Raw genomic sequence first — 110,608 nt, forward strand, 5'->3', positions numbered from 1 at the left:
GACGGAGTCCCACATGCCGCCGAGCCCGTCCTCGTACATCAGGTCGACGATGAGCTTCATCTCGTTCAGCACCTCGAAGTACGCCATCTCCGGGGAGTAGCCGGCGTCGACGAGCGTCTCGTACCCCTGCTTGATGAGGCTCGTGACGCCGCCACAGAGGACGGCCTGCTCGCCGAACAGGTCGGTTTCGGTCTCCTCCTGGAACGTGGTCTCGATGACCCCCGCGCGGGTGCAGCCGATGGCGTGAGCGTAGGCGAGGGACTCCTCCTTCGCCTCGCCGGTCGTGTCCTGGTAGACGGCGATGAGGCCCGGCGTCCCCTGGTCGTTCTCGTAGTTCCGACGCACGAGGTGGCCCGGCGACTTCGGTGCGACCATCGTCACGTCCACGTCCTCGGGGGGCTGTATCTGGTTGTAGTGGATGTTGAACCCGTGGGCGAACTGGAGCGTGTCGCCCGCGTCGAGTTCGTCCTCGATGGCCTCGAACACCGCCGGCTGGGCGGTGTCGGGGACGAGCATCGAGACGATGTCCGCCGCCGCCGCGGCCTCGTCCGGCGTCGCCACGTCCAGCCCGTCGGCCTCGGCGGCCGAGCGCGACGAGGAGTCCTCGCGCAGGCCGACGACCACGTTCACCCCGCTCTCGGCGAGGTTCTGCGCGTGGGCGTGTCCCTGGCTCCCGTAGCCGAGGACGGCTACCGTCTTGTCGTCGATTTTCGAGCGGTCCGCGTCGTCGTCGTAGTACACTTCGGTGGTGAAGTCGTCAGTCATCGTCTGTGGTGGGTGTGGTCTGTGGGGTGGTCTGCTGTTCGGTCGCCGAACTGTTCGCCGCCGCCTCGTGGCCGGGGTCCTCGTCCGGCGTCGTCGGCGTGTCGCCGCGGGCGAGCGCCGTCTGGCCCGTCCGGGCGATCTCGATGATGCCGAACTGCCGGAACGCGTCGACCGCGTCGTCGATCTTCTGCTGGTCGCCGGTTATCTGCACCGTAATCGTTCTGGGCCCGGCGTCCAGGGTCTGGCCCTCGTACATCTGCGTGATGGCGTGGACCTTGTCCGGTTCGTCGCCCCGCACCTTGAGGAGGACGAGCTCCGCGCGGACGGCGTCGTTCCCGAGTTCGCCGACCGCGATGGCGGGCTTGAGCTTCGCCAACTGCTTCTTCACTTGGTCGATGCCGGCGTCGGTCTCCTCGACCACGAGCGTGATGCGCGCGTGGCCGTCCACGGTGGTCGGGCCGACGGTAAGGCTCTCGATGTTGAACTGCCGTCGGGAGAACAGCCCCGAGACGCGCGACAGCACGCCGGGTTCGTTCTCGACCAGCGCCGAGATGACGGCGCTTCGCTTTCGTGGCTCGGCCTCGACCTCGGGGTCGATGCGCACGCCGTGAGAGTTGCGCCGCCCCTCTGGGTGCGGGCGCTCCTCGGGACGCGGGCCTTTCAGGCCCTGCTTCGGCAGGTCGCCGTTGTCGGTCGGCTCCTCGGAGTCGCCGCTCATAGCTGGTCCTCCGTCAGAGCGAACTTGCCGTTCGCACCGCCGCTCGGCACCATCGGGTAGACGTTGGCCCCGGGGTCGACGTGGAAGTCGATAACCGAGGGGCCGTCGTAGGCCAGTGCCTCTTCGACCGCGTCGGCGACCTCGTCGTAGTCGTCGACGGTCCAGCCCTTTGCGCCGAACGCCTCCGCCAGTTTGTCGAACTGGGGACACCAGTCGTAGCCGGCGGCCATCCGCCGGCCCTCGAAGAATGCGTCCTGCCACTGGCGGACCATCCCGATGTACTCGTTGTTGAGCACCGCGACGGTGATGTCGAGTTCCTCGCGGACGGCCACGGAGAGCTCCTGGAGCGTCATCAGGAACGAGCCGTCGCCGTCGACGCAGACGACCTGCTGGTCGTCGTCGGCCGCGAGGCGAGCACCGATGGCGGCCGGGAGGCCGTACCCCATCGTGCCGAGCCCGTGACTGGACACCCACGTACGCGGGCTGGTGTAGGTCCAGTACTGGGCGGCCCACATCTGGTGCTGGCCGACGCCCGTGGTGACGATGGTGTCGTCGGCCGTCGCCGCGTCCAGCGCCTCGACGACGAACTGCGGCTTCAGCGGCTCGTCGTCGGGGGTGGCGTAGTCCATCGGGTACTCGTCCTTCCACGTCGCGCACTGCTCGCGCCACGCCGCCGTGTCGGGGGAGGACCCGACCGCCTCGCTCAGCTGTTCGAACACCGTGCCCGCGTCGCCGACGAGCGGGTAGTCCGCGTACACGTTCTTCGAGATTTCGGCCGGGTCGATGTCGGCGTGGACGACCTCCGCCTCGGGGGCGAAGGTGTCGACGCCGCCGGTGAGGCGGTCGTCGAAGCGGGTGCCGACCGCGACGAGCAGGTCCGTGTGGGTAATCGCCATGTTGGCGTAGCCGGTGCCGTGCATCCCGGCCCACGACAGCGAGAGGTCGTGGTCTTCCGGGAACGCGCCGATGGCCGGCATCGTCGTCACGACCGGGACGCCGTGTTCGACGGCGAACTCGCGGGCGGCCTCACAGGCGTTCCCCTTCACGACGCCGCCGCCGAGGAGGAGGACGGGCCGTTCGGCCGCCTCGAAGGCTCGTGCCGCGGCCTCGACGTCGGCCTCGTCGGCCTCGTCGGCCGGCGAGTAGGTGTCGGGGAGGCGGCCCTCGCCGGGTTCACGCTCGGTCTCGCCGAGGGTCGTGTCCTTCGGCAGGTCGACCAGCGTCGGCCCGGGACGGCCGGCGCCGGCCAGCGACAGCGCCTCGCCGACGGTGTCGCCGACGGTGTCCGCGTCGCCCGCGAAGTAGTTGTGTTTCGTGATGGGGGTCGTGACGCCCATCGTGTCCGTCTCCTGGAACGCGTCGGAGCCGACCATGTGCGACGGGACCTGCCCCGTCAGCGCGAGCACCGCGTCCGAGTCCATGTTGGCGTCGGCGATGCCCGTCACGAGGTTGGTGGCGCCGGGGCCCGAGGTGGCGAGGCAGACGCCCGGCTCGCCTTTCACGACCCCGTAGGCGTCGGCCGCGTGGGCCGCCCCTTGTTCGTGGGCCATCGTGACGTGGCGCACGTCGGCGTCGTACAGCGCGTCGTAGACGGGCATGATGGCGCCGCCCTGCACGCCGAAGGCGGTCTCGACGCCGGCGTTCTCCAGTGCGCGGACGACGGACTGCGCGCCCGTGGTGACGGGCGCCCGGTCGGCGCCGTCGTCGGGCTGTTCGTCGCTCGGTTCCGCCGACATGTCGCGCTCGGCGCCGTCCGCCGGCGGGTCGTCGGGGTTCTCTTCTGCTCGGTCGGCTTTCGGTGTCGCGGGTTCGCTCATGCTGGTGCTGGGTGGTCGGTCGACGAGTCGGTCGAGTCGCTGGCCGGCCGGGTCGCGAACCGGTCGGCGAACGGTGCGGAGACGGGTACGGAAGGTGGGGTGATGGGGGCTAGGCAGCCCCTACGATAATGAGCGAACGGACGACGACCGCGTCGCTCTCGGCGGGCGAACGCCGGGCGACTGTGGGTCGCGTCATCGTATCTGGGCCGAGTACGTGGTGGATAATAACTCTGTCGCGGGGTGCAAGCTCTGCCCCGGTCACTCGCTACCGGGGCGGAACGAGTCCCACAACGACGGCCCCGACGTTTCAGCCGCCGCTCCGTGTGCGGGGTGAACGAAGGGGTCGCCATCGTTACGCGCGGACCTCCGTCTCCTCGCGGTCGACGTCCTCCTCGCGGGCGAACTCCTCCAGTTTCTCGTCGGTCACGCGCTCCTTCTCCGCGCCGAAGTCCTTCACGCGGCGGGTGACCCGCCGGACCTCGGCGTCGGTCGGGGCGAATCCGGTGTCCTCCAGACGCTTCCGGACGGAGTGGGTGCCGGTGTGCTTGCCCATCACGAACTCGCGGCGGGCGCCGACCATCTCCGGGGTCATGACCCCCGGTTCGAACGTGTCGGTGTTCTCGATGACGCCGGCGGCGTGGATGCCGGACTCGTGTGAGAAGGCGTTGCGTCCGACGACCGGCTTGTTGGCCGGTACCGGGATGTCGGACTTCTCCTCGACCATCCGGGACAGCTCCGTGATTCGCGTCGTGTCGATACCGGTGTCGAAGCCGAACACCGACTCGACGGTCATCACGACCTCCTCGTAGGCGGCGTTGCCGGCGCGCTCGCCGATGCCGTTGACCGACACCTGCGCTTGCTCGGCGCCGGCTTCGAAGCCGGCGATGGCGTTGGCGGCGGCCATCCCGAAGTCGTCGTGGGGGTGCACGTCGACGCGGGCGTCGGTGTGCTCCTTCACGAACTCGACCAGGTCGCCGAACTGACTCGGCGTGGCGACGCCGCAGGTGTCGGGGATGTTCACCCAGTCGACGCCCGCCCCGTCGACGGCTTCCAGAATCTCGGCCAGGAAGCTCTGGGACGTTCTGGTGGCGTCCATCGGGGAGAACATCACCTCGACGCCCGCGTCGTTCACTCGTTCGACCGACCGGACGGCGCGCTCGACGGCCTCCTCGCGGGAGGCGTGCATCGAGTCCTGGAGCTGGACGTCGCTCGTCGAGACGAAGACGTGGACCATGTCGACGCCGGCGTCGATGGCGGCCTCCACGTCTTTGTCGACGACGCGGGCCAGCCCGCAGGTCGTCGCGTCCGTGGCGGCCGCGATGTCGCGGACCGCCTCGAATTCCGCGTCGGAGTTGACGGGGAACCCTGCCTCGACGACGTGGGTGCCCATCTCGTCCAGTACGTCGGCGATGTCGCGCTTGTCCTCGTAGCTGAACGAGGTACGTGGCGACTGCTCGCCGTCGCGGAGCGTCGTGTCGAAGATTCGTGCGTCCGTAATCTCAGTAGTGTGGGCTAATGTGCCCTCGAAGAACTCGATCCGTCGGGTTGGTTACCGACGATGTGTTGTTGGACATCGTACTCCGTGCGTGGCGCTACCTCGTATATAATACTGTCCCTCAGACAGTCGGTACCAACCGACGGTACAGTTCGCTCGTCCGTCACGAGCCACAAAATCGCCCGACGTAATCGACTTATGATGACTACAAAGGACCTTATATCGAATAATATCACTTCGAGACGTGGACGCCGCGACAGAATCATGAACTATATTCTTTCTCGTCTGAGACGTAAAATCAACGTAGCTCGCCCTCGGGCGCGCTTCGAACCGGACGGTCGTCCACTCGGTCGCCCGCTCGGAGCGACCGGTCGGGGTCACCACGACCGGGGACGGTCGCGGTGCCCGCGGGTACGTCGGGGCCACGGCCGGAACCTGACAGTCACGCGGTCCGAACGCTTTTGCCACCCCACTCCGGAAGCCCCGGTATGGGTGACTTCGACCTCGACCTCCGCGGTGCCGAGGACCAACTCGACGAGGAAGGGATTCAGGGCGACGTAGTGCTCGGCGTTCTCGACGGCGAGACCGACCCCGACGTGTGGGTCTCGAACGTCGAGTCGGGCAACGTGCTGGTGCTCGCCATCCAGGGCGACCTGAACGAACTGGCGTCGGACTTCGCGCGCGAAGTGAAGGACATCGACGGGAGCCTGATGCACTTCCGGAAGTTCCTCGTCGTCTCGCCGCCGGGGGTCGACATCGACACCGACCGACTGGGCTGAGTTCCCGACCGGCCTTCCGTCGAAGCTACCCCCCGAAGCGGTCGGCCTCTCCGCCACACGCCGCACAGGAGAGGACGTACGTCTCGCCGTCGTCGACGACCTCGTGGGTTCGGTCCGTCTCGTCGCCGCAGTTCGGGCAGGGCTCCGAGACGACCGCCTCGTCGCTCGCCTTGGGAGCGCCGACCGCGAGAACCCGCGCGGGCTCCGAACCGACGGCCCGCGCCCGGTTGGGGTGGTTCGGCGGGACGAAGAACGCCTCACCGGTCTCGACACGGTGTGTCACCTCCGGCGTGTCGACCTCGACCGTGCCGGCGACGACGTAGAACAGTTCCTCGTGCTCGGGGTGGCTGTGGTACCCCCACGGGAGGCGCTCGCCGGGGTCGGCCTCGAACACGTTGAAGCCGAACTCGGTCGCGCCGACCGCCTCGTCGACCTCCCGTTTCGCTCGCGTCGGGTTCGGCGTGTTCGGCAGGTCGTCGACGACGACGTGGCGGTAGCCGCCGGACGGCCCCGACGTGTCGCCGTTGTCGTCGCTGTCGGTGTCTACACCGGCGCCGGCGTCCACGTCGGCCTCCGTGTCGGGGTCGTCGGTCACGGCTTGGAGGACGGGCGGCGACGGGAAAGGTGCGTGGCTTCGGTCTCGCTCGCCGAGTCGACTGACTGATTCGCCGAGTCGACTGACTCGCTGGCTCGACTCACTCAGTCACCCGCGCCGCCGACGAACGTCAAGTAGTGGCCGTCGGGGTCGCGAACGCGGAGTCCGTCCCCGTGTCGGGTGTCGACCTGGACCGCCTCACCGACGCGGTCGGCGACGGCCACGACCGTCGCCTCCGGGTCGGCGACGCGAAGCGCGAGGTCGACGTGTACGCCCCCGCGGGCGTCTGCGAGCCCCAACTGCGGTTCCCACAGTTCGAGGTCGAACGGGCCGGCCAGCCGCACCCGGCGTCGGTTCTCCCCGCGGTCGTACGGTTCGAAGCCGAGCGTCTCGTAGAGTGCGACCGCGGCGTCGAGGTCCTCGACCTCGAGGACGATTTCGAAGATGTCGGTGAGGGGAGGCGCGTCCTCCCTCCGGTCCGCTTCGTCGCCGGCCTCTGGCGGGCCGCTCGCGGGGCTTCGGTCCGCGTTGTCACCGGCCGCAGGCCGGTTGCTTGCCGAGCTTCGCTCGGCGTCGTCGTCGGGTTCCACCCGACTGCTCGCGGAACTCCGTTCCGCGTTGTCGCCCACCTCCACGCAGTGGCCGTCGGGGTCGTCGACGTAGATGGAGCGATAGGAGCCGAACTCGTACTCCTCGGGGTCGAGGTCGGCGAAGCGTTCGCGCCAGGTCTCGAACGCCCCGTTCGGCGTCGAGAACGCGTAGTGGACGTGAAGCCCGCCGCGGGGGACGGCGGTCGGTCGCCGGAGGACGAGCTCCGCGTCGCCGACGCGGAAGACGACCTCGGTATCGGTCTCCCGGACGGGGTCGAGCCCGAGGTGGTCGACGTAGAACGCCCGGGCCCGGTCGAGGTACGTCACTTCGAGGGCGAGGTGTGCGAGCGAGGAGCGCATGCCACCGGGTGTTGGCGGCGACGCGGGATAAACGTCGGCGCCGACGAGAGACGAGCGTCGGTGTCGACAGCGGCCGACACGCCGGCACGGTGCGAAACGGCGGGAACGCGGGGAGGCCCCGCCAGAGGCGTTATGCGCGGCGCCTCCCTAGGACCGGGCATGCCAATGAAGGGCGGCGACGCCGAAATGCGCGTAATCGACGAGTGGGACGGCGGGGCGGGGTGGATTGCTCACCCCGACGAGGCGATGGAGCGCGCGAGCCACGCGCTCGTCTCCGACGGCGACGTGTGGGTCGTCGACCCGGTCGACGCCGACGGGGTCGACGACCTGCTCTCGGGGCTCGGCGACGTGGTCGGGGTCGTCGTCGCGCTCGACCGACACGAGCGCGACTGCGACGCCGTGGCGAAACGTCACGACGTCCCCGTCTACGTCCCCGACTGGATGAGCGGCGTCGCCGACGACTTCGAGGCGTCGGTCGAACGCTTCGGCCGCTCGCTCGGCGACTCCGGCTACCGCGCCATCACCGTCCGCGACACCGGCCTCCCCCGCTGGCAGGAGCTCGGCCTCTACAACGAGGACGAGGGAACCCTCCTCGTCTCCGAGTCCGTGGGGACGGCGGACTTCTTCCGCGCCGCGGGCGAGCGCCTCGGCGTCCACCCCGCCCTGCGCCTGTTCCCGCCGCGACGGACCCTCGGCGGGCTCTCCCCCGAGCGGATTCTCGTCGGCCACGGCGAGGGCGTGTTCGAGGACGCCCCCGAAGCGCTGCGCGACGCGCTCGCCGGCTCCCGCCGGAACGCCGCGGGCCTGTACGGCAAACAGCTGAAGACGCTCGTCTCGGGCTGACGAGGGCGCTGCGGTCGCCCGGACCGAGCGGACTGGACCGGGTAGAACCGGCTGGCCCGAACTGGACCGGACCCGCGGGAACGAGGGCAACGAGGTGTCGCACGGACGACCGGTCGATTCGGCGGTAAGTTTTTGCTGTCGGGGCCGAAAACCGCCGTCGTATGACTGCAGCGTGTCGGCCAGTCGGGGAGGTGCCGACGCGATGACCGTCGAGTTCTCCTCGGACGGCGACGCCGGGCTCCTCGTCACCGACGCCGTCGAGCGGCGCCAGTGTACCCTTCTGACGCCCGGGCCGGTCGACTCGCGTCCGGCCGGAAGCGACGCGTTCAGGTTCCCGGTCGACGCCGCCGTCGCGGTCGAGACCGGCTCGCTCACCCTCCCCAGCGTCGTGGCGACGTTCGTCCGCGACGCGAGCGGGGAGATGCTCGCCGACGTCGACCACTTCGAGCGACACGAGTTCGAGGCGGGCCGGTACGGCGTCGAACTGAGCGCCCCCATCAAGCTGTACCTGCTCGTCGAGGGACCGATGGTCGTCGAGACGACCGGGGACACGACGACCGTCGAACGGGACGGCGACGGCGCGATTCGCGTCGGCGCCCGGTCGTTCCACGACCACCCCGCGGGGACGATTACGACGACCGCGGACCCACACGACGCCATGACCGCCGTCTCCGCGCTGTCCTCGTCGCTGAAGACCACGTCGCCCGAGCGCTCGTTCCCCTCGCTCCGCGGTCATCCGCCGACCATCGAACTCGGCGAGTCGCTCTCGGTGCCCGAGGAACTCACTCCGCCCGACACCGGCGTCCGCATCGAGGTCCCGCCCCGCTTACAGAACGTCTACACGGTCGCACCGCTGGCGTTCTACCTCGGGGCGCGGGTCGAGCCGGGTGCCACCCCCCGCCTCGTCACCGACGACGGGTTCGAACACGCGCTCGACGGCCCACGGGGGTTCCCGGAGACGGTCGCCCGAACCCTGAAACAGGTGTTCTTCCTCGACTGTGTCGTCCGGACCGAGGGCCTCTACACCGTCTCACTCCACGAGCGTCGCGCGGTCGAGGAGGCCGTCGACCTCGACTTCGCGGCGCTCTACGAGCGGTCGCTCCCCGAACAGCTGGCGGCGTACCTCTCGGTCCCCTTCGCCGTGCTCGAAGAACACGTTCCCGACTGGAAGCAGACGACCCGCCTCGACCCGACGCCGGAGAACGTCGAACTGCTCCCCTTCCTCGTCAACGACCTCGCGGTCGTCCTCCCGCCGGAGGGTCGGTCGGTGACGCCCTCGGAGGCCCAGATGGCCGCCATCGACGCGTTCACCCGCGACGACCGTCGCAGGCACGACGCCCACGACACCCGCGACACCGCGGACCCGCTGGTTCGGAGCGCGACGGGGGCCACCTCGGAGTCGGCGGGTCGGACGCCCGGGCCGTCGTTGGTGCAGCCCGCGGGGACGGACTCCCTCGAACAGGTCTGGGCGGGCGCCGACGCGCCGGTCGGTGCGAGCAAGGCCTCCGTGCGCGCGTTCCGAAACCGACTGGAGCGGGGACCGACCGACGGCGACATCGACATCGTCGTCGTCTGCAACGACGACGCGATGGACGAGGAGGGGGACGTGGCGGAGCGAGTGTACGGCAGTCGCGACACGCTCCCCTTCGACGTGCAGGTGTACCACGACCTGTCGACCGCGGCACTCCGTGCGGTGCTCGAAACGGAGGTCGACTTCCTGCACTACATCGGCCACATCGACGACGCCGGATTCGACTGTGCGGACGGCAAACTCGACGTCACCGGCCTCGACCGCGTCGGCGTCGGCGCGTTCTTCCTCAACGCCTGTCGCTCCTACGGGCAGGGGATGGCCCTCCTGGAGCGTGGCGCCGTCGGCGGCGTCGTCACCCTCACGGACGTAATCAACAGCGGCGCGGTCCGCGTCGGCAAGACGATGGCCCGGCTGCTGAACGCGGGGTTCCCGCTACGGCCGGCACTCGACATCTCGAAGGGTCGCTCCATCGTCGGCGGGCAGTACACGGTCGTCGGCGACGGGAACGCGGACATCGTGCAGTCGGACAGTCGGTCGCCCGTCGTGCTCGACCTCGACGTCGACCCGGACGGCGAAATCCGGGCGACGCCGCACCTGTACCCGACGCGGTCCCACGGGATGGGGTCGTTCGCCGGGGTGCCGCTCGGCGACGAGGGGGTCAAACACCTCGTCTCCGGTCCCGTCGACAGCTTCTCCGTCTCGGAAGGGGAGTTGCGCTCGGTCCTGAGCGTCGAGGAACTGCCGGTGCGCTGTGACGGTGAGCTCCACTGGAGCCAGACGTTCGACTTCGACCTGGTCAGGTAGGCGGGCGGCGTTCGGCGTCGCCGTGTGTGTTCACGGTTTCGTCCTCCGGTTCGTTCTGTCGCCTCGTACTACCGGGCCGTCGCTCGCGACTTCGATTCGAGCGGGACGCGACACGAACAGGAGTAGAACAGTCTCGATACGCCGCTACCGATTCAGGGGCCGCCGCAGGTCGTCGCGAATCCGGCCGCCGCGCTCCCGGCCTGTGAGAGCAACAGCAGCATCGTGAACAGGGCGCCGATCATTCGCGGGTTCTCGGTCAGGTACGTCGTCAGGTCGTTGTCTTCCATGACGGATGTGACCTGTACGCATCGCTTATTAAATTATTCTGACATGATTCGTATAGGAATTATGCTGGTGAAAACTCCGGTTAACTGACGCTCACTGTCGATGTATATTAATAATGTGATGTTTCAGCGACATTCGGGGCCACCCACGTCCCGTGGAGTCGGTGTGAAGCGGGGTAGAGCCGAGGGGACAGCCCCCACACGCGACGGCGACGCGGTTATGCGGTCGGGGGCGCAACGCTCGCGCGTGGTGTACGTCACGACGGGACTCGTCGAAGTGTTGCTGGAGCTGGCGGCCGACGCCGAGCCGCGGTCGGCGAGCGTGGTGCTCTCGGCGACGCCCGCCGGGGAGTTCGACCCGCCGCTGGACCTCGACCCCGAGACGCCGGTGCTGACGCACTTCTACCTCCCGGACGCCGGCCGGTCGGTGTCGGCGGTGTTCGGGATGGACCTCGGGACGCCGGCCGGCCGCGGCCGGGCCCGCTTCGTCACTCACCCGCAGGGCGAACTGTCGGTGAGCGAGCGCGACGACCTCGCGGGCGTGGTGCTCGTCGCCGTCCCGCCGTGGGAGGCGTCGTCACTGGCGGCGTTCGACAGGGCGGGCCGACGCCTCGAACTCCACGTCCTCGACGCCGAGCCCCCCGAAGAAGTGGTGGAGGACTGACACCCCCGGCGACGGTCGACTACTCGAGGTAGCCCAGGTCCGTCAACTGCTCCGCGATCTCCTCGAACTCCGACTCGGTCAGTCGGCCGCTGCGCTGGTGCTGGATGACGATGCTTCGTAGCAGGAATCGCACGAGGTCGCTCGTGGACGAGAAACTCGTCCCCTCGATGGTCTCCTCGACGCGCTCGCCGAGCTCCTTCGGAATCGAGACCGTCGTGTAGTCGGTCATGTCGGGTCGAAGGCGGCGACGCCGGATAAGTCCTGCTGGGCGGGACAGACCGCGGGGGCCGTCCCGTCGGCAACTCGGTCCCGGTCCCCCCGCCCGGTCCCCTCGTGGACGGCGAGCGCGACGCCGGCGGCGAACGCGCCGGTGCCGACAGCGAGGCCGACGGTCGACCACACTGTCCGGGGGAATACCGCCTCTCCACCCACTCTTCTCCCTCTCCCGCTCCCGACGGTCGGTTGAAGGGTTTTTCCGGGGGCAGTCCGTACCCGAGCGTGACTATGGCAGCTCGACCCCCACAGAACTCCGATTCGGAGCCGGAGGCGGTCGCGTTCGGCATCGCCGCACTCGCCGGAGAGCTCGACGACGCCGCGGTCGAGTTCCCGACGACGGCCGACCACCTCGTCGCGTCGCTCGACGACCCGTCCATCCCCTACAACGCGTCGGGCAACGGCGTCGCCCTCTCGGCGGCGCTCGGCGAGGTCCCACGGGACCGCTTCGACACCAAGCGCGACCTGCTCGACGCGCTCCACCCCGTCTTCGAGGAGCGACGCCGGTCGGGCGGCGGAAGCGTCGTCGGGCGGCTCCGAGGGATGCTCCCGTTCTGAGGCGGCGACGGCGACGACGCTCGGACCGCGAACGACGGCGGATGGTCCGCGGCCGACCGTCGGTCGACCGGTCGACGACCCAGTCGTTCCGAGCGCCGGCCGGCGACCGCCGAGCGCCTCCGAGCCGCCGGTCGATGCACGTTCGTGAGTATTCCATCCGCGATGGCTCCCGAGGGATTCAAGCCCCTGCACCGACCTCGGTCACACGATGCGACACGACCACCTGCTGTCCGCACACCAGCTCTCGCGGGCGGACGTAGAGGAGGTGCTCTCCCGGGCGGCCGAGGTCGCCGCCGACCCGGCGGCGTTCCGGGATCGACACGCCGGGAAGCTCCTCGCACTCTGCTTCTTCGAGCCGAGCACCCGGACGAAGATGAGCTTCGACGCGGCGATGAAGCGCCTCGGCGGCGACACGGTCGACATGGGGAGCGTCGAGTCCTCGTCGGTGAAGAAAGGCGAGAGCCTCGCCGACACCGTCCGCGTCATCGAAGGGTACGCGGACGGGGTCGTCCTGCGCCACCCCAGCGAGGGCGCGGCGACGATGGCCGCGGAGTTCGTCGACGTGCCGCTGGTCAACGCCGGCGACGGCGCCGGTCAGCACCCGACACAGACCCTCCTCGACCTCTACACCATTAGGGAGACCCACGGGCTGGACGACCTCACCATCGGGGTCATGGGCGACCTGAAGTACGGCCGGACGGTCCACTCGCTGTCGACCGTCCTCACGAACTTCGACGCCCGGCAACACTTCATCAGTCCGGAGTCGCTCCGCCTGCCAAGGGGCGTCCGCTTCGACCTCCACGAGGCCGGCGCACAGGTGCGCGAACACACCGACCTCGACGAGGTGCTCCCCGAACTCGACGTGCTGTACGTCACGCGCATCCAGCGCGAGCGGTTCCCCGACGAGAACGAGTACCACACCGTCGCCGGTCAGTACCGCATCGACGCCGAGACGCTGGAGGCGGCGAAGGACGACCTCACCGTGATGCATCCGCTCCCGCGCGTCGACGAAATCGCTCCCGAAGTCGACGACACCGACCACGCGCGTTACTTCGAACAGGCCCACAACGGCGTTCCCGTTCGCATGGCGCTGCTGGACCTGCTCCTGGAGGAAGGCGAATGAGCGACACCGACAAACAACTGCGCGTCTCGAAGATTCGCAACGGCACCGTCATCGACCACGTCACCGGCGGGCAGGCGCTGAACGTCCTCGCCATCCTCGGTATCGACGGCGCCGGCGGCGAGTCGGTGAGCATCGGGATGAACGTCCCGAGCGACCGACTCGGCCGGAAGGACGTGGTGAAGGTCGAGGACCGCGAACTGAGCCAGTCGGAGGTCGACGTGCTGTCGCTCATCGCCCCGGAGGCGACCATCAACATCGTCCGCGACTACGAGGTGGTCGAGAAACTGCGCGTCGAACGCCCCGAGCGCGTCACGGGCCTGCTCACCTGTCCGAACCGCAACTGCATCTCCAACGCGAACGAGCCGGTCGACTCGCGGTTCGACGTGGTCGACGACGGCGTGCGCTGTGGCTACTGTGGGACCATCGTCCGCGACGACATCGCCGACCACCTGAGCGTGTCGTAGGTCACGAACGCGGCACACCGCGACCGGTCGTCCCGTCGGTCGAAACCGCTTTGCTTCGCTCCCGCCTACCGCCGACCATGTCACGGAACGCGACGCTCGTGCTGCTGTTGACACTCTCGGCCCTGCTGTATCTCGTCTTCGCCAACGGAAACGGGGAGCCGGTCGAGATAACCGTCGACCGCGAGGGGACGGCGTAGAGAGGGTCGGACGCGGCGTGTGGAGAGTCGGACGCCGCTCGTCGGAAGCCCGACGCTCACTCGATGCCGTGCTCGATGCTCGGCTCCAGTTGGGTCTCCATGCAGGCGGTGTCCCAGACGGCCCACGTCTCGGCGATTCGGCCGCCGTCGAGACGGTGAATCACGATGCCGTCCACCTCGATGTGCTGGCCCGTCGGCTCGTAGTCGCCCCACCAGCCGTCGTGGGTGCCGCGTTGGGTCGCGCGGACGACCACGCGGTCGTCGGTGGCGATGAGGTCGTGAATCTCGACGGTGAGGTCGGGGAACGCCCGCCGCACCTCCCTCATGAACGCTTCGAACCCGTCGGGGCCGAACACGTCCGGCGAGGCGGGGTCGTGGCGGACGTAGTCGGTCGTCAGCAGTTCCTCGGCGACGGCGAGGTCACCCTCGCCGACGAGTTCGGTGAAGAACCGCCGGACGACGGCCTCGTTCTCCGCGGTCCGGTCGGCGTCGAGTACTGTCATGTGGTACCACCGTGCTCGTTCTACGCGTCCCGAGAGCATAAGTCGGCGCCGGGGACCGGTTCGTCCGGTGAGGGTCGTCCCGAGACGAACGACTTAGGCACGACCCGGTCCAAGCCCGGTCCATGTACGGGGTCGTCACGCGCAACGCCGGCGAGGTGGACTGGTCGACGTTCGAACGCGGCTTCTACGAGGTGAAAGACGTCACCGGTCGGCCGGCCGAGCCGTTGCCGAACGCCGTCAACATGGTGTCCTGCTTCGGCGACAACCGCGCCGCCGCCGACGACCCCGACCTCGTTCCGGTGAACGACGTCGGCGAGCCGGCGAACCGCGACCGCGACTACTTCGACTGGGCGTACGTCTGTCCGACTCACGAGGCCTACCGCGAGGGGCTCCTCGAAATCGTCGAGGACTGCGCCGAACAGAACGAGGACGTGCGCCTCGACGACGTCGGATTCCCCCGCGAGGGGTACTGTCGCTGTGACCGCTGCGAGCGGCTGTTCGCCGAGAGCGACGACGAGGACTGGTACGACTGGCGTGCCTCCGTCATCTCCGAGTTTGTCGCCGAGGCGGCCTCGCGGATTCCGGGCCGGACGTACCTCACGCTGTACCCCGACCCGTACCCGGGCCACCTCTACCGACGCGCCGGCCTCGACGTCGACGCCCTCGCCGAGCACGTCGACGAGTTCGTCGTCCCGCTGTACGACACCGCGTACGAGACGACCTACTGGCTGGAGACCGCCGCTCGCGGGTTCCAGAGTCTGCTCGGCTGGAAACCGGAGGGTCCGGGTGCCGACGGGGTCGCGGGCGTCCTCCCCTCGGGCGAGTCGGTCCGCGACGACGGCACCCCGTTCTCGGTCGAACTGTACGCCGTCGAGGTCGACATCGACGCCCTCGTCCACGCGACGGAGGTGGCCGAGGCGTACGCGAACGGCGTGTTCTTCGGCTACGACGCGAGCAACGCCGCCGCGGCGGTTCGCCGGAAGGACGCGGACCGCCGGGAGGGCGTGAGCCACGGGGAGCCCGGGGGCGGGGGCGGCGGCGACGGAGAGTAGTGTTCGGGACGCCCGGCCCGAGAGCCTCCCCGCTCAGCTCAACGGACCGTACGACAGCGCCCAGATGACCACGAAGCCGAGGGTCGCAACGAGAATCGCGAGGGCGAACAGCCCGTACATCAGTCGGCGCTGTCCCTTGGTGGGTTCCGCCATGTCGCGTACGTAGGTACGGTCGGGCTTATACTGTCGGCCTCGGAACCGTCGACCGAACTGTTTTGCCCCTGCACGAGCAATGCTAGCCCATGGCACAGGAACTGGCGGCGACCTCGCGCTGTCTCGGCTGTGGCTACAGGGCGCCTTCCGGGGTGGAGGAGTGGGACCACGTCGACTCCCCGCCGCTCGGCGAACTGACGCGCTGTCCGGAGTGCGGGTCGACGAACGTGACGACCGGCCGGTGAGGACGGCCGTCCGGGCGGCTCTCCGCGCCGCCTACCGCGTCGCCTACCGCGCCGTCAACCCGCCGTCGACCGGAATCGCGGCGCCGGTGACGAACGAGGCGTCGTCCGAACAGAGCCAGACGACGCTCGCCGCGATCTCCGCGGGGTCGGCCATACGACCGACCGGCTCCAGTTGCGTCATCGCCTCGGCCGCCGCCTCGTCGCCGCCCCCGTAACGCTCGACCATCGGCGTGTCGACGACGCCGGGACAGACGGCGTTGACGCGGACGCCTTCCGTCGCGTACTCCAACGCGGTCGTCCGCGTGAGGCCGACGACCCCGTGCTTGCTCGCGACGTACGGCGCGATGCCTTCGAACCCGACGAGCCCCGCGACCGACGCGACGTTGACCACCGCGCCGCCGCGCTCGAGCAGGTGTGGGAGGGCGTGTTTCGTCCCGTAGAACACCCCGGAGAGGTTGACCCCGAGGACGCGCGCCCAGTCGGCCGCGGTCTGCTCGCCGGTCGGTGCGTTCGTCCCCTCGACCCCGGCGTTGTTGACGACGAAGTCGAGCCCGCCGAACGCGTCGACCGCGGCCGCGACCGCGTCGGCGACGGCGTCCTCGTCGCTCACGTCGGCCGCGACGAACACGGCCTCACCGCCGACCTCCTCGATTCGGTCCACCGTCTCCGCGCCGCCCGTCTCGTCCACGTCGACACAACAGACCTTCGCACCCTCCGACGCGAACCGCCGTGCGATCTCCCGTCCGATACCGCTCCCGGCGCCCGTGACGAGCGCCACCGTTCCGTCGATTCCGTTCATCCTGTGCTCCTGTCGCGGTCGACTCGACTGTCGCCGCTACCGGAGGCTACGCGGCCGGCGAGTAAATCCGTCACCGCGATTCCCGGCCCCCGAGAGTCGCCCCAACCTCTGCGACCGTCCACAACGGACTTCCCCTCCCCCTGTGAACCACCGAGGTATGTCTACACAGCGCGTCATCGTCGACACCGACACGGCCGGCGACGACACGCAGGCGATTCTCCTGTCCGTCCTCTCGGAGCGAGCGACCGTCGAGGGGCTGACGATGGTCGCCGGCAACGTCGAGTTCGACAGGGAGGTCGAGAACGCGAAGTACACGCTCGAACTGGCGGACGCCGCCGACGACGTACCCGTCTACGAGGGCGCACGACAACCACTCCTGAAGGAGTACGAACACGCCGACTACGTCCACGGCGAGGGCGGCCTCGGGGGCGACCTCTTTCCCGAGACGGGAATCGACTCCGCCGAGGGGTTCGGTCCCGACTTCATCGTCGAGACCGCTCGCGACCACCCCGGGGAGGTGTCGTTGCTATGTATCGGCCCGCTGACCAACGTCGCGCTGGCGCTCCGGCGCGAGCCCGAGTTGAACGAGTTGCTCGACGAGGTGTGGGTGATGGGCGGGGCCGTAAACTGCGGCGGCAACGTCACGCCCGCCGCGGAGTACAACTTCTGGGTCGACCCGGACGCGGCGAAGGTCGCCCTCCGGGAGTTGGACGTCCACCTCGTCGACTGGGGGCTCTGTCTCGAGGCCTCGCTGATTCCGGGCGAGGACTTCGAGCGCATCCGCGGCTACGACACGGAGCTCTCGGAGTTTTTCCTCGAACTCGCCGGGCCCGTCCGCGAGTTCACCCGCGACGAACAGGGCGTCGACGGCGCCACCTCGCCGGACACGCTCGCGGCGGCCTGCATGCTCGCGCCCGAACTCCGCGAGGAGGTCGGCACCTACCACGCGGACGTGGACGAACGCGAGGGGTTGACCCGCGGGTACAGCACGGTCGACGTCGACGGCGTCACCGACGGGGAAGCACGCACGACGGTCGTTCACGAGGCCGACCACGACCTGTTCTTGGCGATGGTCGACGGGCTACTGGAGGAACGGGACCCGGACCGACCGCTCTGAGTTCGGGGCGCGGACCGACCGATTCGGCTCCGACCGGAGCGGACGGTTCGAACCCGGACCGAACTACGCCCCGTCCTTCCGTCGTTTGACGACCAGCACGACCAGGACGACGAGGGCGATAATCGGCGACAGCAGCGTCAGGATAATCGAGAGCGCGTGGAGCAGGTCCCACACCGCGTAGGCGACCCCCTCGGTGAACTTGCTCACGACCCCGACGGCTCCTCGGCCGGGCGGCTCTCCCGACGGTAGGCTCGGACGGCGTCCTCGCAGGCCCGCATGGCCTCGTAGCGCTCCGACTCGTCGAGCGAGACGGTCTCGACGACGTGCCAGCCGGCGTCACGCACCAACGCCTTCACCCAGCGGTCGGTGCCGAGCAACAGCGCCTCCGTCGCCCCCTCGTTTGCGTCCGCGGCGTTCTCCCCGGGGTCGACGGCGACGGCCAGTTCGACGCTGTTCGCGCGATTCAGCTTCGCGACCTCGCCGTCGGTGAGCGGTCGGTCCGGCAGCGAGTCGAGGATGCTCATGCTCTCGGGTTCGTCGGCCCAGGAGTTGACCCTTCCGACGGCCGTCGACGTGTCCGACGGCCGCCGTGGGTGCCGGGAGTCTCGCGATATCCCACCGATACCTCGTCGACACCCCGACGAAGTCGAAAAGCTTCTTTCGCGCGCCCCGCCACGGGAGGACATGTCGCGTCGCGCCGCCGACCGTCTCGACCGGGTCGTCGACACCGCCGAGCGTGCCGTCGACGGCCGGGTCGACCGCACGACCGCCGCGGTCGTCGGCCTCGCCGCCCTCGCGCTCCTCCTCCGACTCGTCGACCTGGGGGGCCGGCCCTTCCACTGGGGGGAGGGTCGCGTCGGCTACTGGACGCTTCGCTACCTCGAGACCGGCGCCTTCGAGTACCGCCCCGTCGCCGGCGGGCCGCTCCTCTACATCGTCGACCGGTGGGTGTTCGCGCTCCTCGGCGCGAGCGACGCGAGCGCCCGGCTCGTCGTCGCGCTCGTCGGCGGCCTCCTCCCGCTCGCGGCCCTGCTCTACCGTCACCGGCTCCGCGACGACGAGACCGTCGTCCTCGCGGTCGTCCTCGCGGTCAGTCCGACGCTCGTCTACTACTCCCGGGCGCTCCGGGGCGACGTGCCCCTCGCCGCGTTCGCCTTCGTCGCCGTCGGCGCGGTCCTGTACGCGCTCGACCGCGGGGAGGAACGGGCGCTCTACCCCGCCGCCGTCGCGGCGGGACTCGCCTTCGCCGCGAGCGGGTTCGTCGTCACGACGCTCGTCTGCGTCCTCCTCGCCGCGGTCCTCGTCGTCGACCACGCCCGAGTCGCCCGCGCGGGTCGGGCCGCGACGGTCGACCGCGCCGAGGCCGCCGCCCGACGACTCGACGACTGGGTGACGCCGGCCGCCCGGTCGTTCCTGCTGTTCGTGGGTGTCTGGGTCGTCTTCTACGCGCCGCGGTCGGCCCCCGGCGAAGGATTCGACCTCGCCGACCCCGTCGGGTGGCTTCGGGCGCTGGAGGCGACGCTCGTCGTCCCCGTCCAGCGTTTCGTCGGCGTCCGAGTCGACAACCGGCTCCGCACCGGCGCCGGACACCCGCTTCTCGACTTCCTGATGGGGTACGCCGACCTGCTGGCGACGCTCGCACTCCCGACGCTCGGCCTCGCCGTCGGCGCCTTCTTCTACGACCGGTATCGGCCGGGGACGCGCCCGCTGGTCGCCTTCTGCTCGTTCTGGGCGGGGCTGTCGCTGTTTTTCTTCCCGGTGACGGCCGAACAGCTCGCGCCGTGGGTCGTGGTGCACACCCTCGTCCCGCTCTCGGTGCCGGCCGCCGTCGGCGCCGCGGCGCTCCTCCGGTTCGGTCGCCGCGCGGCCGGCGACCGGGACGCCGGGCGGACGCTCGTCGCGACACTGCTCGTCGTCGGCGTCCTGCTCCACGTCGGCAGCGTCGCGGCGTGGGGGACCTACGGCCCCAGCGACCGGGACAACCACCTCGCCCAGTACGGCCAGCCGGCGGACGACCTCGACCCGCTCGTCGCGAACGCTTCGGCCGCCATCGAAGGGAACGACGCTGTCGACGTGGTGTACGTCGGCGAGGCGTACTACACCAGCCCGAACGACCCCCGACAGCCGCCCGTCGGGACGGCGTGGGGGAACCGCCTGCCGCTCCCGTGGTACTTCGAGCGGATGGGCGCCGAGACCGCGAGCGTCCGCGCCCCCGGAGAACTGTCGTCGTCGCCGCCGGTCGTCGTCGCCGAGCCACAGTACGCGGACGACCTACGGGAGCCGCTGTCGGAGTACCGTGTCGACCGCTATCGGCTGGGGCTCTGGAACCGCGAGGTCGTGGTGTTCACGCGGCGGTAGCGCCCGGGGGCAGACGGCGTGGCGCCGCGCGCGGCCGCCAATCGCCGAGACGTAGGCCCCGTACTCTCGACAACGCGTCGTCGGAGGGCGCCTCCGTGGGCCCGGAGTCCCGCCCGTTGGAGTCGATACGGTCGGCGTCACCGTCACGAGGGACCCGCTCTTCGTCCCCTGGGCGGGCCTGGTTCCGGCGCCCGGGCCCGATTCTGACTCCTGGGCCTGGTTCTGACTCCTGGCCCCGACTCTGGCCGGAATCCGCGTGCAGTTCCACGCACACGCCGGTCGAGGACGGAATCGAGGAGAGAACGGAGAGAGAAGAAGAAGCGGTCAGCGAGACCGCACGGCGAGCGAGCGTCTTACCGGAAGCCCATCGCTTCGATCTGCTCTTGATAGCGATTGCGGATGGTGACCTCCGTCACCTGCGCCACGTCGGCGACCTCGCGCTGGGTCTTCTTCTCGTTGCAGAGCAGGGAGGCGGCGTAGATGGCGGCGGCGGCGAAGCCGGTCGGGGACTTGCCGGAGAGCAGGCCCTGCTCGGCCGAGACGTCGATGATTTCGGTCGCCTTCGCCTGCACCTCCTCGCTGAGGCCGAGGGCGGAGGCGAAGCGGGGGACGAACTGCTTTGGGTCGACGGGTTTCAGCTCGAGGCCGAGCTCCTGGGAGATGTAGCGGTAGGTGCGGCCAATCTCCTTCTGCGGGACGCGCGAGACCTCCGCGACCTCGTCGAGGCTCCGCGGGATGCCCTCCTGTCGGCACGCCGCGTACAGCGCGCTGGTGGCGACGCCCTCGATGGAGCGCCCGCGGATGAGGTCCTCGTTGAGCGCGCGGCGGTAGATGACCGAGGCGACCTCGCGGACCGAGCGCGGCACGCCGAGCGCGGAGGCCATCCGGTCGATTTCGGAGAGCGCGAACTGGAGGTTGCGTTCGCCGGCGTCCTTCGTGCGGATGCGCTCCTGCCACTTGCGCAGGCGGTGCATCTGCGAGCGCTTCTCCGACGACAGGGACCGACCGTAGGCGTCCTTGTCCTTCCAGTCGATGGTCGTCGTCAGCCCGCGGTCGTGCATCGTCTCGGTGATGGGCGCCCCGACACGCGACTTCGACTGGCGCTCGGAGTGGTTGAACGCGCGCCACTCGGGTCCGCGGTCGATGGTCTGCTCGTCGAGCACGAGTCCGCAGTCGTCACAGACGAGTTCCCCCTGGTCCGCGTCCGTGATGACCTCGGAGGACCCACACTCCGGACAGTCGACCGACTCGTCCTGCTGTGTCTCCGGCTCCGTCTCCGTGGCTCGCTGGCGCTGACGGGTTGGACGCTCCATATAAACCTTGTGGGTGGGGGAAGGTTTAAACCTTTGTAACAGTCGCCATTTAGATACTTTCTGTTCGATTCTTGCCGAGTAGAGGAGAAAGGAAGCCATAGGGCGGTGAAAACCGGCTCTTCGATGAGATGAACCTGAATCTATCTGTTCGCGTCCGCTACCTGTCTGACGCCTGTCGACGTCGAACCGTGACGACCCGGACGCGGGCGTTTTCGTATAACCACTGTGCATTCACGAAGACTTTTGTATTACCAAAGTATATCCCCTGACACGCCATGAGCACCACCCACGTCCCGGACGCCGAGGCCCCCGTCGGCTGTCGCCGTGCCCAAGTCACCCCCGTCGAGATAGCGGCGACGGACCTCGAGTCGACCGCGGCCGACTACCTCCGGTCGCTGAAGGCCGAACTCGGAGCGGACGGCTACCAGCCGGCGGCCGTCCGTGCGAGCGCGGCGTTCGAGACCGACTGCTCGCTCGCGACCCAGCGCGAGGTCGACCGCCTGCGCGACTTCGTCGCCGCGGCCGCCCTCCTCGGCGCCGGACGACTCACCGTCGAGGTGGAGGACGCGACGTGTGACGCCGCGAAACTCACGCCCGCGCTCCGGGCGCTGGCGGAACGCGCCGGCCGCGAGGGCGTCCGACTGACGGTGGAGGGGGACGCGGACGTGAACCTCGACTTCGACCGGGACCGCCCGAACGCGTCACAGTCGGCTCGATAATGGCCAGCAAGCGGGCGCTGGAGGGTCGACTCGCGGTCGTCGCCGGCTTCGAGGACCCGCGTGCGTCCCTCGAACAGTACCCGACGCCGCCGGACGTCGCCGCCCACCTCGTCCACCTCGCCGACCTCCACGGCGACGTGGACGGCCGGACCGTCGTCGACCTCGGGGCGGGGACCGGGATGCTCGCCCTCGGCGCCGCTCTCCGAGGGCCCGCCCGGGTCGTCGGCGTCGAACTCGACCGTGCCGCCCTCGAGACGGCACGCGAGAACGAGCGTCGGGTCGGGTCGATGACGCCCGTCCACTGGGTGCAGGCCGACGCCACCCGGCCGCCGCTCGCCATCGACGAGCCGACGACCGTGCTGATGAACCCGCCCTTCGGCGCTCAGGACGGCGCCCGCGGGGCGGACCGCGCGTTCCTCCTCGCGGCCGCCGACCTCGCCGCTGTCTCTTACTCGGTCCACAACGCCGGGAGCCGCGAGTTCGTCGAGGCGCTCGTCGCCGACGAGGGGGGCGAGGTCACCCACGCGTTCGCCGTCGACTTCGCGGTCGACCACCAGTTCGACTTCCACGAGTCGGAGCGCCGCGAACTGGAGACGGAAGTGTACCGCATCGAGTGGGGCTGACCGGTCCGACCGTGCCGACGGTCGAACGACGCCGACCGTCGAGTGACGCCGACGGTCGACCGTGTCGACTGCCGGGAGAGGGTCGGACGGTGGGCGGCCGACGGATTCGATGGTCGACGGTCGACGGCCGACGAACTCAACGGCCGACGGATTCGATGGCCGATGGGGTCGACGACCGACGGACTCGGTAGTCGGTGACGAGCCTGCGACTACCGATACTTCTCGGCCTTCGCGACCCGCACCCGTGTCTCGCCGCGGGTCGCGACCAGCCGCTTTCCCTCGTGTGTGAGCGTCAGCCCTTCGAGCGTCACCGACTCGTTCTTCGCCGGCATGGGTGCCCGTGCGGACTCCTCGCCGTGTCTGACGACGAGGAGGAACCGGTTACGCTCGGCGACGACTGTCACGTTCCGCCCGTCGACGACGGGTTCCGCGGTCGCCGGCGAGGAGGTGTACACCGGCACCTCGCGGCCGCGGGCGGAGAGGTTCACGCGGTAGACGGGGTCGGCGCCGGCCGGGACCCAGCCGGAGCGCTTCGCGACGACCCGTTCGCGCCAGCCGACCCCGCCGAGGCGGACCGGCGCCGACCCGGTGAACGCGAGCCGCGACTTCTTGACGGCGGTGAACCAGATGCCGCGCTCGCGGCTCCGGACGATGACGCCGGAGGTGTTCACCGTCGTCGTCTCGCCGAACGCCTCCACGTCGACGACGGAGACCATCGCGTTCTGGACGTTCTCGGCGTAGGTCACCTCGTAGTCGTTCACCTTCACGGCCCGGTTGGGGAGGTCGTCGTCGGCGACGGTGAGCAGGTTGACGCCGACGGCGGGACCGGCCATCGCCGCCGTCGAGAGCACGAGGACGCTCATCGCGGCCTGTTTCCCCGTGAGCGTCCCGAGGGACGCCCGGGCGGACCCGCCGGAGCCGGACCCCCATCCCGGGACGGAGACGTTCTGAAACAGCCGCCGACCGTCGGCGGTCGCCGCCGCGGTGACGACGGCGGCGAGCAGGGTGACGAGTGCCAACCCGCCCGCCCGGTAGAGGACGAAGGTACCGCTCCCCCGGAACCAGTACACCGCCCAGAACGACTGCGAGACCGTAAACAGGAGCGCACCGGTGAACAGCCGGAGCGCCGACGGGAAGGAATCCCCCCGGCGGTCGGCGAGCCACAGTGCGAACAGCGCGCCGAGGAGGAAACCGAGTGCGTGCCCCTGGAGCGCGATGTCGGCGAACCACGGCGTCGAGAACACCGGCTGGCTGGAGAATGTGGAGACGGGTCGGACGAACGCCCCCCAGGTGAGGTCGAGCACGCGTCCGGCGACGAACGCCAACACCGTCGCGTACGGGTAGTACAGGAGTGCGAACCCGGCGAAGGCGTACACGACGCCCGAGAACCCGATGACGGGGCCGAGCCCGAACAGGGAGGTGAGTACGCCGACGACGAGCACGACCGTCGGGAAGACGACGAACGCCCGGACGTAGGGGTTCGCGTGCCACGCCCCGAACGACGAGGCGCCGCGCTTGCGAGGGAAGTGTCCGAAGGCGTACTCGGCGACGACGGCGAAAGTGACCGTCCCGACGAGGTTGCCGACGAGGTGACCCGGCCCGGAGTGTGCGAACGCGGACGTCAACATCCCGGTCGGGTAGAAGAACGACCACGCGGTGAACGGAATCACCGTCGGTGCGAACCAGTGGTCGAGGCCGTCCTGTAGCGTGAGATACACCGTCAGGACGAACGCGACGGTGAGGAGCGTCCCCCACGGCACGCCGAAGAGAAAGCGCGACCGGAGCCGGTGGCTCCACTCGCCGTCGGGGCGGTCGAGCCGGTGCACCAGGGCCAGCGCCAGGACGAACGCGGCGACGACGGCGAGCTGCTGGAGCGGGAGCCAGTCGGGTACCGCGACCATGTGTTTCCCTACCACCGCGGCGTCTTGAACTCGCTGGTAGTCGGCCGCCGTCGACCCTCGGCGTGGCCCGCCGAAGGGGGTCGGCCCGCTCGGAGCGGACCGGGCGAGTCCGGCCGCACCGCGGCGAGAACGCGGCGCCGTGGCTCACGGAACGCCGGTCGGGGGGCGGAATCGGGAAACGGGTCCGGGTTACAGCTTCGACTCGGCGTCGTCGGCGAGTTCCTGCATCCGCTTGCCGACGCGGCCGGCGTTCGAGAACTCGTCGTCGCTCATCGCCGTCGCGAGGGCGTTACCGAGGACGAAGACGGCGTGCTTGTGTTCGCTCTTCGACTTGTGGACGTGCGAGGGGTCGACGGCCAACTGCTCGTACGGCTCGAACAGAGCCGAGTCGACCTCCTCCCGGGAGCGGAAATGCTCCATGATGACGACCATCTGTTCGTGGAGCTCCAGCAGTTCGTCCTTGTGCATACCCGCCCGTATGCACGTCCTCCCTTTAAGAATTACTTGCGCCCCGGTCACACGTCGCGACGGGCCCGTCCTCGAAGGTCTCAGAAGACGTACTCGTCCTCGTGGCCCATCATCCCGTCGTCCTCGAACCCGGGCTCGTTGTCGTCGTCCATCGGTCCGCTCGTCTTGTACGCCTTCATCCCCGTCGAGAGCAACTCCTCGACCGCGTCCTCGCGGTCGACGAACTCCCCCTGCTCGACCATCTGGGCGATCCGCATCTCGAGGTGTTCGGGGACGGTGATTTCGACTTTCGGCATCTGAACGGGCGTGGCTTTGAAGAGGGCACATTTAAAACTACCGGGGCGGTTCTCGCGCTGTCGGAGCTTTTGATTTACTCGATAGAAATCGGTTTTCTGTTCGGCAACCTAATTTTCCGTCACGGCGAACTCGACGCCGGCCGGGGACGGAGGGGCTCTCCTGCTCTCCGCCCGTTTCTCCACCGCCCGGACGCTCACACCCGAGTTCTCTCGTTTCCGCCGTCTCTTACGCCCCGGCCGTCTCGGTCCCGACCACACCCAAGTCGACACCGATAGGTGACCGCAGACGTTGGGTTCGGTATGGTAACCGACGTCACCGGTCTGTACGAGGAGTTCGGCGACGAGCGCCTCCCGCCGGGACAACGACTGACGGAGCGGTTCCCGGTCCTCTCGAAGAGCGGGACGCCGTCGTGGGACCGCGACTCGTGGACGTTCGACGCCTGGGGAGCGGTCGAGAACGAGCTCTCGCTCTCCTTCGAGGAGTTCACCGACCTCCCCAGCGAGACCCAGCGCCAGGACTTTCACTGCGTGACGGGCTGGAGCAAGTTCGACTGTGCGTTCACCGGCGTCACCTTCCCGACGCTCGCCGACCGGGTCGGCGTCGACCCCGACGCCGTCCACGTCATGTTCCACGCGATGGACGGGTACACGACGAACCTCCCGCTCGAGGACTGCGCGCGCGACGAGGTGCTGTTCGTCTACGAGTACGACGGTGAGCCCCTCCCCGCCGACCACGGCGGCCCGCTCCGGGTCGTCACCCCACACAAGTACGCCTACAAGGGCGCGAAGTGGGTGAACGGCGTCGAGTTCCTCACCGACCCCGAGCGGGGGTACTGGGAGAAGCGGGGCTACTCGAACACGGCGAACCCGTGGGACGAGGAGCGCTACAGTTAGTCCGAACGGGACGGCGAATCGCCCGACGGGACTCCTCGGTCGGGGAGGGCTTTTATCCTCGGGGACAGTACCTCGTGACATGATTTCACTCGACGATGCGGTCACCGCCCGGCTCGAATCACACGGTGCGCGCTTCGAGGTGCTCATCGACCCCGACGCGGCGCTCGCGATGAAACGCGGCGAGTTCGACGGCGACCTCCAGGACGTCATCGCAGCCGAGGACGTGTTCGAGGACGCCTCCCGCGGCGACCGACCCGCCGAGGAGGACCTCAAGAAGGTGTTCGACACCACCGACCCCCTCGAAATCATCCCCGAAGTGGTCGAACGCGGGGAGATTCAGATCACGGCCGAGCAGCGCCGCGAGATGCAGGAGCAGAAGCGAAAGCAGCTCATCAACACCATCGCGCGCAACGCGGTGAACCCGCAGATGGACGACGCCCCGCACCCGCCCGACCGCATCGAACGCGCGCTCGAACAGGCCGGCTTCCGCGTCGACCCGATGGAGCAGGTCGAGACCCAGGTCGACGACGCGCTCGACGCCCTTCGCCCGGTGCTCCCCATCCGCTTCGCCGAGATCACCGTCGCGGTCAACATCCCGGCGCAGTACGCCGGCAAGGCGCAGGCGCGGGTGCGGAGCTTCGGCGACCTCGAGCGCGAGGAGTGGCAGGCCGACGGCTCGTGGGTCGGGGTAATGACGTTCCCCGCCGGGATGCAGAACGACTTCTACGACCTCGTGAACGAGCACACCAGCGGCGAGGCCGAGACGCGAATCATCAAAGACGAGGACGAGATCGGCACGCGGTAGGCCGGCGGTCCGATTCTGCGACGGCGGCCCGCTCGGCTGGCTGATGGCCGGCCTCGTCTCGGGAAGCCTTCTGACACCTCTCGCGGGCGACGTCGGACTCGTCGTCTACGCCGCGCCGTAGAGCGTGAAGACGCACGTCGAGGCGGGTCGACGGGTGTCTCGACGACGAGAACATCGAAGCGGCCGCCGTACGGGTGAGACGGAAGAACGGACCGAACTGAGCGACCGTCGCCGACTACCCCTTCTTGAAGCCGACGAGGAAGCCGGCGGTGAACCCGCCCGAGATGGAGAGCGTCGAGAGGATGGTCATCACCCAGTCCGGCGGGGCACCGTTGGTGGCCTGCTGGCTGGTCTTCACGAACCCGGCGGTCAGTCGCTCCCAGTCCACCGAGAGAATCTCCCGGGACTCGAGGAACTTGAACAGCGCGAGTTCGAGCCCGACGATGACTGCGACGAGCTTCGCGACCTTCTTCGCCGCGAAGCCGACGATTCCGCCCACCACGGCGCCCGACCCGGCCTCGATACCGAGTTGGCGCACGTCGACGAGCTGGAGAGGCACCTCTAGCATAGTCGAGGGTATGTCGATTCAAAATAAATTCTTTTCGCCTGATGTCTGACGGGCGTCGGACCGGTCGGTGAGCGTCGCTGGCTCACGGCTTCGCCGTTCGCCTCTCCGAGGTGTTCGCTGCGCTCGCACCTCGTATCCGTTCGCCGAGGACGCCGAGAACACGGTCGCTAACGCTCCCTGCTCCCGGCTCGCTGCTCTGCCGACTCGCTCCGCTCGTCGACAACACGGTCGGACGGTTCGCTTCGCTCACCGTCCTCCCTGCCCTCGGCTCGCTGGCTCACGGCTCCGCCGTTCGCCCCTCCGAGGTGCTCGCTCGGCTCGCACCTCGCATTCGCTCGCCGAGGACGCCGAGAAGCTTCAATATCCGCCGTGCCCTACGCGCGCACATGGAACACGGAATCGAGGTGGAGAACGCCCGTCCCTGAGGTCGTGGGCGTCGACATCAGCGGTCGCCACGAGGAGGCCGGCGAGTACCTGATGGTCGCCGCCGCCGTCCACGCCGACGTGGACTCCGACCGCATCCGGAGCGTGCTCGGGGTTGGGTTCGCGACGAGTCGGGAGGGGCCGACCCTCGACGCGACGCTTGCCGTGGCCGGCGAGGCGGTGTCGGAACTCCCGACGGTGCCGAAGGGACCCGTCGTCACCGAACACGGCGAGTTCTACGAGGAGCCAGCCGGCACGGTCGCCCTCTCGTTCCGACCGGGGTTCAAGTACATCGAGAGCATAGCCGAACGGGAGACCGTGCAGGCCGCACACCACGCCGCGTACGCCGCCCGGGAGTTGGTCCGATGAGCCGCGCCGTCGTCGCAAAGCGCGTCGACTCCGGTCGCGCCGACCTGAGCGAAATCGTCGAACTCGCCGAGGCCGCCGGCTACGACGTCGTCGCCACCCTCACCCAGTCCCGCGAGGAGGACGCCGCCTACCACATCGGCGAGGGGAAGGCCGACGAACTCGCGCGAGTCGTCGCCGACAGCGGCGCCGAGGTCGTCATCTTCGACAACAGCCTCGGCCCCTACCAGACGTACAACCTCGGCGGGAAGTTCCCCGAGGGCGTCGAAGTGCTGGACCGATTCACCCTCATCCTCGAGATATTCGGTCAGCGCGCCCAGACCCGGAAGGCTCAGCTCCAGGTCGAACTCGCCGAACTGCGCTACGAACTCCCGCGCGCCGAAGCGAAGGCCTCGCTCGCGAAGCGCGACGAGCGCCCGGGGTTCATGGGGCTCGGCGAGTACGACGAGAGCCGCGAACAGGACATCAAAAAGCAGATTTCGACCATCAAGCGGGAGCTGGACCGCATCGCCGAGCAGGAGGAGAGCCGGCGCGAACAGCGCCGCGAGTCCGGCTTCGACCTCGTCGCGCTCGCCGGCTACACGAACGCCGGGAAGTCCACGCTCCTGCGCCGGCTCGCGTCGGACCTCGACGTGGACCAGAACGAGGAACTCCACCCGGACCTCGACCCGACCGCCGAGTCCGAGGACCGGCTGTTCACCACGCTGGGAACGACGACCCGCCGCGCCGACACCGGGAAGCGCGACGTACTGCTCACCGACACCGTCGGGTTCGTCTCGAACCTCCCACACTGGCTCGTCGAGTCGTTCAAGTCCACCCTCGACTCGGTGTACAGAGCCGACCTCGTCCTCCTCGTCGTCGACGCCAGCGAGTCCGTCGAGGAGATGCGCGAGAAGCTCGTCACCTGTCACGACACCCTCTACGAGCGCAACGAGGCGCCCATCGTCACCGTCCTCAACAAGGTCGACAAAGTGCCGCCCGAGGAGCTCGAAGAGAAGAAGAAGGCGCTGTCGGCGCTCGCACCGAACCCGGTGAGCGTCTCGGCGGCCACGGGCGAGAACGTCGAGGCGCTCTCCGCCCGAATCGAGACCGAACTCCCCGAGTGGCAACAGGAACGACTCCTCCTGCCGATGACCGACCGGACGATGAGCGTCGTCTCGTGGGTCCACGACCACGGCCACGTCGAGCGCGAGGAGTACGAGGGAGACCACGTCGTGCTGGAGTTCGAGGCCAAACCCGCCATCGTCGAGCGCGCCCGCGCGAAGGCCGCCGACCTCGCGACCGTCGAATCGAACTGAGGCCGACGGCCTCGCCCGTCGTGCCGACCGCCGAGTAACCCGTTCCAAACCGACACCGTCACGTCCGCTAACCAGTCATTACTTATGCAGACGGGTGTGGTCGGTACGAGCGATGAGAGAGAGTGGTGTGTTCCACGTGGTGTGTCGCGAGTGCCGGACGGAGTCGGTGGTCGACCGACGGGCCGACGCGGAGACGGTCGCCGAGAGCCACCGCTCGGCGGTCGGTCACCGGGTCGAGTTCGCGCGCGTCGAGTGAGCGGCCGTCGGCCGGTGGTCAGCGGTCGACTGTCGACGTCCGACGGTCGATAGCCGGCGGCCGGCAGTCGGTGGGTTTCAACACCGGTCGGGCCGACCGGCGAGTATGGTAGTCGACGAGGAGGAGAGCGGAGGCGACGAGTTCGACGGGCGCAGGAGCCTGTTGGCGGAGGTGGCTCGCGAGGGCGGCGAGCGTGCGCTCGAGTCGTTCCGCGAGGTCGTCACCGTGGAGACGAAAGAGGGACCGCTCGACAGCGTGACCGAGGTCGACCGCGCGGTTCAACGCCACGTCGCCGACCGCGTCGCCGACGCGTTCCCCGACGACGCGCTGGTGGGCGAAGAGGACGGCGCCGAGAAGGAGATTCCCGAAACGGGGTACGCGTGGGTCGTCGACCCCATCGACGGGACGAACAACTACGTCGCCGGCAACCGCAACTGGACGACGAGCGTCGCGCTCGTCCGCGACGGCGCCGTCGTCGGCGCCGTCAACCGGGCTCCGGCCCTCGGCGAGTCCTACGTCGCGCTCGGGAACGGGTCGACGCGGAGCGACGGTCCCTGCACCACCAGCGACCGCGCCGACCTGGCGACGTTCACCGTCGACCCCGTCTTCGGCCTCTCCCCGGCCCACCGGACGGGGCTAGCGGCGGTGACGGGCGTCGTCGCGAACCGGCTCGGCGACCTTCGGCGGGTGGGAAGCGGCCAGCTAACCCTGTCGATGGTCGCCGCCGGCGAACTGGACGCCGCCGTCTCGACGGTGTCGCTCCCGCCGTGGGACACGCGCGCCGGCGTCTACCTCGTCCGCGAGGCCGGGGGCGTCGTCACCGACCTCGCCGGCGAGCGCTGGACGGGCGCCTCGGAGAGTCTACTCGTGTCGAACGGCCGAGCGCACGACGAGTTGGTCGAGGCGTTCGGCGGGCTGTAAGGGGCAGTCGGTGGGAGTCGGCGTGAGAACGGCGAAGCGCCGCCGGCGCGCCGACTCAGCCGAGGCGTTCGACGATGGCCGTCAGGTCCTCTTTGCTCTGGACGCCGACGACGCGCTCTGCGGGCTCGCCGTTCGCGAAGAACTGGAGCGTCGGTACCGACCGCACGCCCTCCTCCTTCGCGAGCGCCTGGAGTTCGTCGATGTCGACCTTCGCGACGACCGCGTCGGTCTCCGCGGCGATCTCCTTCACCGTCGGCTCCAGCATGTTGCACGGGCCACACCAGTCGGCGTAGTAGTCCACGAGGACGATCTCGTGGGTCGAAACGAGCTCCTGCAGGTGGTCGGCGCTCTCGACGTGAATCGGCGCGCCAGTCTGCTGAGTTTCGCTCATCGACGAGTGGTTACAGCGCCGACCGTTTAACTATTCAGCCCGTATGCCGGCGGCGCGCACGACCGGGAAATCGCGATGTGGTCCCGCCGGAGCGGGGTCCCGTCGATCACTCGAAGCCGAGCGGCGGTCACTCGACCGTGTACGAGAGCACGACGCCGTCGTCCAGCCTGTCGACCGCCTCCAGTGTGAGCCGCGGAAACGCCTCGACGAACCCCTCCCCGTCGGCGAGCGTGGGCGCGTCCCGGCCGCCGACGACCATCGACCCGACGTACACCGAGAGTTCGTCGACCAGGTCGGCCTCGAACAGCGAGAAGATGAGTTCGCCGCCCCCTTCGACCATCAGCCGGTCGAGCCCCCGCGATTCGAGGCGCTCGAACGCGCCCGGGAGGTCGACCCGGTCGTCGCCGGCGACGACGACGACCCCGCCGCGCTCGCGGAGCGCCTCGACGCGCTCCTCGGGGGCGGCCTCGCTCACGAGGAGGTACGTCGTCGCCGCGTCGTCGAGGATTCGGGCGTCCGGCGGCGTCCGGGCCGTCGAGTCCGCGACGACGCGGGCGGGGTTCCCCGGTCGGCCGTTCTTGAGCCGCTCGACGCGTCGGTCCTCCACGTCGAGGGCGAGTCGCGGGTCGTCTGCGAGCACGGTACCGACGCCGACCATCACGCCGTCGGCGGCCGCACGGACCCGGTCCACCCGGTCGAAGTCCTCGGGCCCGCTAATCTTCAGCTGGGTGCGCCGTCGGGAGGCCAGCTTCCCGTCGACGCTCGTCGCCGCGTTGACCACGACGTGCATGGTGTTCGAGTGGCCATGTGCGGGTCGGCGACATTGGCGTTTCGGTGCGGCGGGCGCCGGCCCGCCGAGACCGTCGATTCGTCGGGCGACGGTGCGCGGAATCGCCGGCTCGTCCGGCAGTCCCCGGTCTACAGCAGGCGCCGTGCGAGGCCGGCGAGGAGTAGGAGGAGCGTCCCGCCGCCGATTTCGAGTGGCCCGAGCGGCACGTCCGGCGCGCGCTCTCGCAGGTCCGACACCGGGGCGAGCAGGCCACCCGAGGACTCGTTCGCCGTCGACGAGTTCGCGTCCGTCGTGGCGGCCGCGTCGACCGTCCCGACGGTGGTCGGCGTCGGCTCGGCTGTGGGGGTCGATGTGGGAGCCACCGTCGGCGTCGGCTCCGCGGTAGTCGGCGTCGGTTCGGGCGTCGGGGTCGGCGTCGGTGTCGCGTTCGGGTCGCCACCGACGTAGGCCGTGTGGGAGACTCCCTCCCCGCCGAAGCGAATCTCGAAGGCGGTCCGTCCCGTCACGTCGCCGAAGTCGAACGTCGCGGACGCCGTTCCGGCCTCGGAGACCGTCACCGTCTGGCGTTTCACGAACAGATTGTCGACCGACCTGGAGACGGCTCGGACGTTCAGCCGCGTCCCCGGAGCGAGCGTCGTCCCGATGTCGACGCGCTGGCCGCCCGCCGCCTCGACGACCAGCGGGTCTCCCCCGACGCCGATTCGGCGCTTCTTCACCGTGACGGTACGCGTGCGTCGCTCCGTCTCGCCGGCCGCGACGTAGGGGTTCTTCGACCCGTCGACGGTGAACTGGGTCCGGAAGCTGTCGCCGGGTTCGGCGTCGAAGTCGTCCGTGTCGAGGACGAGGTACAGCCGCTCGTCGGCGGTGAACAGCCGGCCCGACTGGATATCGACGAAGCGCCGCCCCTGATTGAACCGTTCGGTCGAGACGGAGAGCCGGACGCCGTCGGTCGCCTGTTGGACGTCGTCGACGGTCCGGACGTAGCCGGAGAGTCCGGTCGCGTCGACCCGTGCGACGAGGTAGTCGCCCCGCGCGACCGCCGCCGTCTCGGAGGCGTTCGTCGAGAGCGCCGTCGCGTTCGCCATGACGGCCTCGAGCGACCCCGTCGAGGTCCCGCGCGGTGCGGTGTAGAGGGTGAGGCCGCGAGTCTCCCGCTCCTCGAGTTCGAGCACGCCGATGTCCGTCAGCCCGCCGTCGACCCGGGTGAAGACCCGGTAGGTCCCCGTGTCCACGGGTGCCTCGAGCGTCGGGGTCTCCCGGGTGGCGCTCACCAGCGTGGCGTTCGGCACCGAGAACACCTCTTCGGCGGACGCACCGCGCCAGCCACCCGCCTCGTAGGTGTTCATGTGAATCGTGACCCGCTCTCCTTGCTTCCCGCGGATGGTGAGGTTCACCCGATAGTTCACCGCCTCGGTGCCGACCTGTACGCGGGCCTGATTGGAGCCGTCGAGCTCGACGGTGAACGTCGCGACGTCGCCCACCTGTTCGACGGCCGTCCCGGTGCCGACGGTGACACTCGTGCTCCCGGTGCTCCCGGTACCGGCACCGCCGACGTACACCGAACCGAGGACGAGGGCGACGAGCAGGAGCGACCGGAACCGACGTGGAGGGGGTGACGGGGACATCGGTGACTGTTAGTATACAATTAACTAACTGTCACAAATACGTACCGGTCAGAAATTTTATTTTCCGAGGTGAGACGCTCGGAGTCCCAGCCAGGTCCGGCCTGACCATCGAATCGGGCCTCGGAGTCGAGCGGCCGCGGTCGGCGACCCACCGGAGAGACGCGACGCTTTTCCCGTCACCGTGGCTACCTCCGGCAAATGAGCCAGCGAAACGACGTCGCCCCGAGCACCGTCTCGATATCGCTCGTCGATTACGGGGTCGAGGTGGAGTACCTCGACGGTCGGACCGCGGTGTACCGCGGAGTTCCCCAGAAGCGCGAGGGGTCGGTGACGACCGCCCCGGGCAAGGAGACCCACGTACTCGTCACCGACCCGACGGAGACGGAGGGCGTGATGCTGTACGTCAACGACTACAAGACCGACGACGACATCCTCGAGGGCTCCGGCGTCGGGCGCATCCTCCTCGACGGGGACGAAGAGGAGGAGGTGTTCCCGGGCGTGACGGTCCACCGGTTGGGGAGCGAGCGCACCGAGGTGACGGCGGACCCCGAAGTCGCCCGCGGCCGCGTCTTCGTCTTCGCCGAGGACGACTGGAGCGAACAGAGCTACGAGATCGTCTCGTCCGACGAGGCGGGAGCTGACGAGCCGAGCGGCGAGGACGCGGGCGAGTCGAGCGACGCAGACACGACAGAGTCGAGCGACGCGACCGACGCCGACGAGGGAGTCTGAACGGTGGCCCTCAGAAAGGCGTGGCGGACCCTCGACGCCTCGACCGTCGGGAGCGCTCCCGAGCGCTACGGCTACTACGAACTCGGCGACGGGTCGGGCGAGCGAATCGGCCGCGGCGTCGGCGTCCTCCGCGACGAGTTGAAGGAGGTGATGGCCTACGGGGACGCGGCGCAGGTGCGATGGGAGGCGGCGACGTCGAGGGAGCACGCCGAGCGAATCGCCGAGAGCCACGAGTAAGACGAGTCGGGTTCGAGCGGTCGTCGCGCGCCGACGCCGACGCTGCCTCCGACTCAGCGGAGCCGCCACACCAGTTTGTTGACCGCCTCGCCCGTCCCGACCGCCCAGAGGTCCGAGGCGACGGCGTAGGTGAAGTACAGCGGCGAGGCGTCGGGTGCGACCTCCACGATTCGCACGCCGGCGGCGGACTGCCCTGGCTCGACGAGCTCGCCGTCGTAGGCCGGTCGCCCCTCGAACTCGCCCGGGAGTTCGAGTCGGCGGGCGAACGACCGACCGAGCGCGTCGGTGAGCGCCATCCCGCCGACCCCGCCCACGTCCGCGACGATGGGGATGGCGGAGTCGTTCGCCACCGAGAGGTCGACGACGGCGTACTCGACGCCCTCGGGTCTGTCGAACTCCGGCACCTCGTCGACGAACGCCACGTCCGCCACCCGCGCGGTGATGCCGGCGACGCGGGCCTCCTCGCCGACGCCGGGGACGTTCCGGAAGGTCTGAGTCAGCGTCGCGGGCGTCTCCGCGGCCGAGACCACGTCGACGGCCGCCTCCGGGAGCGCCTCGAAGTCGGCCGGCAGCCGGCGCACGGACGGCGTGACGTGCAACGTCGGCGCGGGAGCGTCGACCGGAATCTCGAACGTCGCCGTCGCGGTCTGCATCTCCCCGGGTGCGAGTGCGAGCCCGCCGAAGTTCGCGAGCAACTCGGGGCTGAAGAAGTCCTCTACGTCGTGGCGCTCGCCGGTCCCGTCGTCGAGTTCGAACGCGTCGAACCCCAGCGCGAGGTACGCGTCGTCGACGTTCCTGAAGGCATACCGGAGCCGGTAGAAGGTCATCCCCTCGTCCGGTTCGAGTTCGACGGTGCCGCGCTGGAGCGTCGGGATGGTCGTGGCCTCGGTGACGAGGAACTCGAGCGACGGATACTCGACGGTTTGCCCGACGATGGCGGCGTCGCCGCCGCCCGCGACGGCGTCCGTCCCGCCGCCGGCTACGTCACCGTCGGTCGCGCCGTCGCCGCTCGCCGTCGCGTTCCCCCCTGCGGACTCGTTCTCGCTCGCGTTTCCCGGCGACGGGTCGCCACCCCCGGCCCCACAGCCCGCCAGCGTCGCGACCGCCGCGACCCCACCCGCCCGAACGAAGTCTCTCCTGGTGAATCGGGGTGTCATCTTCGAGCGGAGTACGCAATCGTCGATTATAGGCTTTGTACGGTGAGGTGTCCTCCGAACCGAACGTCACGGGAGCCGGAGAGTCGGCCGGAGGTCACTGGAGGTACGACGGGTCCTCCGCGTCGCACGTCTTCTCGTGCTGTCGGGCGTCATCCTGGGCGTCGAAGAGGAGGCCGCACTTCTCGCACTCGTACCACGTCGCCTCCTCCTTCTGGGTCGTGGTGACCATACGCACACCTCGGACGGGGCGGAACAAAACGGTTGCCCCACCCGTGACGGCGCCGGACCGAGCCGAGCGCAAACCCGCGGTGACGGGGTCGCCTCCCCGGGGCCAACGCTAAAGCGGGGGCCACGCCAACGGTCGGCCATGAGCGACGATTCCGGACTCGAACTCAGCGTCCGCGGCGCCGAGAAGCGCGACGCGGGCCGGGGAATCGCCCGGCTCCCGCAGTCGGCGATGCAGGCGCTCTCCGTCATCAGCGGCGACACCGTCGTCGTCGCCGGCGAGCGCGAGACGGTGGCGAAGGTGTGGCCCGGCCGCGGCCTCGCCGAGGAGGGGACGGTGCTCGTCGACGCCGACACGCGTGGCAACGCGGGGGTCCACATCGGCGACACCGTTCGGGTCAGAAAAGAGGACGTCGAGGAGGCGGACGCCGTCACCCTCGCCGCCCCCGACGACCTCTCGAACACGAGCCGGGACGTCGTCGTCGAGGCCGTCCGGCGCGAACTGCTGAACCGCCCGCTCCACGCCGAGGAGCGGGTTCGCATCGAACGTCTCGGCGGCAGTGCGTTCGTGGTCGAGCGCACCTCTCCCGACGGAATCGTGAGCGTCACCGACGAGACGCGCGTGGAGGTGGCCTTCGCCGACGACACGGTCCGCTCCGGGTCCGGGCCGGGCGCCGGGTCGCGGACGACGGGAACGGGGTCGGCCCCGAGTTCCACCTCGTCCTCGTCTTCGGCCTCGAACGTCGACGGGGCGTCGGGAGCGGGGTCCTCCGGCGGCGGCCGAGCATCGGGAGCGGGGGCAGGGGCAGGGTCCACGTCGGAGTCGGGGAGGGCCGCCAACCACCAGCGCACGGGCGTCAGCTACGAGGACATCGGCGGGCTGGACGAAGAACTCGAACTCGTTCGCGAGATGATAGAGCTCCCCCTCTCCGAGCCGGAGCTGTTCACTCGGCTCGGCGTCGAACCGCCGAAGGGCGTCCTCCTCCACGGGCCGCCCGGCACGGGGAAGACGCTCATCGCGAAGGCCGTCGCCAACGAGGTCGACGCGCACTTCATCTCCGTCTCGGGGCCCGAAATCGTCTCGAAGTACAAGGGAGACAGCGAGGAGCGCCTGCGCGAGACGTTCGCCGAGGCCCGGAACGAGGCGCCCACCGTCGTCTTCTTCGACGAAATCGACTCCATCGGCGGGAAGCGCGACGAGGGCGGCGACATGGAGGACCGCATCGTCGGCCAACTCCTCTCGCTGATGGACGGTCTGGAGGGCCGTGGCGAGGTCGTCGTCATCGGCGCCACGAACCGCGTCGACGACCTCGACCCGGCGCTCCGACGCGGCGGGCGCTTCGACCGCGAAATCGAAATCGGCGTCCCGGGCGAGGCCGGCCGGCGGGAGATTCTCGACGTCCACACCCGAAACATGCCCCTCGCGGACGACGTGGACCTCGACCGCGTCGCCGACCGCACCTACGGGTTCGTCGGCGCCGACCTCGAGTCGCTGGCGAAGGAGGCGGCGATGACGGCGCTCCGACGACTCCGTCGGGGGAGCGGACCCGAGAAACCCCGGAGCGTCGGCGTCGGCGACGGTGACCGGGGCGAGGACGAAGACGAGGGCGACGGCGCCGACGGGGAGTCGGCGGATGCGCACGGGGAGGGAGACGACGACACCCGGTCGGCGACCGGCATCGCCATCGACGACCTGCAGGTCACCCGGAGCGACTTCGACGCGGCCATGGCGAGCGTCGAGCCCAGCGCGATGCGGGAGTACGTCGCCGAACAGCCGAGTACGACGTACGCCGACGTGGGCGGGCTGGACGAGGCGAAGGCGACGCTTCAGCGGTCGGTGACGTGGCCGCTGACCTACGGCCCGCTGTTCGACGCCGCCAACGCCGACCCGCCGACGGGCGTCCTCCTGCACGGCCCGCCGGGCACCGGGAAGACGCTGCTCGCGAAGGCCATCGCCGGCGAGACCGGCGTCAACTTCATCCACGTCGCCGGCCCCGAACTGCTCGACCGGTACGTCGGCGAGTCCGAGAAGGCCGTCCGGAAGGTGTTCGAGCGCGCCCGACAGGCCGCCCCGGCCATCGTCTTCTTCGACGAGATAGACGCCATCGCGACGACCAGAGACGGCGGCGGGAGCGACTCCGGCGTCGGCGAGCGCGTCGTCTCCCAACTCCTGACCGAACTCGACCGGCTCTCCGAGAACCCGAACCTCGTCGTCCTCGCGGCCACCAATCGGAAGCCCGCGCTCGACCCGGCGCTCCTGCGGCCCGGCCGCCTCGAGTCCCACGTCGAAGTGCCGGCGCCCGACGAGGCCGGCCGCCGGAAGATATTCGCCGTCCACACCGCCGACAAGCCCCTCGCGGACGACGTGGACCTCGACGACCTCGCGAGCCGGACCGCGAACTACACCGGCGCCGACGTGCAGGCCGTCTGCCGGGAGGCCGCGATGCTCGCCATCAAGGACGTGACCGAGCGCTACGAGGGCGAGACGGCGAACGAGCACGCCGACGAGGTGGTGCTCCGCGACGAACACTTCGAGGCCGCGCTCGACACCGTGTCGCCGACGCTGGCCTGACGCCGGCGAGGTCGGCTAAACCGCCGTCGACGTGCTCGCCGAGGAGCCGCCCGAGGACTCTCCCCTCGTCGGCCGCGAGAACGTCCTCGTCACGCCTACGGAGCCGGTACTCGGAGGCCTCCCGCGAGGAGCTGAACCGGGCCACGTCGCCGACGTGGCCCGCGTGGTCCGCGGCGACAAACCCTATGCGTCGACGGTCCTTCGCGGCGGGTATGCAGGTCGACGACGAGACGAGACGCGCCGTCGCGTTCGGCGGAGCACTGGTGATGACGGGGGTCCTCCTGGTCGCGGTCGCGGTCGCCGTCTCGCTGACCGAGGCGCCCGGCGACGGGGTGCTCTTTCTCATGCCCTACTTCGTGGGTACCGTGGGCGCGTTCTTCCTGTTCGGCGGGGGCGTCGCCGTGGTTGGCAGACTCAGGCGTCGGTGAATCAGTCGACACCGCCGTCGGTACGTGGGTGGACCATCCGACACCGGCGGTTCCCGAGGCCAACCCGCCCTCCGAACTGTCGCCCCGAACGCCGGCTATTTGTGCCTCGGTGTCACCCCACCAGTATGGACGACGACCTCCTGCCCGAGGAAGCCCGGGACCGACTGACGACGACCTGCCGGACCGCCGTCGGCGACAGCCTGCGCTCGCTGACGTACTTCAACCGCTTCGACTACCAGCAGTTGTACCTCCGCTCGGACCTCGAACGCGACGCCGACCTCAGCTCCTTCATCGGCAACGAGTGGCACGATTTCAAGACCACGCAGGACGCGTACCGCGGCTCCGAACTCGGGGAGTATCGCTACACCATCCGCGTGTTCGAGAACGGCTACCTCGTCCGTATCACGCTCGAAGACTCGGGCGTGTTCGTGACGACGGACGGCATCACGATGCAGGACTTCGAGGCGTTGTCGGCGGCGGTGGTCGAGACGCTGAACGAGTGGGAGTGAAGCGACGCGTCGACGCGTCGGACACCGCGCCGACGTGTCGACGGCGAGATACAGCTATGCCGGCTCCCCGCCAATCGATACCGTCATGCACGGACGCGTCGGCGGTGACGAGTGGTGAGGTCGCAGTCGTGGCCCCGCAAGGTGAAGCGCGAGGTCGACTACATCACGGGGAGCCCGCTCGGACCGTTCAAGTGGCTGATGCGGGCCGTGCTCCGGACCGCGTTCGTCGTCGTCGCCCTCGGGGTTCCCATCCTGCTGTACAACGAGCCCGAACGGATGCGGGCGCTGGCGGACGGCCCCGTCGTGTTCGACGAGGTGCACGGTCTCGCACTGAGCGTGCTGACGACGGAGCTGGGACTCCTCCTCGGTATCGTCGCGCTGCTGGCGTTCGTCGCGCCGTTCCTCCCGGACCGGCGGACCGACGGAGGGCCGTACTGACCCCGAAATCAGTCCCAGAACGACTGCGTCCGCGCGTACTGGCGCTCCTGTGAGAGGATATCGCGGTAGAAGTCCTCCTCGTTCTCACGGAGCTTCGAGATGATGCGCGCCGCGTTGTGCGGACCGACCCCCCGAGCGGCCATCGCGACCACGGCCTGCTTCCCGTGGCCCTGCACGAGACTCGCCGACTGGTACGCCCGTTCGGTCATGCGCTCCTGTTCCTCGTCCTTCTCGGGCGCGCGGACGGCCTTCACGACCTCCTCGGCCCACGGGTTGAGCGCGGCGATTCTCGTCGACCCGCAGTCGGGACACTCCGGCTGGTCGGGCACTCGCCGCACCTTCGTCTTGCGCTGCCAGTCCTGGCAGTGCAGACAGAAGAGGATGACCCGGTCGTCCTGGATGCGCTCCTTGATGGCCTCGATGACGCTGGCGTCGGCGTTCTCGGGCACCAGCAACTCCCGGCCCGACGAGCGGCCCGCGACCCCGATGGGGGTGCGCTCCCGCGCGGTGACGAGTTCGAGGTCACCGTCATGGAGTCGACGGAGCACGTCGGCGGTCTCCTCGACGGCGAGGTCGCGGTGGAACACCTCCCGGACCGCCTCGTCGTAGACGGGGGTATCTTTGAGCGCGGCCATGAGTCGGTCGGCGCCGAAGCGGCTGTTCCCCTGGTAGCGTTTGAGCGCGCCGAACTTCGCGGCCACCTGCGCGAGGGTGAACTTCAGCGAGTCGGAGTTCTTCAGCGCGAGTTCGAGCAGCGCCTCGACGTGGTCGGGGTCGGTCGATTCGAGCACGTCGACCACGTCGTGCGGACCGGTCCGGGGCGGGACCTCCAACTCGATGCGGTAGGGGTCGACCTCCATCCCGACCGACGACCCGGTGCGCTGGCCGAGCAGGGCCGAGATGACTCGGCCGAGCGTCTCGTTCACTGTGTGCCCGAAAGCGGCGTCGACGACGACCGACCGGCCCTGTCCCTCGACGACGACGCGGTCGTGGGTCGGCATCGGGTGTCCGGACGCCACCTGTCGCTCGACGGGTTCGAGCGCCGTCTCGACGGTGCGTTCGTCGCTCGGGTAGCGCCCGAGGAACTGCCGGGCTACGGAAGCGAGGTCGCCGCCGGACTCGAACTGCGGGGCGGCCACGTCACGCATCTCTCCGACCTCGCCGGCGACGGCCATCGGGACCGGAATCTCGCGGCCGGTCCACGACGGCACCTCGCCGGCCGGGTCTTCGATGGGCGCGACGTTTACTCTCCCTTCCTCCTCGTCGATGTCGTTGATGCGCCACATCTCGCCGCGCTGGATGAACACCTCCCCCGGCTGGGCGAAGTTGACGACGAAGCGCTCGTCGAGGGTGCCTATCTGCCGCCGGGAGGACATGTCGTTGACCTCGTACGTCTCCTCGTCGGGAATCATCGAGAGGTTGGCGTAGAAGTACTGCCACGTCCCGCCCGACTTCTCGATGCGGTCGGCCTCCTCGTCGAGCCACACCAGCCGGCTCTTCGACACCTCGCGCACCACGTCGCGGAACGTCTCCTCGGTCAGGTCGCGGAACGGGTAGGCACGGGTGAGGAGTTCGTAGGCCTCTCTCGCCGAGACGTCGCCGACGTCCATCACCATCCCGACGATCTGGTTCGCGACCACGTCGAGGCTCCCGTGGTGGATGTTCGCGGGTTCGACCTCGTCGGCCTCGGCGCGGCGGGCGATGGCCAGCGCCTCCATCGTATCGTCTGGGCTGGCCGTGACCACGGTCCCGCGGCTGACGGCGCCCTCCCGGTGGCCCGCGCGCCCGACGCGTTGGAGCAGGCGGGCCACTTCACGAGGACTGTTGTACTGGACGACGTGGTCGACGCGCCCGACGTCGATGCCGAGTTCCATCGAGGAGGTGCAGATGAGGCCGTCCAGCTCGCCCGACTTGAACGCGTCCTCGACCTCGATGCGGGCGTCGGTCGACAGCGACCCGTGGTGGATACCGACCGGCTCGTCGATGGTCTTGAAGCGCGAGCCGAGCGCCTCGGCGGTCTGTCGGGTGTTGACGAATATCAGCGTCGACTCGTGCTCGCGCACGAGGTCCCGGATGACTCGGACGTGGCTCGCCACCTCGTCGTCGGTGGCGAGTTTCCCCGCCAGTCGCTCGTCCTCCGGCGTCACCTCGGGCCGGACGACGGTGAAGTCGACCGAACTCCCGGCGTCGACCTCCACGACCGCGTAGTCGCGGTCGGCGTTGTGGTCGGAGCGCCGAGGGTCGTCCTGGTACCCCGTGAGGAACTTCGCGACCTCTTCGGGGGAGCCGACGGTGGCGGAGAGGCCGATGCGCTGGAACGGCCCCGAGAGCACCTGGAGGCGTTCGAGCCCGACCGTCATCTGTGCCCCGCGCTTCGACGAGGCCAACTCGTGTACTTCGTCGACGACGACGTGGTGTACGTCCCGGAGGGCCTTCCGGAGCTTCTTCCCCGTCAGCATCGCCTGTAGCGTCTCGGGCGTCGTGACGAGCACGTCCGGCGGGTCGTCCGCCTGCTTGCTCCGCTGGTACTGGGTCGTGTCCCCGTGGCGCACCTGCACGTCGAGGTCGAGGTAGTCGCCCCACCAGTCGAGACGCTCGCGCATGTCGCGGTTGAGCGCCCGGAGCGGGGTGATGTACAGCGCCGAGATGCCCTCTCGGGGGTCGGCCTCGGCGATAGAATCGAAGACGGGGAGCATCGCCGTCTCCGTCTTCCCCGTGCCGGTGGGCGCGAGGACGAGCGCGTTACGCCCCGCGGCGAGCGGCGGGATGGCCCGGCGCTGTGGCTCCGTCGGGGTGGAGAAGCCGCGCTCGGAGAGGGCGTCCCGGACGCGAGAGCCGAGGTGCGTGAACGCGTCCGCACCGTCGGCCAGCTCCTGTTTCGACATTCGACTTCGCTAGCGGTTTCTGGGGGTTAAGCCCTCCGCTCGCGGTACATTGGCGGCTGTAGGCCGGCGGAGATTCTCGGCGCCTCCCGACACCGAGAGTCTCCGAGCGGGTACTCAGAAGTCGAGGAACCGGGCGCCGAGGCCGAGCAGGACGATGAGGATGCCCAGCACCGAGAGGCCCGGAATCGGGAGGCCGAAGACCGCGAGCAACAGCCCGATGACGACGACGATGGTGGATGCTTTCATCGGCTCGGTGTTCGCCCGCTTGCCCGTAAGGCGTTGGGGCCGAGAGGGCGTCGCCGAGACCGACGGCGGCCGCTCGCGTCTAGACGCGCCGATAATCCCCCAACCGCGTCCCGTCGAGCAGGTACGCCTCCGCCGACGCCAGCCCGTCGGGGAGGAACGGCGCGAGGAAGCCCTGACCGTCGACGTTCACCCACGTCCCGCCCGAACGGTCGTTGAACGCCGGGAAGACGACGAGTTCCGGGTCGTTCCAGTCGAGGTCGGCGGCGTCGACCTCGAAGTGTTCGGCGAACGGCTCCCGGCGAAGCGGGCCGCGGAGCCACGCGGGTTCGACGCGGCTCCCGCCCACCGAGTCGGTGAGCTTCACCGCGGGGTGTTCGTGGCCCATGCAGACGGTCGAGGCGGCGAGTACGTCCTCGCTCGGCCACGTGTGGCCGTGGACGAACGCCACGTCGCCGACGACGTGGCCGGCGCCGTCGCGGACGTCGAGACGGTCGCCGAACTCGTCGGCGACGCCGCCGTCGTGGTTCCCCTTCACGAGCGTGAACGGGACGCGGTCGGTGACGGCGTCGACGAGGGCGTCGAGCTCCTCGCGCTCGTCGCCGCGGGAGGCGCCGATACGGTGGCCGAGGTCGCCGAGCACGACGAGACGGTCGGCGTCGGTTCGGTCGAGCAGGGCGAGCAGGCGGTCGCGGCGGGTGACGGCGTTGCTCTCCAATTCGACCCCGCGCTCGTAGCGCAGGGCGTCCTCGATACCGGCGTGGTAGTCGGCGACGACGAGCGCCGTCTCACCGTCGTGGTCGCCGCCGAGGGTGGCGACGGCGGCCGGCTCGCCTGGGACGGGTTCGACCGCGGTGTGACTCCCCTCCACGGCCACGTCAGATGGCCTTCAGCGAGTCCTCGCCGGGCTCGTAACATTTCCCGCTCATCAGGGCGTCCTGGATGGCGTCGTCGGCGTCCTCGGGGTCCGCGCCGTAGCGCTCGACGAGCGCCGCGACGACGTTCTCGCGGGCGGCGCCGTCGCCGTCGTCCAGTTCGTCCATGATGTCGACGGCCGTAGATTCGAGGTCGACGTCGGCGGCGTCAGGGGTGCCCTCGGCGTCGGCCTCGTCGGTCTCCGCGGTCGCGGTGTCGGTGTCGGCTCCGGAGTCCTCGCTGCCCGCGTCGAAGTCCCCGAGGTCGCCGTCGCCGGTGGCGTCGGTCGCCTCTGCGGGTTCGGCGGCCGCGTCGGCGTCCGCGCTCGCGGCCTCGGCGTCGACGGTCGAACCGGTGGAGGCCGCACTCGACGTACCGCCAGTAGCGGCCTTCTCGTCTTCGTCCCCGTCGCCGCCGTCGGCCTCCTCGGTCAGGTCGTCGGCGTCGGGTACGTCGATGTCGGCCTCGCCGGGGTCGGCCACGTCGTTCCCCGTCGAGAACTCGGTGCCGAACTCCGCTTCGACCTCGCGGCGTTCGTCGTCGTCGAGTTCGTACATCCCGTCGTCGTCCGACCCGGCCGTCTCGGCCGCCTCGGCGGGTTCGGCCGCCGTCGACTCGTCCTCGTCGACGAGCGACCCGGTGGAGGCGGCGTCGTCGGCCCTCGCGGCGGCCGGCTCCGACTCGCTCCCGTCGCCGGCGTCGGCTCCCGCATCGAAGTCGCCCAAGTCGTCACTCGCGGCGCCGGGGTCCGCCGCTTCGGCGGGCTCGGCGGCCCCCGATTCGGTGTCGACCGTCGACCCCGTCGAGGCGGCGCTGGACGCGTCTCCGCTCGCCGAATCGGCGGCGCTCGTATCGGCCGCGGGCTCGTCCGCGACCGTCTCGGTCGGCGTCGCCTCGTCGGTCCCGGTCGCCTCGGCGGGTTCGGCGGCCGTTTCGTCGCCGGCGGCGTCCGCGTCGAGGGTCGACCCCGTCGAGGCGGCGCTCGTCGCGTCCGCGGTCGCCGGTCCGTCGGTATCGGTCGCATCGCTCGCGTCTGCCGAACCGCTCGCGTCGGCGCCGCCCGTGGTCGTCTCGGGGTCGCTCGACTCCGGCGTCGCCGCCTCGGCGGGTTCGGCCGCCGTCGACTCGTCCTCGTCGACGAGCGCCCCGGTGGAGGCGGCGTCGGCCGCGCCTGCGGCGGCCGGTTCGTCCGCATCTTCGGCCGACGACGGTTCGGCTGCGGCGGCGTCGAGGTCGACGCCCTCCGGGAGCGCGCCGAGGTCGGCGCTGCCGCCCTCGTCGGGAGCGACGTTCAGACCCCGGACCTCGTCGCGCTCCCCGGCGACGACTTCGAGTGCGTCGACGGCGAGTTGGCGAACCGCCTCCAGATAGGCCGTCGTCGTCCCGTAGTGGTCGATTGCGTACGGGACGCCCGTCGCGAGCGAGGACTGGACGCCCGCGGCTTCGAGGGCGTCGCGCAGGTCGTCGCCGCGCAGGTCCGAGGCGACCGCGTCGCGCATCACCGCGAGGCGGTGGAGGGTGGACTCGGCGGTCGTGACGAGCCACCGGTCGCGAGTCTCGGCGTCGACAGAGTTGAGGCTCTCCGGGCGGACCGAGGTGTAGATGCGGTCGCTGTCCTCCGGCTGAAACGTCCGGGCCTTCCCGGTGAGCGCGACGAACGCGGGCGGCGTGGTGCGTTCTAAGTACGCCTGCTCGTCGGGCTGGTACTGGCCGGCGTAGGTGACGAACGGGCCGGTCGCGTCGACGACGCGGCCCCGGACGATGTCCTCGTTGACGGACTCGACCTCCGTCAGAACGCCGACGGCGAACATCCGGTTGATGCGCGCGCCGGTCGGCGAGACGACGTAGTTCGGGGCGCGCTCCTCGTCGCTCTCGGAGTAGGAGAACGTCGCGTCGTCGAACTCCGCCGCGAACAGGCGCTGGGCGACCTCGCGGCTGCCCGGGCCGGCGTCGGAACTGTCGTTCGAGTTCGAATCCGAGTTCGACCCGCTCATGCCTCCACCCCCTGTGTCCCGACCAGTCGCTGTAAGGCGTCGCGGGCGCGCTCGGCCGGGTCGTCGTCGGACTCGGCGAACTCCGTCGCGTCGAGGTTCGCGCCGTACTCGTCGACCGAGAGGTTCCCCCGAACGCGGAACTCCCGACCCACGACCTCCTCGCGGATGTCGTCGGCGACGACCTCGCGGTCCATCGCCTCGCGGGCCGCGTCGAGGGCGGCGTCCATGTCGTCGCCGTAGACGCGCTCGGTGAGCTCGCGGTCGAGCACGGCGGTGAGGGTGCCGCTGCCGTCGTCGATGATTGCCTTTACGCGCATGTCGTCCTCGGCGTCGACCTCGCCGTGACTCCGGCACTGGCCGTTCTGGACGACGCGTCCGCACTCCGGACAGCGTTCGATGAGCCCCGAGCCGTCGCGGACGGCGAGGAGACTGCCGACCACTTCGACGTCGAACATCCCGCCCGTCGCGACGGCCTCGCCGACGCCCATCTTCGGGGCTTCCTCGGCGACCTCCACGTCGGCGTCGAGTTCGCTGACGGTGGTGTGTTCCGAGAGGTTCACCGAGGGGACGCCCCGGAACTCCCGAACGTACACGTCCGAGAGTCGGAGGCTCGCTCCGGGCTGAATGTCCGGGTGCGGGCTCCAGTCGGTGAACGGCAGTTTGGCGGTCTCGTCGCCGACGACGCCCGAGAGGATGGTGGTCTCCCCGTCCCGACCGTCGATGGTCTTCTGTTCGACTTCGAGCACCTGCACGTCGAGGACGCGCCCGCGGTCGCCGGGGTCGATGTCGATGAGGTCGGCCTCGCCGCCCACCTCGTAGGGCACGTCGACTTCCTCGTCGCTCATCGCGACCGTCGTCGACTGCCCGAGGTTGAGTTCGGGGGCGCCGTCCCACTCGCGGACGTTCGCGTTGCCGACCGTGAGCGAGTCGCCCGGCTCGAAGCCGAAGTCCTGCCACGCGGTGTAGGAGATGCGACCCGTCCCGTCGGCGAGTTCGCCCTCCCGGATGGTCTGGTCCTCACCCTGATAGCGGATGGTGCGGGTGCCCACCGACAGCACGCGCACGGAGACGGTGACGTTGCCGTCGCCGGTGGTCACGTCGCCGACGTCCTTTGAGGTCGGGGCCGAGCCGCCCGAACTGCCCCCGCCGTGTTTCCGGCGGACGGACTGCTTGGCTTCCTCGATGGGGACGCTGTACTGTACGAGATTTTCCAGGTCCTGCTTGACCTCCGCTTTGTCGACGCCGAGGTCGGAGGCGAGCTCCTCGGCATGGTCGTCTACGTCCATCGCTCGGGCCTTGGGCGCCATCGGATAAAAACCGTCGTCTATCGCGGTGGAAGTGATTTCTTGCGTGGTCGGACTCGGGATTGTTGTGCGACTTTCGGCCGGCGACGACCCGATGACCCAGCAAAGCCCTCGCGCTCTCGGGTCGCACGGCGGGGCGGCCGGCGCGCGCCGCCGCGGCTCCGGCCGCGGTGCATCCGTGCGAGGGATGAGCGACCGAAGGGAGCGAATCGGCTGGGGAGGACGTGGCTGCAGTGCGGTCGGGTGGGGCCCCTTTCAAGGGACATCGCCTCGATACCTCGTCACATCGGTACCTCGACACCTCGTTGTACACAGTCACATCCACCGAACACCACTAAAACGGCACGAACCCCTAAGTACCACCGACGTACACACCCAAGTAGCAACCATGGCCGAAGAGTTCGACTGCGAGACCCACATCGACGAGTCGCGAACGCGCATCCAGGTCACCGGCACGCAGGAGGCCGCCGTCGTCGTCCGCGACGAGGCCGGCGAGCGCATCTACCTCCCGCCGGAGGACTTCAACAAGGACACCGAGGCCAGTCCCTACCAGTCGGTGCAGGACGACTCCCCGTACCAGTCCGTCCCCGACGACTCGCCGTATCAGTCGGTGCAGGACGACTCCCCCTACCAATCGGCCCGCGACGACTCCCCCTACCAGTCGCTCGCGCGCGGCCCCGGCGTCCAGAAGACGACCAACGGGTTCGTCATCAGCCACCCGCGGCCGGTCACCGAGTTCCACGTCTTCCGCTGAGCGAGAAAAGAGAGAAGACGGTCTTCGCGACCGCACCCGGCTTTCTGCATTCTCCGCCGCCTACTCCGACTCCGCCTCTCCCGCCTCTCCTGCTTCGTCCGCCCGCGCCGCGACCTCCGTGTACACCTCGACGTGGTCGTCGACGACCTCGTCCCAGGTGCGCGGTTCGTACTCCGGCGGCCCCTCCCGCGAGAGCGCCTCCTCGATGCCGCGGACGATGGACTCGGAGTCGCGCTCGACCTCCACGATGCAGTCCTCGGGCAGACACTCGGCGACGCCGGACTCGGTGGCGACGACCTGCGTGCCGACCGCCAGCGCCTCCGTGATGGTGATGCCGAACGGCTCCGCGAGCGACGGCGAGACGAACACGTCCGCGGACTTGTAGTAGTCGCCCAACTCCTTCTCGGGGACGTAGCCGGCCCACACCAGCTTGTCCTCGATGCCCAGCAGTTCGGCGAACTTCACGAGCTGGTCGGTGAGGTGGCCCTTCCCGCCGAGCACGAGCGTCACGTCGTCCCGACGGAGCTTCTGCATGGCGTAGAGGAGATGCGAGATGCCCTTCTGGTCGGTGTGCCGTCCGACGAAGAAGAGCATCTTCCCGTCGATACCGTGGCGCTCCTTCATGTCGGTGCCCGTCAGCTCGGGTTCGGTGAACCCGTTGTGGATGACGTGGCAGTCGCCCCCGTAGTGTTCCTTCACGTTGCCGGCGAGCAGGTGGCTCACGGCGACGAGGAAGTCCGCGCGGTTCGTGAGGCGCTGTTCGGTCTCCACCTCGCGCTGGGGCGGGTCGAGGTTGCGGTCCGAACTCAGCGCGTGAAAGGAGTTGATCCACTCCACGTCGGCGGTCGACTGCGCCCGGGAGCCCGGCCCGTAGCCGAACCAGTCGTGGGTGTGGATGACGTCGGCGTCCTCGGCCTTCTCGGCGAAGCGCTTGCTCAGCCGGCCGATACGAGTGATGATGTCCCCGTCGCCGGTCGGCACCCCCTCGATGTGCTCGCGGTCCTCCGGTGCGTACTCCGCGGGCAGCAGCAGTTCGGCCTCGACGTCGTCGCGCTCGACCAGCCGGTCGAACACCTCACCGACGTGCGTGTCCAGTCCGCCGGTGACGTTCGGCGGGTAGCCCCAGCCCAGCATCAGAACCCGTGGTGGCATATGTCCCGGAGTTTGCGTACCCGCCACTTAGCGTTTGTCGCTCGTGACCCCGTATCGAGGGGTCGTCCCGGCGGCTCGGGGGCGAAATCGGCGGCGACCCCCAGATTGATGCACTCGCGTCTCGCCCTCCCGGGTATGGAGGGTCGAGCAGCCGCCCTCGGGGCGGGCACCGTCGTCAACGCGCTCGCGACCGGTCGAGGCGCCGCCTTCGCCATCGACGCCGAGACGCGCGCGACGGTCGAACTGTGGGCCGGCGGCGAGCGCGCCGGCGACGCGTCGGCGACACCGACCGTCGAGGGCGAGATAGCCGAGGCCCCCGACGCCGACACCCGCCTCGTCGAGCGCTGTGTCGAACTCGTCGTGGAACGCTACGGCGACGGCCAAGGCGGACGCGTCCGCACCGAGTCCGACGTGCCGATGGCGGCCGGCCTGAAGAGTTCGAGCGCGGCCGCCAACGCGACCGCGCTCGCGACACTGGACGCCCTCGGGCTCGAGCCGGTCGACGCCGACGGCGGCGAGACGACGGGTCGCTCGCGAGTCGCCCGCGTCGACGCCTGCCGCCTCGGGGTACAGGCCGCCCGCGACACCGGCGTCGCCGTCACCGGCGCGTTCGACGACGCCGCCGCCAGCATGCTCGGAGGCGTCGTCGTCACCGACAACCGCGAGGACGCCCTGCTCTCCCACGAGGCGTTCGAGCAGGACGCCCTGGTGTGGACCCCACCGGAGCGCGCCTACAGCGCCGACGCCGACGTGAGCCGCTGTGAGGCGGTCGCGCCGATGGCCGACCTCGCGATAGAACTCGCCCGCGACGGCCGCTACGGCGAGGCGATGACGGTCAACGGCCTCGCGTTCTCCGCGGCGCTCGACTTCCCGACCGACCCCGCCGTCGAGGCGATGGGACTCGCGGAGGGCGTCTCGCTCTCCGGCACCGGCCCGAGCGTCGTCGCCGTCGGCGACCGGGAGAAACTCGACGCCGTCCGCGACCTATGGGCCGAGCGTCCGGGCGAGACCAGACTGCTTACCACGCGCAACGACGGAGCACGCGTACTATGACCGACCAGACAGACTTCGACGCCGAGACGAGCCTGGAAGAATCGCCCGTGGACTCGATGAGCCTCGACGAACTGCGCGCGGAGATCGAGGAGATCGACCGCGACATCGTCGAACTCATCGCCCGCCGAACGTACGTCGCCGACACCGTCGCGACCGTGAAGGCCGAACGCGACCTCCCGACTACGGACGAGGGCCAGGAGGAGCGCGTCATGGAGCGCGCCGGCGAGAACGCCGAACGATTCGAGGTGGACGCCAACCTGGTGAAGGCGATTTTCCGGTTGCTCATCGAGCTGAACAAGGTCGAACAGCGAGAGAACCGCTAACGCTCGTTTCGGGGGTCGCCGAGACAGCCCAAGCAGTTTACCGGTCACCGACGAAGTCCCGGTATGGTCACGAAACACGACATCCGAAACGGCATCCGCGGCGGTGTCGGACGGTTCAAGCGAGAGGTGACGGCGTCGTTTACGAAGGAGGAACTCGGGGCGCTGCGTGCGGAACTCGGCGTCGGCGACACGACCGACCCGACCGAATCGACGGCGACGATGCGTCGGCAGGTACGAGTCGCCGTCGGCCTCGCCGAGGAACTGGACGAGGCGCCCGACGGGGCGTTCTCGAAGAGCGAGTTGGAAGCAATCGCGGCCGCCATCGGGGTCGACCCCGTCAGCGGTGACGAACCGGAGCCGCTGTTCTGACCGGCGGACAGTCCGCCGTGCCGGGCGGAGTCCGGGAAGGCGCGCTCCAGCCCGGCCTCAGTACGTCCGCTCGACGACGACCGTCCCGGTCTCGTCTCGGACGGTAATCGTGTCGCCGCCGTTGTTCCAGACGGCGCGCCCCGACCCCCAGTAGAGGGCGCCGTCGCCGTCCGTCCCCGACCCGGTGTAGAGCGTCACACGCTCGCCGGGCCGGAGCGTCAGCGCCGGGAACGAGTAGTCGTGGTCTGCGGCGTCGGTGACGGTCCAGCCGGAGAGGTCGACCGCCGAGTCGCCGGCGTTCTCGAAGACGACGTACTCCTCGTTGAGGTTGTCGTGGTCGTTACCGGGGGCGTCCGCGTGTACCTCGGCGACGGCGAGGTCGCCGGAGGAGCCGCCGTCGGTGACCGGGGTCGAGGTGGCCTCGGATGTGCCGGGTGTGTCGGTCGACGGCGGTGTCGCTGTCGGAGTCCGCGTGGATGTCGGCGTGGCGGTCTCGGGGGCGCCGTAGTTCCAGAGGCCGAGTTCGTCGCGCTGTGCCGTCCGTTCGGCGGTCGCGTAGGCGTCGTACCGACTGAACTCCGACTCGTACAGTCGAGCGTACCCCTGGCTGAGCAGCCGCCGGTTGAAGTCGGTCCCCTCGTGGTCGACGTACACGAGGAGGCGACCGTAGCCCCCGCGGCGGTCCGCCGCCGGGTCGGTCGAGATGGCGACCTCCTCGCCGGCGAGCTTCGAGGTGGCGTAGGTGCTGGCCTCGCGACCCCAGGAGCGCAGGTGGTCGCGCCCGCCGTCCGTGACGGGGATGCCTTCGAACTCGTCCGGCGTGTTCTCGACGTGAACCTCCGGCGTGTCGACGCCGAGTAGCCGCACGTTCTCCGTGTGGCCGTCCGGGAACCGAACTTCGAGAGTGTCGCCGTCGACGACGCGGACGACGGTGACGGTCCACTCGGTACGGTCCGAGAACTCGGGCGTGGCCGTCGGCGTCTCCGTCGGGACGGCGGTCGTGCTGGTCGTCGGTCGAGCCGTGCTGGTCGCCATCGTCGTCGGTCGAGCCGTACTAGTCGGGGTGCGGGTCGCGGTCTCCGTCGTCGTAGCCGTGCTGGTCGCGGTCGCCGTCGTCGTCGACTCCCGAGCGCCGGCGGTCGTGGCGACGGTGTCGTCCTCGTCACCGGACGACCCGGCAGGAGCGGGGTCGCCGTCCGAGTCCGGTCCGTCGTTCGAGCCGGATGCCGTCGAGTCCGGCGTGTCGACCGACGCGTCGGTTCCCGTCGTCCGGGACGTCGTCGAATCCGGCGTCCCCGCCTCGGTCACCGACCCGGAGTCGGCTCCGGTCTGTGTGCCAGCCCCCGCTCCGACCGGGGTCTCCGTGGCGGTGTCGGTGCCGACGCCGTCGGCGGTCCCGTTGGGGTCGGTCGTCACGCCCCCGCCACACCCCGCGAGAACCACCGTCAGCACCACCGCGAGCGTCAGAAGGTCCCTCATTGACGTGTCGTTCGGGGGCACTCGGCGGGGCGACTAAGTTGTGGGGAAGCGAACAGGTCCGTGAATGTCACGAAACGCGAAACACGAGACGCCCGACTAGTCGCTCTCGCGAAGCGTCTCGCGCCGGTGAGGATGCGGTCGGGCCGAGAAGCATGCGACCGCGGTCCCGCCGACGGAGTGCCTCAGTACTCCCAGAGCCGGCGAATCCGGTCCTCGGCCTCCGGGTGCGCCCCCCGAAGCGCCTCGACGCTCGTCTCCCCCCCGACGTTCACCACGTGGACCTCGCCGCGCTTTCCGCCGTAGACGTCCTGGAAGTCGTAGACCGCGCCGACGACGTCCACGCCGTCGGGGACCGAGTCGTCCTCCAGCAGGGCTTCCACCTGCCGGTCGACGTTGTACTCGACGAGCCGATTGACGGCGCCGGCCCGGTCCACGTCGTCGGGGAGCGCCTCGACGCCGTCGGCCAGGCGAGACTTCAGCAGGTCGATGCTGTACTCGATGCCCGGCGGCTCGGAGATGCCGTCGGTCAGCGCGTCGTAGGTCGCCGTGACGGCGCCACAGCCGGTGTGACCCAGCACGACGGCGAGTTCGGTCCCCGTGTGTTCGAGCGGGTAGAGTACGTCACCGGAGACGACCTCCCCCTGCTCGGTCCGCTGGACGACCCGGTTGCCGATGTTCGAGACGGTGAACAGGTGACCGGGCCGGTCGTTCTCCCAGACGTGGTCCTGGAGGACGCGGGAGTCCGAACAGCAGACGGTGACCGCGTCCGGGTGTTGGGCGTCCTGTACCTCGTCGAAGCGCGAGTCGAACTCGCGGGCGTGTTCGGCGTTGTGTTCCAACAGGTCGAGGAACGTCCGGTGCATACCCGTGACTCCGCGGGGGACGACCATATTGGTTGGTGGTCGGTGCGACCCTCGCCGGTGTGCCAACCGGGCGACTCCCGCCGGGGCGCCGCGACGTTTCAGCGCTCGAAGACGAGTCCGTAGTGGTGCGGCGGCAGGTCGACGTCCTCGACGAGGTCGAAGTCGGCGGCGTCGAGGACGACGCGTTCGGTCGCTTCGGGCGTCATCCGCCTTTCGGGTGGCGGTCCCCGTGGTTCGCCCAGCACGGCCGTCTCCTCGCGCGGACGAGCGTGCCAGTTCACGACGACGAACTGCCCGCCGGGTCGGAGCGACTCGAAGCACTGCCGGAGGAGCGTGCCGGGGTCGTCGACGCCGTGGAGGGCGTTCGCGAACAGGACGCGGTCGACCGGTTCGGGCAGGAGGTCCGACAGCTCGCGCGCGTCGCCGCGGACCGGTTCGACGGTGTCGATTCCCTGCGCCGACGCGAGATGAGCTAGCTCGTCGAGCAGGCGCTCGTCGAGGTCGACCGCGTACACCATCGCCGGGTCGGCGATTCGGGCGACGGGAAGCGCGAAGTAGCCGTTGCCGGAGCCGACCTCGGCGAGCGTCTCTTCGGGTGCGACGCCGAGTCGGCGGAGCGTCGCGCCAGGTGTCGGCCACAGCCGACCCCACCAGTCCCAGTCCGGCTGGCGGGTGTTCTCGAAGCGTTCCACACCGGGGCGTACCGCGTCTACCGGAAAGTCGGTTCCGGGTTCCGACGGCGGGGAGTCAGCCGTCGGCGCGGTGACCCCCGGCGGCGCCGCACCAGCCAGAGCAGAATCACGACGCCTTCGAGGCGCGCGAGCGCGTACAGCCACGGACGGACTTCCACGGTGTCGGGGTTCGAGACGGCCACCCGAAGCCAGAACTCCACGACGCGCTTCGGCGCGAACAGCTCCGCGAGGGCGAGGAGAGCGAGGGCGAGTCCGAGGACCATGAGAAGACTACGCGCCCGGCCGAGAAGTATCTCTCAGTCGCTCCGCTGGGGGGACCGGTACGCTTGACACCGCCGCCCGCGTGGCTCCCGCATGGACATCCCCCCGTTCGAACTCGAACGCTGGTTCGACGAGTACGAACCCGACGCCGACCTGATGCTCGCGGAGAGCGGGGTCCGGAGCCTCGACGCCGACCGCTTCGACCTCGACGTCGGCGAGATGGGCTACGTCATCCCGACCGACGGCGACCCGACGTTCAGAGCCGACATCGCCGACAGACACGGTCGCGACGCCGAGGAGGTCGTCCTCACCTGCGGCACCCAGGAGGCTGACTTCCTCGGCTTCCTCTCGCTCGTGGACGAGGGCGACCACGCCGTCGTCGTCGCGCCGACGTACCAGTCCCTGGAGAGCGTCCCCGCCTCGGTCGGCTCGGTGACCACCGTGGAGACCGAACCGCCCGAGTGGGACCTCGACGTCGACGCCGTCGCCGACGCGATGCGCCCGGAGACGCGCCTCGTCGTGCTCACGAACCCGAGCAACCCGACCGGGCGCTACTACGGTCCGGAGACGATGCGGGCGCTGTACGACCTCGTCGCGGACCACGACGCCGACGGCCGTCGGGGAGGCTCCGGGCCGGGAGCCGGTACGAGTGTCGGCGGCGGACACGGCACCTACCTCTTCGTCGACGAGGTGTACCGGATGCTCGCTCCCGACCCCCACGAGCCGGCGGCGGCGCTCGGTCCGCACGCTATCTCGGCGGCCGGCGTCTCGAAGTCGTACGGGCTCGCCGGTGCCCGACTCGGTTGGCTCGTCGCCGAGCCCGCGGTCGCGGACGCGGTCCGGCGCTGGAAGGATTACACCACCATCTCGCCGCCGAAACTCGGCCAGCACGTCGCGAAGCAGGCGATGGGCGCACAGGAGGCCGAGATTCTCGACGCGAACCGCGCGCACGCGGCGGGGAACCGCGAACGCGTCGCGGCGTTCCTCGAGGAGTACGGGATGGAGTGGTACGAGCCGACCGGCGTCAACGGCTTTCCGACGCTCCCCGAGGGGTTCGACAGCGGGAAGGAGTTCTGTCGGTCGCTGGTCGAGGCCGAGAGCGTCGTCCTCGCCCCCGGGGAGCTGTTCGGCCACCCCGACCGATTCCGTATCGGCTTCGGCCTGCACACCCACGAACTGGAGGAGGGGCTGGCGCGGGTCGGTCGACACGTCGAGTCGGTCCGGTCGAACTGAACACCGCTTCACCGAGCCGGTCGGACGGAACTTCCCGTCACGCGAGTAACGCTTTTCCCCGGCCACCGTCAACGCATCACATGGAACGGGGGGAGCCGGCCGGACCGGTGCTCGTGGCGGTCGAAGAGCCGGCGCACGTCCAACAGCTGGTCCGGACCGCCGGCGACCTCGCACGCCTCGCCGGGAAGACGGTGCGGCTCGTGACGGTCGTGGTGAAGTCGTACGACTCGCCGTTCGGGGTGTTCGACGACGAGACCATCGTCAGACAGTTCTCGGGTGACGACCGCGAGCTCCTCGCGCGAGCGGAGGCGCCGCCGGGCGTCACCGTCGAGCGCGACCTCATCGTCGCGCGGTCGGTCGCGAGGGGGCTCCTCGCGGCGGTCGACGAGACCGACCCCGCCGCGCTGGTGGTGGGGTGGGAAGGGCGTCCGCGGCGGAGCGACGCGGTCCTCGGCTCGACCGTCGACCGGCTCGTCGAGCGCGCCGCCTGTGACCTCTACGTCGAGCGCGTCGGCGCCGAGGCGAACGGGGTCGACGCCGTCCTCCTGCCGGTCGCCGGCGGTCCGCACGTCGCGGCGGCCGCCGCGGTCGTCAAGGCCATCGCCGCCCGGAACGAGGCCCGCGTGGTGCTCCTGTCGGTCGCGACGCCGGGGCCGGACGCCGGCGACGCGCGCGAGGTGGCAGGTCGGTACGTCGAGGAGGCCGCGGCGGCGCTCGACCGTGCGCCCGGGCCCGCGGTGCCGGTCGAACGGGTCGTCCGCGTCGACGACGACGTCGTCGGGACCATCGTCGACGTCGCCTACGACGGCGACGTCATCGTGCTCGGCGCGACCCGGCAGGGGCGACTCCGACGGCGGCTCGTCGGGTCGGTTCCGCGCCGGCTGGTCGGAGAGACCGACAGGACCGTCATCCTCGCACGGGACGGGGACGTGGTCGGGGGACCGCTCGGACGGGTCGGGGAGCTGCTCAGACGATGAACGGTCCCGGGAGCCTCGGGGTCGCGCTCGTCTCCGCGCTCGGGCTCGGCTTCTGGGCGTTGGTCGCCATCGCGACCCTGACCGGGCTGGCGACGGCGTGGGCGCTCGGCGCGAACAGCAACTCCCCACCCTTCGCCCCCGCCATCGGCGCGAACGCCATCTCCACGATGCGGGCCGCGTTTCTCATCGGTATTCTCGCGGCGCTGGGGGCGCTCACGCAGGGCGGGAGCATCTCCGAGACGGTCGGCTCGGGGCTGATAAACGGCGTCGCCATCGGCTCGCTCGCGGCGACCGCCGGCCTGCTGACCGCGACGCTGTTCATGGGGTTCGGCGTCTACTCGGGCTACCCGGTGCCGGCGGCGTTCGCGACGACCGGCGCGATGGTCGGCGTCGGACTCTCCCTCGGCGGGACGCCGGCGTTCGACACCTACCGGCGTATCGCGACGTTCTGGCTGCTGGTCCCGCCGGTCTCGGGCGGGCTGGCCTACCTGACGGCGACGCTACTCCGGCGCGACGACGTCCCGGAGACGGTCGGCATCCCGCTGCTCGCCGGGCTCGTCGGCGGCATCGTCGCGAACGTCGAACTGAGCATCGTCCCCGCGGCGCCGGGGGAGACGGCGAGCTCCCTCGCCGCGTTCGGGAGCCGGCTCCTCGGCTCCCCGACCGTCGGCGGCGTCGACTCCGCGGCGGTGGCGCTCACGCTCCTCGCCGCGGCGGCGAGTTTCCGGTTCATCCGCCGACGGACGCAGGCCTCGGTCGACCGGGGGGTCAGGACCTTTCTCGTCGCTCTCGGGAGCGTCGTCGCCTTCTCGAGCGGCGGGAGTCAGGTCGGGTTGGCGACGGGGCCCCTCGAGAACCTCTACGGGACGGAGCTGGGGCTTCCGGGAATCGCGCTGCTCGCAATCGGAGCGGTCGGCATCCTCGGCGGCGCCTGGATGGGCTCGCCACGACTCCTGCAGGCGACCTCCCGGGAGTACGCCCAACTGGGAATCAGGCGCTCCATCGCCGCGCTCGTCCCCGGGTTCGTCATCGCGCAGTCGGCCATCGCGCTCGGCATCCCCATCTCGTTCAACAACATCATCATCTCCGGCGTCATCGGCGGAGGGTTGGCGGGCGGGTCGGCCGGCGTCTCGCGGCGAAAAATCGGCGTGACGCTCCTCTTCTGGGTGTTGACGCTCGTCGCCTCCGTCGGCGTCGGGTTCGGGCTCTACCGACTGTTCGCGGCGGTTCTCGGGGGGTGAAGGGGTCGGCGGCGGCGAGGCGCCGGTGACGGGTCTCACCGAACGACCGTCACCGTCGCCGGCGCCGCGCCGACGACCGCGGTCGCGACCGTCCCGAGCAGGCGTCGCGCGATGTCACCGCGCTCGCCGCCGTGGCCGCCCATCACGACCTGGTCCACGTCGTGTGCGTCGACGTACGCGAGGACGGTCTCCGCGGGGTCGCCCGACTCGACCGCCGGCTCCACCGTCCGGTCGGCGGCCTCGGCGCGGCGCTCGGCGTCCGCGACCAGCCGTTCTGCGCGGGCGCGTGCGTCGGCCCGTCGCCCCTCGTCGACGCCGAGGACGCCCCCTTCGCTCATCGACGCGTCGACGGGGGTGACGACGTTGAGGACGGTGGTCCGACAGTCGAACGTCTCGAGCGCGTAGTCGAGTGCCGCCTCGGCCAGCGGCGACCCGTCGAGCGCGACTAGGACGTGCGAAGGAGCCATGTCGCTACTCGGTGAGCGAGGCACAAGAAGGTCCCGCGGGGGTGTGGCGGGACGTGGGTACAGCGGGTTGCGCTACGGGCTCGGCGTCTGGACCGTCGAGATGTACGCCGTCAGGTCGGTGGTCGTTATCATGCCGATGACGCCGTCCTCGTCGTCGACGACCGGCATGTGGTGGAACCCGTTCCCGACCATCGCGTCGGCGACCTCGCGGATGTCGGTCTGGGCGGTCGTCGTGACCACGTCCGTCGTCATGTACTCGGAGACGGGCGTCTGGTCCTTCGGCTTGCGCTCCGACACGATGCGGACGAAGTCCGTGTTGGTGAGAATCCCCTGGAGTCGCCCGTCGTCGTCGACGACCACGAGCGAGCCGATGCCGTGTTCGAGCATGGTCGTCGCGGCGTGTTCGACCAGCGTGTCCGGCGTGACGGTGACGAGGTCGGAGGACATGAGTCGCGCGACGAAGATGTCGTCCATGGGTGGCGTTTCCAGCGGGCGGGGGTTAAGGGTGCGGGTCGCGTCCGGCGTCGTCCGAGGTGTTCTCGAGACTCGGTTGTGATTAGTCCGGCTCAGTTCCCGTAGTCCGCCGCCAAGTCGTCGAGGGCCTCGTGGCGTTCGGTCGTGTGCGGCGCCGTCAGGGGGGAGACGCTCACCTTCCCGTCGACGAGGGCGCGGCAGTCGGTCCCCTCGGGGTCCGGAAAGTCGCCACTCTTCATCCGGCCCCAGAGGCCGTCCGTGAGGTGGACGCGGGAGTCCTCGTGTCGGGCCCGCATCTCGTGAAAGCTCGACGGGCGGGTGACGACCATCTCGGCCGGCTCGGCGGCGGCGTTCTCCGGCATCGGGGCGTTCACGTTCAGGTAGTCGGCCTCCTCGAAGACGCCGGCGCCGAGCGCCTCGCGGGCGAGGTACGCCCCGGCATGGGTCGCGACCCGAAAGTCCGTCGGGTCGCTCGCCAACTCGGTCCAGTTCGCCTCGTCGCCGCCGGTGACGAACATCGAGACGGCGATGGCGGGCACGCCGAAGAACGCCGACTCGACGGCGGCGCTGACGGTGCCCGAGCGGCCGAGCACGTAGGCGGAGATGTTCGCGCCCTTGTTGCAGCCGGCGACGACGAGGTCGGCGTCGGGACAGAGCGCGTCGAGGCCGGCGACGACGCAGTCGCCGGGCGTCCCGTGGACGGCGTAGCCGAGGGGGTGCTCCACCACGTCGGCCTCGCGGGAGAGCTTCCGCCCGACGGCGCTCTGGTCGTCGGCGGGTGCGACGGCGGTCACCTCGGCGAACGAGTCGAGCGCGTCGTACAACGCGCGGAACCCGACGGCGTCGATTCCGTCGTCGTTCGTGAGCAGGATGCGGGGCGTACCCGTGGTACCCATGTCTCACCCTTCGACGGGGGCGCGAAAAGCACACCGGGTCGACGACGGGGTTCGTTTCGCGAGAACCCCCACACCCCCGACGACCCGCCGACAGCTGATTGCCGACCGGGCGCCTACGCTCTACCATGCACGCGAGAGACCCGACGCGCCGGGAGTTTCTCAGAGCGGGGACCGCCGTCGGTGTGAGCGTCGGGGTGGGCGTCGCATCGGGCGCCACCGCACCCGTCGTCGCACAGGAGGCAACCGAACACCTGGTCGAGATGACCGACGGACTGGTGTTCGACCCCGACTCGCTGACGGTCGCCCCCGGCGACACCGTCGTTTGGCGGACGGTCGGGAGCGTCGGTCACAGCGTCACCGCCTACGCGGACGGCATTCCCGAGGACGCCGAGTACTTCGCGAGCGGCGGCTTCGAGACCGAGAGCGCGGCACGGCGGGGGTACCCGCGAGGGGACGTCGGCACCGACGAGGAGTTCGGCCACACGTTCGGGGTGGAAGGGGAGTACGAGTACTTCTGCATCCCCCACGAGAGCGTCGGGATGGTCGGGACGGTCACCGTCCAGGCGGGCGGTGCGGCTCCCGAACCGGCCGTCGAACTCCCGTCGGTCCCGGACGCGGCGAAGTCACTCGCCCTCGCGGCCGGGACGGCGATGGTCTCGGTCGTCGCGATGGCCTACGTGCTCCTGAAGTACGGCGGCGACTACGGCGGCGAGGACGACGAGGGGCGGCGTCCGGTTCGCTGACCGGTCCTCGGGGTCGTCGGGACCCGCGGGGCCCTCCGCGCCCTCGAGGCTTCCGGGGCCGGTGGTCCGTCCGGTTCCCCCGCCCAAGCGGAACGCACACAAGGGAGCGACCCGTTCGCCCGCCCATGGGACTCGGAGGAACGGCGAAGAAGATCCAGAAAGTCGCGGAGATGGCAGAGGACGTCTACCAGCGGTTGAACGAGATGCGAGAGGAGCTCCGGCGGACGAAGGAGACCGTCGAGATGACGAAGGACCGCGTCGACTCGCTGGAGTCGGAGGTCGTCGAACAGCGGGCGCTCGTCGCCGCCATCGCCGAGGAGCAGGGTCTCGACGTGGACTCGATTCGGGCGACCGCTCACGTCGACGAGGCGGAGCGCTCGGGGGACGACGCGTCGTCGACCGACGCAGGCGGCGCCTCCACGGACGCCGATGCGGACACCGAATCGGAGACGCCGGCCGAGGAGACGACGCGCGGGGCGAACCCCTCCGAGGCGCCGACCGACGGCGACTGAGTCGGATTCGACGGCGGAGTTGCGGATAAACGCCTCGTTTAAGCCCGTGCCGGCGGGTTTCGCCTCTCACGGGGGCTGTCTCGAGGTCGGCGAGGAAGACCGATTCTCTCGGTTGCGGACCCGTCTGTGTCTCCGAGAAGAGTTCAGCCTGCCGGAACAGTACCACTAACTAACTTGATAGAAGTATTGATATTCTCTTAAGATGATAGATTTGGGAGGGGACGCGAAACCCTGTGGTCGTTGTGGCGGTACGTCGCGGCGGCGGCGTCTCGCGTACGAGCACGAACCGTGTGGCCGAATCGACCTCACGACCGACGACTGCGGGGCCGTCTCGTGTCCTCGGTGTGCGGTCGGGAGCGAGGACCGGACGCACCCCGAGTTCGCTCACGTCGGGACCGTCGACGAGTGCCGGAACTGCGGCTACCGCGAGCACGCGACGGACGCTACCCCTGCCGAGCCCGAAGGGTCGGACCGGGCGGTGGCGCGCCCGTCGCTCTCGGCGCTCGTCGCCGGGGGCGCCGGTGCGGCTCGACGGACGGCGACCGTCGCGCTGGTGGTGCTTCTGGTGACCACGGCGGTCGGCGCCGGCGTGCCGACCGGGCTGGTCGGCGGGGTCTCGTTCGACGGGAACGAGGGTCAGCCGGCGACGACGCAGCCGACCGAGTGGCGCGAGTACCGGACCATCGTCGTGTTCCGGAACGACGACCCACAGCCGGCGTACCACTTCGAGACGCTCCTGGCGGTCGACCGGGTGTTCGTTGAGGAGAACGTCCCCCTCACGACGGGGGTCGTCGGCGCCCCCCACGGGGAGGAACTCGAACCCGACAGCCGGTTCTGTCGCTACCTGCGCGCCAACGAGCGGCGACATCCGGAGCTCGTCGAGTACGCGCTCCACGGTTACAGCCACCGCACGGAGACGGCGTTCGCGTCCGGGAGCGAGTTCGGCGGGTTGCCGGCCGCCGAACAGCAGCGGCGCGTCGAGCGGGGCACCGAAGCGGTGACCGACTGTGTCGGCCAGCGACCGCGTACGTTCGTTCCCCCGCTGAACTCCTACGACCGGAACACGACCGCGGCGCTCTCCGCGGCCGGCTACCGGACCGTCTCCGGCGGCGGCTGGTTCACGAAAGCGTACTACAATCGGTCGGGAACGTTCGAATCGGGCGGGCTCCGTCACACACCCTCCGTGAGCGGGTTCGTCGCGAACTGGAGCACCGGCGAGTTCCACGACCGTGAACGGCTCTACGGCGACTTCGACCGGTCGTATCGGAACGGGTCGATACACGTCCAGATGCTCCACTACCAGTACTTCGCGACGGCCGACCGGCGGCAGCTGCTCCGTGAGTATCTCCGCCACGCGAAGTCGAAGCCCGGCGTCCGATTCATGACGCTCGGCGAGCTCTCGACCGGACTCGACGAGGGGACGGTCGTCCGCACCGACGACGGCTGGCGGGTGCTCGAGTCGACCGACCCGACCGACAGGAGCGACTCGACCGACCCGACCGACAGGAGCGACTCGACCGACCCGACCGACAGGAGCGATAGGAGCGACCGAGCCGGGTCGGCGCTCGGTACGGCCGGCGGCGAGGGTGTCGGGGCGGACGGGCCGGCGCCGTCTGTCGGCTCCCCCGCCGCGAGTCGCCCCGTCCGGCTCCCGGTCACGGGAGGGCGACGATGAGTCCCGGCGAGCGAATCGGCTCGTTCGCCGCCGACCCGACGAGCCTCCTCCTGTACCTCGTCGCCGCGGTGCCGTTCGCGGCGGTGGCGCTCCTGGCGTCACGGGCCGCGCTCACGCTGGCCGCCGTCGGCGTCGCCCTCGGGGCGGCCTACCTGCTCTGGTCGGCGTACGTCGTCGACCGCAAGCCGGCGTTGGAACGCTACTTCGGCGTCCGGGGGTTCCTGGTCGCGGCGGTCGGCTGTGGGCTCTTTGCGGCGACCCGCGTCCACCTCGTCGCGCTCGACGTCGTCTACCTCGCCGCGTTCGTCCTGGTGGCGTTCTACTACTGGGTCGTCGGTGCGGGGGCCCTCGCGAGCGCGGGCGCCGAGGGGCCGACCGTCGACGACGACGCGCTCCCGTCGGTCAGCGTCCTCGTCCCGGCGTACGACGAGGCGGGGTACATCGGCGAGACGGTCCGGTCGGTGCTCGAGACGGAGTACGACCCCGAACGTCTGGAGGTAATCGTCGTCGACGACGGGAGCACCGACGACACCGCCGCGGAGGCGGCGGCCGTCGACAGCGACCTCGTCAGGGTGGTCTCGAAATCCAACGGCGGCAAACACTCGGCGCTCAACTACGGGCTGTTGTTCGCCTCGAACGAGGTCGTCGTCACCGTCGACGCGGACACGACCCTCGAGTCCGATTCGCTACGACGGTTGGTCGCACCGTTCGTCGACGAACCCGACCTGGGCGGCGTCGCCGGCACCATCCGGGTCGCGAACCGCTCCGGCCTCCTCGGCCGCTGTCAGGCGCTCGAGTACGTCGTCGGCATCAACCTCAAGCGCCGCCTCTTCGACCGACTGGGCGCCGTCACCATCGTCCCCGGCTGTTTCGGCGCCTTCCGGCGGGAGGCGCTCGAGACGGTCTCGGGCTACGAACCGGACACGCTGACCGAGGATTTCGACGTGACGATGAAAGTGCTCCGGGCGGGCTACCGGGTCCGAGCGAGCGACGCGGTCGCGACGACCGAGGCCCCGGACGACTGGCGCAGCCTCTATCGGCAGCGCCTGCGCTGGTACCGAGGGAATCTCCTCACGCTCGTGAAACACGGCGACGTGCTCGGCGAGTCGGAGGCGGGGTACCTTCACCGGCTCGCGTACCCCCTCTGGCTCGTCGAGTCGCTATTCCTGCCGGCGGCGGGGGTCGTCGTGCTCGGCGCCGTCGGGTGGTCGCTGGCGACCGGGGAGACCGCCGTCGTCGCGACGCTCGTCGCCTTCCTCGCTCTCGTCGGCGTCGCGCTCGCCCTCGCAGTTCGCCTCGGCGACGAGGACCCCCGCCTCCTGCTGGTCGCCCCGCTACTCGTCGTCGGTTACAAGACCGTCGTCGACCTCGTGCTCCTCCGCAGCCTGTGCGACGTCGTCACCGGCCGCTACGTGACGTGGACCCACCCGGACCGTATTCGACAGACGACGGAGGCGGCGACGGCCGAGCCGTCTACGACCGAGACGTCCACCGCCGGGTAGCAACCTTAACGAACCGGGGCAACATTTGCCCGGGCATGACGACCCACCGCGAACCCCTCGACTCGGTGCTCGACACGGTCGGGGAGACACCGCTCGTCCGGGTGCAGGCGAGCCCGGACGAGGTGCCCGTCTACGCCAAACTGGAGTCGTTCAACCCCGGTGCCAGCATCAAGGACCGAATCGGCAGGTACATGCTCGAAGCGATGCTCGACGACGGGACGCTCCCCGAGGGGGGGACGGTCGTCGAACCGACTGCCGGCAACACCGGCATCGGCTTCGCCGTCGCGGCCGGGCAACTCGACGTGGACGCCGTCTTCGTCGTCCCCGAGCGCTTCTCCGTGGAGAAACAACAGCTGATGCGCGCCCTCGGCGCCGAGGTCATCAACACGCCCACCGCCGACGGGATGGGCGGCGCCATCGACCGCGCCCACCAGCTCGCCGAGGAGTTGGACGACGCCGTGGTGCCCCAGCAGTTCTCCAACCCGCTGAACGTCGAGGCCCACTACGAGACGACCGGGCCGGAGGTGTACGAGGCGCTCGGCGACCGCGTCGGCGCCGTCGTCGCCGGCTGTGGCACCGCCGGGACGCTGATGGGGATGGCACAGTACGCCCGCGAGCAGCACCCGGACACCTACGTCGCCGCCGTCGAACCCGAGGGGTCGCTCTATCGGACGCTCGTCGGGCGGGACGTCGAGGAGGGCGAGTACAAGACGGAGGGTATCGGCACCCACGAGCCGGCGACGAACGAGCTGTTCGACCCCGAACTCGTCGACGACGTGCTCTCCTTCTCCGACCGCGACATCCATACCGAGATGCAGCGGCTGGCCCGTGAGGAGGGCCAACTCGTCGCCTCCAGCGCGGCGGCCAACTCGCTCGCGGCCCGTGAGGTCGCCCGCCGGGCGGTCGACGGCGAAATCGAACTGCCCGGCGACGCCGTCGTCACCGTCTTCGCCGACTCCAGCGAGCGCTACCTCTCGAAGGGCGTCTACGGCGACTTCGAGGCGTGGCAGGGGTGAGCGCGGCCGCCCTCCCCACCCGGCGGCTCAGCCCGACAGCCGCTCGTGTTCGACCTTCATACAGCGGTCCTGGACGACCCGGAGCCCCGCCTCCTCGGCGCGTTTCGCGGCCTCGTCGTCTCGGATGCCGAGTTGGAGCCAGACCGCCCGCACGTCGCCGCGGCTCTCGCGGCGCTCGACGACCTGGTCGACGATTCCGGCGACCTCCTCGCTCGGCCGGAACACGTTGACGAGGTCGATCTCCCCCTCGACGTCGGCGAGAGAGTCGACCGCCTCGACGCCGAGCACCTCGTCGGCGTAGGGGTTGACGGGGTGAATCTCGTACCCGTGGCGCTGGAGGTACGCGGGGATGTCGTGGGCGGCCTTGCCGGGCGTCGAGGAGCAGCCGACGACGGCGATACGGTCGAGGTCGAGCAGTTCTCGAAGGTAGGTGTCGGCCGTGATGGGCATAGTGTGAGAGACGTGACCGTACCTCAAAAGCGTTCGCCGCCGCGACCGGCGTGCGGAGCCGTCCCGGACGAGGCCGTGCTCAGACCTCGGCGATCTTGACGACGGGTTCTCCGTCCTCGCTGGTCTCGACGACGCCGTCGAACAGCTGTTTGAGCGTGTTCAGCGTCCGGTCGTCGTGGATGGAGGCGTCGATGCAGAACAGGCCGAGACCGTCGACGCTCTGGATGCGACCGGTGAACACGTGGAGGAACCTGAAGACGGTCTGCAGGTCCGAGTACATCAGCAGCGTCGACAGCGAGTGGACCATGACGCGGTTCCGGCGGATGCCGCGGTCCTGGTAGAACGCCTGAAGGAACTCCGAGAGCTTGATTCCGATGCCGGTCATGTCGACCGGCGAGGAGGTGTACTTCACCCGGTCGTCGTCGCGCACGTCGTTGACGCCCTGCTGGCGAGTGACGCAGTCGACGACGGCGACGGGGCTGTCCGCGTGGGAGACGCGCTTGCCGTACTCGTCGAGCAGTCGGCTCGCGCTGTCCTTCGTCGTGACGATGATGCCCCCGTCACCCCGACGGGTGCCGCTGGCGAGCACGTCGAGACAGAGCGCGCGCTTGCCCGACAGCGGCGGGCCGGTCACGAGGAGGTTCGTCCCCGGGTCGATGTCGGGACCGAGGTCCCGCGGGAGGTCATACATCCGGACCCCCCCGCGTGCGCGGGCGCCGTCGCTCTCCGTCGACGGTGTGACGCACGCGCTCACGAACGTTCATCGGCTGGTAGTGAGATAACGGCTGGTGTTAATATTCTTTTTCATTATCAGACCGTCAGAGTGTGAATCCGACGAGGACGGCGACCCGGCTCACGAGGAACGCCCCCGAGGCGAGCAACATCCCCGTCTTCAACAGCTCCTGGCTCCGCGTGGGGTCGCGAAACGAGTGAACGGTCGCCCCGAGCAAAAGCCCGTCGGCGGGGACGATGAGCGCGAGGTAGAGCCGGCCGAAGGTCCCGACGAGGTACGGCAGACCGCTCGCCGCGACGGCCGCCACCATCGCCACCACGCCGAGCCAGAGCGTCGGGCGCTCGCCGAGGACGATAGGAAGGGTTCGGAGCCCCTCCTGGCGGTCGCCTTCGAGGTCCTCCACGTCTTTGACTGCCTCGCGGGTGAAGGTCGCCGTCGCCGCCAGTGCGAAGAGGACGAGTAACCCGACCGGGAGCGTCGGGAGGCTGTACGGGTCGCTCGCGCTGTCGAGGACCGCCAGCCCGCCGAAGAGGAACGTCGACCCGGTGAGGTAGCCGACGACGACGTTCCCCACGCCCGGAAGCCCCTTGAAGAACTTCGTGTAGGCGACGAGCGCGAGCAGGTTGACGACTGCGACGGCGATGGCCGCCGGCGGCAACTGAAGCGCGCAGACGACCGCCCCGAGGAAGAGACAGGCGCTGAACACGAGCGCCTCCCGCTCGGACACCGCGCCGCGGGGGATTGCCCGGTTCGGCCGGTTTATCGCGTCGATGTCGGCGTCGAAGTAGTCGTTGATGGCGTTGCCGGCGGCGGTGGCGAAGACGGTCGCGCCGACCGCGAACCCCATCGCCGCCACGTCCTCGCTTCCGCTGGTCAGCGGGAGGACGGTGAACGCGCCGATGAACGTGAGCGCCCCCGCCGCGAGGACGTTCCCCAGTCGCGAGAGCTCCACCAACCCCTGGACGAAGTCGGCGGTGGCGTTCGCGGCGGAGCGCTCGTCGACAGTCACAGTTCCCACTGTACGACGACGATTCTTAAATCGCGCGGACCGGGTGGCGCGAGGGAAGCCGTTCCCATCGGCCGACCGACGCGGTTCGCGGGCTGGCGGGCCGACGGACCGCTCGCCGGATTCTCTGCGTCCGAGCGGTCGGGCGTCGGCCTCGTGGTGACTGGATGCCGCCGACTGTACGCTTCCGTCCTCCCCCGACTGTACGCTTCCGTCCTCTCGCATCGTTCCCGCCCACGAGGCGAGCCTCGTGAACTCAGGATTATGGTCTGAAACGACGTCTACTGCTCGATAGCTGTGAATCGACGCACGTTTCTCGCATCGAGTGTCGGAACGGTCGGAGCCGGACTCGCCGGCTGCCTTACGTCCTCCCTTCCGATGGCCCCCGACGCGCTTCCGCCGGACCCGACGCTACAGTGGACTCGTCGCTACGGCGAACGGATTACCCACGTGAAACTCGGTACCCTCGTCAGTACGGCAGACGACGGCCTCTTCGCCGCCGGCGAGCGGATGGACGGCACAGACGGTAGCCTGAGCGCGTTCCTCGTACGAACGGACCGGGCCGGGGAAGACCTCTGGCGACGAACCGTCGAGGGCTCGGCCGCGGTTGCCGCTCTCGACCCCGTCGACGGGGGGTTCCTCGTGCTCCTCGGATATCCTGCCCCCCGTTTACTCCGCCTCGACGGCGACGGGCGAACGCTGTGGACACGCGACATCGAGATGCCCGACGGGGTCGGCTTCGAGCCTGTCGCGCTCGTCGCTCGGGAGGTGGGTGGCTACGCAATCGCCGGCGTCTCCGTCGAGGGGATACGGGTGGGGCCGGACGCGTTCGCCGAACGCCGAAGTCCGGTCGTGATGGCAGTCGACAGTGATGGACACGAACGCTGGCGACGTACGTTCCCCGCCCCGGACATCATCGTGAGCTCCGACGGGAAGGGGAACGTCGAGTGGGGTCCCGGTTCGGACATCGCGACCGGAATCGCCGCGACGGGAGGCGGGTATCTCTTGGTCAGCAACCCCGAGGGGGAGCCGCCGGTCGTTCGAGCGCTCGGCGCACGCGTCGAGGAACGGTGGCGGCGGTCGTACGGGAACGTCTACGGGGGGTATCTCCGGTCGATTACTCCGACCCCGGAGGGGTTCGTTCTCACCGGGCGGATTCTCGACCCTGAAGCGGATAGCGAGGTTCCCTGGCTGTTGGCTATCGACGACGCGGGCGAACCGTTGTGGAGCTACGGCTACCTGTTCAGCGACGGACCCGACGCCGCCGCTGCCGACTTCGCCGCACTCGAGGTCGATAGCGACGGGTCGCTGGTCGTCGCCGGAACCTACCATCCGGACGGCCACTGGAGCGACCGGTCCCGTCCGATGCTCGCCCGAATCGGCCGCGACGGCTCGCAGGTACAGTGGGTGCGCCAGTACGGCGACCGGGGCGGAATCGGAGAAGCCGTCGCTCGGACTTCCGACGGTTCGATGGTGCTCGCGGGCGAGCGCAACGGCTCTTGGACGGAGGGGCTTCTCATCCACGCCGGGCGGCCGACGGCGTCGAACCTCGGGTCGGTGCTCCCCGTTCGGATAGAGCCCGAACCCGCATCGGAGAGATTCATCCAAGACAGAAGTGGGCCATCCTCTCACCGGTGACAGCGGATTTTCCACCCTCCGACGCAACACTGCCCTGGGAGTCGTTCGGGTCAGTGCGACGTCGATAAGCCCACGGCTTCGTTCGCACACGATTACGTCACTGGGCACAGTTGACTCGGGGACACTACGGCCCGAGGACAAACCGTATGGTTTAAACGACCGACGCGGCTCTGCTATAGTACAGGGCGCTTAGCTCAGTCTGGACAGAGTGCTTGGCTTCGGACCAAGTTGCCGTGGGTTCAAATCCTGCAGCGCCCATTCGTTCTCCGAACGATTCAAATCCGCAAGACGGCATCATATCGCTTATAAAGCGGAGCCGTCAAACCAAGTTGATTTCGTTCGGTCACCGAACGGGGGTCCACGCTATCCCGCGATTCGTCAACATCTAAAACGCAGACGAGTGCAAAACCATTGTCGATTGTTGTGGTCTAATTGTCAATCCGTTCCCGTCGGAGATTGATCTTGAGGGGGACTCGGTTATGAGGTGAGACGTGTTCGGAACCGGACGGGTACAGCCGACCCGTGCTTACGGCTACCTAGAGTGCCGTTCTCCCGGCAAAGAGTGTAAGTATTGCTGTGCAAGGCATGCAGCCGAGTGGTCCCTATCGAATCTTGGATTAGCCAATGGCTAGCCTGCGAGGATTGGTATGAAGACGACTGTGCCGGCTGTTCCGGAGCGTCTTTCCCCCGCATTTGTAATACTATCAGGAAGGTTTAACAGATGAACACTCCATATATCTTCTATGTCTGGGGGAGAAAAATTCACCGTCTATTCAATGAAGTTGCAGCCTGCGAAACAGACCGGTTTCTATGATGCCTGCCGCCAACACAATATCATCGGAACCGGATGGGACCCCAATGGTCCCCAGAAATCTCCTGATGATATTGAGCAAGCCCACCGCGCCGCCGGACGGACGACCAAGAGCGGAAGACTGCGTCATGAACTCCGCTACATCATCCACGGAATGAACAGTGGCGAGGATGGATCGCCGTCAGATTATGTCTGGGTGAACGAAGGGAGCAAGTACGCTATTTGTAAGGTCAAATCGGAATGCGTGACCAGTTACGATGTAAAAGAGGAACTCCGCGAAGACCTAACCAACGAAAACGGGGCACAAATATATAACATCCGTCGGGTTGAGTGGACAGATGTCCCAGTGAACTTCGTACCGGGATACGTGCAGCGCAAGTTCACAGGTCGTTTCGGAACGCTGAACAAGATGAAGACAGGTGTTGATGCAGACGCTAAGCGCGTCATCCAACATCTTCATTCAATTGATGACTTTGATACGGAGCGCTCTGTATCGCTGGATAAGCTACAATCAGCTGTAGAGGCTCTCGATGCTGATACCCTGTTCAGTATTTTAGATGCCGACGATACCGAGGAGTTGGTACTAGACTACCTCCAATCAAAGGGCTGGCGACTTACAAAATACTCAACTGGCGACTCGCAAGCAACGTATGAATGCGAACTCCGGCGCGTTACTGACCAGAATCGCGAAACTGCCTACGTGCAGGTTAAATCTGGCAGTGCAACTGTTGATCCACAGGATTATACAGAACTGGCAAAGCAAGGAAGAGTGTTCTTGTTCAGTAACTTGATGGGCACTGAAGAAGATAGTATTCCTCAGAACATTTCTGTCTTGGAACCAAATGAACTCATGCAACATCTCCAAGAGAATCTTGGATGGCTTCCAATGCCGACGCTCCTCCGTCTCTCGACTTCGATATAGCGATTGATAGAAAGTCTTGGAAGCTATGGGGCGCGATGCCGTTCATCGCTCTTTACTTGCTCATCTGATTTCTGGACCGGTCTCTCCGGCGACAAAAAATAGTGTGTAGAGGAATTTACCGCAGTGGCAGCTCGCCTCACCATTCTTCGGGTTAATATATCGAAGGCTGGGACGCCCCTCGCTACTATAACGTATCGCGTAGTATCCATCCTGTTCACCTCGAAGCGTTATCTGGCGTTCGCCTTCCTCTTCAACTATACTTACGACCGTAACAGGCTTGTGAACAGTATCTTTCTCGCCAGCAAACACGACCCGATCACCAACGTGAAGAAATTCAAGCAACCGTCGTAGTTCACCAAGGCCATCGCCATTTTCTGGAGGAGATACTCGACCGTTGTTACCACCGATAGAGTGGATGTAGCCGCCTCTAGTAGCGCTCTGTGCCATGCTGTTGAATCGTCCCAACCGATCATCAATAGAGTGTGATAGTAGATAACCTCCGTCTCAGCACAGCTACAGAGAGCGGTGGATGTGTCGCTGGGACAGTCATGAGAAGGCGGACCGCACGCGCGACCATTACCATGGGTTTCCCTGAGACTGCCACGAGAATGGAGGAACCAAGGCTATCCTCGAGAATTCGCGGAAGTGATCGCCAGAGTGGCCGGAATAACGCTTCGGGACACGGTATTCCTGAGGAGAGAATCCTATGGGTGCCCCTGAGAGACAGAGATAACGTGATGTTCGAGGTGGGGATGGAATCTGACAGGATACCGAATGGTCGACAATGAGTCCAGTCCTTTCCTGTGAACGCTTTGAAGTACTTGTGTTGAGAGCCAAGCATATGGTACTCCAGCGTGAGAACCCACTATTTCAGGCTCAGCAAACTTGGCCTCTCCATCAGTTCGGGTCAGACCGTCACGACTTCATCAAGCGACCACCATACCAGCGCAAGACTGTTTGGGAGCGCAAAAAGCAGAAGAGCCTCATGGAGAGCTTCATTTGCGGGCTCTACGTTCCTCCAGTCGTTCTCAGAAGTATTACCCACGAGACCATCCAGAAGTACGAAGTAATCGATGGCCAGCAACGCATTACAGCAATCCAAGATTACCTCAACGACGAGTACTCCCTCCCAAATAGCCAGCAAATCCGAGAGATCGATAACCGCCAAGATCGTGGTTTCGCTGGCAACAGCTTTGCCGAACTCAGCGACGATGACCAGGCCGCTATCGAGCAAGACTGCAACCTCACAGTAGACATCTTGCAAGGAATTAGTAATCCGACGAGCACCGAACACCAGCAACTCGCCACACAGGTGTTTTGGCGCCTCCAACAAGGCGAGTCTCTCAATACGTTGGAGGAAAACCACTCCAAAATCACGAGCCCGGTTCGGAACTACATTGTTGAGCGTGCTGACGATATTAGTTTCGACTATGATGAGTACAAGAGCTTGGATCACAACGACGACCGGCACCCGTTCTTTTCTTTGGTCAACTATGGGAACAACCGTCTGAAACACCTCGGCCTGCTCGCTCGGTTCCTTCTCATTGAGATTGCTGACGGCCCGGCTTACGTAACCGGAACCCGTGTCACTCGCCTCTTCGACTGCGAGAAGGGCACGCTAAATCCAAACGAGGACCAAACGGCGTTCCGGAGCCGCCGAGAAGTTCAGCGAACAGACGAGATGCTCGACACTCTACACGACATCTTCAAAGATACCGAGATGATGACTGACGACGACCAAGTTGTCTACTTCGATAATGAGTACTACATCATCACACTCTACACCCTCATCCGGGAACTCCAGTTCGGCAATTACCGCTTCAACTCTGGTAATTTCAGGGAGATTCGAGAATTCGCCCGTGACTTCTACCGCCGTATGCAGAACGAACCTGTCGGTGATGATGCCATTCTCCGGTTCAAGTCGAAAAGCCAGCAAAGTGCCGATCCGGTAGCTGCTCGCCACTGGATAATGATGAACGAGCTCTGGAAAACAGAACCCGATATCGTCGAACTTGACAGTCAGCGGTTGTTCACACACGCCCAAAGGGTTGCTATCTTTCTCCGTGACGACCGCGTCTGTCAGCAGTGTTTGGAGGAAGAGTTAGAAGCGCTCGACCCCGATGAGGACGAATCAAAAGCGAAAAATCGTGCCCGAGTCGCTTGGAGCAATTGGGACGCCGATCACATCGTAATGCACGCTGAAGGTGGGGATACAACAATCGAGAATGGGCAAGTGCGTTGCCCGGAACACAACCGAAGCGACAACGTCATCCGCTCCGAACTCACCGACTAACAACTAATTCGTTCATATTACAAAGCCCTCAACTATGTCTCATTTTAACCCAGGTGACCGGGTCCGAGTAGACCTTCCTGATCAGACCGACCCAGATCACCAAGAACATCATGGGAAGCACGGGACTATCGTCGAAGTCCTCGATGACGACGGGGGAAAAGTAACGGGCGATGAACGAGACAGCCATCTATATCGGGTGGAGCTAGACACAGGCACGACTATTGACTTCAGATGGCGGGACCTGCGTCTGTCAATTGATGAACAGGCTTCTAAAGAGTTCTAGTGAGGGGTATTACACAGAGAGTGTGTTCCCCTTGACTCGAAGCCATTCACGGCGTTCTCGGTAGTCAGGAACCAACGTCCCCACCGTGTTCCAGAACGAATCTGAGTGGTCGCCATGTTTCGAATGAGCGAGTTCGTGGGCAACCACGTAGTCCTGGATTTTACGAGGCGCGAGAATTAGCCGCCAGTTCAGGACGACGTGACCGGAACGGTACTCTCCCCATCTCCGGGCGATTTCTCGAACCTTGATGTTGACGTCATTGGTTCCGAGTTTCTGGGTGTACTCCTCAGCACGCTCTGGAATGGCTAATTGAGGCTGATTGCGCTACTTCAACACAACTTAGGATAGTGCTGCCGCTACTCAATTCTATCAATCAACCCCCAAAGCCACGATATCAGGACTATGAGGGTTACTGGCAATGTCGCTACGACCGCCCGGTGAATCCGGCCCAACCCGGACGCGGGACGATCCACGGCGTCCAGGGGACTTTGCGCGGCTAAATTCCTACGTCCACTTTCGCTATCACGCTCACACTCCGCAACGTCCAAAATCGACGTTTCCGGGTACTCAATAAACTCAAACTTCGGCTCCTCAATCGGCGAGTTCAACCTCTGTGAATTCGTTGAGAATCTTGATTCCATCTCCATGTATAGCGCCAATTTCCACGGAACCATTTTCCCGGCACTCGACGAGAACGCGTCCCGCCCCATGTCCTTCTTGCCCTCCGCAACGTCAAGAAGTGTCCGCAGCCCCTTCAGTAAGTACGCACGCACAGGAACATCCGTATCGTCATACCTCCACCGACCAGCTTCACCAACATGAACCCCGCGCACACTCACCTCCTTGCAATGCCTCCGCTGATAGTACATATACTGCGCAATCTCTTCCTCGTCCATCAACTCATCTGGCGAAAAACCGTACACCAGCACGTGAGCGTGCGGAATGCCTGTATCCGTATATTCGAAGAACGTCTGGTAATCGGGGGCCTGGTTCTTGTCGACCGCCTCACGCATCAACTTCTTCAGTAACGACTCAATCGAATCAACCAACTCTTCCCGCATATGCGGGATGTTCTCAAACTTCTCTTCCCCATCTTTATCATTTATGAACGGCCACGTCGTCACCGTAATCTCTGTTGCCACCTCATGACCCTCTGCCGCATTTTCTAGAGGCGTTACCGCCGATGCCCACGACTTACCCGCCCTTTTTCGGTCCATAAACCGCGTCCTCAGCTCTAATTCTCCTCTAGACTTCCACATCCCCGCCATTCGACCCTCCAGAGCATTATTCGCATACCAGGCCAGATTCTGACGATGCCACTGTGACTGTAACATTCGTGTCGACTCGATTTCTCCCCTTATCCGTTCCAACGGATACTCATCCGAATCTACCCCAGAACCCCCGCTCTCTGAAAACCCGCCATACAGGCCTCTATGCGACCGTTGGACATCGCGCTTTCCTAGAACAAGAGAGTCAATGAGCTGTCTGAGCTCCTTCGTGGGATAGACAATATATCTCGAATTACCAGTGTCATCCCCGGAGATGTCGACCTCAGTAAACCAGTCATCATAATCATCGAAGAACCGGCGGATCAATTGCCGGTCAGAGTTCGAAGAATCTTGTTCTAGTGTCTCAGAAATCAGATTTGGATAGAAATGAAAATCACCATTACACGCCACATGAGTCGCGACTCGTGTCTTTTCATCTGCTTTCTTATCGCCGGCCCAAGGGAGTGATCCGACTGCAATGTATGCCTCAGCGGGTGGGCGTGAGTCATCAGAGTCTACCGACGGTGAATGTGTACGGTCGTCTCCTGCCACCCAGTCGAGATGGATGATGTCGGGTTGCGGTGTCGAAATGTGCATGGGGGTGTCCGACGGACTTAAGGCCCTGCTCCCCCGAGAACCAGGTGTCCACGCCGGTTCTTCGCGGAATCACGAACCTCCTTAGCGCCGCGTCCGTCAATCGGCGACTTCCGCTTATGAACACCTTTCAACGCCAGGTACAAAAGAGTTCTACAACTAACGTAGTTGTGACTATCGGCTGCACTCGTCTCTTTGGCTTGAAGCCACTTAAAGTTTGATGCCCTTTTAGGCGCAGCGCTGTTCGTATCCTCGCTCTGGCGCTTGCGTATTCGCTTCCGCTGAGCTCCCCTACATCCCCCTATCGAATGCCGGTCGGTTCCTTCTCTTCTTTCGATGATTTCTGATTCACTTGCTATGTGTGGCCGGGGTCCGATCTGATGTGGGCCCGGGGGTAAACCTCAGTTCTTGGAACGTGATTTTGGTGCCCGATTTCCGAGTGACCGGGTCGAAAAAGGGTTACCAATAGCCTCGTCAGAACTGCTGTTTAGTTTCCGTTGTGAATTGTGGTGAATGAGAGGATGAATTCTCGAGGTGGTGTGTTACCGGGTACTGGGTTTGACTATCTAGTTACCCGGTGGACTGTTCCCCTGGGACCATAGCCTTGATTCACCATATGGATTGGTTGGGTTGCGTGTTACACGGTCGCAGTTTACCGTACGACTCGACACTCGAAACGCGTCTCGGGGTTTTATATTCTGACCATGTACCAGCAGCAGAGACCTCGACAATGTCGAAATACGAGAACTGGAAGCCGCATGACACGGAAAAGAAGCGAGTAGAAACGTTAGATGATATGAGCGACCTGACTATCGAAATCTTGGCTGCTCTCAAAAATGAGGGCGGGTCTGCAACCACCTCAGAACTATCGTCGCTCACCGGTGCGGATAGTAACAAAGTGAAATATCGGTATCGGAAACTCGCAGAAAAGTACGGACTAGTTAATATTGACCGTCAAGGAACGTACGACAACGGAGTCTCACTCCCCAATATCGTATCCCTCACAGATACGTGCCGGGAAATCGTGAAAGAGATGAATTTAGCGGATTTCCACGCCGGTGAGTCCGGAAATGAGCGACCGACAAAAGCGCGTCTTGATGAGCTGGAGCGTGATTTGACCGTGCTTGAGAACCATGTTGGGGATGATGTTCAAGACCGCTTGAACCAGCACGAAGCGGTTATTCAGGCACTTGTAACCATCATTGTGAAGATCGACGATGTTTCGATGAATGATTTGCCTGGAAATGATGTGGTACGTGATGCAGTGATGGGTGACAACTAACTGGTTCCTCTTTTCGCCCGTGCCTTGATGACTGTGTCCACGTCCGTGTTCAGTTATTCTCGGAGAAAAAGTGCCGTGGAGTATCGCTGATCGCCCGGAAGCGGCATCCTCATCACAGAATTGGGCTCCGCTATGTCCGTTGGCGTCGGACCTGATACTCTTATCACCCGGGGTGGGCCCCTCATCTATACCGCTATATTGTCGGTAGCCCCGAGAATACAGTATATCTTCAGTATACTTTTATCCAGTATCTTCCTGGACGCGGTGCTGCGCTCCGTCCCCTCAATTACAAGTGGTCTTATCGATGTCACCGTATGTTGTCATCGCAGGTGGTGCCGCATCCGCCGCGTCACGCTCACTTAGCGCTCCACCCATCAGCCGTCTGTATCATATAAACCCGATTCTGGACTCCGGGGCGCTCCTTCACCACTTTCACCGGAAACCTTCTAATCGTTAATGCCTCTTAGAAAGTTTGTCCCGTCTCTACTAAAGCCCTGAACGGAGGTTAGAACTGCCAATGCGGCCTGGTGCGATAACGGGGGCGTGTCCGCGCCACGGAACCACTTACACTCCGGGTACTCCAGAGATATATCGGGGTGTGGTCACGTCTTCTCAGTATGTCTTCGGAGATCGCACCAGACCTAGATGATGCCCGATCGTGGTTCATGCGTGAGCATAGCCGGTGGTGCAGCGAGACGGACGCGAGGTTGTGGAGCGGTCTCCGCGAATTGTCCATCCGTGAACGTGAGATTGCATCGAAATACCAGGCGACACCTCACCCTGACGAGCTTGCGCTGCGCGACCCGGAAACAGCGGCGAATTGGTGGAGGATTCGGATGCGAATCATACTACTCGTTTCATTACTCGCGGTGCGTGAGGACGTGTTCTCGGCACTTCCGTGGATTGATCGGGGGCCGTGGTCGGAGGGGTTGGAATGACTGATTTTCCTGACCCGGACGCGGAACCAGACCCGGAGTTCCTCACGTCGATGTGGACCCGGCACGCCGATGAGGAACGAGAGAAGTCGACCGATGATTTGTGGATGCGGCTGTCGTATTTCAGCGGTAACGCGGACGCGGACTCGGAATTCCGGTGGCGCGCGGCCGTTGTCGCATCTGTGCTCGCGGAGCGCGGTGAGCTCCTGTTAGTCGGGTACAAGTGAGTTGAGGGACTCCCCATTTCCGCCGCAACTCTATGACAGAACAATTGCGATGTCAATGACACAGACCGGTCCGCGTCCGGGTCTGCGGGATACAGGAACACACCATTTCATTTCTCGACGTGACCGAACTCCAAGTTCGACGCACGCGGACGCAAACACGCCAAATCGGTCCGCATCTGCATATTCGAGCAGGTCTGTGAGCCGATACCCGTCTAGCTGATTCGCTATCGCTTCCACGATGTGTCCACGTTCTTTGTCGATCCGTCCTCATGTCGAACGCGGGACGAACACTTTCCCTCCGCCACTCAATCACCCATCTATGCCTGACCGTCCACGTAACCCCGAAGACCTACTCCCCGACGATCCGCAGCTCCCCCTCGAACACTACCTGTCAATGCTCCGCCCACTCACCGACCCACTCGGCTTTCGATGCGCGTACTGGTTGCTCTCCGAGGACCTGACCGTCGAGGAACTCACCGACCGGCTCAGCGCGGACGCGGACGCGGTACACGACAGTCTCAGCGCTCTTGCAGATGTCGGTGTCGTTGAACGCAGGGTCCGCGTCCGGGACGACGTCTCAAACGAATACTACCGAGCAACGATCATCGCCGAAACGCTCCTCTCATGCGTCGCTGAACTGATGACTCGCGAGCATCTGTTCGCGTCCGTGTACGACTCGGATTCTGATGGCCTCTGACCTATTTGTCGCTACCCGAAATGGTGGTGTACTGCTCCGGGAGTGGGGTTTCTGAGAGTCGGCGCTACCTCCCTCCCCCGGACGCGGTCCGATCTTGTGTTAGATAATAACCAGCACACAGAATTGAATCATGGTGTGAATAGGGTTGGCGTGGTTTGTGAGAATCATTGTTCTCGGACGCGGATTAGGGGTGGGAATGGTGTCGGCTCCTGTTGCGTTTTGGGGCCATTTCACAACCTTCTTGCATACAAATAGTTCCGCAACATATTAGTGCGAAACGATAGCATTATGCAACATGGCGGAACTCGCGGAAAATTCTCGAATCGCGGCGTATATTCGTGTGTCGACAGAACGACAGAAAGAAGAAGAATCACACATCCGACAGAAAGATACAATCAAGGCGTGGGCCGAACGCCGAGACATCCCCGAGGAGAACATCGACTTCTACGAAGACATCGCAATCTCCGGTCAGTCAGAGAATCGAGACGACTACAACGACCTGATGGACACCTACCCCGAGTACGACGCCATCGTCGTCCGCGAACTCTCACGGTTCGGACGCGACCTCGGAACCATCGTGACCGACGTCGACGAAATCACGAACAGCGACACCGAATTCGTTTCTACTACCGAGCAGTTCGACACGTCGAGCGCGATGGGGTCGGCGATGCTTGGCGTGATTGCGGTGATGAACCAGCTCACCAGCGACCTCGCACGGGAGCGCGCCGAACGGATGCACGAACGGCGAAAGGAGCAGGGACTTCCGGTGGGGCGGAAGCGGAAGCTCGACGACAAAGCGATGGAAGACGTGTACAAGTGGAGGGAGATGGGAATGTCGTACAGTCAGATCACCGCACTCGTCTCCGAAATGCACGGCGTCGATGTCGACCGGAGCACGATCTATCGGTACTGCGACAAAGCCGGAGTAGAACCAGAGGCGGAAACGTGAGTAACTCGACACCACTCCCGCCGGAAGAACTCACCGTTCTGCAACAGATACTCGCGACCGACACAGCGTCACTGTCGATCCCAGAACTCGTGACACGCGGCAGCTCCCGAGATGAATCCGAGGTCCGCAACGCGCTTGACGGGTTAGGGCGACGCGAGTTCGTTGTCGTCCTCGAATCCGAGTCCGGGTACGACGACGCTCAGGGGCCGTTCTACGCGGCGACAGAGTCGGCTGTCGATTACTTGAAACGTGCCGGCCGGTACGACGAAATCTCGTTATGGTACGGAGCGTTCGACGCGGTGTCGAGCGAGTCGCGTTCGCGTCCGTCGCCTGAGTGGGTGTGATGGTCGGCGTCGGGCGCTAGAACGGGTTGACGTACACTCCTGTCGTGTGCCATCCAGATACGGTCGGCGACCATGATGCAGATGAGTCCGAGGAGCACGCTGGCCGGTGAAAGTCCGACCGCGATCTCGGCGGCGAGCATCGCGGCGAGTCCGACTGCGATAATGACGATTGCGCCGGCGATGAACTTCCACCATCGGACGGTAGCGGTTCTCGCAGACCTGATTTTATGTATATGAAATATACTTTGGAAAGTGTGAATCAAACTATAGCGATATCGATATCGACAACGTAAGCCGCGTCCGCGTCCGGGCTGTTTGAACACCTCATTTCCGCCGCAAGTCAGTAACGGTCGCAGATTCTTTGAATCTTGTCCGTGCTAACTCAGCGCCCGATATCCGGTCACCTATCGACTGATCGTACAATTGTCGCGACAAAGAGGCTAATCAGGAATGCTCCGATGAAGCTCTCAATTGAAGATAGGAGATTCACCATTGGAGTGGCGTTCTCAATACCACCCCCGAACATGAATCCGGTGAAGGATTGCCAACTCGCGATTAGGTTCCCCATCCCCCAGATGGTTATATTGAGTGTCTCGTTCTGACCGAGTCCAACCGAGAAGGTGTATTCTACCGGTTGAATACCGGTTTCTTCTATAATCCCGTATAGTACTGAAAAGATACCCACGCAGAACAGGGACCAACCAACGACCCTCCCTGGGCTTTCACCGTACACGCAGGCGATGTCGTACGACTTGTTCAGCGCCCACTGTACTCCATATCGTGCTTTCTTACGGACGTCGTCGGAATCGGCGAACCGGCTCGTGTATTTTTGTCGCCGTGTTCGCTTCTCCCTCACGAAGAAATTCGATTCGGCAAGACTATCCCCGACATCGCTTGCGCCGAGTTTTGCTTTAGCGTAGGTCGTTTCTTTGTTCTCGGACTCTTGGGTGAATTCGTTCCCTCGGACGCCATCGATCTCCCATCTGATGTCCTCTAAATGGTCCCGGTTGTCGAAGAAGTCGAAGTTGTAAAATGACGTGTTGTCGATGAAGAGGTTCCTGAAGGGGTTGATGCCTTGCTTTGAATCAATAGTGACGTCCCCTAAATCGGTGCGTGGGACCTCGTAGAGGCTATTTTTGTGGTTGAATCTGAATACACCGCCGTTGATTTCAGACCCGTAGAATGCGACTGAACAGGGGTGGTTCTCAAATTCGACATCAAGTTCGATGTGATGGAATTTCGCATTCGGTATGGTGAGGTAGTATTTTGAATTTATATCGGTAAACCGGAATATGTCGTTGGACTCAGTTTCGTTGAATGAAGCCGACACTCGTGATGTATCCTCAATTTTATCGCTGAACACGCCATTGCCTAATACATTATTACAATTCTGTACACTCTCCCGTTCAATGCCCTCTGAAAAAATATGATCCGGGATGTCCTCCTCCATTAGATACACATATTTGCTACCGAACTCGCTTCCTTCAAAACTCGCCGGTCCGTTGAACACGGACTTGCTGAATGTTGCTGTTCCGAATTCCACATCGGTGAAGTCGGTTTCTCTTGTGAAGGTTGCAGAATCAAATACAACACCGGTTGAGAACGTAGTGCCGTGGAAGACACAACCAGATTTAAATTCAGAATGGAAGAAATTTGCACCATTCCTGAATATGGATTTGGCAAAGATAGCTCCATTATTAAACTTCGCGCCCATGAAGTTTGCAGTCTGGATGAACCGACAATGGCCTTCTCCGAGATTGTCTTCCACCTCAGAAATTGACGCTGAATCGACCATAGAGTCGCACAAAGTGAGGTGTTTACTGAAAACAGCCTCCATGAAACTCACCGAATGAAATGTCGTATCTGTAGCCTGAACCCGGTCGTGAAAGGTCGTGTCAGTGAAATCCCCATCAACAATCAGAGACTGCTCTACTCCGAACGGCGCCTGAACACTAGCGTGGGAGAGATCGATTTTACCGAATCTACAGTCAACTATTTGCAGGCTTCTTAGAATCTCTTCTCTAGAGAAATCCACCGTCCCAAGAACCGTTGAGAACCCGATCTTAACCTCTGAACCATTTGCGATATAGGGCCAAAGTCCCTTCAGATTCAGGTGATCTACCGTGGTGCAGATAATCTGTATACGCCCGGTCTTCGCGATTGCTTTCCGGTATTCACTATTCCTCTCCGATATAGTAGGGAAAACCTGGTTCCGAGCTCTCCGAGGAAGATGAAATATACAGTAATTTTCCCCCTTGACCGGGGGGTACGGGCACTCCCACGGTTCGGTGAGCTTTGAGGTTTCTCTGGGCCACAGGGAGGGGTCAAAGACAAACTCACACATTGTTCTTACAATCTATATCTGCTGCCACAAATACGGTTCTCGGCGATTCACAGTACTATCCTCACTCCCCCCGGCTCCATGAACATTATCCTGTGGCTCCCCTGATGATTTCTGGGCGATAGCCGCGATTATTTTCTACCCTATAGCCTCGGAGGATAGGTTTGATGCGTGACTTTCTTTCAGCGTAGTTGCTGGTGACTCAGCTTCTAGAGACAGAGCGTGTCTACTGCTCTGCACCGATGCTTGTTCCAAGACTATTCTTCCGGCCCTGAACGATGAAGTAGACGGACAACAGGAGACTTACGCCCATCAGCCCGAATACTATCTCTGATGATACCAATGGTACACTCTGCTCTTCCAAGAGGTCGCTGAAGAGTATGAGCCCAAGCGCTAGTGAGAGTGTAGAGAACGTAAACTGGAGCTTCTGATTCTTACTCTGTTCTGATTTACGTGTCCACACCCAAACAATTGCGAAAGGAGCTGTGCCGACAAGAAAGAGAGTGGCAAGTAGTGAAATATCCATGTGCTACAGCTACATTCTGAAACGGTAAATATTCTATCACCCTCCGAGACGAATAATCAGCGTCCACTCCTCCCGAAAGCTACGACTCAATTATCTAGTGCTAGACTCGCGGCACCTCTCTAGGAGGTGAGTCACAGCGAGTGGTGGTGAAATTAAGTTGCGTTGTGTCCCCCGACGAGGAGGACGAGGCATGAGCAAGCCTCTCGCCGGCCACGCTGATACCCTCACCGGTGCCCGAGAGCAACAGAACACACCCGCCCTCGTCAAGCGAATTGAGGGAACGAGACAGCCCGCATCGAGAGCGAGTCGCCAACCGGGCGCACCAAGGGTGACATGACCGCTTGCTTCGTCCTGTAGACCGCCACCAGGGGTCTGCCGGGTTATCGTCTTCACCCGACCGATGACGCGCCGAACGTCGCCAATATGCTATTCGCGGAAACGCCGCTCTACCGTCAGATACGTCTCTCAGCAGCGAAATGCGGTCTCTAATTCGTCCCCGGGACTCTGATTCGGTGGCGAGACAAACCAACCCGTCTTACACCCCAATATAGGTGTAACGAGGCAGAAAAAGTCTCTCTCCCAATAAACATTTATATACTCGGGACGAGACGTTTCTAATATGCGAAACAGAATGCGTTTCCGCCCGGTTACAGTGGAAGACGTAGAAGTGGAGGAGATAGTGCGAGGACTCGTTTATCTCCCGGACCTCCTAGAGGCACCAGCGCTTGATCCTCACGAATATGAGTCCATCTCCGAAGCAATCCAGGACGTAGCTTTTGAGATGGACGAGATCAAGGAGGAATTCGGAGACACAGAGTACGTTTCCCACTATCAGAAACTAGCTGAATGGGCTAATGAGTATGTGGCACGGGTTGATTCGGAGTGTAACTTTTCCGATGGTGATTCAGAAGCTATAGCTGGCGACTGTCTAACTCTCCGACTATGGGGAGATACTAAGCCCGCTGCAAGCCCGTTTGTATTCGAAATCGATTATCATGCAGGGGGAGAGGTCGGGTGCCGCTTACTGACGGTTCCAAATTACGACCGTTCATGGGCTGAGGGGACCCAAGTACCATGGACTGACAGAAGCCATGAGCTTCGAGAGACAGACGTCGAGTTGGACTACGACGGTACTTTGACTACATCGTCAATCAATGAGATTTGGTCAATTCTCTTGGAAGAGGTTCCATATGTTACCGGCCGAGTACAGGAATTGTACGAGGAGGGTGGAATCCCACTTAGCCAAGCACGGACACGTGCACTCAAAGAAAGTGGATGCTCGGAAGAAGAGATCAGCCGTCGGTTGGATGTCGGAGAACGAACGGTGTCTTCATACCAATCAAAATATCGACAAACGGCTCGAGAAATCCGGCGTGCCTTCCTCGCGACAGCCGGACCACCGATGCGAATAGTCGCATCAAATACGTGGGAGTGGGATGAACAGCCCGTTCAGTTATTCGTTGCTATCCCTAACTGGTATGATTCTAATGTTGACCTTCCTAACGGTACCCAGGCATCAATTCCGGGAGCGTGGCTGATTGAGTTCCCGCCCGTGCAAAGCAGGTGGGACTTTCAAATGGAAGTTGAAGCGTTCGACTCTCTTAGCGACCTGCTTAGCGAGCTTGATGAAAGGGCAGAAAATGAGAGCTATCAGGGTTATGGCCCCAATTGGAACGGGCTTCGCCAACAGATTCCTCGAGTCCTTCGTGAACGGGCTGATCAGCCGTCTCGGTGGTGGGTATGAGTCAGAAAACACGCTTGCTCTGTGTGGGCGATACACATCTCGGAAGGGCGGAAACTTCGGACGGGAAGAAAGGCTCACATGGCCAGTGGGCGTACATCTTTGCGTTCGAAGCGGCCATTTCGATTGCAATATATCGAGACGCTGACGCCATCGTACACACGGGGGACATCTTTGAAACTCAGCGTCCGTCATCCACAATCGTAAGCATCGCACGGAGACAACTTGCTCGGCTAAGGGAAGCCGGGATACAATTCTGCTACGTACCCGGCGATCACGATGAGGAAACCGGACGCCACCAGCGACACCCTCGAGCGAGCCGGTACGAAGACGTACTACAGAAAATTCAACTTCCGAGAACGCCCGGAATTGACGACTTTATGAGCGAATACCAAACGTTCAATCTAGGTCGAACTCCCCATATGGTAGCTCACAATTGTGCCCTCTATGGAATCCCGAGTTCACAGCGAACTGAAAAAGAGTATCGCCAAGGTATCACTCCGATTCAATCGGACACCTCCAATCAGGATGGGATATTCAACATCATAAACGCTCATGCAGGAATTTCGCCGGGATGGAAACGAGCTCGTCACGACATCCCCTCAGTGCTTGGTGAACTTCCCAATCGAATGTCGATAGACGTTCTCATTTGTGGTCATCTTCATCGACCGGAAGTGCGAGAATATCCCACTGACTCTTGCCCCCTGTTCATCAACCCCGGTTCTCCGGTCCGTATCAACGGAGCAACTAATCGAAATTATCAGCCACAGGTGACCTTGCTTGAGTTCCCGAACGGCCGAAGCAAGTCCACGGCAGGCTGTATTGAACGAGAAAGGATTGACGTTCCTGTGACCCAATCGGGCTGTGCAAGACTCGCTGAAAAGGCACGTGAAGCACTATTCGAAACCCGACAAAACAGGCAGGATGTGACCGCTGCCGAACCAGCATGAGTTCCGGTGAAAACGCCGCGTCCTTGCCCAAGGAAGCCGATTGGCACTTTCACGTTTCGGGAAACCAGCGACAGTCCGGTGACCGTGGCCGACGCCGTCGAACGCGCCGCCACGCAGGGCGTTTACGACACCGCCTGTCGTGCCGGCGGCCCCGAGGCGTATGTTTAAACCTCGCTGAGTGTGCCGACGCCGTCACGCGGCGTGTGGCCGCCCTCGACGAGATGCCCGTCCCCGACTCGGTCGGCGTCCTCCTCGACACCACCGACGACCTGTGGCGCCGCCTCCTGCAGTACGTCAGCGACGACCGCCTCGACGTCCGCGAACAGGACGGGGAGGCGGTCCTCCGAGCGGTGTCGCCCCGCTTGACGATCGCGACCGTCGGCGAGAATCAGTCCGCCGGCGGCGCCGGCTACGCCCTGCTCCTGTGGGACGCCCACCCCGGGCTGACGTACGCCGGCCTCGACATCACAATCGCCGACGCGAGTGGCGACGACGCCGACGCCCTCGCTCGACCGACGCCCGAGGCCGAGCAGCACGCGCCCGCCCTCGTCGAGCGGCTCACCGGCGGCGAGGAGGCCCGCGTCGAGAGCGAGTCCTCGACCGGGCGCACCAAGGCCGGCATGACCGCCCGCCACGTTCTGCAGGCCGCCGCCGAAGGCCGTCGGGCTATCGTCCTAACTCGCCCCGACGACGCGCCGAACGTGGCCGACACGCTCCTCGCGGAACCGCCGTTCTGCCGGTCAGATTCAGTCGAAGACGGCGAAACCCGATACTACACCTCGCCCCGTGACCTCCGAATCGGTGGCGAGGCCTTGACCCGGCCCGGCTCCCGGTCGAACGTGTGGGTACGGGAGGCGAGCGGCGAGGTCGTCCTCCGAGACGACGTCGGGACCGAACACGCCCGGTTCCCCGACGTCGCCGCCGCGTTCAGCGACGCCGACGCCTACCCGGGCGGCGAGCGGACGGTGAAACGCCCATCGTCCCCGAGGCGCTGCTCGACGGCGTCGACGCCGAGCCCCACACAGAGATAGTGACCGTCCCCGAGGGCGCGACCGACCTGTCGGACCTCTCGCTCGTCGTCGACGACCGGGGCCTGACCGTCCCTGCCGAGGCGGTCGGCGCCGGCTCGGGCTCGGGCGCTCCCGATCGGGACGCGGTCGACCCCGAGGACCTCGACGTGACCGACGGGGCGCGCGAGCTCCTGCGGGCGCTCCGAGAGGCCGGCGACAGTCCCGTGACCGTGGCCGACGCGGTCGAGCACGTCGACGTCTCCCGTCGGTCGGTGCGAAACTACCTCGGTGCCCTCGCCGACGAGGGGGCGCTCCGACGCGAGGAGACACCCGGGACGTCCGCCGACCTGTTCCACCTCGACTGACTCGACTGCAGAAAGGCTTTATTCCACTACCGTTCGCTGTGAATCAGCTCCTAGAGAGGTGCCGCGTATGCAGGACATCAACCTATCAAGATTCGATTTTTACCGGTCACCAGTTTGAACACTGGTGTGTGGACATCGTCCAGTCGTCAGAACCACCTTTCTGCGATGTTACCCTGTAGCCTTGGATGGCTCCGCTACAGCTGAGCGTCTTTATTGAGCGATATGTCCCGTCGTCTTCGTCGTAGACAAGGACGACGATTGCTTTGTTAGGGGCGACACCCTCAACATCGATTTGCTTTCGCTCACCAGGCTGGAGGGTATACTCACCGTGTCTACTGGCGGACTCAGGAAAGTCAATGTGAGTGAAACTCGAAGCATTCGAGGTGGTGTATGTGGATGAGCCTTGGTTGATTGTGTAATTGAATGAATCACCATCTCCGTCCTGAACGGTGAGATTGTTACCGACTTCAACGACACCCACCGTGAACGTCTCCGTCTGAGTTGCGTTGTTCACCATCATCACCGGCGCTGGCTCTTTCTGTGGTGCAGGTTCTACACCGGGAATGGCGCTACAGCCTGCGAGACACACCAGAAGAACGAGTCCGAATGGCACCCACTGAGTCACTTTCTACTATTTTGTCAGGTAGCGATATGGTTCCTTCGCTCCGCAACTCACGCTCTATCTATAGGAGCTGGGTCACACCGACTGACGCTGGAAGAAACTCCCTTTGTTCCGACCGGGTTCGACGTGACTCAGCTCTTAGAGAGGTGCCGCGAGTCTCAGATTGACTCCCCAGCACCTATGTCGTGACCTTCCTATGTGTGAACGATGATTTCGCGTCGAACGAAGGCTCGGATTAGTTTTGTCAGCAGCCTCTATCGAGCATATCAACGCTGTACTCGGGTGGTAAATAACGAAGAGACAGTTCAGTTTGCCCCTCGATATTTTGTCCTCGGTTTTATTTATCAAATCGTACGCGGATGGACATACGACCGTGACTACGGCAATAACCGTACAAACCGCTGGCGTCGGTTCTTGATTCCGGTGGCGATCTTTCCTCTTCTTCTGAAACTATTAGACCTAATCTCAGAATCCGAACGCGAAAGTCTCGTACTAGGTGCCGCAGTTGGGACGATACTGTACAGACTTTGGTATGGAGTCCTCAATCCGCTTCCTGACACAGTGAGCGAACAATAGACACGCTCTGTCTCTAGAGGCTGAATCACCGACGACTATACTGAAAAGAAAGGAACGTATCCGCGACGGATCAGACAGATAAAGCGGACGGTTTTCAGAGCGGTTCCAGATACTACTGACCCCCAGTTACCCGGACGCGGTTCACTTTCTCCCCGGTCCAAAAACATTGATAATACTGAAGGTACTCATTCCTATCGTATCGTGATATCAACTGGTAATGATCGAGATCACGCCCGCCTCTTTGAACGAGACCACGAAACGGCGCACGAGAAACTGAATAACATCCTCGGCGGGGATACTCTGAAAGCGTTCAGGGAAGACCTCGCCGACATCTTTCAAGAAACCTCTGAGGTATCCAATGTTTCTGAGGACCAGAAACGAGAGTGGTGGCGAATCGGAAGACGAGGCCTTGAGGATAGCAGGGGTCAATTTAGGAACCTCAAACGCGGTCTTACTGTCATAGAGTACCTAGATAGTGTCATTACGCACGGAATTGCGTTCGTCGTGGGATGCCTGATTAGCACTCAGCTCGGTCAATCGTGGGCGCTTGGCGCGGCCATCTCCATGCTACTATCCTTCATCTTCAAACGGCTCTACGACGGACGAATACTATCACAGGCTTTAGTCGAACAACTCGCATACAAACCCGAGGAACTCTCCACTCGGCTCGAAGCACCTGAGCTCCGATTCAAAGCTGGATGGAACAGCGGTGTGCTCAACTCGACCACGAGCCTTGTTGGGCTCGTTATCCTTGGTATCGTGGCGTCACCTGGGTCTTGGTCGTATAGGAATGGGCTCCAGGCCGTGAAGGTGTACGCGAAAATCAAGCACCACTAACGGTGCAACCACACTCCTCGCCACAGACGCTAAATGAACACACCCGCGACCGTCAGAGAACGCTAACTCGTCGCCCGAAACCCCGTGCGGCGAATCAGTACGGTGAAATCCCGTTGTGGTGCAACACGTATAGATTGGTGTCGGATGTTGAGTCGCGTCTGCGTCTGTCTCTGGATGGCTCTGATTAGTGATGGTTCGTACTTCAACGGCCCAATATCATTGTTACTGGCAACGCAAACCGCGTCCGTGTCGGACACCTTGTTTCCTCCGCAAGACACCTGTAGAACGCTCAACACACTAAGTCAACTCTAATACTGGAACTATGGACTTGGTCAAGCGGTTACTTCCACGTTCAGACCCGCACCTTCGGAGGAAGACTGTACAATTGCGGACACCTCGTTTCCGCCGCAAACGCCACTCGGAGACACCTCATTTCCGCCGCAAGTGTGCGACAGAGCCGCTAATAGGCAACAATCGTCCCAAAACACCAAAAATCAACTAATATTTGTGATTACAGATGCTCGCCCTTTTCAACATTCTATGTCAGGAGTGCGAATCCGAAAGAGTAGGCAAGTACTCGCTAAAGTCGAAGTAGTAGAACAACACTCCGGCAATCAGAATTGCTGAGGCAATCGTGATCATATTGTGAGCTTCACCTTGCACCGGGTACTGGCTTCGAATCTTCCACGAGATAAGAAAAGCTGAGAGACCTGCTGTGTAGGTAGCGTAGGTATCCGGTCGTCCGTCCAACACCGCAGCGATATCTCTCGAATCGTAGACGTTCACATAAGCTCGACTGAGAACGACTATGAGGCTGAGCATTTGGACTACGGAAAGAGGCCCCACCTTACTCTCAACGAATCGCTGTAGCTCTAGAGAGACGATGACAGAACCTCCAATAAGCACCAATAGTGCAGCCTGCATCATTACACGCGACCCACCGCCAAAAATCTGGATGAATTCGAGACTAGTATCGTCCGTTTGGAAATTTGACCAAGCCTCGTGCACCAGTCCGAATAGGAGTATTACGAACAGATACTCGAGTAAGTAGTAGTTCTCAGCGATCCAGTCAGATACGACGAGGGCTGCACTAATTCCGACTGTAATGATTAGGAGCAGCTCCTGATTTTCTTCTGATAATTCGTTCAGATTCATCAATTATCGAGATTGAATCGATTCAGATGTCATAAATGATTTGTCAATTGAGTGTATTAAAGACCCTCTGTACTCAAACCTTCTAAAGAAAGGGCGCGATCCAAAAATCGGACTCGAACAAACATCAATACGCACAATCGTCGCTAGTATCCGGTAGCCACACCGTGTCCGGGTCAACAGAGTACGTTGGGAAAGCCGCGTAGTACCCCCTTGAACGGGGGAAGGCGACTTCATCAATGTACAATAGCCCTATACTCGAATTTGGGTTCCAAGACACCTCGTTTCCTCCGCAAGCCACCCAGAGAGCCCTTAATACCTCAAGATCGTCAAAGAAATCCGCCTCCCTGATTTTCTACCTCAGCAAGGAGCTTGCGCCGAAGTTCCCGTTTTTCATCCTCGGTTCGCTCATCGTAATGCTTCTTCAGCATCTCCTCGCTCACGTCACACCGTTCACTCAGGATCGCGATTGGAAGACCTTCACGACGCATCTGAGATAGATACCCATGCCGAGCAGAGTACGGCGATTGACTCGAGGGACACTTCGACGCCACCTCAGCCGAGGCTGCCGCTTCACAGTCTGCAACCTCACGGCCATGTGGACACTCGTGACCGATCGCACACGGCCGACTCCATTTGTAGAAGTACTTCCGCATCGTGGGCTTCGACAACCGACCGTGTGTTGACGTCAAAAACGGACTGCGGCCGTCGTCGTCCGTCACGTCATCCCAATTCTCCTCAACGTAGTCTTTGAGTACCTCGCTAATGGACTCAGGGATGTTCACCAAAGCCTCGCCCTGCTCCTCGTTCTTCAGACGAGTTGTCCCTCCTCGATGCTTGAAGTGCAAGTACGGTTCTTTGTCGTCCGCGCAGAAATCCTCTAAATCGAGAGAATGTAGCGCACCTGGTCGTCGACCTGTGGAGCAATGAATCAGCCACACGACATGCTCCGTAGTTGCGTACTCGTACTTGTTGAGGTAAGAGATGATCTCTTCAACCCGATCTCGCGGGAGTTCCACATCTCGAACACCATCGCCGGGGTTGAGTTGGGGGATTCTCACGGAGTCGCTGAGGTCAGATTTGACCGCTTCAATGGACTCCATATATGACAAGAAAGCCCTGAAAAGGTACATGTCGTCACGGAGCGTTTTCTTCCCGAGAGAATCTACTTTGTCTGTGGAATCTTCTCGACGCCAAATCCGGTAGGAATCAACGAGACGCCCATCAAGCGAATTCAGGTTTTCAATTTGATTCTCTTCAGCGAACTTGATGAAGAGCTCAAGCTTACGTGCATACTCCTGAACCGTATTCTCCGTGACTTCAGTACGAATCGATTGGAGGTAACGCTCAACTCCTGCGCCGGGTGCCAAAGGTTGGAGTGATTCCTTCGCGTCGTTGATGACGCTCTCAATATCCGAGAGTGTGAGTTCAGAAGACGCTACTCGAGGTGACTCAGAACTTGGGCTTTCGGAATCACCGGCGACATGTTCGATCTTGTTGTTGGCGTTTTGTTTCCGCGTGTGGGCATGTCCATGCCCCTCGTCCTGACCGTTCGTATTCCCAGTGTTGCCACTAGAAGTGGGATTAATCGTCATTTTGAGTTACCTATCTACGCGTTCTGGTTCCCGGCGCTGAGCGCCTGCTTTGAGATATCTTTGCTCCCCTTCCCGGTCGCGCACTCGTGAGTGTCTTTGAGTTCACCGGGGTGCTTTTGACTGAATAGGCTGTACGACGGAAGTGTTCCGTGTGTCGAGTTTCGGTTCATTGTTGGATGCACGGGACTCCGGTATTGTTTGACTGATACCGGGTGCCAGGAACGCTGTAACGTTCCTGACGTGGGCGCCTTCCCGTGGGCGCTCTCCGCATCGGTTACTCCAGACCAGTTAAAAAAGAAAGTTCACAACTTGAATATGAATCGCAGCACACTGTAACCGCCAGACAAACCTACAATCAAATTCACGGACGAGCTACGATATCAGAATATATTGGACGAGGATCAGTCATTCATATTGTTGACACCCTGGAGACCATGCATCTCATCTACTCAAAACTGAGTACGTAGATTATCGAGCCTATTCCGAGCTACTTCACAATATTCTGAACTGAGTTCGTACCCGGATGCTTGGCGGCCATTCTTCATAGCCGCAACAACGGTTGTTCCTACACCACTAAAGGGATCAAATACAGTATCCTCCCGGAAACTGTACAGACGAATGAGTCTCGCCACCAATTCCTCAGGAAACTGAGCGGGGTGGTCGCCATTCTTTACTGGATCGATTTTCCAAATTGATTGAGCGTATTCTCTCCACTCTTTGACAGACAATCTACTTTCTTCTTTCACTTCGGATTCTTGTCCGGGAAGGTCTCTCTGACTGTAGTAATCCTCGGAAACCCATTTCCGGAACACAAGAATCTGTTCGTGGTTCTGATTAATGAGGAAGTTAGTCGGATAGGGATAACTTCCGAAGAGAGGCTTAGAACGCCCGCCTGAATTAGCATACGTGTTTTTACTCCAAATGATTCCATCAAAATAGTCAAAACCGGCATTTAGAGCTAGATTGTACGTGTGGGCCGACAATCTATACTGGCGCGTCCGTCCGCTAAGTGCCTTTGAAGTGCCGACTATGAGGCAAATCTTTGCATCAGGTTTCGTTACTCGGAATAGCTCCGAAAGTACGTCTTCCATGAGCGATTCCCACTGATCAATGCCTTGGGAATCGTCGTAATTCGGATAGTCTTCTCGTTCCGTGAATCCGTCCACATGGTACGGAGGGGAAGTTACAACGAGGTCAATACTCTCATCCGGGATTCTTTCGAGTTCACGAGAATTGCCCTGGACTATCCGGTTTTTCCAACTCAGCAATCCCTGTCGGCGAGCCTCATGGAGACAGTCACGGCTACAAACAGATGTGTGCTTAGCCCTTTCAACCCGGCCCTTTGACCGGATGAAGTCTTTATCGCAGATCGGGCAGGTCAGTTCTATTTTACGGGACGGTTTTGGGACGTCGAGCTTACGCCTCCACTTTGATATCGTGGTGTGATCGACTCCAAGTTCGTCTGCGATATCTTGGAGTGTACGCTCTTTCTCATAATATTCTCTATAGAGCCAATCTCTGCTTTGATAGCGAGTATTCATTTACGTAGCACAAAATCCTCCTGTAGCTGTCTTTTCAGTTGCGGACCAAAGGTTCAATCCTACGAAGTCTGCATGGAACCGGCAATGGCAACGCTAGCAAGACCGACCGTTCTAAGAGTTCCAGAGTCAAGTAGGAACTCTGGTTGCAAAAATCCGGAGTGCTCTCCTTCAAGCAGAGGCGTATTTAATAGCACTCTGCACACTTGACAGCGTACTCGGACGCATGAATCTTGTTTGTCTCGTGTGCGTCAAGCATGGCGTCTTTTCTATTCTTTCAAGGAGAGGATCAATCGGCCCGCCGCACCGAGGCTCCACATATTTTATGACCCTTAGTTACAACCACACCTGTAGATGGTCGATAATTTCAACGAGAAGGCCGATTTCATCTGGTCTATCGCGGACCTTCTCCGAGGAGATTACAAGCAATCCGAGTATCAGAAGGTCATCCTCCCGCTGACGGTTCTCCGGCGCCTCGACTGTGTGACCGAACGGAACAAAGACGAAGTATTAGGGCGGTACGAGACGCTCCAAGAGCAGGGCATCGAGAACGTCGCGCCGTCGCTGAAGCGCGTCTCCGGGCAGGAAGTGTACAATGTCAGCGAGTACACGTTCGAGTCTCTCTGTAATGACCCGGATCAGATCGCGGAGAACCTCCAGTACTACATCAACGCATACGACGAAGATACGAAGGAAATATTCGACAAGTTCGACTTCGGGCACCAGATTCAGCGACTCGACGACGCAGACCTCCTCTACAAAGTCGTCCGACAATTCGCTGAGATCAATCTGCACCCTGAGGAGGTTCCCAACGAGGAAATGGGGTACATCTACGAGGAACTCGTTCGGAAGTTTAACGAACTCAGCAACGAGACCGCCGGGGAGCACTTCACGCCGCGCGAGGTCATCGAGCTGATGGTCAACCTCATTTTCGACGAAGACGACGAGGTGCTGACCGAGGATGGGGCCGTCCGAACTGTGTACGACCCGGCCTGTGGCACCGGTGGAATGCTGAGTGTCGCGGAGAATCACGTGCGCGAACTCAACGAGGGCGCGAAACTCCACGCCTTCGGGCAGGAACTCAACCCCGAGACGTACGCCGTCTGTAACTCGGACATGCTCATCAAAGGGCAGAACCCGGACAACATCGCGTACGGGAACTCGTTCACAAACGACGGCTTCGCCGACAAGCGGTTCGATTACATGCTCTCGAATCCCCCGTTCGGGGTTTCGTGGAAGAAGGTCAAGGATGCGGTTGAGAGCGAGCACGAGGAGATGGGGTTCGCCGGACGGTTCGGGGCTGGGACGCCACGCGTCAACGACGGCTCGATGCTGTTCCTCCAGCACATGATCAGCAAGATGAAACCCAAGGAGGAGGGTGGCTCCCGCATCGCCATCGTGTTCAACGGGTCGCCGCTGTTCAATGGCGGTCCCAACAGCGGTGAGTCGGCCATCCGCCGCTGGATTCTGGAGAACGACTGGTTGGAAGCCATCGTCGGTCTGCCGGAGAACCTCTTCTACAACACCGGTATTCGGACCTACATCTGGGTGCTGTCGAACGACAAGCCCGACCACCGGAAAGGGAAGACGCAGCTCATCGACGCCCGCGAGATGTACAAGGAGATGGACGAGAGTCTCGGTGACAAACGCCACCGACTCACCGACGACCACATCGCCGAGATCACGCGCATCTTCGGGGACTTAGAGGCCAACGGACGCTCGAAAGTCGTGGACAACGAGGAGTTCGGCTACCGTCGTATCGTCATCGACCAGCCGCTTCGCTTGCGGTTCGAGGTCTCCGAGGAGAATATCGCGGCATTGGATGACGAGCGTGCGTTCACCAACCGCGACGAGGAGATTCAAGAGCGCATCAAGGAGGCGCTGTCCGAGATGAACGACGAGATGATCTGGATGGACCGGGAGGAGTTTATCGACGACGTTGAGCTACAGTTGAACATGGCGGGGTTAGATGTGCGTAATAGTGTTTATAACGCTATTGAGCGGGCATTTGGGGAGCAAGATTCCGAAGCAGAGATTTGTAGAGACGGGAAGGGCAACCCTGAACATGATACTGATCGACGACAAAAGGAGAGGATACCGTTAGACCTTGACCCCCAATCGTACTTTAGCGAGGAGATTGAACCCTATCTTAGGAATGCTTGGCTGAATACGAGTAGTAAATACCACGATGATAAGGATGAAAAACTGGGAATAGTTGGATACGAACTCAACTTCGACCGGTTCTTCTACGAATATAAACCACCACGTTCCATTTCTGAGATCGACGCAGAGTTGGCCGCGCTGGAAGAGGAGATCGCGGAACTTACTCAGGACATTACTCTATGAGGGTTAGAGAGAATCTCAAAGAGTCGGGGGTCGGATGGATTGGTAAAATACCACAAGGATGGGATACGACCAAAGTTCGATTCGTAGCTCAACTTGAGTCAGGACACACGCCTAGTAAGTCTGAGGACATCTACTGGGAAAACCTAACCATACCGTGGGTCACGACATCAGACATACATAAATTCAGAAATAGTGATAGAATATACCTGAATCAGACAGAATACAAAATTAGTGAGCTTGGTCTCGAGAACTCCGGGGCACAACTTCTACCCAAAGGAACGGTTTTCCTATCTAGAACCGCTTCTGTTGGGTTTTCGGGTATAATGAATAAGCAGATGGCAACCTCACAGGACTTCGCCAACTGGGTTTGTAGTGATGATCTTGTACCGGAATATCTTGTGTTCGTGTTCCGTGCAATGGATCAAGAATTTGAACGACTGATGAAGGGCTCAACCCACCAGACAATCTATATGCCTGAAATACGTTCGCTTGAGATGCCACTACCTAGTGTAGATGAACAGAAGGTGATTTCGGATTGTCTTATTGATAAGGTTTCGGATATAGCAGATGTTGTTTCAAAGAAGGAAGATTTCGTAAATAAACTGCAAGAGCGCAGGACAGCAATCATCACGAGTCTTGTTACAGCCGGTTTGACTGACGATACACCATTGCGATCTGTGGAATCTGAATGGTATACCGCCATCCCTGAACATTGGAAGCTACTTCGACTGGACCACATTCGAGACCCATACACGCCGATTGTTTATGGTATTGTTCAGCCCGGACCAGATCAGGATGACGGAGTTCCGTATATAAAAGGGGGACAATGTGAACCTGAGAAACTGAATCGGGATAATCTCTCGAAAACAACCGAAGAAATTGCCGAACGATATAGTCGTTCACGACTGGACGTGGGTGACTTGGTTTACGAGATACGGGGAAGCGTCGGGCGTGTTGTCAAAGTACCCCCTGAATTAGAGGGGGCTAATCTAACACAGGACACTGCACGTATCTCATCACAAGAAGGAGTGGATCGTGATTGGCTAATGTATGCCCTTCGTTCGGAGCCGTTCCGACAACAAATGGAGTTACAAACACGTGGAGCGGCCGTTGAGGGAGTGAATTTGTTCGACCTACGCAGGGGCGTCCTCCCTGTGCCACCAATTGAAGAACAGCGCGAAATTGGTCGAAATCTCACGATGGTTGACGAGAAGACAGACGAGATAATTCGACGAGTTGAAAAGAGTATCAAGCTATTTGAAGAAAGACGGCAGGCTTTAATCAAAAATTCGGTTACGGGCCAGATTGATGTCACGGACGAACGAGGTGAGGAGCAAGAGACTCTCGTATGAACAAACAGTACGACGAGCATGCGTTCGAGACATACATAGAGCAACATCTGCTCGACGGCGAGTACGAACAACTTGGTCCTGACGAGTTCGATGCCGAGCACGGCGTATTCCCCGACACCCTCGTCTCGTTCGTCAAGGAAACCCAACCCGACCGCTGGCAACAACTGGAGACTGCCTACAAGGGCAAAGCCCGGCAGCGGTTCCTCCAAGAACTCACCAGTGCCCTCGAAACGCGCGGGACGCTCGAACTCCTGCGGCACGGCCTCCGCACCACCGGCACGACGATCAAACTCGCCTTCTTCCAGCCAAACACCAGGAAGAACCCTGAGGTCCAGAAACAGTACGAGGCGAACCGCCTCGGGGTCACTCGGCAGTTCCACTACTCCCCGACCGACCCGTCGCTGAGCATCGACCTCGCCCTGAGCGTCAACGGTATCCCCGTGGCGACGGCGGAACTGAAGAACCCCGCCACCGGGCAGACCGTCGAGGACGCGAAACAGCAGTACGCGAAGGAGCGTGATCCCGGCGAACCCGTCCTCAAGTTCAAGCGCGGGGCGCTGGTCCACTTCGCGGTTGACCCAAACGAGGTCGAGTACACGACCGAACTGGACGGCGAGGACACGTACTTCCTCCCGTTCAACAAGGGTCACGACGGTGGCGCGGGGAACCCACCGAACGAAGACGGCCACCGAACCGCGTATCTCTGGGAGGAGGTTTGGGCCAAGGACTCATGGATGGAAATTCTCCAGCGGTTTATCCACATCGACGAGGAAGAAATCCGCAAGGACGGCGTCAAGGTGAGCGACGAAGAGACAATAATCTTCCCCCGGTATCACCAGCTGGAGTGCGTCCGCCAACTGGTCGCCTCCGCACGCGAGAACGGCGTCGGTGAAGACTATCTCGTCCAACACTCCACCGGGAGCGGCAAGAGTAAATCTATTGCGTGGCTGGTTCACCGACTTGTTTCGCTCCACAACGACGCGGACGAGGCGGTATTCGATGGTGTGGTCGTCGTCACCGACCGCACCATACTCGACGAACAATTGCGGAACACCATCTATGAACTCGACCACAAGACCGGCGTCGTCCACGCGGTCAAAGGCGAGGGCCAGTCTAAGTCGAAGGAGTTGGCAGCGGCACTCGAAGCCGGGAAGCCAGTCGTCATCACCACCCTTCAGACGTTCCCCTACGTCATCGAACATACGCAGGGGCTCCCCGACCTGGACTACGCCGTCGTCGTAGACGAGGCGCACAGCAGCCAGACCGGGGAGATGGCGAAGGAAATGAAGCAAATCCTCGCTGGAGAGAATATTGAGGAAGACGACGACTGGGAGGACCTGTTGGCCAAGAGTGCCAAGGCGCGGGGCAAGCAGGAGAACCTCAGTTTCTTCGCGTTCACCGCGACTCCAAAGGGGAAGACACTAGAGGCGTTCGGTAACACACCCGAGGGCGACGACACGCCCGAGCCATTCCACGTCTACTCGATGCGGCAGGCAATCGAGGAGGGGTTTATTCTCGACGTGCTCCAGCACTACACTACGTACGAGACGTTCTACAACGTAGCCAAGGTCATCGAGGAGGACCCGCAGGTTCCCCAGAAGAAGGCAGTGAAGGCAGTCTCTAAGTTCCTCAAGCTTCACCCGCACAATATCTCACAGAAAGTCGAGATCATCGTCGAGCACTTCCGAAACCACACGCAGCACAAGGTTGGAGGTAAGGCGAAAGCGATGGTCGTCACCTCCTCACGTCTTCACGCGGTCCGCTACAAGAATGCGATAGACGACTACATCGACGAAAACGGCTACGACCTCGGCGCGCTCGTCGCATTCTCCGGGACAGTGGACGACGATGGAATCGAGTTCACCGAGAAGGGAATGAACGATGGCCTAAAACAATCCGAACTCCCCCGCGCGTTCGGTTCCTCGGAGTATCAGGTACTAGTCGTCGCAGACAAGTATCAAACCGGGTTCGATGAGCCCCAGCTACACACGATGTACGTGGATAAAAAGCTCTCTGGCGTACAGGCTGTCCAGACGCTTTCCCGCCTCAATCGCACCCATCCGGGAAAGGAGGATACATTCGTCCTCGACTTTGAGAACGACCAAGAGGATATCTACGACTCGTTCAGACCGTACTACGAGGCGACGACTATTGAGGGGACGACAGACCCACAGCATATCTACCGACTGGAGTCTGAACTCGACGCGATGCAAATCTACAGCCGCGAACACGTTGATAGATTTGCAGAGGAGTTCTTCAGCCCAGAGAACCGGGCGACGGAGCAGGCACATGCGAAGCTGAGTAGTCTTGTTCAGCCCGCTCACGACGAATTTATGGTAGCGGATGAGGAGACGCAGGAAGAGTTTCGGTCGAAGCTCCGCTCATTCCTCCGTCTCTACAAGTTTCAGTCGCAAGTGGTGACCTATGAGGACACTCGGCTAGAGAAGTTGTACACGTTCGGGCGGTTCCTCTACAAAGAACTCCCTCGAAAATCCGGGGAATCACGCGTTGAGTTCAACGACGAACTCGCGCTCCAGTATTATCGACTAGAGAAGTCTGCCGAAGGCAGTATCGAACTCGGCACGGGTAGTCGTGGGGTTTCGGTACCGACGGAAACTGGAACTGGTGGCCAGCAGGATGAGGAAGTCGAACTATCGACTGTTGTCGAGAAGATCAACGAGGCTCTCGGTACGGACTTCACTGATGCTGACCAGCTGTTTCTCGACCAGCTCAAAGAGGATGCGTTAGACGACGACCACCTGCGAAAGTCAGCCCAGAAGAACAGTCAAGAGAACTTCGCGCTTGAGTTTGACGACGCCCTGACCGATATGTTCATCGACCGTATGGATCAAAATCAGGAACTCTTCGCGAAGTTCATGGACAACGAGGAAGTGCAGGAGGCGATCACTAATCACCTGCGCGAGGAAGTCTACCAGGCTAGTCAAGAAGCAGAGAGTTGAAAACCTCCGCATTCAGCTATCTCTCGAACTGACGGCAAGGGCACCCTCGTCTCGCACCATAGTCGGTGATATTGAAGACGGCGTCCGGAAAGTCTATCTAGGTTGTCTGGAATTTCCTTTTTTTGTCATTGAACAAGGTGGCCTAATCGTAATCGGGGTGCCCAGAGGGATGCCCCAGAGACTTCGTTTTCTTGGTCGGTGGGATACAACTCAATTGCGGTGTCAGGTGAGATTAGGTCCGAGTCCCTGCTCATCACTTTGTGATGCCTTGAGGACTGTAGTCCCTCTCTAGTTAACTGTGCCACCGACCATAGAGCGACGAAAGCAAGATTCGCCTCTGAACCCACATCCTATTCAGATACTAGACAGTCTGGGTGGGCTGAAAGAATAGGTAGTTCACAAGTGCCTCAACAGAAGGACTCCGTCAGAGATTCGAGAGATACTGTCGACGTTGCTCCATCTTCTCTTCACTTGTTCGGCGGTCGTAGTGTTTATCCAAGACATCAGGACTCACGTTTGCTCGGTCTGAGACAACCTTCGCCGGAACATCTTGAGACAAACTGTAAGTTATACTCCCTCTACGAACAGCATGTGGGCTGATACTGGAGGGACATTTCGATACGTGGTCACGATGCGTCGCCTCACAGCTTGATTGCTCGCGTCCGTGAGGACAGACGCTTCTATAACGGCAAGGTTGACTCCATTGATAGACGTACGCCCGTATCGATGATTTGCTCACACGACCCTGAGAAGTCGTAACCAAGGCATCTCGGCCAAACTCGTCAACTGATTCCGGACGTTTCTCAGCTATCCAATCATCAATCAGCTCGCAAATCGGGTCGGAAAGAGCGACGTGACGTTCACCATCGTACTTGTTTTTGATTGGCGTCCCTGATTCCGGTCGGTGACGGACCTTTAGGTACTTGCCAGTAGCCGAATAGTCGTCGAGGTCAAGTGCGCGAAGAGCACCAATCCTCATCATTGTATGCCAGAGGAGTGAGACTGTAACGTGCTGAATTGATACGTAGTGGTATTTCGACAAACAGGATAAAATCGCGTCAGCCCGTTCGGAGTCCAACATGACGTCGCGTACATTTTCGCCGGACGCTAGAGTAGGAGAGAGTACTTTCGTACTGAGGTCCTGTTCGGCTCCATCAATGCTCTCCAGCCACCGAATGAAGACGCGGAGGGTATCCATCTGCGTCTTTTCACTAACCGGTGCCAGATTCCCTTTGTTCCGTCTCCAGACCCGGTATTTTTGAAGCCGTCGGCCAGTGAGGTCGTTGAGGTTATCGAGGTCTTCTTTGTCGCACCATTGAATGAAGTGGCCGAGCCGGGAACGATGGGATCGAAGGGTTGCCTCGGTGACTTCGTTTTCTCGGTCGGCGAGATACAATTCAAGTGCTGTTTCGGGGGCGATTGGTTCGAGGTCCATGACTTATCACAACGGTGTGACGAATCCGGGTCGTGGAGCCTCGTTCAGAGCGGGCGCGTTGAGCTTAGTTTCGTTCGAAAGCAAGTTCCGTTCGCCCGTCGAACGAAAGCCTGCAGCGCCCACTTCTCTGCAACGAACGAAGTGAGGAGCGAGAAGTGTCTCGCAAAGGATTCGAATCGGGGAGCGTCAAGAGCAAGCGACCGAAGCGACCGCGGTTCGAATCCTGCAGCGGTCTCTCCCCTGTGAGTTTCCATCGACGTAACTGCTCTCGAGGGTCGAGCCCTCGCTACGAGGAACTCCTCTGGTTCCTCACCGACGGAGCGGACGCAGACGCCGGCACGCCGACCCCCACGCGCGAACCGTCGCCCGCCACGCACCCGCGGCGAGCGCCAGCGACGCCGACAGTGTTCCGGGCGGTCTGGACGGCGGAACGCGCTCCGGGCGGGAGACGACGACGGCGTCACACTCCGGGCAGACGTACCGTGTCTCCGACTCTCCGGCGCGGTGTAGCCAGTCCCCGTCGACCGGGCTTGCGTGGGAGCAGTCTGGACAGAACAGGGTGGACTTCCGTGCTGTGTCGGAGGAGCGGGCGGCGGTGTTCATCGAGTAGAACTCAGTACCGCCGTGAAGTTAAGTGGCACCGTCTAAAACCGTGTAAGTAAACGGTTTTTCACGATAGCAAGGCGGCTTCGGCACAGCTTCCTAGATTTTTCTACACATACACCATATTTTTCAGTCAAGTGTCGACGATACACACGGCCGACCGCTCGCCGGTGTCGGGGGGTTGAAGCGCCCAACCCGAGAGGTGCACGTATGCGATTCGGCGTACTCAGCACGGCGGGCATCGGACGCAAGGCAGTGATTCCGGCCATCCAGGGGAGCGAACACGAGGTCGTCGCCGTCGCCTCCCGCGACGAGTATCGGGCGCGGAAGTTCGCGGACGAGAACGGCATCCCGGAGTCCTACGGCAGTTACGAGGCGCTGTTCGACGCCAGTATCGACGCCGTCTACAACCCGCTTCCCAACGCCCACCACGCGGAGTGGACCCGGCGGGCCGCCGACGCCGGCCTCGACGTACTCTGTGAGAAGCCACTCGCCGTCGACGCCGACGAGGCCGAGGCGCTGTTCGACCACTGCGACGACGCGGGCGTCGCGCTGATGGAGGCGTTCATGTACCGGTTCCACCCGCGGACGGTGCGGGCCCGCGAGATCGTCGAAGCGGAACTGTCGACGGTTCGCTCGGTCTCGGCCACGTTCACCTTCTCGCTCCGGAATCGTCCGGACGACATCCGTCTCTCCCCCGAACTCGCCGGCGGGAGCCTGATGGACGTGGGCTGTTACGCCGTCAGCGCCGCGCGGGGGTTCCTCGGCGAACCCGAGCGGGTCTCGGCACACGCCCTCGACACCCGCGACTGCGGCGTCGACACCGAACTCGCGGCGCGACTCGAGTACCCCGGCGCTCACGCGCAAGTGCGGTCGGGGTTCGACACGACGAAGCAGGAGCGATACCGCGTCGACGCCGAGAACGGGTGGCTGGAAGGGGAGACGGTGTTCGGACCCGGCGCGGACGAGTCGGTGTCGCTCACCTATCGCGTCGACGGCCGCGAGGTCACCGAGACGTTCGACGCGGTGGACCACTACCGACTCCAGGTCGAGGCGTTCGCCGACGCCGTCGAGCGCGGTGCGGCTCCGCCGGTCACGCGAGAGGAGACGGTCGCCAACGCGCGGGTCCTCGATGCGATTCGCGAGAGCGCCGAGTCGGACGCTCCGGCCCGCCCCTGACTCGACGGCGGCCCACCGGTCGAACGGGGTCGAGACAGTCGTGACCGGTCGTTGACGGGTCGCTACCGCCGAAACGACCCGGTTCATTTAAGTGAAGTCATGCGTTCTCACGACATCAAGAGCATGGTGGAGAGCAACCAGCCGGGCGTCGCACATCGTGTGTCGTTCGACACCGACTCGGGCCGGTCGCTGAGCACAGCCGTCGCCTTCGCGGTCGCGGAGGCGCGTGGAGTCGACCCCGTCGACCTCGCACCCGACACGGTACTCGCGGACCTCGTCGACACCGAGGTCCTCGACGTACTCGTCGACGACGACCGCCCGGCACCCGAAGAGTGGGAGTTCGAGTTCTCGCTCGGCGGCGAGATGGTGAACATCGCGAGCGACGGCACCATCACGGTCCGTCAGGGTTGAACGAGGCCGTCTTCGGCCCGTTCACTCCGCGGAGACTGTCGAAGGCCCACAGCGACCGGAACGCGTAGCCCGGGGCCGGAATCGTGTCCCGGCTCTGTGACGAACGTCGTCCGCGGAAGAACAGCGTCTTGTGTCCCAGTCCCGTCGTCTCGGACGATGAAACGACGGACGTTGCTCGCGGGCCTCGGCGCGGGCGGTCTCTCCCCCGGCTTCGGGTTCTCGCGCGCACGTGGGGCCCCGGGTGACCAGGGGGCCACTCTCGACGGCCGCGGGACCGCCGCCGACCGAGAACGCGTCGGCGACCGCTCGACGGGGACCTTGCTCGCCGGGACGCAGTACGCGACCCCGGTGGTGACCGTCGACGGTCCTCGGGACGGGCCGACCGTGGTCGTCGTCGGCGGGCTCCACGGCGACGAACGCGTCGGCTACCGGACGGCGGAACGCGTCGCCGCCGGCGACGTGGCGGCCGGGCGGCTGGTCGTCGTCCCCCGAGCCAACCGGCCGGCCATCGAAGCGAACACACGAGAGGGGGTCGGCGGCGACCTGAACCGGCAGTTCACGCCCGGCGAGGCGCCGGCGACGGAGCTAGCCCGGGCGGTCTGGCGCGTCGTTGCCGAGGCCGACCCGGACGCCGTCGTCGACCTCCACCGCTCGACGGGCATCTACGGCGTCCACCGGGGGTCGGTCGGACAGGCCATCTTCCCGACCGTGACCGGTGAGGCGACCGCCTACGCGGCGGACGCGGCGGCGTACGCAAACGAGACAGAGGTGCCGTGGTACATGCCCGTCCACGAGTATCGGCGGGCGAACCGCCTCGACGGCTCCGCGCCGCTGCTGGCGCACAAGGTCGCCGCGGACCTCGGCGTCGCCGGTTACATCGTCGAGACGACGAACTACCTCGTCGCGCTCGACACGCAGGTCGACTGGGAGTTCGCCGTCGCGGAACACCTCCTGCGCGCTCACGGGCTGGTACGCCCGGACGACGGGACCGAAGCCGACGGTGCCGGAGCGTCCGGCGAGGGGAACGGAACTGGTGGGTCCGGAGGGGCCGGCGAATGAGCGACCCGACCCCGGTCCGGACGACCCTCCGTCGCCGACTCCTCTCGCCGTCGGTGCTCCTCGTCTACGCGCTTCTCGTGGTGCCGACCGTCGCGGCGCAGTTCTGGCAGCCGACCCCGCTCGTCCTGCCGGGCTACTTCGTCATGACCGCCGGCACGGTGTTCGGGCGCGCGCTGGCGCCGAACTACGAGATGTGGGTGTACTGGGCGCCGTTTCTCGTCGGCTGTTACGCCGTCGCCCTCGCCGTCGGGGGCGTGTTGGACCGACTGGTCGTGCGCCGCCTCACGTCACGGACGGCATCGCGGGAGTGACAGGCTGGCGTCGTGGCAGTGACAGGCTGGCGTCGTGGCAGTGACCGACCGGCGTATCGCCGGCTCGCGTCGCCGACGACCGGGGACTGACGCACGACAGCTACGCCGACCGGTCGGTGCCGAATGGCCCGTGCCGGCGCACACCGTGTCGTCGCGAAACACACATGTACCCCTACGAGAATTGACAGAGAGAACAGATGTCTCCCCGTCCAAAGACGGCCCCGGTGTTCGTTGTGGGCGGCGCGGACGCCACGCCGTCCGCCCGACGGGTCGCCGACGGCCTCCGTGCGCGTGACGTGAGTGCCGGCGACGTGACCGTCGTCGACGCGGCCGACGCGCGCGACCGCCTCACGGACGGCTCCCGGCGTCCGGCCTGCCTGATAGTCACCGTCCCGGAGGCGGCCGAGACCGTAGCCGCGCTCGGGCGCCTCGACGCGGCGGTCCCGCTCCTCGCGGTCACCGACGCCGAGGGTGTCGCGGACGCGTTCGACGCCGGTGCGACGGACGTCCACACGCGGTCGGCCGGAGTCGACGCGCTCGCCTCGCGCGTCGACCGACTCGTCCTCGAGGGGTCCCACGCCGCCGACTCGCCCCGCGCGGGCCCCGCCGACGGCGAATCTGCCAGCGGAGACTCGGTCGACGGTGACCCGCCCGGCGCGAATCCGGCCCGCCCGGTATCGAGCGATCGAACGGGCGCCGACGGCGCTCACCGACGGCTGGAGAAGGAGCGACGGCTGGAGGCCATCCACGGGTTCGCCCACGACGTCGGCGACTGTGAGACCACCGACGCGGTGTGCTGGCGAACCGTCGAGGCCGCGGAGCGAATCCTCGCGTTTGACGTCTGCTACGTCGGACTCGTCGAGGACGGCTACGTGGTTCCACGGGCCTCGACGAACGAAGGGGGACCGGTCGCACTCGACGCCGCACCGGTCGACCAGGGCGTCGTCGGCGAGGCCCTGCGGACGGGCGAGTCCTACGTCCACGGCGACATCACGGAGACGGAGACCGCAGAGCCCGCCGCCGACAGTTTCGCTTCCGGCCTCACCGTCCCCTTCGGCGACGCTGGGGTGTTTCAGGCGGTCTCCTACGAGCGCGACGACTTCACGGCGGCCGACCGCGACCTCGCGGAACTGCTCCTCTCACACGCCGGCGAGGCGTTGCGACGGATTCGCTTCGAGACCGAACTGCGGGAGGAGCGCGACCGTCTCGGCGCGCTGTTCGAGAACCTCCCGGAGCCGGTCGCCGCCTGCCACGCCGACGGCGGCCGCGCCGTCGTCGACGACGTGAACGCGGCGTTCGAGCGGGTGTTCGGGTACGACCGGGAGACGGTCGTCGGCGACGACATCGACGACTTCGTCCTGCCGGAGGACGAAGAGAGCATCACGCTGGACGAGACCTACTACGTCGGCAACACGGTGCAGACCGAGGTGAAGCGCCGGACCGCCACCGGGGTGCGTGAGTTCCGCGTGACGGTCATCCCCGTCGAGTTGGGCGACTTCAGCGCCCAGGGGTTCGTCGTCTACGCGGACCAGTCGGGACAGAAGCGCCGCGAGGCCGAACTCACCCGCCAGAACGACCGCCTCGCGGAGTTCACCAGCCTCGTCTCACACGACCTTCGCAACCCGCTCAACGTGGCGAAGGGCCACCTCGACCTCGCGGCGGCCGACGGCGACCCCGACGGAGACCACCTCGACACCGCGGCGAACGCCCTCGACCGGATGGAGGCGCTCATCGCCGACTTCCTCTCGCTCGCCCGACAGGGTCGGACCGTCGACGAGACCGTCGCCGTCGACCTCGCCGACGCGGCCCGGAGCGCGTGGCGGACCGTCGACACCGGCGAGGCGGCGAGTCTCGACGCCGACGCCGCCCTCCCGACCGTCCCGGCCGACCCCGAGCGTCTCCGGACCGTCTTCGAGAACCTCTTCCGGAACTCGGTCGAACACGGCTCGACCTGCTCCCGGTCGGAGACCGGGAACGGCGTGGAACACGGCGACCCCGGAGTCACGGTGGCGGTGGCGCCGCTCGACGGTGAGCACGGGTTCGCCGTCGCCGACGACGGCCCCGGCATCCCGCCGACCGACAGAGCGCGCGTGTTCGACTACGGGTTCACCACCGACCGCGAGGGGACCGGGTTCGGGCTCGCGACCGTCCAGCGGGTCGTCCAGGCCCACGGCTGGTCGATAGACGTCGAGGACCGGGCCGACGGCGCCGAGGGGAGCCGGTTCGTCGTCCGGTTCGACTGAGATTCGAGGTGGGGGGCGTCGGCCGCCCTCCGCTCGGCCACTCTCCGCTCAGGTGACGCCTTCCCCGGCCTCGTCGAACGCCTCGTGGGCACCCTCGTCCAGAATCGCTCGGAGCGTCTCGACCACGTCCCACACGTCCGCGAAGGAGACGTACAGCGGCGCCGGTGCGATTCTGACGACGTTCGGCGGTCGGTAGTCGACGACCACGTCCCGGGCCTTCAGCGCGAGGCTCAGCCGGTACGCGTCCGGATGTTCGACGGCGACGTGACCCCCGCGCCGACTCGCCTCCCGGGGCGTCCCGACGTCGCACTCCGGGAGGTGCTCGTCGACGAGGCGAATCAGGTAGTCGGTGAGCGCGACCGACTTCTCGCGGACGCGGTCGATGCCGGCGTCGTCGAGGGTGTCGAGCGCGCCGAACAGCGGCGCCGCCGAGAGGACGTGGACGGTGCCGACCTGATAGGCCCCAGCGCCCGGCGCGGGGTCGAACTCGGGGGCGAGGTCGAACTGCGTCCCCTTGTCGTTCCCCCACCAGCCCGCAAGCGCGGGCGTCGCGTCGAAGTGTCGCTCGTTCACGTAGAGGCCCCCGACGGCGCCCGGGCCGGCGTTGAGATACTTGTACGAACACCAGACGGCGAAGTCGACGCCCGCGGCGTCGAGGTCGTGTGGGACCGCACCGACGGAGTGAGCGAGGTCGAAGCCGGCGACGGCGCCGTGGTCGTGGGCCGCCTCGGTGAGGCGCTCGATATCGAACAGCTGGCCCGAGCGGTAGAGTACCGAGGGCATGAACAGCACGCCCACGTCGTGGTCGGCGAGCGCGTCGATTACGTCCGTCTCCTCGACGGTGCGGCCGTCCCGGCTCTCGACGACGACGAGGTGCTCCTCGGGGTCGAGCCCGCGGGCCGACAACTGCGCGCGGATGGCGTAGTGGTCGGTGGGGAAGTCGAGTTCGTTGACGAGCACCGTCCGCCCCTTGTCGTCGTCGCGCTCGTCGAGGAACGTCCCGACGAGCGCGTGGATGTTCACCGTCGTGGAGTTGGTCGCGACCACCTCGTCCGAACGGGCGCCGAGCAGGGGGGCGAGACGGTCGCCGAGGCGCTCGCCGTAGTGGAACCAGTCGGGGTCGGCGTCGGTCCACCCCTCGATGCCCAACTCCCGCCACTCCTCGACGGCGCGGTCGAGGCTGGCCTCGGCGTCGGTCGAGAGCGGGCCGAGCGAGTTGCCGTCCATGTACTGCCCCTCGGGGACGTGGAAGCGCCCGCGGAGCTCTGCGAGGGGGTCCGCCTCGTCGCGGGCGACGGCGGCGTCACGACCCGCGGTCGGCGCCGGGGCTTCGGGGACGGTCTCGGCGTCCGAACCGGAACCGGACCCGAAGTCGGCGTCGGAACCACGGCCGGTGTCGTCGGTCATACTGGCCCCTCGGCCGGCCGGGGGGTGGACTTTTCGGTGCCGGCGCGGAACTCGGCTTCATGTCCGAACTCGACCCCGAACTGGCCGCCGTCGTCCGCGACATCGAGGCGACGGGGGTGCCCCAGTGGCACGCGCTCTCCGTCGCGGGCGCCCGCCGCGTCGAAGACGAACTGTTCACGACCGACGCGTCGGTGCCGGTCGGTTCCGTCAGGAATCTCGCCTTCGAGGGGCCACACGGCGAGGTGCCCGTCCGAGTGTACCGGCCCGAGCGCGACGACGAAGCCGACGACGCGAGCGACGGTGGCGGCGCCGCAGGCGACGGCGGGGAGTCCGGACGCGACCCGCTCCCGACGGTCGTCTTCTTCCACGGCGGCGGCTTCGTGATGGGGACGCTCGACTCCGCGGGCGACCTCTGTCGGCGCCTCGCCTCGCGGGCGGACTGCGTCGTCGTCTCCGTCGACTACCACCTCGCGCCCGAACACCGGTTCCCGGTCGCCGTCGACGACGCCTTCGCCGCGCTCCGCTGGACCGCCGCCAACGCCCGGGCGTTCGGCGGCGACCCCGACCGACTGGGTGTCGCCGGCAGCAGCGCCGGCGGGGCGCTCGCGGCGGCGACGGCGCTCCGGGCACGGGAAGCGGCGGACCGGGAGGTCGGCGGCGCTCCGGCACTCCGGCACCTGCTCCTGTTCTACCCGATGCTCGACCGGGACCTCGACCGCGAGTCCTACGCGGCGAACGCCGACGGGCCCCTGCTCACCCGGGCGGACGTGCGCTGGTTCTGGGAACAGTATCTCCGGAGCCCGGTCGACGCCGCGAACCCCTACGCCGCCCCCCTCCGAGCACCCGACCTCGGTGGCCTCCCGCCGTCGACGGTCGTCACCGCCGGCCGCGACCCGCTCCGCGACGAGGGGGACGCCTTCGCCGGCCGGCTCGACGCGGCGGACGTGCCGACCGACCACCTCCACTACCCGCGGATGTGCCACGGCTTCCTCAGCCTCGCCGACCGGGTCGGCGCCGCCGACGCCGCCTTCGACGACGTGGCGGCGCGGACGCGCGAGCATCTCGGCGTCGACGGGGGCGACGGGTAAACGGGGAGGTCGAGCGACGGCCCGACGCGCTACTGCTCGGCGCTTCGGGTCGCCAGCCGTTCGTAGGCGTCCCACGACGGGTCGGACTCGGGCGGCTCCACCGACTCGTCGTCGACGACGACGCCCTCGCCTTCCTCCACTTCGCCGACGACCCCGACCGGCGTCCCTCGGGATTCGAGCGCCGCGACGACCGCGTCGCGGTCGGCGGGGTCGACGGTCAGGACGAGGGTCCCGGAACTCGTGCAGGTCCACGGGTCGATTCCGAGCGCGTCGCAGGTCTCGCGCACCGCGGGTCGCATCGGGACGCGGTCGCGCTCGACCGTCAGACGGACGCTCGCTCCGGCGGCGACCTCACAGAACGCGCCGAATAGGCCGCCCTCGGTCGCGTCGTGCATCGCGGTGACGCCGGCCCCGTCGTCGCCTCCGGCGTCGTCGTCCCCGACACTGCCGCCCACGGCGCCCTCTCCCCTCCCGGCGTCCGCGGCGGCCACCGCGTCCCGGACCGTCCGCGTCTCGTCGAGGCGGGCCTGCGCCGAGTCGAGGAGCGACGGGTCGAGCCCCTCTTCGACGACGGCCTCGGGAAACAGCGAGGTGAGGAGGCCGGTCGTCTCGACCGCCGGCCCCTTCGTGACGAGCACCGCGTCGCCGGGACGGGCACCGTCGGGGCGAATCACCTCCTCGGGGTCACCGACGGCGAAGGCGGTCGCACCGCCGACCCAGGAGTAGGAGACGCCGCCGTACCGGGCGGTGTGGCCCGTGACGATGCTGATGCCGAGGTCGCGACACTCCTCGTCGATTGCGGCCCACACCTCGGCGAACTCCGCGTCGGTCATCTCCGGCGGGAGGGTAAAGGAGACCGCGAGGTGGGAGGGCGGGAAGCCGGAGACGGCCACGTCCGAGAGGACGACGTGGAGCGCGAAGCGGGCGGCGCGGTCGAAGCCAAGTGCCGGGAGGATGGAGAGCGGGTCAGTGGCCATCACGAGGCCCGTCTTCCCGACCTCCGCGGTAGTACCTGACCGCTCCGTCCCACCCAAATCGAGCATCCCGAAGTCGACGCCGTGTTTCGGGCCGATAGCCACGTCGTCGCGCTCGGCGCCGAGTCGGGGGTAGATGTGTTCGTCGAAGAAGTCGCGGTCGACTTTCCCGAGGTCGGTCATCGTTCTCGGTGGGGTCGCCGTCGATAAAGGCGTGCCGAGGTTCCGACGTGGAGCGGGGACCTCGACCGAGCCGACACCCGGTCGGTCAACTGGCGGGGTGGGGTTCCGGAAGTCGGGGGCTGCCGAAAGGCACTGCACAGTGACCGTCTCGAACTCGCCGCTCACGAACACCGACCACAACGCTCACGCTACGTCGACGACAACCCGAGAGTAGTGACCAGAGAGGGTGTCTTCGAGGTCGAGTACGACGACGGCGACGAGGACTACGAGGCGGCAGTGTCGGTTAGATACGCCGTCTTCGTCGAGGAAC

At 65.0% G+C, this 110,608-nt stretch carries 114 protein-coding genes and 1 tRNA gene (2 of these 115 only partly in view); 63 read left to right on the forward strand and 52 right to left on the reverse strand.

The genetic code is table 11. The features are described from left to right. The 4 genes from ilvC to N5095_RS19770 form a co-directional block, all read right to left on the reverse strand. A protein-coding gene (ilvC, locus tag N5095_RS19755; protein ID WP_267624896.1) for a ketol-acid reductoisomerase crosses the window boundary here: on the reverse strand, positions 1-765 show its 5' portion. The gene continues 288 nt to the left of window position 1, outside the view; the window shows 765 of its 1,053 coding nt (coding positions 1-765); the start codon lies at positions 763-765; the stop codon falls past the left edge of the window. Beyond that, complete coding sequence (ilvN, locus tag N5095_RS19760) at positions 758-1,483, reverse strand: acetolactate synthase small subunit (RefSeq protein WP_267624897.1); 726 nt, start codon at positions 1,481-1,483, stop codon at positions 758-760. Before ilvN ends, ilvC begins: the two co-directional genes overlap by 8 nt. Continuing rightward, complete coding sequence (gene ilvB, locus N5095_RS19765) at positions 1,480-3,219, reverse strand: biosynthetic-type acetolactate synthase large subunit (protein WP_267625356.1); 1,740 nt, start codon at positions 3,217-3,219, stop codon at positions 1,480-1,482. The genes ilvN and ilvB overlap by 4 nt, the downstream gene beginning before the upstream one ends. A 433-nt stretch (positions 3,220-3,652) precedes the next feature. Beyond that, on the reverse strand, positions 3,653-4,837 hold the full coding sequence (locus tag N5095_RS19770; protein WP_267625357.1) for a LeuA family protein: 1,185 nt from the start codon (positions 4,835-4,837) through the stop codon (positions 3,653-3,655). A 446-nt stretch (positions 4,838-5,283) separates the two neighbouring features. On the opposite strand from N5095_RS19770, the gene N5095_RS19775 reads away from it, so the two are divergent. Further along, on the forward strand, positions 5,284-5,574 hold the full coding sequence (locus tag N5095_RS19775; RefSeq protein ID WP_267624898.1) for a DUF5779 family protein: 291 nt from the start codon (positions 5,284-5,286) through the stop codon (positions 5,572-5,574). Between the two features lie 25 nt (positions 5,575-5,599). Here N5095_RS19775 and N5095_RS19780 read toward each other — a convergent pair whose 3' ends face one another. Further along, the gene (locus N5095_RS19780; protein WP_267624899.1) at positions 5,600-6,169 is read right to left on the reverse strand and encodes a cupin domain-containing protein; all 570 of its coding nucleotides are present in this window, start codon (positions 6,167-6,169) and stop codon (positions 5,600-5,602) included. A gap of 104 nt (positions 6,170-6,273) precedes the next feature. Further along, positions 6,274-7,119: a VOC family protein gene (locus N5095_RS19785; protein WP_267624900.1), complete on the reverse strand. Its 846-nt coding sequence runs from the start codon at positions 7,117-7,119 to the stop codon at positions 6,274-6,276. 159 nt (positions 7,120-7,278) lie between these two features. Here N5095_RS19785 and N5095_RS19790 point away from each other — a divergent pair, with 159 nt between their 5' ends. Continuing rightward, positions 7,279-7,962, forward strand: coding sequence for a hypothetical protein (locus tag N5095_RS19790; protein ID WP_267624901.1), 684 nt, complete (start codon positions 7,279-7,281; stop codon positions 7,960-7,962). A gap of 202 nt (positions 7,963-8,164) precedes the next feature. Then, positions 8,165-10,297: a hypothetical protein gene (locus tag N5095_RS19795; RefSeq protein WP_267624902.1), complete on the forward strand. Its 2,133-nt coding sequence runs from the start codon at positions 8,165-8,167 to the stop codon at positions 10,295-10,297. A 152-nt stretch (positions 10,298-10,449) separates the two neighbouring features. On the opposite strand, the gene N5095_RS19800 is transcribed toward N5095_RS19795, so the two are convergent. Next, a complete protein-coding gene (locus N5095_RS19800) occupies positions 10,450-10,584 on the reverse strand; it encodes a DUF7503 family protein (RefSeq protein ID WP_267624903.1) in 135 nt (44 codons plus the stop codon). Between the two features lie 118 nt (positions 10,585-10,702). Here N5095_RS19800 and N5095_RS19805 point away from each other — a divergent pair, with 118 nt between their 5' ends. Next, positions 10,703-11,245 carry a JAB/MPN domain protein-containing protein gene (locus tag N5095_RS19805; RefSeq protein WP_390203587.1) on the forward strand — a complete coding sequence of 181 codons (543 nt, stop codon included), beginning with the start codon at positions 10,703-10,705 and terminating at the stop codon, positions 11,243-11,245. Positions 11,246-11,264: 19 nt separating this feature from the next. Here N5095_RS19805 and N5095_RS19810 read toward each other — a convergent pair whose 3' ends face one another. Together N5095_RS19810 and N5095_RS19815 are read right to left on the reverse strand one after the other, a co-directional pair. Continuing rightward, positions 11,265-11,474 (reverse strand): ribbon-helix-helix domain-containing protein, encoded by a 210-nt coding sequence (locus tag N5095_RS19810; RefSeq protein ID WP_267624905.1) that lies wholly within the window; start codon positions 11,472-11,474, stop codon positions 11,265-11,267. After that, on the reverse strand, positions 11,471-11,647 hold the full coding sequence (locus tag N5095_RS19815; protein ID WP_267624906.1) for a hypothetical protein: 177 nt from the start codon (positions 11,645-11,647) through the stop codon (positions 11,471-11,473). The genes N5095_RS19810 and N5095_RS19815 overlap by 4 nt, the downstream gene beginning before the upstream one ends. Before the next feature lie 102 nt (positions 11,648-11,749). Here N5095_RS19815 and N5095_RS19820 point away from each other — a divergent pair, with 102 nt between their 5' ends. From N5095_RS19820 to pyrI, 3 genes are all read left to right on the forward strand, one after another. After that, positions 11,750-12,076 carry a hypothetical protein gene (locus N5095_RS19820; protein WP_267624907.1) on the forward strand — a complete coding sequence of 109 codons (327 nt, stop codon included), beginning with the start codon at positions 11,750-11,752 and terminating at the stop codon, positions 12,074-12,076. 208 nt (positions 12,077-12,284) lie between these two features. Further along, positions 12,285-13,199: an aspartate carbamoyltransferase gene (gene pyrB, locus N5095_RS19825; protein ID WP_267624908.1), complete on the forward strand. Its 915-nt coding sequence runs from the start codon at positions 12,285-12,287 to the stop codon at positions 13,197-13,199. Further along, positions 13,196-13,663: an aspartate carbamoyltransferase regulatory subunit gene (pyrI, locus tag N5095_RS19830; RefSeq protein ID WP_267624909.1), complete on the forward strand. Its 468-nt coding sequence runs from the start codon at positions 13,196-13,198 to the stop codon at positions 13,661-13,663. The genes pyrB and pyrI overlap by 4 nt, the downstream gene beginning before the upstream one ends. A 253-nt stretch (positions 13,664-13,916) precedes the next feature. Here pyrI and N5095_RS19835 read toward each other — a convergent pair whose 3' ends face one another. Then, on the reverse strand, positions 13,917-14,363 hold the full coding sequence (locus tag N5095_RS19835) for an ester cyclase (protein WP_267624910.1): 447 nt from the start codon (positions 14,361-14,363) through the stop codon (positions 13,917-13,919). Between the two features lie 122 nt (positions 14,364-14,485). Between N5095_RS19835 and N5095_RS19840 the strand changes: the two genes are divergently transcribed. Then, the gene (locus N5095_RS19840; protein WP_267624911.1) at positions 14,486-15,415 is read left to right on the forward strand and encodes a hypothetical protein; all 930 of its coding nucleotides are present in this window, start codon (positions 14,486-14,488) and stop codon (positions 15,413-15,415) included. A 242-nt stretch (positions 15,416-15,657) separates the two neighbouring features. Then, entirely contained in the window at positions 15,658-15,813 is a 156-nt protein-coding gene (locus tag N5095_RS19845; protein WP_267624912.1) for a hypothetical protein, read from the forward strand. Between the two features lie 43 nt (positions 15,814-15,856). On the opposite strand, the gene N5095_RS19850 is transcribed toward N5095_RS19845, so the two are convergent. After that, positions 15,857-16,612, reverse strand: a complete 756-nt coding sequence (locus N5095_RS19850; RefSeq protein ID WP_267624913.1) for an SDR family NAD(P)-dependent oxidoreductase — start codon at positions 16,610-16,612, stop codon at positions 15,857-15,859. A gap of 157 nt (positions 16,613-16,769) precedes the next feature. On the opposite strand from N5095_RS19850, the gene N5095_RS19855 reads away from it, so the two are divergent. Further along, positions 16,770-17,729 carry a nucleoside hydrolase gene (locus N5095_RS19855; RefSeq protein WP_267624914.1) on the forward strand — a complete coding sequence of 320 codons (960 nt, stop codon included), beginning with the start codon at positions 16,770-16,772 and terminating at the stop codon, positions 17,727-17,729. A 63-nt stretch (positions 17,730-17,792) separates the two neighbouring features. Here the strand turns inward: N5095_RS19855 and N5095_RS19860 are convergent, their stop codons facing one another. Next, positions 17,793-17,936 (reverse strand): hypothetical protein, encoded by a 144-nt coding sequence (locus N5095_RS19860; RefSeq protein ID WP_267624915.1) that lies wholly within the window; start codon positions 17,934-17,936, stop codon positions 17,793-17,795. Then, positions 17,933-18,253 (reverse strand): DUF7964 domain-containing protein, encoded by a 321-nt coding sequence (locus N5095_RS19865; RefSeq protein WP_267624916.1) that lies wholly within the window; start codon positions 18,251-18,253, stop codon positions 17,933-17,935. The genes N5095_RS19860 and N5095_RS19865 overlap by 4 nt, the downstream gene beginning before the upstream one ends. A gap of 160 nt (positions 18,254-18,413) precedes the next feature. Between N5095_RS19865 and N5095_RS19870 the strand changes: the two genes are divergently transcribed. Further along, positions 18,414-20,087, forward strand: coding sequence for a flippase activity-associated protein Agl23 (locus tag N5095_RS19870; RefSeq protein WP_267624917.1), 1,674 nt, complete (start codon positions 18,414-18,416; stop codon positions 20,085-20,087). Positions 20,088-20,440: 353 nt separating this feature from the next. Here the strand turns inward: N5095_RS19870 and N5095_RS19875 are convergent, their stop codons facing one another. Beyond that, positions 20,441-21,400: a transcription initiation factor IIB gene (locus N5095_RS19875; protein ID WP_267624918.1), complete on the reverse strand. Its 960-nt coding sequence runs from the start codon at positions 21,398-21,400 to the stop codon at positions 20,441-20,443. 275 nt (positions 21,401-21,675) lie between these two features. Between N5095_RS19875 and N5095_RS19880 the strand changes: the two genes are divergently transcribed. Next, entirely contained in the window at positions 21,676-22,119 is a 444-nt protein-coding gene (locus N5095_RS19880) for a DUF7961 family protein (protein ID WP_267624919.1), read from the forward strand. Continuing rightward, positions 22,119-22,742 (forward strand): METTL5 family protein, encoded by a 624-nt coding sequence (locus N5095_RS19885; RefSeq protein ID WP_267624920.1) that lies wholly within the window; start codon positions 22,119-22,121, stop codon positions 22,740-22,742. Before N5095_RS19880 ends, N5095_RS19885 begins: the two co-directional genes overlap by 1 nt. Before the next feature lie 209 nt (positions 22,743-22,951). Here N5095_RS19885 and N5095_RS19890 read toward each other — a convergent pair whose 3' ends face one another. From N5095_RS19890 to N5095_RS19900, 3 genes are all read right to left on the reverse strand, one after another. After that, a complete protein-coding gene (locus tag N5095_RS19890) occupies positions 22,952-24,643 on the reverse strand; it encodes a rhomboid family intramembrane serine protease (protein ID WP_267624921.1) in 1,692 nt (563 codons plus the stop codon). 189 nt (positions 24,644-24,832) lie between these two features. Further along, positions 24,833-25,111 carry a UPF0058 family protein gene (locus N5095_RS19895; protein WP_267624922.1) on the reverse strand — a complete coding sequence of 93 codons (279 nt, stop codon included), beginning with the start codon at positions 25,109-25,111 and terminating at the stop codon, positions 24,833-24,835. Between the two features lie 80 nt (positions 25,112-25,191). Next, entirely contained in the window at positions 25,192-25,407 is a 216-nt protein-coding gene (locus tag N5095_RS19900; RefSeq protein ID WP_267624923.1) for a DUF7120 family protein, read from the reverse strand. 300 nt (positions 25,408-25,707) lie between these two features. Here N5095_RS19900 and N5095_RS19905 point away from each other — a divergent pair, with 300 nt between their 5' ends. Beyond that, positions 25,708-26,301, forward strand: a complete 594-nt coding sequence (locus N5095_RS19905; RefSeq protein ID WP_267624924.1) for a sulfite oxidase-like oxidoreductase — start codon at positions 25,708-25,710, stop codon at positions 26,299-26,301. A 79-nt stretch (positions 26,302-26,380) separates the two neighbouring features. Beyond that, positions 26,381-27,106, forward strand: coding sequence for a ribosome assembly factor SBDS (locus N5095_RS19910; RefSeq protein WP_267624925.1), 726 nt, complete (start codon positions 26,381-26,383; stop codon positions 27,104-27,106). Between the two features lie 235 nt (positions 27,107-27,341). On the opposite strand, the gene N5095_RS19915 is transcribed toward N5095_RS19910, so the two are convergent. Beyond that, positions 27,342-27,674, reverse strand: coding sequence for an FUN14 domain-containing protein (locus tag N5095_RS19915; RefSeq protein WP_267624926.1), 333 nt, complete (start codon positions 27,672-27,674; stop codon positions 27,342-27,344). A gap of 477 nt (positions 27,675-28,151) precedes the next feature. Between N5095_RS19915 and N5095_RS19920 the strand changes: the two genes are divergently transcribed. The 4 genes from N5095_RS19920 (at position 28,152) to N5095_RS19935 (ending at position 30,938) form a co-directional block, all read left to right on the forward strand. Continuing rightward, positions 28,152-28,466: a DUF2209 family protein gene (locus N5095_RS19920; protein WP_267625358.1), complete on the forward strand. Its 315-nt coding sequence runs from the start codon at positions 28,152-28,154 to the stop codon at positions 28,464-28,466. Then, positions 28,463-29,761, forward strand: coding sequence for a GTPase HflX (gene hflX, locus N5095_RS19925; protein ID WP_267624928.1), 1,299 nt, complete (start codon positions 28,463-28,465; stop codon positions 29,759-29,761). The genes N5095_RS19920 and hflX overlap by 4 nt, the downstream gene beginning before the upstream one ends. A 112-nt stretch (positions 29,762-29,873) precedes the next feature. Beyond that, the gene (locus tag N5095_RS19930) at positions 29,874-30,017 is read left to right on the forward strand and encodes a hypothetical protein (RefSeq protein WP_267624930.1); all 144 of its coding nucleotides are present in this window, start codon (positions 29,874-29,876) and stop codon (positions 30,015-30,017) included. 105 nt (positions 30,018-30,122) lie between these two features. Further along, positions 30,123-30,938 carry an inositol monophosphatase family protein gene (locus N5095_RS19935; RefSeq protein WP_267624931.1) on the forward strand — a complete coding sequence of 272 codons (816 nt, stop codon included), beginning with the start codon at positions 30,123-30,125 and terminating at the stop codon, positions 30,936-30,938. Between the two features lie 55 nt (positions 30,939-30,993). Here N5095_RS19935 and trxA read toward each other — a convergent pair whose 3' ends face one another. The 3 genes from trxA to N5095_RS19950 form a co-directional block, all read right to left on the reverse strand. After that, positions 30,994-31,329, reverse strand: a complete 336-nt coding sequence (gene trxA, locus N5095_RS19940; protein ID WP_267624932.1) for a thioredoxin — start codon at positions 31,327-31,329, stop codon at positions 30,994-30,996. 127 nt (positions 31,330-31,456) lie between these two features. Beyond that, positions 31,457-32,119 (reverse strand): 2,5-diamino-6-(ribosylamino)-4(3H)-pyrimidinone 5'-phosphate reductase, encoded by a 663-nt coding sequence (locus tag N5095_RS19945; protein ID WP_267624933.1) that lies wholly within the window; start codon positions 32,117-32,119, stop codon positions 31,457-31,459. Positions 32,120-32,247: 128 nt separating this feature from the next. Further along, the gene (locus tag N5095_RS19950) at positions 32,248-33,744 is read right to left on the reverse strand and encodes a BGTF surface domain-containing protein (protein WP_267624934.1); all 1,497 of its coding nucleotides are present in this window, start codon (positions 33,742-33,744) and stop codon (positions 32,248-32,250) included. A gap of 198 nt (positions 33,745-33,942) precedes the next feature. On the opposite strand from N5095_RS19950, the gene N5095_RS19955 reads away from it, so the two are divergent. Then, entirely contained in the window at positions 33,943-34,473 is a 531-nt protein-coding gene (locus N5095_RS19955) for a DUF5796 family protein (protein WP_390203596.1), read from the forward strand. Positions 34,474-34,476: 3 nt separating this feature from the next. Further along, entirely contained in the window at positions 34,477-34,710 is a 234-nt protein-coding gene (locus tag N5095_RS19960) for a DUF7508 domain-containing protein (RefSeq protein WP_267624936.1), read from the forward strand. Positions 34,711-34,763: 53 nt separating this feature from the next. Here the strand turns inward: N5095_RS19960 and N5095_RS19965 are convergent, their stop codons facing one another. Together N5095_RS19965 and N5095_RS19970 are read right to left on the reverse strand one after the other, a co-directional pair. Further along, positions 34,764-35,867, reverse strand: coding sequence for a DUF4352 domain-containing protein (locus tag N5095_RS19965; protein ID WP_267624938.1), 1,104 nt, complete (start codon positions 35,865-35,867; stop codon positions 34,764-34,766). 94 nt (positions 35,868-35,961) lie between these two features. Further along, positions 35,962-36,096: a DUF7128 family protein gene (locus tag N5095_RS19970; RefSeq protein ID WP_267624939.1), complete on the reverse strand. Its 135-nt coding sequence runs from the start codon at positions 36,094-36,096 to the stop codon at positions 35,962-35,964. Positions 36,097-36,234: 138 nt separating this feature from the next. Here N5095_RS19970 and N5095_RS19975 point away from each other — a divergent pair, with 138 nt between their 5' ends. The 4 genes from N5095_RS19975 to N5095_RS19990 all read left to right on the forward strand — a co-directional run bounded on the left by N5095_RS19975 (position 36,235) and on the right by N5095_RS19990 (position 40,039). Beyond that, positions 36,235-38,664, forward strand: coding sequence for an AAA family ATPase (locus N5095_RS19975; RefSeq protein WP_267624941.1), 2,430 nt, complete (start codon positions 36,235-36,237; stop codon positions 38,662-38,664). Between the two features lie 212 nt (positions 38,665-38,876). Continuing rightward, positions 38,877-39,092 carry a hypothetical protein gene (locus N5095_RS19980; protein WP_267624942.1) on the forward strand — a complete coding sequence of 72 codons (216 nt, stop codon included), beginning with the start codon at positions 38,877-38,879 and terminating at the stop codon, positions 39,090-39,092. A gap of 125 nt (positions 39,093-39,217) precedes the next feature. Beyond that, the gene (locus N5095_RS19985; RefSeq protein ID WP_267624943.1) at positions 39,218-39,601 is read left to right on the forward strand and encodes a DUF7522 family protein; all 384 of its coding nucleotides are present in this window, start codon (positions 39,218-39,220) and stop codon (positions 39,599-39,601) included. A gap of 111 nt (positions 39,602-39,712) precedes the next feature. Then, positions 39,713-40,039: a hypothetical protein gene (locus N5095_RS19990; RefSeq protein WP_267624944.1), complete on the forward strand. Its 327-nt coding sequence runs from the start codon at positions 39,713-39,715 to the stop codon at positions 40,037-40,039. An 8-nt stretch (positions 40,040-40,047) separates the two neighbouring features. On the opposite strand, the gene N5095_RS19995 is transcribed toward N5095_RS19990, so the two are convergent. The 5 genes from N5095_RS19995 to N5095_RS20015 form a co-directional block, all read right to left on the reverse strand. Next, a complete protein-coding gene (locus tag N5095_RS19995; RefSeq protein WP_267624945.1) occupies positions 40,048-42,924 on the reverse strand; it encodes a DEAD/DEAH box helicase in 2,877 nt (958 codons plus the stop codon). A 114-nt stretch (positions 42,925-43,038) separates the two neighbouring features. Beyond that, on the reverse strand, positions 43,039-43,170 hold the full coding sequence (locus N5095_RS20000; RefSeq protein WP_267624946.1) for a hypothetical protein: 132 nt from the start codon (positions 43,168-43,170) through the stop codon (positions 43,039-43,041). A gap of 79 nt (positions 43,171-43,249) precedes the next feature. Then, complete coding sequence (locus N5095_RS20005; protein ID WP_390203601.1) at positions 43,250-44,044, reverse strand: metallophosphoesterase; 795 nt, start codon at positions 44,042-44,044, stop codon at positions 43,250-43,252. Between the two features lies 1 nt (position 44,045). Further along, complete coding sequence (locus N5095_RS20010) at positions 44,046-46,076, reverse strand: hypothetical protein (RefSeq protein ID WP_267624948.1); 2,031 nt, start codon at positions 46,074-46,076, stop codon at positions 44,046-44,048. Then, positions 46,073-47,362 carry a Single-stranded DNA binding protein gene (locus N5095_RS20015; protein ID WP_267624949.1) on the reverse strand — a complete coding sequence of 430 codons (1,290 nt, stop codon included), beginning with the start codon at positions 47,360-47,362 and terminating at the stop codon, positions 46,073-46,075. Before N5095_RS20015 ends, N5095_RS20010 begins: the two co-directional genes overlap by 4 nt. 406 nt (positions 47,363-47,768) lie before the next feature. Between N5095_RS20015 and N5095_RS20020 the strand changes: the two genes are divergently transcribed. Next, positions 47,769-48,134 (forward strand): DUF7510 family protein, encoded by a 366-nt coding sequence (locus tag N5095_RS20020; protein WP_267624950.1) that lies wholly within the window; start codon positions 47,769-47,771, stop codon positions 48,132-48,134. 60 nt (positions 48,135-48,194) lie between these two features. Here the strand turns inward: N5095_RS20020 and N5095_RS20025 are convergent, their stop codons facing one another. Continuing rightward, complete coding sequence (locus N5095_RS20025) at positions 48,195-49,268, reverse strand: glycosyltransferase family 4 protein (RefSeq protein WP_267625359.1); 1,074 nt, start codon at positions 49,266-49,268, stop codon at positions 48,195-48,197. Between the two features lie 153 nt (positions 49,269-49,421). Between N5095_RS20025 and N5095_RS20030 the strand changes: the two genes are divergently transcribed. The 3 genes from N5095_RS20030 to N5095_RS20040 all read left to right on the forward strand — a co-directional run bounded on the left by N5095_RS20030 (position 49,422) and on the right by N5095_RS20040 (position 51,031). Beyond that, positions 49,422-50,339, forward strand: a complete 918-nt coding sequence (locus N5095_RS20030; protein WP_267624951.1) for a shikimate kinase — start codon at positions 49,422-49,424, stop codon at positions 50,337-50,339. After that, the gene (locus tag N5095_RS20035) at positions 50,336-50,662 is read left to right on the forward strand and encodes a chorismate mutase (protein WP_390203603.1); all 327 of its coding nucleotides are present in this window, start codon (positions 50,336-50,338) and stop codon (positions 50,660-50,662) included. Before N5095_RS20030 ends, N5095_RS20035 begins: the two co-directional genes overlap by 4 nt. A 63-nt stretch (positions 50,663-50,725) precedes the next feature. Beyond that, positions 50,726-51,031 carry a hypothetical protein gene (locus N5095_RS20040; protein ID WP_267624953.1) on the forward strand — a complete coding sequence of 102 codons (306 nt, stop codon included), beginning with the start codon at positions 50,726-50,728 and terminating at the stop codon, positions 51,029-51,031. A gap of 57 nt (positions 51,032-51,088) precedes the next feature. On the opposite strand, the gene N5095_RS20045 is transcribed toward N5095_RS20040, so the two are convergent. The 4 genes from N5095_RS20045 to N5095_RS20060 all read right to left on the reverse strand — a co-directional run bounded on the left by N5095_RS20045 (position 51,089) and on the right by N5095_RS20060 (position 54,328). Beyond that, positions 51,089-52,510 (reverse strand): lamin tail domain-containing protein, encoded by a 1,422-nt coding sequence (locus tag N5095_RS20045; protein ID WP_267624954.1) that lies wholly within the window; start codon positions 52,508-52,510, stop codon positions 51,089-51,091. 182 nt (positions 52,511-52,692) lie between these two features. Continuing rightward, a complete protein-coding gene (locus N5095_RS20050) occupies positions 52,693-53,373 on the reverse strand; it encodes a carbonic anhydrase (RefSeq protein ID WP_267624955.1) in 681 nt (226 codons plus the stop codon). 98 nt (positions 53,374-53,471) lie between these two features. Next, positions 53,472-54,065, reverse strand: a complete 594-nt coding sequence (locus tag N5095_RS20055) for a class I SAM-dependent methyltransferase (protein WP_267624956.1) — start codon at positions 54,063-54,065, stop codon at positions 53,472-53,474. Positions 54,066-54,082: 17 nt separating this feature from the next. Then, positions 54,083-54,328 carry a hypothetical protein gene (locus N5095_RS20060; RefSeq protein WP_267624957.1) on the reverse strand — a complete coding sequence of 82 codons (246 nt, stop codon included), beginning with the start codon at positions 54,326-54,328 and terminating at the stop codon, positions 54,083-54,085. Positions 54,329-54,419: 91 nt separating this feature from the next. On the opposite strand from N5095_RS20060, the gene N5095_RS20065 reads away from it, so the two are divergent. From N5095_RS20065 to N5095_RS20075, 3 genes are all read left to right on the forward strand, one after another. Beyond that, on the forward strand, positions 54,420-55,559 hold the full coding sequence (locus N5095_RS20065) for a pyridoxal phosphate-dependent aminotransferase (protein ID WP_267624958.1): 1,140 nt from the start codon (positions 54,420-54,422) through the stop codon (positions 55,557-55,559). 80 nt (positions 55,560-55,639) lie between these two features. Beyond that, on the forward strand, positions 55,640-56,536 hold the full coding sequence (locus N5095_RS20070; protein WP_267624959.1) for a universal stress protein: 897 nt from the start codon (positions 55,640-55,642) through the stop codon (positions 56,534-56,536). Further along, on the forward strand, positions 56,533-57,777 hold the full coding sequence (locus N5095_RS20075) for an inorganic phosphate transporter (protein ID WP_267624960.1): 1,245 nt from the start codon (positions 56,533-56,535) through the stop codon (positions 57,775-57,777). Before N5095_RS20070 ends, N5095_RS20075 begins: the two co-directional genes overlap by 4 nt. A gap of 35 nt (positions 57,778-57,812) precedes the next feature. On the opposite strand, the gene N5095_RS20080 is transcribed toward N5095_RS20075, so the two are convergent. The 3 genes from N5095_RS20080 to surE all read right to left on the reverse strand — a co-directional run bounded on the left by N5095_RS20080 (position 57,813) and on the right by surE (position 59,614). After that, entirely contained in the window at positions 57,813-58,244 is a 432-nt protein-coding gene (locus tag N5095_RS20080; RefSeq protein WP_267624961.1) for a universal stress protein, read from the reverse strand. 72 nt (positions 58,245-58,316) lie between these two features. Beyond that, positions 58,317-58,718 (reverse strand): CBS domain-containing protein, encoded by a 402-nt coding sequence (locus N5095_RS20085; RefSeq protein WP_267624962.1) that lies wholly within the window; start codon positions 58,716-58,718, stop codon positions 58,317-58,319. 92 nt (positions 58,719-58,810) lie between these two features. Further along, positions 58,811-59,614 carry a 5'/3'-nucleotidase SurE gene (gene surE, locus N5095_RS20090; protein WP_267624963.1) on the reverse strand — a complete coding sequence of 268 codons (804 nt, stop codon included), beginning with the start codon at positions 59,612-59,614 and terminating at the stop codon, positions 58,811-58,813. 125 nt (positions 59,615-59,739) lie between these two features. Between surE and N5095_RS20095 the strand changes: the two genes are divergently transcribed. The 5 genes from N5095_RS20095 (at position 59,740) to N5095_RS20115 (ending at position 65,062) form a co-directional block, all read left to right on the forward strand. Then, positions 59,740-60,357, forward strand: a complete 618-nt coding sequence (locus N5095_RS20095; RefSeq protein WP_267624964.1) for a plastocyanin/azurin family copper-binding protein — start codon at positions 59,740-59,742, stop codon at positions 60,355-60,357. A gap of 125 nt (positions 60,358-60,482) precedes the next feature. Further along, complete coding sequence (locus N5095_RS20100; RefSeq protein ID WP_267624965.1) at positions 60,483-60,869, forward strand: DUF5798 family protein; 387 nt, start codon at positions 60,483-60,485, stop codon at positions 60,867-60,869. Positions 60,870-61,071: 202 nt separating this feature from the next. Then, entirely contained in the window at positions 61,072-62,544 is a 1,473-nt protein-coding gene (locus tag N5095_RS20105) for a DUF2334 domain-containing protein (RefSeq protein ID WP_267624966.1), read from the forward strand. After that, a complete protein-coding gene (locus N5095_RS20110; RefSeq protein ID WP_267624967.1) occupies positions 62,541-64,046 on the forward strand; it encodes a glycosyltransferase family 2 protein in 1,506 nt (501 codons plus the stop codon). The genes N5095_RS20105 and N5095_RS20110 overlap by 4 nt, the downstream gene beginning before the upstream one ends. 35 nt (positions 64,047-64,081) lie before the next feature. Further along, entirely contained in the window at positions 64,082-65,062 is a 981-nt protein-coding gene (locus N5095_RS20115) for a PLP-dependent cysteine synthase family protein (RefSeq protein ID WP_267624968.1), read from the forward strand. A 27-nt stretch (positions 65,063-65,089) separates the two neighbouring features. Here the strand turns inward: N5095_RS20115 and N5095_RS20120 are convergent, their stop codons facing one another. From N5095_RS20120 to N5095_RS20130, 3 genes are all read right to left on the reverse strand, one after another. Next, entirely contained in the window at positions 65,090-65,512 is a 423-nt protein-coding gene (locus tag N5095_RS20120; RefSeq protein ID WP_267624970.1) for a CoA-binding protein, read from the reverse strand. 79 nt (positions 65,513-65,591) lie between these two features. Then, entirely contained in the window at positions 65,592-66,203 is a 612-nt protein-coding gene (locus tag N5095_RS20125; protein ID WP_267625361.1) for an RAD55 family ATPase, read from the reverse strand. A gap of 127 nt (positions 66,204-66,330) precedes the next feature. Continuing rightward, positions 66,331-67,254, reverse strand: a complete 924-nt coding sequence (locus N5095_RS20130) for a geranylgeranylglycerol-phosphate geranylgeranyltransferase (protein WP_267624971.1) — start codon at positions 67,252-67,254, stop codon at positions 66,331-66,333. Positions 67,255-67,701: 447 nt separating this feature from the next. On the opposite strand from N5095_RS20130, the gene N5095_RS20135 reads away from it, so the two are divergent. The 3 genes from N5095_RS20135 to N5095_RS20145 all read left to right on the forward strand — a co-directional run bounded on the left by N5095_RS20135 (position 67,702) and on the right by N5095_RS20145 (position 70,622). Continuing rightward, positions 67,702-68,889 (forward strand): hypothetical protein, encoded by a 1,188-nt coding sequence (locus tag N5095_RS20135; protein WP_267624972.1) that lies wholly within the window; start codon positions 67,702-67,704, stop codon positions 68,887-68,889. 183 nt (positions 68,890-69,072) lie between these two features. Beyond that, positions 69,073-69,147 (forward strand) — tRNA-Arg (locus N5095_RS20140). 485 nt (positions 69,148-69,632) lie between these two features. Further along, positions 69,633-70,622 (forward strand): PDDEXK family nuclease, encoded by a 990-nt coding sequence (locus N5095_RS20145; RefSeq protein WP_267624973.1) that lies wholly within the window; start codon positions 69,633-69,635, stop codon positions 70,620-70,622. 60 nt (positions 70,623-70,682) lie between these two features. Here N5095_RS20145 and N5095_RS20150 read toward each other — a convergent pair whose 3' ends face one another. Further along, the gene (locus N5095_RS20150) at positions 70,683-71,069 is read right to left on the reverse strand and encodes a hypothetical protein (protein ID WP_267624974.1); all 387 of its coding nucleotides are present in this window, start codon (positions 71,067-71,069) and stop codon (positions 70,683-70,685) included. 394 nt (positions 71,070-71,463) lie between these two features. Between N5095_RS20150 and N5095_RS20155 the strand changes: the two genes are divergently transcribed. Then, a complete protein-coding gene (locus tag N5095_RS20155) occupies positions 71,464-72,915 on the forward strand; it encodes an HNH endonuclease family protein (protein WP_267624975.1) in 1,452 nt (483 codons plus the stop codon). Between the two features lie 34 nt (positions 72,916-72,949). Beyond that, complete coding sequence (locus N5095_RS22640; RefSeq protein WP_464369014.1) at positions 72,950-73,198, forward strand: DUF8139 family protein; 249 nt, start codon at positions 72,950-72,952, stop codon at positions 73,196-73,198. A 9-nt stretch (positions 73,199-73,207) separates the two neighbouring features. Here the strand turns inward: N5095_RS22640 and N5095_RS20160 are convergent, their stop codons facing one another. Together N5095_RS20160 and N5095_RS20165 are read right to left on the reverse strand one after the other, a co-directional pair. After that, entirely contained in the window at positions 73,208-73,501 is a 294-nt protein-coding gene (locus N5095_RS20160; RefSeq protein ID WP_267625362.1) for a M48 metallopeptidase family protein, read from the reverse strand. Positions 73,502-73,554: 53 nt separating this feature from the next. Beyond that, positions 73,555-74,466, reverse strand: a complete 912-nt coding sequence (locus tag N5095_RS20165; RefSeq protein WP_267624976.1) for a hypothetical protein — start codon at positions 74,464-74,466, stop codon at positions 73,555-73,557. Positions 74,467-75,856: 1,390 nt separating this feature from the next. On the opposite strand from N5095_RS20165, the gene N5095_RS20170 reads away from it, so the two are divergent. From N5095_RS20170 to N5095_RS20190, 5 genes are all read left to right on the forward strand, one after another. Continuing rightward, positions 75,857-76,342 carry a hypothetical protein gene (locus N5095_RS20170; protein WP_267624977.1) on the forward strand — a complete coding sequence of 162 codons (486 nt, stop codon included), beginning with the start codon at positions 75,857-75,859 and terminating at the stop codon, positions 76,340-76,342. A 934-nt stretch (positions 76,343-77,276) separates the two neighbouring features. Next, on the forward strand, positions 77,277-77,504 hold the full coding sequence (locus N5095_RS20175) for a hypothetical protein (protein ID WP_267624978.1): 228 nt from the start codon (positions 77,277-77,279) through the stop codon (positions 77,502-77,504). A 319-nt stretch (positions 77,505-77,823) separates the two neighbouring features. Then, positions 77,824-78,201: a hypothetical protein gene (locus tag N5095_RS20180; RefSeq protein ID WP_267624979.1), complete on the forward strand. Its 378-nt coding sequence runs from the start codon at positions 77,824-77,826 to the stop codon at positions 78,199-78,201. Between the two features lie 295 nt (positions 78,202-78,496). Next, entirely contained in the window at positions 78,497-79,150 is a 654-nt protein-coding gene (locus N5095_RS20185) for a recombinase family protein (RefSeq protein ID WP_267624980.1), read from the forward strand. After that, positions 79,147-79,494 (forward strand): hypothetical protein, encoded by a 348-nt coding sequence (locus tag N5095_RS20190; RefSeq protein ID WP_267624981.1) that lies wholly within the window; start codon positions 79,147-79,149, stop codon positions 79,492-79,494. Before N5095_RS20185 ends, N5095_RS20190 begins: the two co-directional genes overlap by 4 nt. Positions 79,495-79,894: 400 nt before the next feature. Here the strand turns inward: N5095_RS20190 and N5095_RS20195 are convergent, their stop codons facing one another. Both N5095_RS20195 and N5095_RS20200 read right to left on the reverse strand, forming a co-directional pair. Beyond that, positions 79,895-81,838 carry a pentapeptide repeat-containing protein gene (locus N5095_RS20195; RefSeq protein WP_267624982.1) on the reverse strand — a complete coding sequence of 648 codons (1,944 nt, stop codon included), beginning with the start codon at positions 81,836-81,838 and terminating at the stop codon, positions 79,895-79,897. A 223-nt stretch (positions 81,839-82,061) separates the two neighbouring features. Continuing rightward, positions 82,062-82,361 carry a hypothetical protein gene (locus N5095_RS20200; RefSeq protein WP_267624983.1) on the reverse strand — a complete coding sequence of 100 codons (300 nt, stop codon included), beginning with the start codon at positions 82,359-82,361 and terminating at the stop codon, positions 82,062-82,064. A 619-nt stretch (positions 82,362-82,980) separates the two neighbouring features. Here N5095_RS20200 and N5095_RS20205 point away from each other — a divergent pair. The 4 genes from N5095_RS20205 to N5095_RS20215 all read left to right on the forward strand — a co-directional run bounded on the left by N5095_RS20205 (position 82,981) and on the right by N5095_RS20215 (position 86,427). Continuing rightward, positions 82,981-84,105 carry a hypothetical protein gene (locus N5095_RS20205; RefSeq protein ID WP_267624984.1) on the forward strand — a complete coding sequence of 375 codons (1,125 nt, stop codon included), beginning with the start codon at positions 82,981-82,983 and terminating at the stop codon, positions 84,103-84,105. Then, positions 84,102-85,052: a metallophosphoesterase family protein gene (locus N5095_RS22600; RefSeq protein ID WP_390203615.1), complete on the forward strand. Its 951-nt coding sequence runs from the start codon at positions 84,102-84,104 to the stop codon at positions 85,050-85,052. Before N5095_RS20205 ends, N5095_RS22600 begins: the two co-directional genes overlap by 4 nt. Positions 85,053-85,255: 203 nt before the next feature. After that, a complete protein-coding gene (locus tag N5095_RS20210) occupies positions 85,256-86,083 on the forward strand; it encodes a hypothetical protein (RefSeq protein ID WP_267624985.1) in 828 nt (275 codons plus the stop codon). Continuing rightward, the gene (locus tag N5095_RS20215; RefSeq protein WP_267624986.1) at positions 86,083-86,427 is read left to right on the forward strand and encodes a helix-turn-helix domain-containing protein; all 345 of its coding nucleotides are present in this window, start codon (positions 86,083-86,085) and stop codon (positions 86,425-86,427) included. Before N5095_RS20210 ends, N5095_RS20215 begins: the two co-directional genes overlap by 1 nt. A 106-nt stretch (positions 86,428-86,533) precedes the next feature. Here N5095_RS20215 and N5095_RS20220 read toward each other — a convergent pair whose 3' ends face one another. Then, a complete protein-coding gene (locus N5095_RS20220) occupies positions 86,534-86,947 on the reverse strand; it encodes a hypothetical protein (RefSeq protein WP_267624987.1) in 414 nt (137 codons plus the stop codon). Positions 86,948-87,256: 309 nt separating this feature from the next. Between N5095_RS20220 and N5095_RS22645 the strand changes: the two genes are divergently transcribed. Beyond that, the gene (locus N5095_RS22645) at positions 87,257-87,625 is read left to right on the forward strand and encodes a DUF8097 family protein (protein ID WP_464369011.1); all 369 of its coding nucleotides are present in this window, start codon (positions 87,257-87,259) and stop codon (positions 87,623-87,625) included. Between the two features lie 201 nt (positions 87,626-87,826). After that, positions 87,827-88,462, forward strand: a complete 636-nt coding sequence (locus N5095_RS20225; RefSeq protein ID WP_267624988.1) for a hypothetical protein — start codon at positions 87,827-87,829, stop codon at positions 88,460-88,462. A gap of 543 nt (positions 88,463-89,005) precedes the next feature. Here the strand turns inward: N5095_RS20225 and N5095_RS20230 are convergent. The 3 genes from N5095_RS20230 to N5095_RS20240 form a co-directional block, all read right to left on the reverse strand. Beyond that, on the reverse strand, positions 89,006-89,617 hold the full coding sequence (locus N5095_RS20230) for a hypothetical protein (protein WP_267624989.1): 612 nt from the start codon (positions 89,615-89,617) through the stop codon (positions 89,006-89,008). 326 nt (positions 89,618-89,943) lie between these two features. Next, positions 89,944-91,209, reverse strand: a complete 1,266-nt coding sequence (locus N5095_RS20235; RefSeq protein WP_267624990.1) for a tyrosine-type recombinase/integrase — start codon at positions 91,207-91,209, stop codon at positions 89,944-89,946. Positions 91,210-91,658: 449 nt separating this feature from the next. Beyond that, entirely contained in the window at positions 91,659-92,750 is a 1,092-nt protein-coding gene (locus tag N5095_RS20240) for a DNA methyltransferase (RefSeq protein WP_267624991.1), read from the reverse strand. Between the two features lie 351 nt (positions 92,751-93,101). Here N5095_RS20240 and N5095_RS20245 point away from each other — a divergent pair, with 351 nt between their 5' ends. From N5095_RS20245 to N5095_RS20255, 3 genes are read left to right on the forward strand one after another with little or no spacing between them, the layout of a single operon-like run. Beyond that, positions 93,102-95,093 carry a type I restriction-modification system subunit M gene (locus N5095_RS20245; RefSeq protein ID WP_267624992.1) on the forward strand — a complete coding sequence of 664 codons (1,992 nt, stop codon included), beginning with the start codon at positions 93,102-93,104 and terminating at the stop codon, positions 95,091-95,093. After that, positions 95,090-96,445, forward strand: a complete 1,356-nt coding sequence (locus N5095_RS20250) for a restriction endonuclease subunit S (protein ID WP_267624993.1) — start codon at positions 95,090-95,092, stop codon at positions 96,443-96,445. Before N5095_RS20245 ends, N5095_RS20250 begins: the two co-directional genes overlap by 4 nt. After that, on the forward strand, positions 96,442-99,405 hold the full coding sequence (locus tag N5095_RS20255) for a type I restriction endonuclease subunit R (protein ID WP_267624994.1): 2,964 nt from the start codon (positions 96,442-96,444) through the stop codon (positions 99,403-99,405). The genes N5095_RS20250 and N5095_RS20255 overlap by 4 nt, the downstream gene beginning before the upstream one ends. Before the next feature lie 424 nt (positions 99,406-99,829). Here the strand turns inward: N5095_RS20255 and N5095_RS20260 are convergent, their stop codons facing one another. Beyond that, a complete protein-coding gene (locus N5095_RS20260) occupies positions 99,830-100,840 on the reverse strand; it encodes a tyrosine-type recombinase/integrase (protein WP_267624995.1) in 1,011 nt (336 codons plus the stop codon). 309 nt (positions 100,841-101,149) lie between these two features. Beyond that, on the reverse strand, positions 101,150-101,443 hold the full coding sequence (locus N5095_RS22650; protein WP_464369009.1) for a DUF8106 domain-containing protein: 294 nt from the start codon (positions 101,441-101,443) through the stop codon (positions 101,150-101,152). 210 nt (positions 101,444-101,653) lie between these two features. Here N5095_RS22650 and N5095_RS20265 point away from each other — a divergent pair, with 210 nt between their 5' ends. From N5095_RS20265 to N5095_RS20285, 5 genes are all read left to right on the forward strand, one after another. Next, positions 101,654-102,622, forward strand: a complete 969-nt coding sequence (locus N5095_RS20265; protein ID WP_267624997.1) for a Gfo/Idh/MocA family protein — start codon at positions 101,654-101,656, stop codon at positions 102,620-102,622. Between the two features lie 99 nt (positions 102,623-102,721). Beyond that, positions 102,722-103,033 (forward strand): HalOD1 output domain-containing protein, encoded by a 312-nt coding sequence (locus tag N5095_RS20270; protein ID WP_267624998.1) that lies wholly within the window; start codon positions 102,722-102,724, stop codon positions 103,031-103,033. A gap of 156 nt (positions 103,034-103,189) precedes the next feature. After that, a complete protein-coding gene (locus N5095_RS20275) occupies positions 103,190-104,092 on the forward strand; it encodes a succinylglutamate desuccinylase/aspartoacylase family protein (protein ID WP_267624999.1) in 903 nt (300 codons plus the stop codon). Beyond that, a complete protein-coding gene (locus N5095_RS20280) occupies positions 104,089-104,403 on the forward strand; it encodes a hypothetical protein (RefSeq protein ID WP_267625000.1) in 315 nt (104 codons plus the stop codon). Before N5095_RS20275 ends, N5095_RS20280 begins: the two co-directional genes overlap by 4 nt. 197 nt (positions 104,404-104,600) lie before the next feature. Beyond that, positions 104,601-106,646, forward strand: coding sequence for an ATP-binding protein (locus tag N5095_RS20285; protein ID WP_267625001.1), 2,046 nt, complete (start codon positions 104,601-104,603; stop codon positions 106,644-106,646). A gap of 48 nt (positions 106,647-106,694) precedes the next feature. Here the strand turns inward: N5095_RS20285 and kynU are convergent, their stop codons facing one another. After that, positions 106,695-108,053 carry a kynureninase gene (kynU, locus tag N5095_RS20290; protein ID WP_267625002.1) on the reverse strand — a complete coding sequence of 453 codons (1,359 nt, stop codon included), beginning with the start codon at positions 108,051-108,053 and terminating at the stop codon, positions 106,695-106,697. 59 nt (positions 108,054-108,112) lie between these two features. On the opposite strand from kynU, the gene N5095_RS20295 reads away from it, so the two are divergent. Next, positions 108,113-109,141 (forward strand): alpha/beta hydrolase, encoded by a 1,029-nt coding sequence (locus N5095_RS20295; protein ID WP_267625003.1) that lies wholly within the window; start codon positions 108,113-108,115, stop codon positions 109,139-109,141. A gap of 29 nt (positions 109,142-109,170) precedes the next feature. Here the strand turns inward: N5095_RS20295 and N5095_RS20300 are convergent, their stop codons facing one another. Then, on the reverse strand, positions 109,171-110,298 hold the full coding sequence (locus N5095_RS20300) for an AIR synthase family protein (protein ID WP_267625004.1): 1,128 nt from the start codon (positions 110,296-110,298) through the stop codon (positions 109,171-109,173). Between the two features lie 213 nt (positions 110,299-110,511). Here N5095_RS20300 and N5095_RS20305 point away from each other — a divergent pair, with 213 nt between their 5' ends. Further along, positions 110,512-110,608 carry the 5' end (the start) of a GNAT family N-acetyltransferase gene (locus N5095_RS20305; protein WP_267625005.1) on the forward strand. 374 nt of this gene lie beyond the right edge of the window, so the window shows 97 of its 471 coding nt (coding positions 1-97); its start codon is at positions 110,512-110,514; its stop codon lies off the right edge, out of view.

This window comes from Halobium salinum, assembly GCF_026586625.1.
In the GTDB taxonomy this organism is placed as follows: domain Archaea; phylum Halobacteriota; class Halobacteria; order Halobacteriales; family Haloferacaceae; genus Halobium; species Halobium salinum.

Excerpts from the sequence above, each read along its gene's own strand:
- ilvN (WP_267624897.1), bottom strand. The coding sequence starts at position 1,483 with ATGAGCGGCGACTCCGAGGAGCCGACCGACAACGGCGACCTGCCGAAG.
- ilvB (WP_267625356.1), bottom strand. The coding sequence starts at position 3,219 with ATGTCGGCGGAACCGAGCGACGAACAGCCCGACGACGGCGCCGACCGG.
- N5095_RS19775 (WP_267624898.1), top strand. The coding sequence starts at position 5,284 with ATGGGTGACTTCGACCTCGACCTCCGCGGTGCCGAGGACCAACTCGAC.
- N5095_RS19785 (WP_267624900.1), bottom strand. The coding sequence starts at position 7,119 with ATGCGCTCCTCGCTCGCACACCTCGCCCTCGAAGTGACGTACCTCGAC.
- N5095_RS19790 (WP_267624901.1), top strand. The coding sequence starts at position 7,279 with ATGCCAATGAAGGGCGGCGACGCCGAAATGCGCGTAATCGACGAGTGG.
- N5095_RS19795 (WP_267624902.1), top strand. The coding sequence starts at position 8,165 with ATGACCGTCGAGTTCTCCTCGGACGGCGACGCCGGGCTCCTCGTCACC.
- N5095_RS19800 (WP_267624903.1), bottom strand. The coding sequence starts at position 10,584 with ATGGAAGACAACGACCTGACGACGTACCTGACCGAGAACCCGCGAATG.
- N5095_RS19805 (WP_390203587.1), top strand. The coding sequence starts at position 10,703 with ATGTTTCAGCGACATTCGGGGCCACCCACGTCCCGTGGAGTCGGTGTG.
- N5095_RS19810 (WP_267624905.1), bottom strand. The coding sequence starts at position 11,474 with ATGACCGACTACACGACGGTCTCGATTCCGAAGGAGCTCGGCGAGCGC.
- N5095_RS19820 (WP_267624907.1), top strand. The coding sequence starts at position 11,750 with ATGGCAGCTCGACCCCCACAGAACTCCGATTCGGAGCCGGAGGCGGTC.
- pyrB (WP_267624908.1), top strand. The coding sequence starts at position 12,285 with ATGCGACACGACCACCTGCTGTCCGCACACCAGCTCTCGCGGGCGGAC.
- pyrI (WP_267624909.1), top strand. The coding sequence starts at position 13,196 with ATGAGCGACACCGACAAACAACTGCGCGTCTCGAAGATTCGCAACGGC.
- N5095_RS19835 (WP_267624910.1), bottom strand. The coding sequence starts at position 14,363 with ATGACAGTACTCGACGCCGACCGGACCGCGGAGAACGAGGCCGTCGTC.
- N5095_RS19840 (WP_267624911.1), top strand. The coding sequence starts at position 14,486 with ATGTACGGGGTCGTCACGCGCAACGCCGGCGAGGTGGACTGGTCGACG.
- N5095_RS19845 (WP_267624912.1), top strand. The coding sequence starts at position 15,658 with ATGGCACAGGAACTGGCGGCGACCTCGCGCTGTCTCGGCTGTGGCTAC.
- N5095_RS19850 (WP_267624913.1), bottom strand. The coding sequence starts at position 16,612 with ATGAACGGAATCGACGGAACGGTGGCGCTCGTCACGGGCGCCGGGAGC.
- N5095_RS19855 (WP_267624914.1), top strand. The coding sequence starts at position 16,770 with ATGTCTACACAGCGCGTCATCGTCGACACCGACACGGCCGGCGACGAC.
- N5095_RS19865 (WP_267624916.1), bottom strand. The coding sequence starts at position 18,253 with ATGAGCATCCTCGACTCGCTGCCGGACCGACCGCTCACCGACGGCGAG.
- N5095_RS19870 (WP_267624917.1), top strand. The coding sequence starts at position 18,414 with ATGTCGCGTCGCGCCGCCGACCGTCTCGACCGGGTCGTCGACACCGCC.
- N5095_RS19875 (WP_267624918.1), bottom strand. The coding sequence starts at position 21,400 with ATGGAGCGTCCAACCCGTCAGCGCCAGCGAGCCACGGAGACGGAGCCG.
- N5095_RS19880 (WP_267624919.1), top strand. The coding sequence starts at position 21,676 with ATGAGCACCACCCACGTCCCGGACGCCGAGGCCCCCGTCGGCTGTCGC.
- N5095_RS19885 (WP_267624920.1), top strand. The coding sequence starts at position 22,119 with ATGGCCAGCAAGCGGGCGCTGGAGGGTCGACTCGCGGTCGTCGCCGGC.
- N5095_RS19890 (WP_267624921.1), bottom strand. The coding sequence starts at position 24,643 with ATGGTCGCGGTACCCGACTGGCTCCCGCTCCAGCAGCTCGCCGTCGTC.
- N5095_RS19895 (WP_267624922.1), bottom strand. The coding sequence starts at position 25,111 with ATGCACAAGGACGAACTGCTGGAGCTCCACGAACAGATGGTCGTCATC.
- N5095_RS19900 (WP_267624923.1), bottom strand. The coding sequence starts at position 25,407 with ATGCCGAAAGTCGAAATCACCGTCCCCGAACACCTCGAGATGCGGATC.
- N5095_RS19905 (WP_267624924.1), top strand. The coding sequence starts at position 25,708 with ATGGTAACCGACGTCACCGGTCTGTACGAGGAGTTCGGCGACGAGCGC.
- N5095_RS19910 (WP_267624925.1), top strand. The coding sequence starts at position 26,381 with ATGATTTCACTCGACGATGCGGTCACCGCCCGGCTCGAATCACACGGT.
- N5095_RS19915 (WP_267624926.1), bottom strand. The coding sequence starts at position 27,674 with ATGCTAGAGGTGCCTCTCCAGCTCGTCGACGTGCGCCAACTCGGTATC.
- N5095_RS19920 (WP_267625358.1), top strand. The coding sequence starts at position 28,152 with ATGGTCGCCGCCGCCGTCCACGCCGACGTGGACTCCGACCGCATCCGG.
- hflX (WP_267624928.1), top strand. The coding sequence starts at position 28,463 with ATGAGCCGCGCCGTCGTCGCAAAGCGCGTCGACTCCGGTCGCGCCGAC.
- N5095_RS19930 (WP_267624930.1), top strand. The coding sequence starts at position 29,874 with ATGAGAGAGAGTGGTGTGTTCCACGTGGTGTGTCGCGAGTGCCGGACG.
- N5095_RS19935 (WP_267624931.1), top strand. The coding sequence starts at position 30,123 with ATGGTAGTCGACGAGGAGGAGAGCGGAGGCGACGAGTTCGACGGGCGC.
- trxA (WP_267624932.1), bottom strand. The coding sequence starts at position 31,329 with ATGAGCGAAACTCAGCAGACTGGCGCGCCGATTCACGTCGAGAGCGCC.
- N5095_RS19945 (WP_267624933.1), bottom strand. The coding sequence starts at position 32,119 with ATGCACGTCGTGGTCAACGCGGCGACGAGCGTCGACGGGAAGCTGGCC.
- N5095_RS19950 (WP_267624934.1), bottom strand. The coding sequence starts at position 33,744 with ATGTCCCCGTCACCCCCTCCACGTCGGTTCCGGTCGCTCCTGCTCGTC.
- N5095_RS19955 (WP_390203596.1), top strand. The coding sequence starts at position 33,943 with ATGAGCCAGCGAAACGACGTCGCCCCGAGCACCGTCTCGATATCGCTC.
- N5095_RS19965 (WP_267624938.1), bottom strand. The coding sequence starts at position 35,867 with ATGACACCCCGATTCACCAGGAGAGACTTCGTTCGGGCGGGTGGGGTC.
- N5095_RS19970 (WP_267624939.1), bottom strand. The coding sequence starts at position 36,096 with ATGGTCACCACGACCCAGAAGGAGGAGGCGACGTGGTACGAGTGCGAG.
- N5095_RS19975 (WP_267624941.1), top strand. The coding sequence starts at position 36,235 with ATGAGCGACGATTCCGGACTCGAACTCAGCGTCCGCGGCGCCGAGAAG.
- N5095_RS19980 (WP_267624942.1), top strand. The coding sequence starts at position 38,877 with ATGCAGGTCGACGACGAGACGAGACGCGCCGTCGCGTTCGGCGGAGCA.
- N5095_RS19985 (WP_267624943.1), top strand. The coding sequence starts at position 39,218 with ATGGACGACGACCTCCTGCCCGAGGAAGCCCGGGACCGACTGACGACG.
- N5095_RS19995 (WP_267624945.1), bottom strand. The coding sequence starts at position 42,924 with ATGTCGAAACAGGAGCTGGCCGACGGTGCGGACGCGTTCACGCACCTC.
- N5095_RS20000 (WP_267624946.1), bottom strand. The coding sequence starts at position 43,170 with ATGAAAGCATCCACCATCGTCGTCGTCATCGGGCTGTTGCTCGCGGTC.
- N5095_RS20010 (WP_267624948.1), bottom strand. The coding sequence starts at position 46,076 with ATGAGCGGGTCGAACTCGGATTCGAACTCGAACGACAGTTCCGACGCC.
- N5095_RS20015 (WP_267624949.1), bottom strand. The coding sequence starts at position 47,362 with ATGGACGTAGACGACCATGCCGAGGAGCTCGCCTCCGACCTCGGCGTC.
- N5095_RS20020 (WP_267624950.1), top strand. The coding sequence starts at position 47,769 with ATGGCCGAAGAGTTCGACTGCGAGACCCACATCGACGAGTCGCGAACG.
- N5095_RS20025 (WP_267625359.1), bottom strand. The coding sequence starts at position 49,268 with ATGCTGGGCTGGGGCTACCCGCCGAACGTCACCGGCGGACTGGACACG.
- N5095_RS20030 (WP_267624951.1), top strand. The coding sequence starts at position 49,422 with ATGGAGGGTCGAGCAGCCGCCCTCGGGGCGGGCACCGTCGTCAACGCG.
- N5095_RS20035 (WP_390203603.1), top strand. The coding sequence starts at position 50,336 with ATGACCGACCAGACAGACTTCGACGCCGAGACGAGCCTGGAAGAATCG.
- N5095_RS20040 (WP_267624953.1), top strand. The coding sequence starts at position 50,726 with ATGGTCACGAAACACGACATCCGAAACGGCATCCGCGGCGGTGTCGGA.
- N5095_RS20045 (WP_267624954.1), bottom strand. The coding sequence starts at position 52,510 with ATGAGGGACCTTCTGACGCTCGCGGTGGTGCTGACGGTGGTTCTCGCG.
- N5095_RS20050 (WP_267624955.1), bottom strand. The coding sequence starts at position 53,373 with ATGCACCGGACGTTCCTCGACCTGTTGGAACACAACGCCGAACACGCC.
- N5095_RS20060 (WP_267624957.1), bottom strand. The coding sequence starts at position 54,328 with ATGGTCCTCGGACTCGCCCTCGCTCTCCTCGCCCTCGCGGAGCTGTTC.
- N5095_RS20065 (WP_267624958.1), top strand. The coding sequence starts at position 54,420 with ATGGACATCCCCCCGTTCGAACTCGAACGCTGGTTCGACGAGTACGAA.
- N5095_RS20070 (WP_267624959.1), top strand. The coding sequence starts at position 55,640 with ATGGAACGGGGGGAGCCGGCCGGACCGGTGCTCGTGGCGGTCGAAGAG.
- N5095_RS20075 (WP_267624960.1), top strand. The coding sequence starts at position 56,533 with ATGAACGGTCCCGGGAGCCTCGGGGTCGCGCTCGTCTCCGCGCTCGGG.
- N5095_RS20080 (WP_267624961.1), bottom strand. The coding sequence starts at position 58,244 with ATGGCTCCTTCGCACGTCCTAGTCGCGCTCGACGGGTCGCCGCTGGCC.
- N5095_RS20085 (WP_267624962.1), bottom strand. The coding sequence starts at position 58,718 with ATGGACGACATCTTCGTCGCGCGACTCATGTCCTCCGACCTCGTCACC.
- surE (WP_267624963.1), bottom strand. The coding sequence starts at position 59,614 with ATGGGTACCACGGGTACGCCCCGCATCCTGCTCACGAACGACGACGGA.
- N5095_RS20095 (WP_267624964.1), top strand. The coding sequence starts at position 59,740 with ATGCACGCGAGAGACCCGACGCGCCGGGAGTTTCTCAGAGCGGGGACC.
- N5095_RS20100 (WP_267624965.1), top strand. The coding sequence starts at position 60,483 with ATGGGACTCGGAGGAACGGCGAAGAAGATCCAGAAAGTCGCGGAGATG.
- N5095_RS20105 (WP_267624966.1), top strand. The coding sequence starts at position 61,072 with ATGATAGATTTGGGAGGGGACGCGAAACCCTGTGGTCGTTGTGGCGGT.
- N5095_RS20110 (WP_267624967.1), top strand. The coding sequence starts at position 62,541 with ATGAGTCCCGGCGAGCGAATCGGCTCGTTCGCCGCCGACCCGACGAGC.
- N5095_RS20115 (WP_267624968.1), top strand. The coding sequence starts at position 64,082 with ATGACGACCCACCGCGAACCCCTCGACTCGGTGCTCGACACGGTCGGG.
- N5095_RS20120 (WP_267624970.1), bottom strand. The coding sequence starts at position 65,512 with ATGCCCATCACGGCCGACACCTACCTTCGAGAACTGCTCGACCTCGAC.
- N5095_RS20125 (WP_267625361.1), bottom strand. The coding sequence starts at position 66,203 with ATGTATGACCTCCCGCGGGACCTCGGTCCCGACATCGACCCGGGGACG.
- N5095_RS20145 (WP_267624973.1), top strand. The coding sequence starts at position 69,633 with ATGTCTGGGGGAGAAAAATTCACCGTCTATTCAATGAAGTTGCAGCCT.
- N5095_RS20150 (WP_267624974.1), bottom strand. The coding sequence starts at position 71,069 with ATGGCACAGAGCGCTACTAGAGGCGGCTACATCCACTCTATCGGTGGT.
- N5095_RS20155 (WP_267624975.1), top strand. The coding sequence starts at position 71,464 with ATGGTACTCCAGCGTGAGAACCCACTATTTCAGGCTCAGCAAACTTGG.
- N5095_RS22640 (WP_464369014.1), top strand. The coding sequence starts at position 72,950 with ATGTCTCATTTTAACCCAGGTGACCGGGTCCGAGTAGACCTTCCTGAT.
- N5095_RS20165 (WP_267624976.1), bottom strand. The coding sequence starts at position 74,466 with ATGGCGGGGATGTGGAAGTCTAGAGGAGAATTAGAGCTGAGGACGCGG.
- N5095_RS20170 (WP_267624977.1), top strand. The coding sequence starts at position 75,857 with ATGAGCGACCTGACTATCGAAATCTTGGCTGCTCTCAAAAATGAGGGC.
- N5095_RS20175 (WP_267624978.1), top strand. The coding sequence starts at position 77,277 with ATGACTGATTTTCCTGACCCGGACGCGGAACCAGACCCGGAGTTCCTC.
- N5095_RS20180 (WP_267624979.1), top strand. The coding sequence starts at position 77,824 with ATGCCTGACCGTCCACGTAACCCCGAAGACCTACTCCCCGACGATCCG.
- N5095_RS20185 (WP_267624980.1), top strand. The coding sequence starts at position 78,497 with ATGGCGGAACTCGCGGAAAATTCTCGAATCGCGGCGTATATTCGTGTG.
- N5095_RS20195 (WP_267624982.1), bottom strand. The coding sequence starts at position 81,838 with ATGTGTGAGTTTGTCTTTGACCCCTCCCTGTGGCCCAGAGAAACCTCA.
- N5095_RS20200 (WP_267624983.1), bottom strand. The coding sequence starts at position 82,361 with ATGGATATTTCACTACTTGCCACTCTCTTTCTTGTCGGCACAGCTCCT.
- N5095_RS20205 (WP_267624984.1), top strand. The coding sequence starts at position 82,981 with ATGCGAAACAGAATGCGTTTCCGCCCGGTTACAGTGGAAGACGTAGAA.
- N5095_RS22600 (WP_390203615.1), top strand. The coding sequence starts at position 84,102 with ATGAGTCAGAAAACACGCTTGCTCTGTGTGGGCGATACACATCTCGGA.
- N5095_RS20220 (WP_267624987.1), bottom strand. The coding sequence starts at position 86,947 with ATGATGGTGAACAACGCAACTCAGACGGAGACGTTCACGGTGGGTGTC.
- N5095_RS22645 (WP_464369011.1), top strand. The coding sequence starts at position 87,257 with ATGATTTCGCGTCGAACGAAGGCTCGGATTAGTTTTGTCAGCAGCCTC.
- N5095_RS20230 (WP_267624989.1), bottom strand. The coding sequence starts at position 89,617 with ATGAATCTGAACGAATTATCAGAAGAAAATCAGGAGCTGCTCCTAATC.
- N5095_RS20235 (WP_267624990.1), bottom strand. The coding sequence starts at position 91,209 with ATGACGATTAATCCCACTTCTAGTGGCAACACTGGGAATACGAACGGT.
- N5095_RS20240 (WP_267624991.1), bottom strand. The coding sequence starts at position 92,750 with ATGAATACTCGCTATCAAAGCAGAGATTGGCTCTATAGAGAATATTAT.
- N5095_RS20245 (WP_267624992.1), top strand. The coding sequence starts at position 93,102 with ATGGTCGATAATTTCAACGAGAAGGCCGATTTCATCTGGTCTATCGCG.
- N5095_RS20250 (WP_267624993.1), top strand. The coding sequence starts at position 95,090 with ATGAGGGTTAGAGAGAATCTCAAAGAGTCGGGGGTCGGATGGATTGGT.
- N5095_RS20255 (WP_267624994.1), top strand. The coding sequence starts at position 96,442 with ATGAACAAACAGTACGACGAGCATGCGTTCGAGACATACATAGAGCAA.
- N5095_RS20260 (WP_267624995.1), bottom strand. The coding sequence starts at position 100,840 with ATGGACCTCGAACCAATCGCCCCCGAAACAGCACTTGAATTGTATCTC.
- N5095_RS22650 (WP_464369009.1), bottom strand. The coding sequence starts at position 101,443 with ATGAACACCGCCGCCCGCTCCTCCGACACAGCACGGAAGTCCACCCTG.
- N5095_RS20265 (WP_267624997.1), top strand. The coding sequence starts at position 101,654 with ATGCGATTCGGCGTACTCAGCACGGCGGGCATCGGACGCAAGGCAGTG.
- N5095_RS20270 (WP_267624998.1), top strand. The coding sequence starts at position 102,722 with ATGCGTTCTCACGACATCAAGAGCATGGTGGAGAGCAACCAGCCGGGC.
- N5095_RS20275 (WP_267624999.1), top strand. The coding sequence starts at position 103,190 with ATGAAACGACGGACGTTGCTCGCGGGCCTCGGCGCGGGCGGTCTCTCC.
- N5095_RS20280 (WP_267625000.1), top strand. The coding sequence starts at position 104,089 with ATGAGCGACCCGACCCCGGTCCGGACGACCCTCCGTCGCCGACTCCTC.
- N5095_RS20285 (WP_267625001.1), top strand. The coding sequence starts at position 104,601 with ATGTCTCCCCGTCCAAAGACGGCCCCGGTGTTCGTTGTGGGCGGCGCG.
- kynU (WP_267625002.1), bottom strand. The coding sequence starts at position 108,053 with ATGACCGACGACACCGGCCGTGGTTCCGACGCCGACTTCGGGTCCGGT.
- N5095_RS20295 (WP_267625003.1), top strand. The coding sequence starts at position 108,113 with ATGTCCGAACTCGACCCCGAACTGGCCGCCGTCGTCCGCGACATCGAG.
- N5095_RS20300 (WP_267625004.1), bottom strand. The coding sequence starts at position 110,298 with ATGACCGACCTCGGGAAAGTCGACCGCGACTTCTTCGACGAACACATC.